Below are 109420 nucleotides of genomic sequence, written 5' to 3' on the forward strand. Positions count from 1 at the left end.
TCGTCTTCGCTGAGCAGGCCGGCCCAGGGGGGCATCGGGGTTTGCGGACGGCCCATGAGCACGGTGGCGACCAGCGATTCGCGCGGCTTGCCGCGCAGGGCCTCGGGGGTCAGCGCCGGGCCGAGGCCGCCGGTCAGGCGCAGGCCGTGGCAGGAGCCGCAGTCCTGCAACAGCAGGTGACGCAACTGGGCCTGGCGACGGGCATCGGGATGCTCGTCGGCCAGGCCCGGAAGAGGACAGGCGAACGTCAGCGCGAGGGCCAGCCACAAGGCGTGGCTGGCGGCGCGCCGGAAGTCCGGAGGGGCGTTCATTTCTGCGACAGGACCCACTTCGCCAGGGTCTGCGCCTCGTCGTCGCTGACCGCGTTCGGCGGCATCGGGATCGGGCCCCAGACGCCCTGGCTGCCGTTCTTGATCCGCTGCGCGAGTTCCGCTTCGGCGCCGGCCTGGCCGGCGAACTTGGCGGCGACGTCCTTGTAGGCCGGGCCGACCATCTTGGTGTCGATGGCATGGCAGGCCACGCAGCCCTTGTTCTTGAACAGCACTTCGGGGTCTTCGGCCCAGGCGCCCTGGGCGAGCAGGGTGCCGGTGGCGAGCAGCGAAAGCAGTGCGTACGGTTTCATCACGGTTCCTCGTAGGGGGGAGCGTGCGGGGCGTGCCCCGCACGCGGGTCTCAGTACACGTCGTGCTGGGTGTTGTAGACGTTGAACTTACCGGTCGGGGTGATCAGCCGCGGGTCCTTGACCACGGCCTTGAGCTTCAGGGTCTTGTCGTCCACCACCACCAGCGCGGAGCTGTCGTTCTTGCCGTTCCACACCGAGAACCAGACTTCATCGCCGCGCTTGTTGTACTCGGGCTGCACCACCCGCTTGGCGCCTTCGCCGAGATCGGCCCATTCGGCGATCGGCAGCACCTGGTACTTGGCGTCGAGGTTCTTCAGGTCGAACACCGCGACGCTCTGGCTGATCCTGGCGTCGGGGTTGAAGGTGGTGTCGACGTAGAGGTGCGAGGACTTCGGATGGGTCTTGATGAACAGCGAGCCGCCGCCCTGGCCCTGTAGTTCGGCGACTTTCTTCCAGGCGTACTGCGGATGGTTCTTCGGATCGGTGCCGATCAGCGAGATGCTGCCGTCGCCCAGGTGGCTGGTGCTCCACACCGGGCCGTACTTGGGATGCACGAAGTTGGCGCCACGCCCCGGGTGCGGGGTCTTGCCGACGTCGACCAGGGCCGACAGGCGACGGTCCTTGGAGTCGATCACGGCAACCTTGTTGGAGTTGTTGGCGGCGGTCATGAAGTAGCGGTGGCTGCTGTCCCAGCCGCCGTCGTGGAGGAACGGCGCCGCACCGATGCTGGTGACGGTGAGGTTGTCGATATCCTTGTAGTTGACCAGCAGGACCTTGCCGGTCTCCTTCACGTTGACGATGAACTCGGGGTGCTCGTGGGAGGCGATGATCGCCGCCACGCGCGGTTCCGGGTGGTAGGTCTGGGTGTCTACGGTCATGCCGCGGGTGGAGACGATCTGCTTCGGTTCCAGGGTCTCGCCGTCCATGATCGCGAACTGCGGCGGCCAGTAGGCGCCGGCGATGGTGTAGCGGTCCTCGTAGCCCTTGAACTTGGAGCTTTCCACCGAGCGCGCCTCGATGCCGATCTTGATCTCGGCGACCTTGGTCGGCTCCTTGGCCCACAGGTCGATCATGTCGATCCGCGCGTCGCGGCCGATCACCAGCAGGTAGCGGCCGGAAGCGGACATCCGCGAGATATGCACGGCATAGCCGGTATCGATGACCTTGATGATCTTCTTGCTGTCGCCGTCGACCAGGGCGATCTGCCCGGCGTCGCGCAGGGTCACCGAGAACAGGTTGGGCAGGTCGAGGTCGTTGAGCTGTTTCTTCGGCCGGTCCTCCGGCTTCACCAGCACCTTCCACGATTCGCGCATCTCCGGCATGCCCCACTCCGGCGGTTGCGGCGGGGTGTGCTGGATGTACTTGGCCATCAGGGTGATCTGTTCCTTGCTCAGCTCGCCGGAGCTGCCCCAGTTCGGCATGCCCAGCGGGGTGCCGTAGGTGATCAGCGCTTCCAGGTATTGCTGGCCGCGTTGCTGGGTGATGTCCGGGGTCAGCGGCTTGCCGGTGGCGCCCTTGCGCAGGACGCCGTGGCAACCGGCGCAGCGTTGGAAGTAGATCTGCTTGGCCTCGTTGAACTCGCTTTCACTCATGTCGGGGGCACCGTTGGTGCGCACCACGTGAGCGGGATCGACGGCGGAAGCGGCACCCTGGTATTGCTCGGCGGCTTTCATGTCGTCCTTGGCGTGAGCGGTGGCCAGGCCCAGCAGCGTCAGCGAGGCGAGCAAGGTGCCCACCAGTGGCTTGCCAAATGGCATGGTCTATCTCCTCAGGAGCCCTGCGAGGCGCTCCCTTAGCAGTGTTTTGGGGGTGGCTGCGTCGGGAACTCCCGGGAATTCATGGCGCGAAAGGATCATAGAAAGCAGGGTCTTTACCCTTGCTTGACCGGAATCAAGATTGCGTTGCTTTGCGCTTGTGGCACCTTCCAACTGTGAATAGCGTGCGGTCCTAATCCCTAGCGCAGGAGTAGGACATGCGGGACGCGACACCCTTCTACGAGGCCACCGGCCATGAGATCGAAGTCTTCGAGCGCGCCTGGCGGCACGGCCTGCCGGTATTGCTCAAGGGCCCCACCGGTTGCGGCAAGACCCGCTTCGTCCAGTACATGGCGCGGCGCCTGGAACTGCCGCTGTACAGCGTCGCCTGCCACGACGACCTGGGCGCCGCCGACCTGCTCGGCCGCCATCTGATCGGCGCCGACGGCACCTGGTGGCAGGACGGCCCGCTGACCCGCGCGGTGCGCGAAGGCGGTATCTGCTACCTGGACGAAGTGGTGGAGGCGCGCCAGGACACCACGGTCGCCATCCACCCGCTGGCCGACGACCGCCGCGAGCTGTACCTGGAGCGCACCGGCGAGACGTTGCAGGCGCCGCCTTCGTTCATGCTGGTGGTGTCCTACAACCCCGGCTACCAGAACCTGCTCAAGGGCCTGAAGCCCAGCACCCGGCAGCGTTTCGTCGCGTTGCGCTTCGACTACCCGGCGGCGCAGCAGGAGGCACGCATCCTGGTCGGCGAGAGCGGTTGTGCCGAGACCCTGGCGCAGCGCCTGGTGCAGTTGGGCCAGGCGCTGCGGCGGCTGGAGCAGCACGACCTGGAGGAAGTCGCCTCGACCCGCCTGCTGATCTTCGCCGCGCGCCTCATCGGCGACGGCATGGACCCACGCGAGGCGTGCCGGGTGGCGCTGGCCGAACCGCTCTCGGACGACCCGGCGACGGTGGCGGCGCTGATGGACATCGTCGATCTCCATGTCGCCTGATACCGTCGAGCGGCGCCTGCCCGGCGACCTGGCGATGTGGTTCTTCATCCTCGCCGAACTCAGCGTGTTCAGCCTGCTGCTGCTGGCGTTCGCCGGCGCCCAGGCCTGGCAGCCGGAGCTGTTCCGTGCCGGCCGGGAGCAACTGGATAGCCGCTGGGGCCTGTTGCTGACCGTGGCCCTGCTCAGCTCCGGCTGGCTCGCCGCGCTGGCGGTGCATGCGGTGCGCCGCGGACGGCCGCGCCAGGCGAGCGGCTGGTTGCTGGCGGCGCTGCTGCTGGCGCTGGTCTACGTCGGCCTGAAGCTGCACGAGTACGGGCGGCTCGCCGATCTCGGCCTGGACATCGAGCACGACACTTTCTTCACCCTCTACTGGTGCCTGACCGGCTTCCATTTCCTCCACGTCCTGCTCGGCCTGCTGATCCTCGGCTGGCTGGCGCAGGCCTGCTGGCGCCGGTGTTATACGCCGCAGGCTTGCTCGGGAATGGAGTCGGGAGTGCTCTACTGGCACATGGTCGACCTGGTCTGGGTGCTGCTGTTCCCGCTGGTCTACGTCCTGCAATGAGGTGCCGATGCGAACCCTGACCCTCTGCTGGCTGGCGTTGCTGGCGCTGGCCGTGACCGGTGTGCTGCTGGGCGGCGCCGGCGACTCTCCCTGGCTGTTGGCGGCGGTGCTGGCCTGCGCGGTGGCCAAGGGCTGGCTGATCGGCGAGCGCTTCATGGAGCTGGCCCATGCCCCGGCGCTATGGCGCCGCCTGCTGCTGGCCTGGCCGCTGCTGATGGCCCTGGCGGTGGGCGCTGCGCTGTACCTGGCGCGGATGAATAACTGAGTAAATCGTTCGGGAATCTTGATTGCCATCAAGCGGGTTCGCCGCCGCCGCTTCCTAGAATCGCCGCACCACCCATTCCAGGAGGCCGCATGTCCGAGACCTTTACCAAAGGCATGGCCAGGAACATCTATTTCGGCGGGAGTGTTTTCTTCATCCTGCTGTTCCTGGCCCTGACCTACCACACCGAGAAGACCCTGCCCGAGCGCACCAACGAGGCCGCGATGAGCGCCGCGGTGGTGCGCGGCAAGCTGGTCTGGGAACAGAACAACTGCGTCGGCTGCCACACCCTGCTCGGCGAGGGCGCCTACTTCGCGCCGGAGCTGGGCAACGTGGTCGGACGCCGTGGCGGCGAGGAGGGCTTCAACACCTTCCTCCAGGCCTGGATGAAGATCCAGCCGCTGAACGTGCCGGGCCGCCGCGCCATGCCGCAGTTCCATCTCAGCGAGGGCCAGGTCGACGACCTGGCCGAGTTCCTCAAGTGGAGCTCGAAGATCGATACCAACCAATGGCCGCCGAACAAGGAGGGTTGATGATGTCGCCCAATGGCTCCCTGAAATTCGCCTCGCAGGCGGTCGCCAAACCCTACTTCGTGTTCGCCCTGATCCTCTTCGTCGGGCAGATCCTGTTCGGCCTGATCATGGGCCTGCAGTACGTGGTCGGCGACTTCCTGTTCCCGGCGATCCCCTTCAACGTCGCGCGCATGGTGCACACCAACCTGCTGATCGTCTGGCTGCTGTTCGGCTTCATGGGCGCTGCCTACTACCTGGTGCCGGAGGAGAGCGACTGCGAGCTGTACAGCCCGAAGCTGGCCTGGATCCTGTTCTGGGTATTCGCCGCCGCCGGCGTGCTGACCATCCTCGGCTACCTGCTGGTGCCCTACGCCGGCCTGGCCAGGCTCACCGGCAACGAACTGTGGCCGACCATGGGCCGCGAGTTCCTCGAACAGCCGACCATCAGCAAGGCGGGCATCGTGATCGTCGCCCTGGGCTTCCTGTTCAACGTCGGCATGACCGTGCTGCGCGGGCGCAAGACCGCCATCAGCATGGTCCTGATGACCGGCCTGATCGGCCTCGCCCTGCTGTTCCTGTTCTCCTTCTACAACCCGGAAAACCTCACCCGCGACAAGTTCTACTGGTGGTGGGTGGTGCACCTGTGGGTGGAAGGCGTGTGGGAACTGATCATGGGTGCGATCCTCGCCTTCGTGCTGGTGAAGATCACCGGGGTCGACCGCGAGGTGATCGAGAAGTGGCTCTACGTGATCATCGCCATGGCGCTGATCAGCGGCATCATCGGCACCGGCCACCACTACTTCTGGATCGGCGTGCCCGGCTACTGGCTGTGGCTCGGCTCGGTATTCTCGGCGCTGGAGCCGCTGCCGTTCTTCGCCATGGTGCTGTTCGCCTTCAACACCATCAACCGCCGCCGCCGCGACTATCCGAACCGCGCGGTCGCGCTGTGGGCCATGGGCACCACAGTGATGGCCTTCCTCGGCGCGGGAGTGTGGGGCTTCATGCATACCCTGGCGCCGGTCAACTACTACACCCACGGCACCCAGCTCACCGCCGCCCACGGCCACATGGCCTTCTATGGCGCCTACGCGATGATCGTGATGACCATCATCTCCTACGCCATGCCGCGCCTGCGCGGGATCGGCGAGGCGATGGACAACCGCTCGCAGGTCCTGGAGATGTGGGGCTTCTGGCTGATGACCGTGGCGATGGTGTTCATCACCCTGTTCCTCTCCGCGGCCGGGGTGCTGCAGGTCTGGCTGCAACGGATGCCGGCGGACGGCGCGGCGATGACCTTCATGGCCACCCAGGACCAGCTGGCGATCTTCTACTGGCTGCGCGAAGGCGCCGGGGTGGTGTTCCTCATCGGCCTGGTCGCCTACCTGCTGAGCTTCCGGCGCGGCAAGGCGGCCGCCTGAGATGGCCTTCGCCGTCGAGCTGGAGGAATGGGTCGGCGCCCACTGGCACCGCTTCATCACCCGCCATGCCAGCGGCGAGTTCGAGGCGGCGCGGGTGACCCTGGAGAGCATGCGGCGTCCGCTCGGCATGCTCTTCCGGGCGCTCGGCGGCGCACCGGGGGTAGCCCTCGAGGCGACCCCGGCGCGCCGCCTGCTGCTACGCCGCACCTGGTTGCAGCGGGTCGCCGGGACCTGCGAGCAGGCCCCGGTGTCCTGGTTCAACGGCGACAGCCTGCGCCTGCCGGAATCCCTCGCGGTCTATCCGCAGGCCAAGCTGAACCGCGAACTGTATCGCTGGCTGGCGCTGCTGGCGGCCAGCGCCGGGCCGCTGCGGCACTGGGCCCAGGACAACCAGCGCTGGGCGCGGCAGTTGCTCGATGCCTATCCGGCGCTGCGCCCGCGCTACGCCCGGCTGGTCGCCGCGCATCTGCGCCAGCGCCCGTCGCTGGACGATTGCCCGGCGGCAGACGCCGAACTGGAAATCGCCCTGCGCCGCGCGCTTGCCGAGCCGGGCAGCGTCGAGCGCTTCCCGCGAGTCGAGCGGGCGCCCTGGCCGGTGCCGCTGTGGCTGTATCCCGGCGAGCGCTGGACGCCTTCCGCCAGCGCGGAGGACGGCGAGGAAGCGGCCGCCGGCGCCGGCAAGCGCCAGGTCGCCCGCAGCGGAGCGCGCAAGCGCGCCGAGCGCGTCGAGGAGCGCGACAGCGAGCGCAACCTGCTGCTGTTCCGCCTGGAAAGCCTGCTCAGTTGGTCGGAGCACCTGGCCCTGGACCGCTGTAGCGACGACGAGGACGACCCGGACGGCGCGCGCGTCGCCGAAGACCTCGACTACCTGTCGCTGTCGCGCCAGCGCACGCAGAAGGGCGGCGGCCTGCGCCTGGATCTCGACCTGCCGGCCGCCGACTACGATGACCTGCCGCTCGGCCCCGGGCTGAAGCTGCCCGAGTGGGACTATCGGCAGCAGCGCCTGCTGAGCGACCACGTGCTGCTGCAACCGATGCGGCCGCGCGGCGCGACCAGCGCCAGCCTGCCGGCGCACCTGGAGAAGACCGCGCTGCATCTGCGCCGCCAGTTCGCCTGCCTGCGCGACGGCCGCCAACGCCTGCGCCAGCAGCCGCAAGGCGACGAGATCGATCTCGATGCCTGGCTCGACTTCCAGGTCGAGCGGCGGCGCGGCGGTTCCACCCAGCCAGGCCTGTTCCTCGAACAGCGGCCGCGCCGGCGCGACCTCGCCTGCCTGTTGCTGGCGGACCTGTCGATGTCCACCGAAGCCTACCTCGACGACCAGCGGCGAGTGATCGACAGCATCGTCGACAGCCTGCTGCTGTTCGGCGAGGCGTTGCAGGCACTGGGCGACCCCTTCGCGCTGTACGGGTTTTCCTCGGTGCGCCGGCAGCAGGTGCGCTGGCAGGTGCTGAAGGACTTCGACGAAGGCTACGGCGGCGAGGTCCGCGGTCGCGTGCTGGCGCTCTCGCCGGGCTACTACACGCGGATGGGCGCGGCGATCCGCCGGGCCAGCCAGGTGCTCGGCGGGCAGCCGCAGAAGCGTCGCCTGCTGTTGCTGTTGAGCGACGGCAAGCCCAACGACCTGGACCGCTACGAGGGCCGCTACGGCATCGAGGACACCCGCCAGGCGGTGATCGAGGCGCGCAGCCAGGGACTGGTGCCGTTCTGCATCACCATCGACAAGGAGGCGGCGGACTACCTGCCCTACCTGTTCGGCGCCGACGGCTTCGCGCTGGTCGAGCGCGCCGGGCAGTTGCCCGAGCGCCTGCTCCAGCTCTATCGGCGCCTGCGCCGCTGAGATGCCTCAGGGAGCATCGCGCGGCAACCAGAGCATCATGCCCAGGCAGAACAGCGCCAGCCCGACGCAGAACCAGGCGAAGCGCCGCTGCCGGCGACCCTGGAGCTGGTGCTGGGAAGCGCTGGGCAGCGGCATGCCGCACTGTTCGCAGGCGCTTTCCGCGCCTTCGGTTTCATGGAGGCAATACAGGCATTGGCGCATGGGCGTTCTCGCGGGCTCGACCCCGCCAGCTTGCCGGCGGACGGGCCGTGGCGCGCTTGACCGCGATCAAGCGGCGGCGCTGTTCACTCGAAGCACTCCAGGCGTTCGCGGTCGAGGATGCTGATTTCGCGGCCGTCGAGGTGGATGATGCCCTCGTCGCCGAGGCGGTGCATGATTCGCGAGAAGGTTTCCGGCTGGATCGACAGGTGACCGGCCACCAGTTGCTTGGCCACCGGGATTTCCACCCGGCAGTTCTCCCCCGGCGCGTGGGCGGCGAGGGTCAGCAGGTAGCGCACCACGCGGTGGGTGGCGTTCTTCAGGGAAAGCGTCTCGATCTCGTCGATGCGCTGGTGCAGGCGGGTGCTGAGCTTGGCCAGCAGGGCCAGGGCCAACGGGGTGTTGTCCTGCAACTGGCGCAGGTAGGCCTTGTTGGAGAAACGGAACAGCTGGCTGGGCACCACGGCCTGGGCGGTGGCCACGTAGTTCGGGGTGTCCATGAACATCATCGCCTCGGCGAAGGTGTTGCGTTCGTTGGTCACTTCGAGAATCTTCTCCTGGCCTTCCGGGGTCAGCCGGTAGATCTTCACGCAGCCGGAAATCAGGTAGTAGAAGGCGTGCGCCGGCTCGCCCTGGCGGAACACGTAGGCGCCCTTGTCGAGGTTGACCAGGTCGCTGCTGGCGAGCAGTTCCTGGAGCTGGACGGGAGAAAGCGGTTCGAACAGGTGGTGGCTTTGCAGCAACTGCTGGTGGACGCGCTGGAATTCCATGCTGGGAAGGCTCGCGATGATGAGGGGACTGGCCACTGTAGCGGGCCCGGCGCAGATCATCTTGACGCACGGCAAGCTCCCGGCGGCTGGGTGTTGCCGTCGGTCCGGCGAGCGGAACTATTACAGCGTGTAAGCCAAGGCTTACAAACGGCGGTGGTTTTGGCTGCTTTCTCCCCCTCGCGGAGATGCGTAATCTTCAAACCGTCAGGACATTGCGCAGGAAGCGCCAAAGACAATACGGAAACTCAGGGAATCCACCATGGATGGTGGCGTAGCACGGATGTCAGGATAGAGGTCTGCAAAACCCCGCCCAAAAGGCGGGGTTTTTTATTGCCCGCGAAACACCGCGTCGCTCAGACCACGCCTTCCAGCAGCGAGCGCAGCAGCTCGACGCTGGCGTGCTGGCGCTGCGCGTCGCGGTAGACCAGGCCGACCTTCAGCGGGATGCGCGGTTCGCTGAGCGGTTTCCACAGCAGCCGCTGGTTCGAGTGCATCTGCCGTGCCTTGCCCGGTAGAACGGTGGCGAAGCGGGTCTGCGGCAGGCTGTCGAGAATCCCGCTCATGTGGTTCAGTTCCGCCTGCACCCGCGGCCGCCGGCCGATCGCGGCGAGTTGCTCCTGCCAGATCTGGCGCGCGCGGAACTCTTCGCCGAGCAGCAGCATCGGCAACTCCGCGGCCTGGGCCAGGGACACCTTTCTGAACTCCTTCAACGGGTGTTCCTCGGGGATCACCAGCTGCAATTCGTCCTCGTACAGCTCGACGCTGTGCAAGCCCGGCTGGCGCGGCGGCAGGAAGCCGATGCCGATATCCAGGTTGCCGGTGAGCAGGCGCCGCTCGATGTCGATTCCCGACAGTTCGTAGATCTGCACCCGCAGATGCGGCTGCGCGGCGTGCAGGCGTTCGACCATGTACGGCACCAGGCTGGCGTTGACCGTCTGCAGCACGCCGATCGCCAGGCTGCGCGGGGTCTGCCCGCGGAATACGCGCATCGCCTCGCGGGCCCTTTCCAATCCCTCCAGCAGCGGTACCGCATGGTTGTACAGGGTGTGGGCGGCGACGGTCGGCAGCAGGCGCTTGCCGCTGCGCTGGAACAGCGAGACGTCGAGGTTCTGCTCCAACTGGCGGATCTGCTGCGAGAGGGCCGGTTGCGACAGGGCCAGGCGTTCGGCGGCGCGGCCGACGTGGCCTTCTTCGTAGAGCGCGACGAAATAGCGGAGTTGGCGAAAATCCATAAGCTGTTCTTATCGATGAAACTGGAAAATCGAAATGGAGTGGGTCCCGCGTGAGGCACTAGTCTAGCTGCATTGGCGGTACATCGGGTGGTCGCGGAGCAATGGAGCAGATAGTCGTAAACGGTGTTTTCATAGGTAAAGTCGAAGAAACCTGGGGCGGATTGGTCAGCGCGATCGACAAGCTGCCGGTCGAGCAGGAGTTCTGGCTGGGCCACGATGGCCTGCCCGGCGACGAACAGGCCGACATCCGCCACCACGGCGGCCTCGAGCGCGCTCTCCATCACTATCCCGCCGAGCACTACCGCTACTGGCGCAAGCGCCACCCGCTGAACCGCTGGCAACTGCCGGCGTTCGGCGAGAACATCTCGACCTACGGGATCACCGAAGCCGAGGTCTGCATCGGCGACCAGTTCCATTGGGGCGATGCCCTGCTGGAAGTCAGCCAGCCGCGTTCGCCCTGCTATCGCCAGGGCCAGCGCTGGAATCTTCCCGAGCTGCCCGACGAATTGCAGAGCGGCGGCCGCTGCGGCTGGTTCTATCGGGTCCTGCGCAGCGGCATGGTGACTCCCGGGGACCAGCTGAAGCTGGTCCAGCGGCATTACCCCGAACTGACCGTCGCCCGCCTATTGCAGTGGTATTTCGGCGATCCCCTGGAGCCTCTCGGGTTGCGCCAGATGATGGCCTGCGACGCGCTCTCCCAGCGTTGGCGCAAGACAGCGGCGAAACGCCTGTCCAGCGGCGTGGTGGAAGACTGGGGGCCGCGCCTGCGCGGGCCGTCGGATTACCGGGAGCATGCCTCTTGAGCGACTACCTGATCACCCTGAGCCAGTCCGGCCGGCTGTTGGCCAGCATGACGGTGAGCGCCGCGCGCTTTGCCGAGGTGCGCGAGCTGATGCGCCAGCGCTTCCCCGCCGGCGACGGCTTCGAACTGCGCTTCGAAACGCGCCGGGAAAAGCGTCGGCTGCTGGAGCAGGGGCCACAGGGCGTGCGCCTGCTGGCGGTGGAGTACATGACCGAGGAACTGAAAGATGGCTGATGCGCTGGATAGCCTGCGCCTGATGCGCACCCAGGAACGGCCCGAACAGGTGTTCGTCCGTGGCCAGGGCTCGTGGCTGTGGGACAGCGACGGACGCGCCTTCCTCGACTTCACCCAGGGCCTGGCGGTGAACTGCCTTGGCCACAGTCCCAGCGTGCTGGTCCAGGCCCTGGCCCGGCAGGCGCGGGAGCTGGTCAGCGCCGGCCCCTGCCTGCTCAACCGGCCGGTGCTGGCATTGGCGCAGCGCCTGTGCCTGGCGACCGGCAGCGACCAGGCCTACTTCCTCACCAGCGGCGCCGAGGCCAACGAAGCGGCCATCGCCCTGGCGCGCAAGTGGGGCCGCCTGCATCGCGGCGGCGCGCAACGGATCGTCAGCACTGTCAACAGCATCCATGGACGCACCCCGGGCACCCTGACGGCTTGTGGCAAGCCGGCGCAGCATGGCCTGGAGGGATTTGCCAGGGTGCCGTTCAACGACCTCGACGCCATGGCCGCGGCCATCGACGAAGAGACGGTGGCGGTGATGCTGGAGCCGGTGCAGGGCGATGCCGGGGTGATCCCGGCGACCCTCGACTACCTGCGTGGCATCGAGCGGCTGTGCCGGCAGCGCGGCGTCCTGTTGATCCTCGACGAGGTGCAGACCGGCATCGGCCGCTGCGGCGCGCTGCTGGCGGAGGAACTGTACGGGGTACGCGCCGACATCGTTACCCTCGGCAAGGGCCTCGGCGCCGGGGTGCCGCTGTCGGCGCTGCTGGCGCGTGGCAACGCCTGCTGCTTCGAACCGGGCGACCAGCTTGGCACCCACCACGGCAACGCGTTGATGACCGCTGCCGGGCTGGCGGTACTGAATACCGTGCTGGAGCCGGGTTTCCTGGAGCAGGTGCGCGAGCAGGGCACTCACCTGCGCGATGGCCTGGCCCGTGTCGCGCGTCGCTATGGGCATGGTCCGCTGCGCGGCCAGGGACTGTTCTGGGGGCTGCCGCTGATCGGCCAGCGCGCGCCGGCGGTGGTTCGCGCGGCGTTCGGCGAAGGCCTGCTGATCAACGCGCCGCAGCCGCATTGCCTGCGTTTTTCCCCGGCGTTGACGGTGAGCCGGGCCAACGTCGACGAAATGCTGCGGCGACTGGAGCGGGCCCTGGCCCGGGTCGCCAACCGACACGAGGAGGTGGCCTGATGCGCGCCCTGGTATTGCAACACGTTCCCTTCGAAGGCAGCGCGCGGATCGGCGACTGGATCGGCCGCCACTGCGAGCACGAGCACGTCTGCTACCTCTACGCCGACGCCCACCTGCCTGCGCTGGACAGCTTCGACCTGCTGGTGGTGATGGGCGGGCCGATGAGCGTCTACGACGAAGCGCAATATCCCTGGCTGGTGGCGGAGAAGCGTTTGATCCGCGCGGCGCTGGATGCCGGCAAGAAGGTCCTCGGCATCTGCCTCGGCGCGCAGCTGCTGGCCCAGGCGCTGGGGGCTGCGGTACGCCCGGGACGCCAGGCGGAGATCGGCTGGTGGCCGCTGCACAGGTACAGCCAGGCGCTGGGCTCGCCGCTGGGCGAGCGCCTGCCGGAACGGCTGATGGCGTTCCACTGGCACGGCGAGACCTTCGACCTGCCGGCCGGCAGCGTGCCGCTCTATGGTTCGGCTGCCTGCGCAAACCAGGGCTTCATCTGGAACGAGCAGGCTATCGGCCTGCAATGTCACCTGGAAAGCACCGCGGAGAGCATCGAGGCGCTGCTCGATGCCTGCCCGCAGGACCTGCAACGGGAAGGGGCGGTGCAGAGCGCCGGGAGGATCCGCCAGGGTGTCGCGCATTGCCGCGAGGTGGCGCCGGTGCTGTTCCTGTTGCTCGATTACCTGGCGCATCGGCCGGCGGAGATCGCACGCCGGGCCTGATCGCCAGAAAGATTCCTCTGTCCTCGCATGCGCCTCCGGACGTCGTTTTGGTCCTGTGGGGCGCTTTTTTTATTCTAGGCTGCGTGCTTTCCCAACCAGGGCTCCAGTAGTGCCAGGTCGCGACGCAGGCTTTCGGCGAACAGGTGCAGGCGGGTGGGGTTGTCCAGCTCGCCGGGCTGGATGCCGACGAAGGTGAAGGTTTCGTCGTGCTCTCGGGCGGCGACATTGATACTGACGGTGCCGTCGTAGTGCATCCGGCACTGGCAGTCGTAGCCTTCCAGCGCCTGGTTCAGGCTGCGCTGGATCTCGCCGAGATCGGGGTGCTTGTTCTTGCTCATCGCGTCGCTCATGCAAGGGGATGGGGCTTTCTTCTCGTGCAGGGCGAGTCGGGTGGATGCGTCGACGACCTCGGGACCGAGGGGCGGCGTAGCCTCCCGGCCGGCGCGGCGTCTGGGCTTCCCGCCCGGACATTGCTTCCTGTATCGCCAGGGTAGGGGTGCCTCCGCTATCGTTTCGCGATGCAAATGCACTAGCACCGCTAGTGCAATCGTCACGCGTGCGCGGTCAGGGCGGGCGGGCATCCTTGCTGCCCCCGGAAAATCGCTCCATCCAAGAGGAACAGCATGAACGACCAGGTACTGCGTACCCAGACCGACCGCCGCCAGTTGCAGCAGATCATCGCCGGCCTTACCGAAGGGGTGATCCTGATCGAGCCGGACCAGCGCATCCTCTGGGCCAACGAGGCGGCCCTGGCGATGCACGGCGTCGATTCGCTGGAAGGCCTGGGCGCCGATACCGGCGAGTATCGCGAACGCTTTCGCCTGCGCTACCGCAACAATCATCCGCTGCAGGAGGGGCAGTACCCGGCCGAGCGCCTGGTGGCTGGCGAGTGCTTCAGCGACGTGGTGGTGGAAGTGTTTCCCGCCGCCGACGAGGACACCCGCTGGGTGCACCGCGTGCGCGGGCTGGTGCTGACCACCCCCGAGGACAAGCCCGACTGCCTGGTGCTGATCCTCCACGACGCCACCGAGTGGGCCAGCGCCGAGCAGCGCTTCGAGAAGACCTTCAATGCCAACCCGGCGCCGGCGGTGATCTGCCGGCTCAGCGACTACCGCTACGTGAAGGTCAATGTCGGTTTCCTGGAAATGACCGGCTATGCCCGCGACCAGGTGATCGGCCGTTCGGTGTACGAGCTGGACGTACTCGACCAGGCCGAGCGCCGCGAACTGGCGGTGGAGCGTCTGGGCGCCGGCGAGACCATCCCGCAGATGGAGGCGAGCCTGCGGGTGGCGGAGGGCGGACGCAAGTGCGTGGTGGTCGCCGGGCAGCCGATAGAGGTCGGCGAGGAGGCCTGCATGCTCTTCACCTTCACCGATCTCGAACCGCGGAAGAAGGCCGAGGAGGCCCTGCGCAAGAGCGAGGAGCGCTTCGCCAAGGCCTTCCGCATGGCACCGGTGCCGAGCCTGGTGCTGTGCGGCGACGACCTGCAGGTGCTGGACATCAACCAGGCCTTCAGCGAAACCTTCGGCTACCAGGCCGAGGAACTGCTCGGCGAGTCCACCGTCGCCTGCGGGCTGTGGCAGGACGGCGGCGCCGAGCGCCTGGGCGAGCTGCTGGCGCAGAGCGGCAGCGTGCGCAACGTCCAGCTGCGCCTGCAGCACAAGGATCGCAACGGCCTGGACTGCCTGGTCTCGGCCGAGGCGGTGAGCCTCAACGAGCAGGACTGCGTGCTGGTGGCCTTGCTGGACATCAGCGACCGGCGGCGCACCGAAATGGAGCTGGTGCACGCCATCGAGACGGTGATGCAGGACGCTTCCTGGTTCAGCCGCACCCTGATCGAAAAGCTCGCCAACGTGCGCCGCGCCAACGCGCCGGGCACCGGCGCCGAACTGGCCGACCTGACTGCGCGCGAGCGCGAGGTGTTCGACCTCATCTGCCAGGGCCTGGCGGACAAGGAGATCGCCAAGGAACTGGGCCTGGCGCCGAACACCGTGCGCAACCACGTGGCGACCATCTACGCCAAGCTCGATGTCCACAGCCGTGGCGAGGCCATCGTCTGGGCACGCGAACGCGGATTCGCGCCGGAGCCGCGCAACGGCAACGGGCGCAAATAAACGAAGAGGGTACGAATGCACCAGGGCGGCTGGTGCATTCGTACCTGTCGCCCGCTCCCGTCGGCGCCGACACTGGCGCAGCACGCCCGGCATGCCCCCGCCCGTGGTCGTGCACCTTTTCTCCGCGGCGCGAGCCGCGCCGTCCGCACGTCTGTTCCCCTCGCCAGTTTCGCTCTGGCGGGGGGCTTCCCGCCTCCTTTCGAATATTTGCCCCTCTGCCTCTGCTGGTGCGCGACGGCATCCTGCCGGCCGTTTGCGAATGCTCGGGACTGGTGTCGTGAAATTTTAAGTGTTATTTTTCATGAAAAATAACCAATATAATTTCACGGAGGTCGCGATGTTCCTGCAATCCAACGAGCATGTCGGCACTTACTACGCCGCCGTCAATCCCGAACTGATCCAGCCGCGCCAGGCCCTGGAGGGTGACCTCGACTGCGAGGTGCTGGTGGTCGGCGCCGGTTTCAGCGGCTTGCACACGGCGCTGCGGCTGGTCGAAGGCGGACGCCAGGTATGCGTCATCGAAGCCAGCCGGATCGCCTGGGCGGCCTCCGGGCGCAACGGTGGGCAGGCGCTGCCCGGCTGGTCCAGCGACCTGCCGCCGCTGGAGGCCGACCTCGGCTACGAAGGCGCACGCCGTCTCTGGGACGGCATGCTCTGGGCGGCCGGCGAGATGCGCGAGTTGCCGCAGCGACATGGCTTCGACTGCGACTACCGGGTCGGTCACCTATGGACGGCGATCCTGCCGCGCCGGGTCGGCCTGCTCTACGACTGGCAGGCCGAGGCCAACCGTCGCTGGGGCTACGAGGGGCTACGCTTCGTGGCGAAGGACGAGTTGCCCGAATGGATCGCCAGCGAGCGCTACCTTGCCGGTCTCTACGATCCCCACGCCGCACACCTGAATCCGCTCAAGCTGGCGTTCGGCCTGGCCGCCGCCATCGAGCGCGCCGGCGGGCGTATCCACGAGCGGACCCGGGCCCTGAACTATCGCGAGGAGGGCGACGGCTACCGGGTCCGTACCGAGCACGGCGAGATCCGCTGCGCGGCGCTGGTGCTGGCCTGCAACGCCTACATCGACGGGCTGGACAGCGAGCTGTCGCAACGGATGCTGCCGGTGGGCACCTATCAGGTCGCCACTGAGCCGCTCGGCGAGGAACGGGCGAAGTCGTTGCTGCCGCGCAACTGCTGCGTGACCGACAACCAGTTCGTCCTCGACTACTTCCGCCTGACCCCGGACCACCGCCTGCTGTTCGGCGGCGGCTGCACCTACCTGGGCGGCATGCCCAGCGACATCCGCGCCGCCACCCGGCCCTATCTCGAAAGGGTGTTCCCGCAGTTGCGCGGGGTGGCGCTGGAGTATGCCTGGGGCGGGCATATCGACTGCAGCATGCGGCGTACCCCGGACATCGGCCGGCAGGGCAACCGCTACTGGCTGCAAGGCTACTCCGGCCACGGCGTGCTGCCGAGTCTGGCGGCGGCCAGGGCGGTCAGCGACGCGCTGCTCGGCGACGACGAGACCCTGGCGCTCTACCAGCGCCTGCGCAATCCGAAGTTTCCCGGCGGCCAGCGCTTCGCCGCGCCGCTGGAAGCCCTGGGCAAAGCGTATTACCGTTTGCGCGACCTGTTCTGAGAGGGCCCGGAGCCGAGATGAGCGAAGTAGCCGACGACCTGGCGGAGATCGCCAGCCTGGTGCGCGAATTGCGCAAGCGCAAGGGCATCACCCTGCAGGCGCTGGCCGACGGCATTCGCCGTTCGGTGGGCTTCGTCTCCCAGGTCGAGCGCGGCCTTTCGCGGCCGGCGGTGGACGACCTGGTCGCCATCAGCCAGGTGCTCGGGGTGCCGGCGACCTACTTCTTCTGCTCGCCGAAGATCCAGGCCTCGCCCTGGGTGACCCGCCCGGGCGAGCGTCGGACCTTGGCCTACGCTCGTGGCGCCAGCGACAACCTGGTATCGCCGCGTCTCGGCGGCGCCTTCTTCATGCTCGAAACCTGCCTTGAAGCGGGTGCCGACAGCGGCGAGCGCGACCTGCTGGACAGCTCGGAGCAGGGCGGCTACGTGCTCGAAGGCGAGCTGACCCTGTGGCTGGAGGACGAGGAGCTGCGCCTGCAGGCCGGCGACGGTTTCCAGATTCCCAGTCATATGCGCAGCCGCTACGCCAACCGCAGCCAGGCGCCGGTCAGGGTGCTCTGGGTATACGCCTGACGAAGCGCGTTACCCGGTCGTTTGCCGGATAGCGGCGAAGACTTCCGGCATCGGCGAGAACCGTCGCCGACCGATGAAAAAGCCCGAGGCACAGGCCTCGGGCTTTTCGTCACCAGCGTCCGGAGGCGCCGCCGCCGCCGCTGGAGCCGCCGCCACCGCGGAAGATGCTGCCACCGCCGCTGCCGCCTCCCCCACCGCCGCCGCGACTATTGAGGATGGCGCTGAGGATGGCCATCAGCACTTCGCCGGGAAGCAGGAACAGGGCGTAGATGAACAGGGTCGGCGCCAGTACGCCGAGACTGTCGTCCGCCGCGCGGTCGACGTTCTGCCACAGGCCCATGCTCAACAGCCAGGCCAGGCCGGCGACCGCCGCGCTGCAAAGCAGGAAGCGGCCGATGCTGCGCCGCCGCATCCACTGCAACGGCAGCAGGCGTCCGAGTAGGGCCACGGCGAGCAGGACCGCCACATAGACACCGAGGTAGACCGGGTTGCCCCAGAGCTGTCCGCTCAGGCCGCTCTTCTTTTTCGGCTCCGGCGGGGCGCTGTCATACACCTCACCCTCGTCGACCGGTGGCGGCAGGGCCCGCGGCGGCGTGGCCTCGGGAACCGCCGGCAAGGCGTCGACGGGAGCGCTGGCGGTAGCGCTTTCCGGGTTCTTCTCGGCATCGATCAGTTGCACCAGGCTGTCCACGCCGGCCTGGATTCCGCCATAGAAATTGCCCTGGCGGAACTGCGGCGTGATCCGCTCGCTGATGATCCGTCCGGCCTGGACGTCGGTGATGGCCCCTTCCAGGCCGTAGCCGACCTCGATGCGCAGGGTGCGGTCGTTCTTCGCCACCAGCAGCAGGACGCCGTCGTCGACCTTCTTCTGGCCCAGCTTCCATTTCTCGAAGGTACGCACCGCGTACTCCTCGATGGAATCGTCGCCGGTGGTCGGGACCAGCAGCACCGCGAGCTGCGCGCCGCTCTTGGCTTCCAGGGCGGCGAGCTGTTGCTCCAGGTGCTGGCGCTGGTCGCCGGAAAGGGTCGCGGTGAGGTCGGTGACCCGCGCCGTCAACGCGGGTATCGGTGGCACATCGGCCCAGGCGACCAGGCTGGCGAGCAGCAGCCCGGCGCCCAGTAGCAGCCGGCGCATGGCTTACTGCGCCGGTTGCGGGTTGCCGAAATCGACTTTCGGCGCGGTGGAGATGGCCGCTTCGTTTTCCACGCTGAAGTTCGCCTTGGGCTTGTAGCCGAACAGCTTGGCGGTGATCACGCCGGGGAACTGGCGCAGCAGCACGTTGTATTCCTGTACCGACTTGACGTAGCGGCCGCGAGCGACGGCGATGCGGTTCTCGGTGCCTTCCAGTTGGGTCAGCAGGTCCTTGAACAGGCCGTCGGCCTTCAGTTGCGGGTAGTTCTCGGTGACTACCAGCAGGCGCGAAAGCGCCGAGCTCAGTTCGCCCTGGGCCTTCTGGAAGCGCTGCACGGCCTGCTCGTCGTCCAGTTGGTCGGCGTTCAGTTGCACGCTGCCGACCTTGGCCCGGGCCTCGGTGACCTGGGTCAGGACCGACGCCTCATGGGAGGCATAGCCCTTCACCGTGCTGACCAGGTTGGGCACCAGGTCGGCGCGCCGCTGGTACTGGTTGAGCACTTCCGACCAGGCGGCTTTCACCTGTTCGTCGCCGGCCTGCATGGCGTTGTAGCCGCAGCCGCTGAGCAGCAGGGCGAGGACGGGAAGGAGGGCATTTCTGAGGAATCGAGGCATGGTGGTACTCATCCGGGTTGAGAAAGCTCGATTGTAGACCAGCCAATGGCCAGCACGTTCCTTGTGCCGGCACGGATATCGGCGCTGTCAGGCGGTGCGGCGGCCGAACGCCAGCTTGGCCGCCAGGACCAGCAGGCAGAACACGAACAGCGCCAGCGACCAGACCGCCATGGACTGGCCGAGCAGGGTCCAGACCACTTCGCCGCACAGCCCCTCGGGCTGGAAGACCTGCGGCAGCCAGGTATCCAGCGGTATCCATTCGGGGAAGCCCATGAACATCTTGCAACTGCCCATGCCCTGGGCAGCCAGTTTCTCTTCCGCGACCAGCGACCAGGCGTGGTAGATCCCGCCCAGGCTGGCGGCGAGCATGCCCAGCGCGGCGATGCCGCCGGCGATCCGCGAACGCGGGGCGAGGCTGCCGACGATCCCGGCGAGCACCAGGCCGAGCACGTCCAGGCGGATGAAGATGCACAGCGAGCAGGGCGCGAAGCCGCGCACGTGCTGGAGGTAGAGGACGAAAGCGAGGATCAGCAGGCCGCCGATGGCGACCGCGGGCCAGAACAAGCGATTGTCGAGGGGCTTGAGGAGAGCGCTCAAGGCAGGGATTCCTGTGTCGTTGATAAGGGAGGCCGGGCCGGCACTGTGCGGCGCTGGCCGATGGTAGTCCATCAGGATTGTCCGAAGATTAAGCCGTTTGACGTAACGATGTCTGCTGCATGTTTCTCCGCTTTCGTAGGAGCTTTCAGGGAAAACGCCGCAACGAGGCGAGCATTTGGAGTCTCCACCGGGATAGACTATCCTGGTCTATACCAATAAGGCCCGTCATGCTAGCCACCAGCCTGGTGCTATGCGCCGCCGTTCTCCACGCCACCTGGAACACCCTGGTCAAGTTCAGCAGCGACCGCTTGCTGGTCGTCGCCTGCATGGACGTGGTCGGCGTGCTCTGCGCCATCCTGCTGTTGCCCTTCGTCAGCCTGCCGCCGGCCGAAGTTTGGCCCTGGCTGCTCGGCGCCACCGTCCTGCAACTGCTCTACCGGGTACTGTTGATCGAGGCCTACAAGGTCGGCGACCTGGGCCTGGTCTATCCGCTGATGCGCGGGCTGTCGCCGCTGGTGGTGCTGGGCCTGACCCTGGCGTTCGGCGGCGAGCAGCTCAGCGGCCGGCAGATCCTCGGCATCCTGTTGATCCCCTTCGGCATGCTTTGCCTGCTCTGGGGCGGCGGCGGTTCGCGGCTGCCCTGGCGGACCCTGCCGGTGGTGCTGCTGATCGGCCTGTGCATCGGCGGCTACACCTGGAGCGACGGCAACGCCCTGAAGCGCTGGCCGTTGGCGCTTGACTACCTGGTCTGGCTGACGCTGCTTTCCGGCCTGCCGTTCCCGCTGATCGCCGTTGGCGCGCGAACCCGCGCCTTCGCCCGCTTCTGGGCGCTGGAGTGGAAGCTCGGCCTGGCGGTCGGGGTCTGCGTGTTGGCCAGCTACGGCCTGGTGCTGTGGGCCATGCAGCTGGGGTCGATCGCCGAAGCGGCAGCGTTGCGCGAGACCAGCGTGCTGCTGGCGGTGCTGTTCGGCATGCGCTTCCTCAACGAGCCGTTCGGACTGCCACGCCTGCTGGCGTGCGGCCTGGTGCTGGCCGGAATGCTGCTGATGAAGCTCTGAAGGGGCTGTGCCTTTACAGAACGAGCGGCGCCAGCTTGAGTTGCAGTTCCACAACTACAAGGAACTGCCATGACCATCGCTTTCTGGTGCGTGCTGATCGCGATCTTCCTGCCTTACGTCTGTACCTCCATCGCCAAGTTCGGCGGGGAGGGCTACGGCGGTCGGGCCAACGCCGACCCGCGGGCGTTCCTCGGTTCGCTCGAAGGCTTTCGCCGGCGTGCCAACAACGCCCAGTTGAACGCTTTCGAAGTGACCCCGGCGTTCGCCGCGGCGGTGATCATCGCCCATCTGGTCGGCAACGCTTCGCAGGCGACCCTGGATAGCCTGGCCATTGCCTGGATCACCAGTCGCCTGCTCTACGTCATCTGCTACCTCGCCGACTGGGGGCCGTTGCGCTCGCTGGTCTGGTTCGTCGGCATGCTGCTCATCGCCGCGTTCTTCGTGGTTTCCGCCTGAGCAGCCCGCTGCGGCCTATGGCCGCAGTGCGGGCGCGCGGCTCTGGATCAATCGGCGGTGGCGGCGGATAATCCGCGGCTTCCGTGATCGACCCTGAAAAAAGAGCCTTGCCATGAAGCTGAAGTCCCTGCTCGTCGTGCTGCTGGCCGGCGTCGCCCTGAGCGGCTGTCACCGTATGGATCCCAATTCGCCCGAGGCCAAGCGCCAGGCGATCTTCAAGGAAATGCTACGGACCAGCGAGGACATGGGCGGGATGCTCCGCGGACGCCTGCCCTTCGACGCGGAGAAGTTCCGTGCCGGATCGGCGAAGTTGCACCAACTGGCCGACCAGCCCTGGCAGTACTTCCCCAGTCCCAAGGCCGGCGAGGAGGGCGAGGACACCCGCGCCAAGGACGAGGTCTGGCAGCGCCAGCAGGAGTTCAAGGCCTCCACCCAGGTCTTCATCGACGCGATGAACCGTCTCCAGGACAACACCCGCCAGGCCACGCCGACCCCGGATGGCGTGCGCAAGGACTTCGCCGCGGTGGAAGACGCCTGCGAAGCCTGCCACAAGAAATTCCGCGCGCTCTGAGGCCGGACCGGGCGTTATACGCCGTGCCTGGAAGGCGCGAGGGGTAGGGCGAATGAGCGCTGGCGCTCATCCGCCGTTGCGGCAGCGCTGGGCGGCACCTGGTGTCCCGCTGCGGCGCGGATGGCGGATAACACCATGGGCGTCATACGCCTTGCGTGGGAGGCGCGAGGCGTAGGGCGGTACCTGGTGTCCTACTGCGCCTGGGCCTGTTCCAGGCCTTTCTTGGCCTCTTCCAGTTCGGCGCGGGCCTCGGCCAGCTTGGCCTTGCGTTTCTCGATCTTCTCCGGATCGCCCTTGCCCATGGCCTTGCGCAAATCCTTCTCGCGTTCGCTGACCTCGCGCTCGCTGTCGATCACCTTCTGCTTGTTCTCCCTCAGCAGGCCGGCTTCGGTGCAGTGTTCCTTGACCTCGGAGAGGGCCTTTTCCAAGCCGGCCACCTGGCCTTCGTTGGCGAACGAGCGGGCCGTTTCCAGCTTCGCCTCGATGGCGGCCTGCTTGGCGGCGCAACCGCTGAGTGGGGCGCCTTTGGCGGCGCCCGGCTGGGCGGCAGAGAGCGGCAGGGCGACGGCGAGCAGCAGCCCGGCCAGCGGCAGTGAAGGACGAATGGACATCGGTTGGCTCCTTGATCGAACGGCCGGTGCGGTTGCCGGACGACGGCTCGGCCGAGCGTCCTGGCAGGCGGATGAGGCAGGCGGCAGCCGGCGTGACAAAGGCGCAAGTGTGCCAGCAAACGGCACGGTTGTGGTTGTCCGGGAGCAAAGTACGCCGCCCCGGGGTCTCTGGAGAAGGGCCATGGTTCGGGCATTCCGGCACAACCCGGCCTAACGTTGTCCGAAGACACCGAGAACGGGAGAACCGCGATGCGTACGCTGATCCGCCTGGTTCGCACGCTTATCCTGCTGCTGGTCCTGGCGCTGCTCGCCGGCGCCTGGTGGTGGTTGCAGGACGAGGCCCTGCGCCCCCCCGCGCTGGCCGGCCACAGCGAGGACTCGAGTCTGAAGGTCGCAGGCCTGCGCCGGCATTACCTGCTCTACGTGCCGCCGGGCGTGTCCGAGGGAGCGCCGTTGCTGGTGGTGCTGCACGGCTCACGGGGCGACGGCGCGCAGATGCGCCGCATCAGCGGCTACGGCTTCGACCGGCTGGCGGCGCAAGAAGGTTTCCTGGTGGCCTACCCGGACGGCTTCGAGGGCCACTGGAACGATTGCCGCAAGGCCGCCAGCTATTCGGCGCGGCTGCGTGACGTCGATGACGTGGCTTTCCTCCGCGCGCTGGTGGCGCGGCTGGCCCAGGAATACCGCGTCGATTCGCAGCGGGTATATGTCGCCGGCTACTCCAATGGCGGCCAGATGGCTTTCCGCCTGGCCGCCGAAGCGCCGGGGTTGCCGGCGGCGATCGCAGCGGTGGCGGCGAGCCTGCCGACCACGGGGAACGATGCCTGTCGGCCGGTCGAGCGGCCGACCGCGGCGTTGCTGATCAACGGCACGCGCGATCCGATCAATCCCTATCTCGGCGGCAAGGTCAGCCTGTTCGGCTTCGGCGACCGGGGCGCGGTACGCTCGACCCTGGACTCGGCACGCTGGTGGGCCGGCCTGAACGGCATCGCAGCGCCGCCGGACGTGGCGCCGCTGACCCGTCCCGGCCCGGTCTGGACCGAGCGCCAGCGCTGGCAGGAAGACGGCCATCCGCCGGTGGAGCTGCTCAGCGTGCATGGCGGCGGCCACGTGCTGGCGCAGCCGGACTATCGCTTCCCGCGGATTCTCGGCAAGAGCGACCCGGAACTGGACGCGCCAGTGGAAATCTGGCGCTTCTTCAGCCAGTTGCCGCGCTGAGGCTCAGACCTCGAAGACGAATTCCGGACGGAACCCGCCTTTCTCGTGGGGATAGCCGCCCGGATTGGCCAGCACCCGTGCCCGGCCGATGCGGTAGTCGAGGGCGTCGTGGACGTGACCGTGCAGCCAGTAGTCGGCCTGCGCCACCAGTTCGTCGAGGTTGGAAGCGAAGGCTGGCGACAGTGGGTTGCCGACGAACTGCGGCGGGATCGACAGCGCACTGGGCGCGTGGTGGCTGACCACCAGCGTCGGGCCGTCGTGGGGCCGCGCCAGCTGTTCGGCGAGCCAGTCGCGCGAGGCCTGGTGCAGGGCGATGCTCTGCTCGGGGGTGAAGTCGCCACCGAACCAGTCGATGCAGCTGAAGTCCGGCATCGATTGCAGGGCCAGCTCATGGGCGGGCGCATAGCCGTCCGCGCCATAGAGCTGGAAGTCGGTCCACAGGGTGGCGCCGAGGAAGCGCGCCGGGCCGATCCGCGCTTCGTCGTTTTCCAGGAAGTGGATCTCCAGCGCCCGGGCGATATTGCGCATCGCCTGGGTCAGGTCGGTCATTTCCGAGGAGTAGAACTCATGGTTGCCGGCGACGTAGACGATCTCGCTGTCGGCGAAGGTCTCGCGGGCCCAGTGCAGGCCTTCCAGGTGGCTGTGGATATCGCCGGCCAGCACCACCACGTCGGCCTCGACCTCTGGCAGTTGGCGTCGCCCGTCGAAATGTTCGTGGTGGAGGTCGGACAGCAGGCGGATCTTCATGGCACGGCTCGGCGGTAGGCGCGGCGGACCAGCATAGCTCCGCCCACCCCGGGGTTGAAGGCCGACAACGATTGACGCAGGTCATGGCTGTGCGGGAAAACCTCGCTGGCCTCGCTAATTCCCCCATGAAGTTAAGGGACAATTAAGACTGGACGCGCAGGGTTCATTCCAGCGATTCGCGCGTTCTGTCGGGGAGTGGTGCCAATGAAACTGTTATGGGGAGTTCTCGCCGCCGCGCTGGCGGCCTGGGGCCTGACGCTGGCCGTCGATCCGCCGGCGAGCCTGGATATCTGGGTGGTGCGCAAGCAGGCGATCCTGCTTACCGGGGTAGCGTCCTTCGCCCTGATGTCGTTGATCATGCTGCTGGCGGTGCGTCCGGTCTGGCTGGAGAAGCCGCTGGACGGGCTCGACCGCATGTACCGCCTGCACAAGTGGGCGGGCATCCTGGCCATCGTCCTCGGCCTGTTGCACTACCTGCTGGAGTTGGCCGGCCCCTGGCTGGCGGGTATCGTCGGCAAACCGGTGAAAGGCCCGCGGGTGGAAACCTTCCTCGACGTCTTCCGTGGCTCGGCCAAGGAGTTGGGTGAATGGTCGGCGTGGATTCTCGGCGGGATGCTGCTGATCACTCTCTGGCAGCGCTTCCCGTATCACCTCTGGCGTTATGTGCACAAGGCGTTGGCCCTGGTCTACCTGGTACTGGCCTTCCATTCCGTGGTGCTCGCCCCGGCCAGCTACTGGAGCCAGCCGGCCGGCTGGCTGGTGGCGGCCTGCGCACTGCTCGGTTCGGCCTGCGCACTGTTGTCTCTGAGCGGGCGGATCGGTCGCACGCGTCGCCATGCGGGCGTGGTCACCGCCGTCGAGCGGTACGGCGAAAGCCTGCTCGAGGTGACCTGCCGGCTGCAGGGCGACTGGTCGCACAGGGCCGGGCAGTTCGCCTTTCTCACCTGCGACCGCCTGGAGGGTGCCCATCCGTTCACCATCGCCAGCGCCGACCGCGGCTGCGGCGAGGTGCGCTTCAGCATCAAGGCGTTGGGCGACTACACCCGGCGCCTGCAGGACAACCTGGAGGTCGGCGCCAGGGTCGAGGTGGAGGGGCCATACGGCTGCTTCGACTTCCGCCGTGGCCTGGCCGGGCGGCAGGTCTGGGTCGCCGCCGGGATCGGCGTGACGCCGTTCATCGCCTGGCTGGAGTCGCTGCAGGCCGTGCCGGAAAGCGCGCCATCGGTGGAGCTGCACTATTGCGTGCGCAATTCCCAGGAAGCGCTGTTCGCCGGGCGCTTGCGCGAGCTTTGCGAACACCTGCCCAGCGTGACCCTGCACATCCGCTATAGCGACGAGCAGGGCAAGCCGAAGGCGGCGCAACTGGGCGTGCTGAAGAGCGCCGAAGGACGCTGGCCGAGCGTCTGGTTCTGCGGTCCGCAGGGGCTGGCCGACAGCCTGCGCCGCGATCTGCGCCGGCAGGGCATGCCGCTGCGGCTGTTCCACCAGGAAGCCTTCCGCATGCGCTGAGCCTGCCGGAAACGAAAAAGCCCCGCCGAAGCGGGGCTTTTTCATCGCGCGGTCGCTCAGAGGCCGGCGGCGTCGCGCAGGAGAGCGGCCTTGTCGGTCTTCTCCCAGGTGAACGCGGTGAAGGTATCGCCGTCCACGATCAGCTCGAACGGATGACGGCCGAAGTGGCCGTAGGCCGCGGTCGGCTGGTACATCGGGTGGAGCAGGTCGAGCATCTTGGTGATCGCGTACGGGCGCAGGTCGAAGTGCTCGCGGACCAGTTGCACGATCTTCTCGTCGCTGACCTTGCCGGTGCCGAAGGTGTTGATCGAGATCGAGGTCGGCTGGGCCACGCCGATGGCGTAGGAAACCTGGATCTCGCAACGCTCGGCGAGGCCGGCGGCGACGATGTTCTTCGCCACGTAGCGGCCGGCGTAGGCGGCGGAGCGGTCGACCTTGGACGGGTCCTTGCCGGAGAACGCGCCGCCGCCGTGGCGGGCCATGCCGCCGTAGGAGTCGACGATGATCTTGCGTCCGGTCAGGCCGCAGTCGCCGACCGGGCCGCCGATCACGAAGTTGCCGGTCGGGTTGATGTGGAACTGGGTGTCCTTGTGCAGCAGCTCGGCCGGCAGCACCTGCTTGATGATCAGCTCCATCACGCCGTCGCGCAGGTCGTTATAGGAGACTTCCGGGTTGTGCTGGGTGGACAGCACCACCGCATCGATGCCGACCACCTTGCCGCCTTCGTAGCGGCAGGTCACCTGGGACTTGGCGTCCGGGCGCAGCCATGGCAGCAGGCCGGACTTGCGCGCCTCGGCCTGGCGCTCGACCAGGCGGTGGGAGAAGCAGATCGGCGCCGGCATCAGCACGTCGGTCTCGTTGCTGGCGTAGCCGAACATCAGGCCCTGGTCGCCGGCGCCCTGGTCTTCCGGTTTGGCCCGGTCGACGCCCTGGTTGATGTCCACCGACTGCTTGCCGATGATGTTCAGCACGCCGCAGGTGGCACCATCGAAGCCGACGTCGGAGCTGTCGTAGCCGATGTCGATGATGACCTTGCGCACCAGCTCTTCCAGGTCGACCCAGGCGGAGGTGGTGACTTCACCGGCGATGATCGCCACGCCGGTCTTGACCAGGGTTTCGCATGCCACGCGAGCGTACTTGTCCTTGGCGATGATGGCGTCCAGCACCGCGTCGGAGATCTGGTCCGCGATCTTGTCCGGATGGCCTTCGGACACGGACTCGGAGGTGAAAACGGAATATTCGCTCATCAATCGGTTCCTACATTACCGGTGGGTGAGGCGGCTTTCGGATGCATCCCTGGCGAAGTGCCGGACCTGGATCTGGAAGCCATTGCGTAAACCAATGTAAAGACTCTCGCCGGGCGTGAGCCCTGCGGCGTCGGCCCACTGGGCCAGGTCCTCCTGTTCGAAACCCAACCAGAGGTCGCCGCAGGCCTCCCTGGCCCAGCCCTGGTTGTGCCGGCACAAGTCCGTCACCAGCAGGCTGCCGCCCGGATGGACCAGGCGGGCCAACTGTTTCAGCGCCTCCGCCGGCGCGGCGAAGTGGTGCAGGACCATGTTCAGCACCACGCAATCGGCCGGTTCGGCGGCGTCCTGCAGGGCATCGGCCAATTCCAGGCGGACGTTGCCCAATCCTTCTTCCTTGCAGCGCTGGCGCGCCAGTTCCAGCATCGCCGCGCTGTTGTCCAGCGCCGTGACCTGGCGGAAACGCCTGGCGAGTTCCGGCAGGAATCCGCCGTCCCCCGGGCCGACCTCCAGCGCCGTGGCGCCGGGGGCGAAGGCCAGTGCGTCGAGCAAGGCCAACACGCTCTCACGGTATTGCGGCAGTCCTGCGATCAGGTCCTGCTGGGCCTGGAACTTGTCCGCCGCGCGGGCGAAGAAGTCCTGGCTGACCGCCGCGCGCTGGGCGTGCACGGCATCGATCCGCGCCCGCACGTCGTCGGGTAGCGCCCGTTCGTCCACTTCCTCCAGCAGCGCCGCGTGCAGCGCGCCGCCGGTGCGTTCGGCCAGGGGCAGCGAACGTCGGTAGAAGATCGCGTTGCCCTCGCGACGCGTCGCCACCAGCCCGGCCTGGGCCAGCACCTTGAGGTGGTGGCTCATGCCCGACTGGCCGATGGCGAAGATCTGCGCCAGCTCCAGCACGCCGAACGAGTCGTTGGCCAGGGCGCGCAACACATTCAGTCGCAGCGAGTCGCCAGCCGCCTTGCACAGCGCGGCGAGCGGGTCGTAGTCGTCTGGTCGTATCGAAGGCACGCGAAGGCTCATGGAGGCGCAGTCTAGTACCGGGTCCGAACCCCGGCAATGCCTGTATCAAAAATTTTTGATATTGATGACGGGTGGCCGTCGCGCAATTGCAATCCGGCTGCGCCAGGCTTCTGGCAAAACCGGTCGGCAGCGACATACTGTCCCCCTGCCGATCTGTCATTGCCCCTTGGGCCTTCGGTGGGCGAAAATGGCGCCCTTTTTTTCACTCCTGGTCTTCCGACCAGCAACCCCCGTAGGAGAATTGCGATGCCCAGCCGTCGTGAGCGAGCCAATGCCATCCGTGCACTGAGCATGGATGCCGTGCAGAAAGCCAACAGCGGCCACCCGGGCGCCCCGATGGGCATGGCCGATATCGCCGAGGTTCTCTGGCGCGACTACATGCAGCACAACCCGAGCAACCCGCAGTGGGCCAACCGCGACCGCTTCGTGCTGTCCAACGGCCACGGCTCGATGCTGATCTACTCCCTGCTGCACCTCACCGGGTACGACCTCGGCATCGAGGACCTGAAGAACTTCCGCCAGCTCAACTCGCGCACCCCGGGCCACCCGGAGTACGGCTACACCGCCGGCGTCGAGACCACCACCGGTCCGCTCGGCCAGGGCATCGCCAATGCGGTGGGCATGGCGCTGGCGGAGAAGGTCCTGGCCGCCCAGTTCAACCGCGACGGCCACGCGGTGGTCGACCACTACACCTACGCCTTCCTCGGCGACGGCTGCATGATGGAAGGCATTTCCCATGAGGTCGCCTCGCTGGCCGGCACCCTGCGCCTGAACAAGCTGATCGCCTTCTACGACGACAACGGCATTTCCATCGACGGCGAGGTCCACGGCTGGTTCACCGACGACACCCCGAAGCGCTTCGAGGCCTATGGCTGGCAAGTGATCCGCAACGTCGACGGGCATGACGCCGACGAGATCAAGACCGCCATCGATACCGCGCGCAAGAGCGACCAGCCGACCCTGATCTGCTGCAAGACCGTGATCGGTTTCGGCTCGCCGAACAAGCAGGGCAAGGAAGAGTGCCACGGCGCGCCGCTGGGCGCCGACGAGATCGCCGCGACCCGCGCCGCGCTGGGCTGGGAGCACGCTCCGTTCGAGATCCCGGCGCAGATCTACGCCGAGTGGGACGCCAAGGAATCCGGCGCCGCCCAGGAAGCCGAGTGGAACAAGCGTTTCGCCGCCTACCAGGCTGCCCATCCGGAACTGGCCGCCGAATTGCTGCGCCGCCTGAAGGGCGAGCTGCCGGCCGACTTCGCCGAGAAGGCCGCGGCCTACGTCGCCGATGTTGCCAACAAGGGTGAGACCATCGCCAGCCGCAAGGCCAGCCAGAACGCGCTGAACGCCTTCGGCCCGTTGCTGCCGGAGCTGCTCGGCGGTTCCGCCGACCTGGCCGGCTCCAACCTGACCCTGTGGAAGGGCTGCAAGGGCGTCAGCGCCGACGACGCCGCCGGCAACTACGTGTTCTACGGCGTGCGCGAATTCGGCATGAGCGCGATCATGAATGGCGTCGCCCTGCACGGCGGTTTCATTCCCTACGGTGCGACCTTCCTGATCTTCATGGAATACGCGCGCAACGCCGTGCGCATGTCCGCACTGATGAAGCAGCGCGTGCTCTACGTGTTCACCCACGACTCCATCGGCCTCGGCGAGGACGGCCCGACCCACCAGCCGATCGAACAACTGGCCAGCCTGCGCCTGACCCCGAACCTGGACACCTGGCGCCCGGCCGACGCGGTCGAGTCGGCGGTGGCCTGGAAGCATGCCATCGAGCGTGCCGACGGTCCGTCCGCGCTGATCTTCTCCCGCCAGAACCTGCCGCACCAGGCGCGCGACGTCGCCCAGGTGGCCGACATCGCCCGCGGCGGCTACGTGCTGAAGGACTGCGAAGGCGAGCCGGAACTGATCCTGATCGCCACCGGTTCGGAAGTCGGCCTGGCCGTGCAGGCCTACGACAAGCTCAGCGAGCAGGGCCGCAAGGTCCGTGTGGTATCGATGCCATGCACCAGCGTCTACGAGCAGCAGGACGAGTCCTACAAGCAGTCCGTGCTGCCGGTGGAAGTCGGCGCGCGCATCGCCATCGAGGCCGCCCATGCCGACTACTGGTACAAGTACGTCGGTCTCGACGGGCGCATCATCGGCATGACCAGCTTCGGCGAGTCGGCGCCGGCCCCGGCGCTGTTCGAGCACTTCGGCTTCACCCTGGACAACGTCCTGGCGGTGGCCGAGGAGCTGCTGGAAGACTGATGCACACGCTCTACTGGCGGGACCTCGAAAGCCCCGCCAATGGCGAATGGCTGGGCCTCGCGGTCCAGGTGGAGGGCGCCCATCGGGCGCCCTCTTTCCTTCATCTGCAATCCGGCGGCCAGGCCCGCATTCGCCTGATGCGTGGCGATCAGCCGCTGCTCTGGGCCACCCAGTTGCCGTACCACGATGGCATCTGGCTGGTGAAGAGCCTGGTCGCGGCGAGCCCGGCGCAGGCCAGCGTGCCGCCCATCGACTCGCCGACCCTGGAAGCGTTGCGCGGCCTGCGCGGCGAGGCCCGCTACAAGGCCTGGAGCCGCTATTTCGTCGAGACCCTGCGTACCAGCCCGGGCAGTTGCCTGGAGGCCGGGCGCTGGTTGCTGCGCCTGTCGCTCGCCGAGCAGGTGCCCGCCTGGCAGCCACCGCAGAGCCACGATCCGCGCGAACGGGTGCTGGAACGCTGGCGCTACCGCAGCGTCGGGCGCGACGCACTGTTGCCGGACTGGCGCTTCTACAGCCTGGAGAAGGTCCTCGACGACGACTGGGTGCAGTGGCTCGACTGGTGGGGGCGCGACAACGACGCCCTGATCGCCCTGCGCCGGGTCGAGGATGACGAGGGGCGGGTCAAGTGGTGGCGCAAGAAGGCCCGCGAAGGCGAGCTGCCGCCGGTGCTGGCGCTGCGCCTGAACTGCCTGGATGCCTGCGTGATCCTCGATGGCCACTGCCGGCTGCGCGCCGGCCTGCTGGAGAACGTCGCGCCGGAGATCCTGGTGCTCTGTGCCTACGACGAGCAGCCGATGCCGGTGGATACGGCGCAGCGCGAACGGGTGCTGCAATCGCTGGCGCAGCGGGTCGACGCGCCGGTGCGCCGTGGACGCCGGCCGCTGGATAGCGAACAGCTCAACCAGGTGCTGCTGCGCCTGTTCGACGACCGTCCCTGGCCGCGAGTGCTGACCCGTGCCCGCGCGGTGCTGAAGGAAGAACAGTGGTGCGCGGAAGTGCGCGACTGGCTGGCCGCCCGCGAGCGTCTGGACGCGCTGGAGCCGATCATCCGTCGCGTCGAGTAGCGCGCCAGCGCCGCAGCCATTCCAGGCCTGCCGAGGTGTCGCCGCGCGGACGGTACTCGCAGCCGATCCAGCCCTGGTAGCCGAGCCGGTCGAGTAGCTCGAACAGGTAGGGGTAGTTCACTTCGTTGTCGTCATCCGGCTCGTGGCGGTCGGGTACCCCGGCGATCTGGACGTGGCCGATATTGCCGATGTCGCGACGCAGGGTGGTGGCCAGGTCGCCCTCGACGATCTGGCAGTGGTAGCAGTCGAACTGTACCTGCAGGTTGTCCGCGCCGACCTCGCGGCAGATGGCCTGGGCGTCGTCCTGGCGGGTGAGGAAGAAGCCCGGCATGTCGCGGTTGTTGATCGGCTCTATGAGCACCGTCAGCCCGGCACCGGCGGCCTCGCGGGCGGCATGGGCGAGGTTGTCGAGGTAGGTCTCGCGGTGGCGGATGCGGTCGGCGCCGGCCGGCAGCAGTCCGGCCATGACATGGATGTGGCGGTTGCCGAGGACCTGGGCATAGTCGATGGCCTGGGCGATGGCGCGGCGGAATTCGGCCTCGCGCCCCGGCAGGCTGGCCAGGCCGCGCTCGCCCTTGTCCCAGTCGCCGGGTGCGGCATTGAACAGCACCTGGCGCAGGCCGTGGTCGTCCAGCCGGGCCTTCAGTTCGGCCGCAGGGTAGGCATAGGGGAACAGGTACTCCACGCCCTCGAAGCCGTCCGCCGCGGCGGCGGCGAAGCGTTCGAGGAAGTCGTGGCGGGGGTAGAGCATGCTGAGGTTGGCGGCGAAGCGGGGCATCTGGCGCTCCTGGCGGTCGGTAGATGCGGGCGAGCCTTGCACAGCGGAACGCGGTCGCGCCAGCCAGGTGTCGCATGAATCGTTTCAGCGCCTGCACGCGAGCCGTCGCCGCGGCGCACGCCGCGCCGCGCGGGTCGCGGACGGTTCCCAGGCGGGCCCATCCCCCGCATAATTGGCGACTTTCACTGGCCCCTTGCCGGAGCTATCCCTGCCGATGTCCACCCCGCCTTTTCGCGTCGCGCTCAATGGCTATGGCCGTATCGGCCGCTGCGTCCTGCGCGCGCTGCACGAGCGCCCGGAGCAACTGGGCTTCGAGATCGTCGCGCTGAACGACCTGGCCGACCAGGCCAGCGTCGAGTACCTGACCCGCTTCGACTCCACCCATGGCCGCTTTCCCGGCGAAGTGAAGGTCGACGGCGACTGCCTGCACATCAACGGCGATTGCGTGAAGGTGCTGCGCAGCCTGACTCCGGAGGCCATCGACTGGCAGGCGCTGCGGGTCGACCTGGTGCTGGAGTGCTCCGGCCAGTACACCAACCGCGCCCAGGCCGAGCGTTTCCTCCGCGCCGGCGCGCCGCGGGTGCTGTTCTCGCAGCCGATGGCGAGCGAGGCGGACATCGACGCCACCATCGTCTATGGGGTCAACCAGCAGGACCTCAGCGGCCGCGAAACGCTGGTCTCCAACGCCTCCTGCACGACCAATTGCGGGGTGCCGCTGCTCAAGCTGCTGAACGAGGCGATCGGCCTGGAATACGTGTCGATCACCACCATCCACTCGGCGATGAACGACCAGCCGGTGATCGACGCCTACCACCATGAGGACCTGCGCCGTACCCGTTCGGCGTTCCAGTCGGTGATCCCGGTGTCCACCGGTCTGGCGCGCGGCATCGAACGCCTGTTGCCGGAACTTGCCGGGCGCATCCAGGCCAAAGCCATACGCGTGCCCACGGTGAACGTCTCGGCGCTGGACATCACCCTGCAGACTTCCCGCGACACCTCCGCCGCCGAGATCAACCGGGTGCTTCGCGAGGCTGCCGAAAGCGGCCCGCTGCGCGGACTGCTGGCTTATACCGAGCTGCCGCACGCCAGTTGCGATTTCAACCACGACCCCCATTCGGCCATCGTCGATGGCAGCCAGACCCGCGTTTCCGGGCCTCGCCTGGTCAACTTGCTGGCCTGGTTCGACAACGAATGGGGATTCGCCAACCGTATGCTCGACGTCGCCGGACACTACCTGCGCGCCGCCGTGCCTGATCAACAAGTACCCAAGGACTGATTGTCATGACCGTGTTGAAGATGACTGACCTCGACCTCAAAGGTAAGCGCGTGCTGATCCGCGAGGACCTCAACGTGCCCGTGAAGGACGGCCAGGTGCAGAGCGATGCACGGATCAAGGCCGCCCTGCCGACCCTCAAGCTGGCCCTGGAGAAGGGCGCGGCGGTGATGGTCTGCTCGCACCTGGGCCGTCCGACCGAGGGCGAGTTCTCCGCCGAGAACAGCCTGAAGCCGGTGGCCGAGTACCTGTCCAAGGCCCTGGGCCGCGAAGTGCCGCTGCTGGCCGACTACCTCGACGGCGTCGAGGTCAAGGCGGGCGACCTGGTGCTGTTCGAGAACGTGCGCTTCAACAAGGGCGAGAAGAAGAACGCCGACGAGCTGGCGCAGAAGTACGCCGCGCTGTGCGACGTGTTCGTGATGGATGCCTTCGGTACCGCCCACCGCGCCGAGGGGTCGACCCACGGCGTGGCCAGGTTCGCCAAGGTCGCCGCCGCCGGCCCGCTGCTGGCCGCCGAACTGGACGCGCTGGGCAAGGCGCTGGGCAACCCGGCGCGGCCGATGGCGGCGATCGTCGCCGGCTCCAAGGTTTCCACCAAGCTCGACGTGCTGAACAGCCTGGCCGGCATCTGCGACCAACTGATCGTCGGCGGCGGCATCGCCAACACCTTCCTCGCCGCGGCCGGACACAAGGTCGGCAAGTCACTGTACGAGGCCGACCTGGTCGAGACCGCCAAGGCCATCGCCGCCAAGGTCAAGGTGCCGCTGCCGGTGGACGTGGTGGTGGCCAAGGAATTCGCCGAGAGCGCCGTGGCGACCGTCAAGGCCATCGCCGAGGTCGCCGACGACGACATGATCCTCGACATCGGCCCGCAGACCGCCGCGCAGTTCGCCGAGCTGCTGAAGACCTCGAAGACCATCCTGTGGAACGGTCCGGTCGGGGTGTTCGAGTTCGACCAGTTCGGCGAGGGCACCCGTACCCTGGCCAATGCCATCGCCGATAGCGCGGCGTTCTCCATCGCCGGCGGCGGCGATACCCTGGCGGCGATCGACAAGTACGGCATCGCCGAGCGGATCTCCTATATTTCCACCGGTGGCGGCGCGTTCCTCGAGTTCGTCGAGGGCAAGGTCCTGCCGGCCGTGGAAATCCTGGAGCAGCGCGCCAAGGGCTGACGCAGACGGGGCAAACCATTCGCCGTCCTCGGGGGTCACACCTTTGAGGACGACGAAAAAAGGAGGTGCCCCATGCGTTCCGTAACCTTGCCACTCCTGATGTTCTGCCTGGGCCTGGCCGCCTGTAGCGACGATGGCGGTCGACGCCCGAGCACCTGCGAGGTGATCAGTCCGCCGGACGTGATGGTGCCGACCGAGCAGAACCGCCAGCGGGTCGAGCAGCAGAGCAGCGGCGATCCGACCGCCGGACAAAAGCCGGTGGAATGCCCGTAGTGCTTTTCTGCCAGTTTCTACGGAAAGGGCTGGGGATTCGCCAGCGTACGCAGTAGCATTGCGCCTTTCCTGTGACAGGCAAGGCCAGCCGGCCGCCGCGCGGGCCGCTTGCGGCCCGGCGAGGTGCGGCGGAGCGTTCCGCACGGATGGAGGATGGACATGAACTACTCGCGTATCGCCCTGTTCGGCGGCTTCGCCGCCGCGGCGCTGCTGGCCGGCTGCTCCGCTTCCTCCGGCAAGCCGGGCGGCAAGGACTGGACCCGCTGGACCTGCGACAGCAAGGCGGTGATCGAATGGCGCTATATCGACGGCAGCAAGAACATCGTCGACCTGCGCCTGAAGGACGAGGACGACGTGGTCCACCACTTGGAGCAGGAACCTGCGGCCGTCGGCGCTTTCTATAGCGACGGACGCCTGGGCTTCCACCTGGAGAACGACGAAGGCCTGGTGTACTGGGTCGAAACCGACGACCTCATCGGTCGCGGTTGCAAGGCGCGCTGAGTCGCGCCGGCAGGGGCGCGGCGCCGCGACCGCTCCTCGCAAGGAACTTGAACCGGGCCTGCCCCTGCGGCAGGCTTCTGAATCACTGAACGACCCCGCGATTGGGAGATACGAGAACCATGGCACTCATCAGCATGCGCCAGATGCTGGATCACGCCGCCGAATTCGGCTACGGCGTGCCGGCCTTCAACGTCAACAACCTCGAGCAGATGCGCGCCATCATGGAAGCGGCCGACAAGACCGATTCGCCCGTGATCGTCCAGGCTTCCGCCGGTGCTCGCAAATACGCCGGCGCGCCCTTCCTGCGCCACCTGATCCTCGCCGCGATCGAAGAATTCCCGCACATCCCGGTGGTCATGCACCAGGATCACGGCACCAGTCCCGACGTCTGCCAGCGTTCCATCCAGCTGGGCTTCAGCTCGGTGATGATGGACGGCTCCCTGCGTGAAGACGGCAAGACCCCTGCCGACTACGACTACAACGTCCGCGTGACCCAGCAGACCGTGGCGTTCGCCCATGCCTGCGGCGTGTCCGTGGAAGGCGAGCTGGGCTGCCTGGGTTCCCTGGAAACCGGCATGGCCGGCGAGGAAGACGGCGTCGGCGCGGAAGGCGTGCTGGACCACAGCCAGTTGCTGACCGATCCGGAAGAAGCCGCCGACTTCGTGAAGAAGACCAAGGTCGACGCCCTGGCCATCGCCATCGGCACCAGCCACGGCGCCTACAAGTTCACCAAGCCGCCGACCGGGGACACCCTGTCGATCCAGCGCATCAAGGAAATCCACGCGCGCATCCCGGACACCCACCTGGTGATGCACGGCTCTTCCTCGGTACCGCAGGACTGGCTGGCGATCATCAACGAGTACGGCGGCGAGATCAAAGAGACCTACGGCGTGCCGGTCGAGGAAATCGTCGAGGGCATCAAGTACGGCGTGCGCAAGGTGAACATCGACACCGACCTGCGCCTGGCCTCCACCGGTGCCATCCGCCGCTTCCTGGCGCAGAACCCGAGCGAGTTCGACCCGCGCAAGTACTTCTCCAAGACCGTCGAGGCCATGCGCGACATCTGCATCGCTCGCTACGAAGCCTTCGGCACCGCCGGCAACGCTTCCAAGATCAAGCCGATCTCCCTGGAAGGCATGTTCCAGCGCTACGCTCGCGGCGAGCTGGATCCGAAGGTCAACTAAGCGCCTTCGTTCGAACGGGAGCCCCGCTGGTCGGGGCTCTTGCACATCCGCCCCGGGGAAATCCGATGCGCCGCTGGCTCCTGACCCTGCCGTTCCTGCTGCTGGCCGGTTGCGCTGGCCTGCACGCGCCGTCCCGCGACGTCGAGGAGGCCGCGTCGCCGAGCGTAGCGCGCGATCCCGCCGACCCGCAGGATTGCCTGGCGCGCAGCGACTGCACCACCAAGACTTCGCGCACCCTGCTGTTCGTCTTCGACTATGCAGAGGCCGGCGGCGAACTGGTGGTGCGCGACGGGCGCCAACTGGAAACCCCGCCGGCGCCGCAACGCTCCACCTGGCCGGCGTTGCGCATCCAACTGGCCGAGCCGGTCAACGGTCGCTTCGAGTTCGAGAGCCCCTGCCTGCGCAAGAGCGGCAAGGGCTGCCGCTACAGCCAGGCTACGCTGCTGAAGGTCTACCGCAGCTACCTGGTCGGCAAGCCTTGCTCGCTGCTCAGTCCTCGCGCAGTGAAACGCTGCGTCGACCCGGCGGCGACCGCCGCGCGGCGCTGAGTCAGGGCTGCAGGTCGAACAGCGCCTTGCCGTCCATGTCGAACGGCGCCGAGAAATGCTCGTGGATCACCTTCCAGCCGTCGCCGTGCTTGCGGTAGCCGGCGCTGACCCGCATCCACGAGGAGTGCGGCTGGCCGTCCGGGCCGGTGCCGCCGCAGTGGCAGAGGTAGTGGGCGAAGGCGACCTGCGGGTCGGCATGGATCTGCAGTTCGGCGATATCGAAGGTCATCGGTCCTTTGCACATCTCGGTGCAGGCCTGCCAGTGCTTCTGGTAGGCGTCGCGCCCCTTGAATTGCAATTGCAGGATGGCGTCGAAGGCGACGATGTCCTCCGCGTAGTACGAGACGATGCGCGGAACGTCGCTGGCGCGGACGGCGGCTCGCCAGTCTTCGATCAATTGGCGGATGGCGCTGACTTCGCTGCTCATGGCTGACTCCTGGTTGTGGCGGGGGACGCCGGCGTGTGCCGGGATGCTTTTACCCTGGTCGTCGGGTGGGCCTTCGGATCGACAATAGCCTCTTCCCCGAGAGGTCCACGAAGCCCCTGACCAATGGCTGCGAGCCACGCCGCGCAAGGCTTTGAACCGTTCGTCTGGAATTCGTGGGAAAACCGCTGTGCTATACCTCGGGCTTTCCCTGCCGCCCAGGAGGTCCCTCATGTCGTCCGTACACAGCGCCGCCCAGCAAGGTTTCAGCGTCGAGGCCCAGCGTTACGCCCAGGGCCGGCCCGAGTATCCGGAAGCGCTCTCCGACTGGTTGCGCGATGCCCTTGGCCTGCGTCCGCAGACCGTCGCGGTGGACCTCGGCGCCGGCACCGGCAAGTTCACCCGCCTGCTGGCCCGTACCGGTGCGCGAGTGGTCGCGGTGGAACCGGTGGATGCGATGCGCGCCCAGCTTGCCGAAGCCTTGCCGCAGGTCCAGGCGCTGGCCGGTAGCGCCCAGTCGATTCCGCTGGCCAACGGCTTCGCCGACGCCCTGGTGTGCGCACAGGCCTTCCATTGGTTCGCCACCGTGGAGGCGCTGGAGGAAATGCGCCGCGTGCTGACGGCGGAAGGCAGGCTGGGGCTGGTGTGGAACGTGCGTGACGAGTCGCTGGATTGGGTCGCCGAGATCACTCGCATCATCACTCCCTACGAAGGCGACGCGCCGCGCTTCTACAAGGGCGACTGGCGTCGGCCGTTCGAGCGCGCGCCCTTCGGACCGCTGCGCTTGTCCACCTTCGCCTACGAGCATGTCGGCCCGCCGGAGCAGGTGATCGTCTCGCGCTTCCTTTCGGTGAGCTTCATCGCCGCCTTGCCGGAGACGGAAAAGAACGCCGTGGCGGCGCAATTGCGCGAGCTGGTCGCCAGCCATCCGGCGCTCAAGGGGAGGGAGCAGGTAGCGCTGCCCTATCGCACCGAGGCCTATCTGGCCGAGGCGCGCTAGGCGTACTGCCCCGCCGCATAACCCGAGGCCCAGGCCCACTGGAAGTTGAAGCCGCCGAGGTGGCCGCTGACGTCCAGTACTTCGCCGACGAAATACAGCCCCGGCGAGCGCTGCGACTCCATGGTCTTCGACGACACTTCGTCGGTGCTCACCCCGCCCAGGGTCACTTCCGCGGTGCGGTAGCCCTCGGTGCCCGAGGGCGTGACCCGCCAGGCCGAAAGCTGCCCGGCGATACCCGCCAGTTCGGTCGGGGTGTACTGCTTCATCGGCTTGGAGACGAACCAGCGGTCGGCCAGCAGTCCGGCGAGCTTCTTGGTGAGCAGCTCGGCGAGCAGGGTCTTCAGCTCGCTGTTGGGACGCTCGCGCTGTTGCTGCGCCAGCCATTCGCTGGCGTCGTGGTCCGGCAGCAGGTCGATTTCCAGGGTATCGCCCGGTTGCCAGTAGGAGGAAATCTGCAACATCGCCGGGCCGCTGAGGCCGCGATGGGTGAACAGCAGGTTCTCGCGGAACACTTGGCCGTTGCAGCTCACCCGGCAATCCACGGAGGTGCCGGAAAGCTCGGCACACAGCTCCTTCAACTGGTCGGTGATGGTGAACGGCACCAGCCCGGCGCGGGTCGGCAGCACCTCGTGGCCGAACTGGCGCGCCACCTGGTAGCCGAAACCGCTGGCGCCGAGGGTCGGGATCGACAGGCCGCCGCTGGCGATCACCAGCGACTCGCAGCGCATCTCGCCGGCGCTGGTACGCAGGTGGTAGCCGGCGTCGTCGCGGGCGATCTCTTCGATCGAGGTGTCCAGCAGGATTTCCGCTCCGGCCTCGGCGCATTCGCGCAGCAGCATCTCGAGGATGTCGCTGGACTTGTTGTCGCAGAACAGCTGGCCGAGTTTCTTCTCGTGGTACGGCACCTGGTGCTTGGCCACCAGGCCGATGAAGTCCCACTGGGTGTAGCGGGCCAGCGCCGACTTGCAGAAGTGCGGATTGCGCGAAAGGAAGTTGGCCGGCTCGGTGTACAGGTTGGTGAAATTGCAGCGCCCGCCGCCGGACATGAGGATCTTCTTGCCGGCCTTGTTGGCGTGGTCGAGCACCCGCACGCGGCGCCCGCGTCCGGCCGCCGTCATCGCACACATCAGCCCGGCCGCCCCGGCGCCAACGATCAGCACATCTGTACTTGCCACTGTCCCACTCCGCTCATCGGAAACGGCGCGCATCTTACCCGAAGCGGCGGTCGGCCGCCGGAGCTCCCGACGCGGTACACTGGGCGTTTTCCGCGAACCGCCGGACCCGTGCATGATCCCCCTCAAGTACCTCCAGGCCTATCCCGCATCGCTGCAGGACCAGGTCCGCCAGCTGATCGCCGAGAACCGCCTGGGCGAGTACCTCGAGCGCCGCTACCCGGGGCGTCACGATGTGCAGAGCGACAAGGCGCTGTACGCCTACACCATGAACCTCAAGCAGGAACACCTGCGCAACGCGCCGGGCCTGGACAAGGTGCTCTACGACAACAAGCTCGACGTGGTCCAGCGCGCCCTCGGCCTGCACACCGCGATCTCGCGGGTGCAGGGCGGCAAGCTCAAGGCGAAGAAGGAAATCCGCGTGGCTTCCCTGTTCAAGGACGCCGCCCCGGAGTTCCTGCGGATGATCGTCGTCCACGAACTCGCCCACCTGAAGGAAAGCGAGCACAACAAGGCGTTCTACCAGCTCTGCCAGTACATGCTGCCGGACTATCACCAGCTGGAGTTCGACCTGCGGGTGTACCTGACCTGGAAGAGTCTCTGACGCCCGGTTACGGCGTTCCCAGCGCCACTCGGCTCTCGCGGCGCAGGCGCGCCACGGTCTCCGGCAGTTCGCGCATGTGCTCGACGATGGCGATGGCGCCCAGCTCGCGCAGTACCTGGGCGTGCCCGGCGGGAATGTGCCCGGCGCCGACGAAGCCGATCACCCGCATCCCCGCGGCGAGGGCGGCGCGGGTGCCGGTGCTGCTGTCTTCCACCACCAGGCAACGCTCGGGGGCGACGCCGAGCAGGCTGGCGGCGTGCAGGTAGACGTCGGGTGCGGGCTTGGGCAGGGCGACCATATCGGCGCTGGCCAGGCGTTCGCCGATCAGTTCGCTGAGCCCGGCGCGCGCCAGCGAGCGCTCCAGGCTGTGGCGGCGGCTGTTGGAGGCCACCGCGACGGGCAGGTCCAGGGCCAGCAGCGCCTCGCGTGCGCCGGGAATGGGTTGGACCTGGGCGACCATCTCCTCGCTGCGCTGGCGCACCTCGCGGTTGAAGCTGTCGGGGATGCGCAGGCCGAAGTGCTTCTCGACGCGATCGAGGATGTCGCGGCTGGTCAGGCCGAAGGTGCCTTCCAGCAGGCGCTGCAGCTCCTCCAGCGGCGCGTAGGCGCTGAGCGCCTCGTACATCACGCGCTCGGCGATGACCTCGCTGTCGACCAGGACGCCGTCGCAGTCGGAAATCAGTGCGTCGATGGGGTGGGGCATGGGCTACCTCGCTGCGGGCGTTGGCGCAGGGCGCCGGAGTGGGAGCGAGGCATTCTAACCCCGGTCAGGGGCGGGAAGGGAAACAGGGAGAGGGAGAACGCCGGGCCGTGCGGCCCGGCGGGAAGGAATCAGGCGATGCCCTTCGGGTTCTGGCCGTACTGGTTCTGGCCGGCGTCGCTGTCCTTGGCCAGCAGGTAGATCAGGTACAGGCCGACGATCGGGATCAGCGCGATCAGCATCCACCAGCCGCTCTTGTTGATGTCGTGCAGACGCCGGGCGGTGACGCCCAGGGCCGGCAGCAGCACGGCGAGCGAGTAGAGATTGGCGATCGGCAGGAGCTTTTCACTGATCAGGCCGAGCACGACGCTCAGCGCGACGGAGATGATGATGTTCACCAGGGTGAACATCCAGTATTCCTTGCGACGGGCACGCCCGTTGAAGTCGAAGTAGTGTTCCTTCACGCATTTCAGAAACCATTCCATGTTTGCCTCCTGGGCGTACTGGTAAAGCGGGAGAGTGGGTGCCGCGACAAGTACCCCCGCGCCTCCTTGCCGGGAAAGCACAGTGTAGCCGTACTGTCAGTGAATTCGTACAGGATGTTGCGAAAATCATTCACATTGCATAGCAGCGGATCGCCGAAATGTGCGCCGGTAGCGCTTTCAGCGAGCGGAGTCGGCCTGGCGGCGGAAACGGCCCGGCGATTCGCCGAAGGCCTGGCGGAAATTGCGGGAAAACGCTGCCTCCGACTGGTAGCCGGTCTCGGCGGCGATATCCAGCAGGCTCTTCTGCGTTTGCCGCAGCAGGCCGCGAGCCTTCTCCATGCGGATGCGGGTCAGCAGGTTCCACGGCGAGGTCCCGCCGAGGGCGGAGAAGGCGCGGACGAAACTGGCCCGCGACATCGCCGCCTGCTGGGCAAGCTGTTCCAGGGTCCAGGCATGCTCCGGGCGTTCCAGCATGGCCCGCAGGGCTCGTCCCAGGCGGGCGTCGCCCAGCAGGCCGAACAGGCCGTCGCCCAGCGGTTGGCGGTCCAGGTAGGCGCGCAGGGCCAGGGCGAACAGCGCGGTGGCCAGCGCGTCGATGATCGAGCGGGCGCCGCTGCGGGTGCTCTCGGCTTCCTCGCGCATCAACCCGATCAGCGCGCGCAGGGGCTGCTGGGTCGACTCGTCCATATGCACCAGCAGGCGCTCGGGGAGCGCGCCGAACAGGCTGGCGCCGGCGTGATAGCGGTAGCTGCCGCAAAGCATGTCGAGGGCCTCGCCGGGGCCGTTCAACTGGTACAGCGGGATGCTGCCGCGGTGCTCTACGGTGGGTTCGCAGGGTTGCGCCGGGCTGTCGCTGCGCAGGAGGTGCGGGGTGCCGCGTGGCAACAGAATCAGGTCGCCGGGATGCAGGTCGAGGCGACCGCCATCGAGGAATTCGCAATAGCAGGTGCCGGCCATGACGATATGGAAGGTCGCCTCGCCGGGCACCGCTTGCGGGTGCTCCAGCGCCCAGCTGCCCTGTAGCTGGCAGCGCTGGTCGAGGCGGCCCTGCAGGTTGGCGAGCTGGATGAGCCGGTCGAGTGGGTCCATGGGATGAGCCGATCAGGTCGAAAGTAGAGACGCATGGGCAGGCGGCGCGGTCCAGACTGGTCGAGACTGGTAACCCGACGCGCCACTCCCGGCGCGAAAGCAACGGAGAATATCACCATGCTGAACAACTGGACCGAGTTCGTCCCCGCCGTGAAAAAAGCCTTCGGTGCCCTGGGCAAGCAACACCCGAAGATGCTCGCCGCCTATGGCGCGCTGGAGGAAGCCAGCGCCGAGGGCGCCCTGGATGCCAAGACCCGCGAACTGATCTCCATCGCCGTGGCCATTACCACCCGTTGCGACGGTTGCATCGGCGTGCACACCGAGGCCGCGCTGAAGGCCGGCGCCAGCGAGGCGGAAATCGCCCAGACCCTGGCTACCGCCATCTCCCTGAATGCCGGCGCCGCCTATGTCTATTCGCTGCGCGCGCTGGAAGCCTACGACCAGTTCAAAAAGTGAGGCCGTACAGGCGCTGCAGGTAGAACAGCAACCCCAGCCAGGCCACCAGGGCCAGCCAGCCCAGCCCCAGCAGGCCCTTGCGCAGCAGCGTCGAGGGCCTGCCATGGAGCAGGTCGACCAGGCTCAGCATGCCACCGAGCAACAGCAGGCCGAGCAGCGCCTGGGTGTACTGGGCGAAACTCGGCGACAACGCCTCGTCGCCGTGGGCGGCATAGTTGTACAGGTTCCAGGCGCAGATCAGCGCCGCCGGCAGCAGCGCCAGCAGCGCGCCGAGCCAGCGCCCGCGGACATGCAGGAGGAAGCCCGCGAGCAGGCCGACCAGCCCGGTACCCAGCGGTAGCAGCGCCAGGCCCTGGCTGAGGTAGACCAGGTCGACGCCGTCGGCGAGCGCCATCGGGGTGACGAAACGGTAGCTGCCGCTGGCGCAGAGCAGCACCGAAAGCAGCAACAGGGCGTAGCCCGGCAGGTACGGCCAGAAGGCGGGACGCGGGGGCAGGTCGGACATGGATGTTCCTTGCGGGTTGTCCGCTCGCATGAGCGTAGGCTCAAGCGTACCGCTGCGCGTGACAGGCGGCGAGTACCGTTGCGGTTGAACCCTCCGCGAATGGCGGGAGTCAGTCATAGGGTGACGCGAAAAAACGCCGGCTCACGCGCCGGACACCGTATCGACCCTGGACCAAGGAGTTCCGTTCATGGACCTGATCCGCATCCTCATCGCCATCCTCCTGCCGCCGCTGGGCGTGTTCCTGCAAGTCGGCTTCGGCGGCGCCTTCTGGCTGAACATCCTGCTCACCCTGCTCGGCTACATCCCGGGCATCGTCCACGCGGTGTACATCATCGCCAAGCGTTGAGGCCCCTGCTCAGGCGTAGTTCCATGGTTCCTTCACGGTGAAGTCCCGCCACGGGTCTTCGCCGTGGAAGGGGCCGACATAGAGCACCTCGCCGCCCCGGACGATCCATTCCATACCGTGTTCGCGGTCCCATTCGCAGTTCAGCGACAGGTGGATCACCGCTTCGTCGCCCTGTTCCGGGTCGGGCACGATCAGCTCGCCCGGTTCGATCCGTTCCAGCACCCCGCGCGCCGGCGCGACTTCCTCCGCAGACTCGCCCAGCCGCTCCAGGCGCGCGGCGCGGTAGCGCAGGCTGGCGGCACAAAGCCGCTCGACCACGGCGTCATCCAGTTCGTCGAGGGCTCGGGCGCAGCGCCAGGCGTAGGCGTCGTCGGCCTCGTTCTCGATGAACAGGCTGATGTAGCGCCGGTACAGGCGCCAATACACTTCGCCCATGTTCGCATCGTCCAGGTTGCGGATCAGTTCCATGCGTGGTCTCCCTGTTCAGCAGCGTTCGGTGAGGGCGATGCCACGGCCGTCGCCGAAGCCATCGTGTACGTGCAGCCATAGCGGGATCGGCCAGGCCCAGCCGCCGGCCTTCCACCAGCACTCGGCGAACCAGGCTTGCAGCGTATCGGCGAGCAGGTCGACGCCGCCGAAGCCGTCGGCGAAATAGGCTTCGTCGAAATCCGGGGCATGTCCCAGGCCGAGCGCCAGGTCCAGCGCCTTGCCGGGAAACAGGCGCGGGTCGCTGGCGTCCACCCGGTTGCTGGCGCCATTCAGGTACAACCACGCTTCCGCTGCGTCGCGTCCGTCCTCGCCGAGGAACAGTTGGATCTCGCCGTCGCGCAGTCCTTCCTCCAGGGGTTGCCGGAGCAGCTCGCGCAGGCGCTGGATCACGCCCGGCGCGGCGCGTTGCAGGTCGCGGCGGTAGCGCTCGCGGAATTGTTCGGGGCTGAGGCCGAAAGGAATCATGGGCGTTTCTCCGTCATTCGGGCAGGCAGGGCCCGGCTTCCAGCCAGGCCTCCAGGCTGGGTGCCAGGGGTTCGAAGCAGTCCGGCGTCATCGCGCCATGGTCGACCAGGAACAGCGCCTGCCGGTGATCGTCCAGGGCCATCACCACGGCGCGGCCGCCGCTGTCGTCGCCTATGGCCAGGTAGCCGGGGCAGTAGAGAGAGGTTTCGAAGGCCCGGTTGCGTTCCAGCAACTCGTCGGCGGCGTAGAGCAGCAGGCCCGGCTCGACGAGGCGGCCGCCGTGCTGCTCCAGAGCGGCGACGAAGGCAGCCGGCAGCGGTCGTCCGAGCCAGGCCTCTAGGGCATCCAATTCAGGCTTCATCGGGCTCGTCCAGGGCGAACAATGCATGGTGGCGGGCATGGGCCAGCAGGCGTTCGCCCAGCGCGTCGGCCAGGGCGTAGAAGCGCGTGTCCAGCGCATCCAGGGCCGCTTCGCAGTCGCGGTCGGGTTCATCGGCCCAGGTCGGCATGCGCAATTGGCGTTCGGCCTGGGAGACTGGCACCGGACCGTCGCCGAACAGCAGGGCGGCGGCTCGCTCCAGCAGGGCCAGGGCGTCCTCCGCCTCCAATTCGCGAAGACCCGCGCGCGCCGCCTGGTACTGGTCGCCGGAGGAGTTGCCGAAGTACTGGTCGAAGCCGCCGTTGTGCACTTCGCCGCTGAGCACGCTCACTGCGTAGTAGCTCCGTTCGGCCGGCGACAGCCCGGCGAATCCCTCGCGGCCATCGTAGACGCGATTCACCAGCGCGCTCCAGTACAGCGCCTGCGGACTCGCCAGGTAGCGCCGTCGCTCCGCGTGGAAGCGCTTGCCATCCTCGATGTTCTGCCGGTAGCCGCCCTTGCAGGGCATGCACAGTCCGTCGTCCCTCGCCGCCGTGGTCGGGAGGATGAGATGGCCGCAGGCGCGGCAGGGAAGGCGGTCGGTCATGAGCGGTCCTTGCTGGTGGAAGGGGCTCATTATTGCGCAGGATCGTTCAGCTTGAACGACAGTTTGGCTTGCCAGCCTGGCACGGCATTGCCCGCTGGCATGGCCGACCCTCTCTCCCTTCGGGGAGAGGGGCATGAGGACCGGCGCGGAGCGAGAAGCATCACCCCGCGCCAGCCCCCTCAGCTACGACTCACGGAAACGGCCACGCCGGCGACCCCTGGCTCATGTCCAGAAGCTTCACCGTGCTGTATTCGTTGGTCCGGTTGTTGGCATAGAAGAACGCCGGCTGCTCGGCGAAACCGTAGGCCGCCACCTGTGCCTGGGCCGCTGCCGAGGTACGGATGCCCCATAGCGCGAAGGTTGGCCGCTGGTCGCGCTGGGTCAGCCAGGACAGGCCGAGCAACAGGTTGTCGTTGCCGTCCGTACTGCTGGCATCGCCGCTGTTTCCCGGGCGCTGGGCGTAGGTGCCGTAGCCGAGGGCAGCCTTGTTGGCGTCCCAGTCGGACTTGTCCACCTGGCGCTGGTGCAGGTAGAGCAGGGTCCAGATGTCCCAACCCTGCAGCGGATCGTTCTTCAGGTCGGCCCAGTAGTGCACCCACTGGGTATAGAAGGCCATCCGCTCGCCATTCAGCGCGTAGGTGCCCGGGTCTTCCCACAGGCGCTTGTATACGCCTGCCAGCGGATCGGCCTCGGCGCGTCCGGCGACGATCAGGTTGTAGGCGTTGCGGTAGTTGACCCGCGTATCGTCGAGGTTCTGCCCGAACTCGCGGAGCACGCGCCAGTCCTTGTGCAACGGGAATATCTGGTTGGAGATTTCGCCCGAGCGCCCGCCGTAGACCTTCAGCCGGTTCACCTGCAGGTTGTGCCCCAGTTCGTGGCTTTCGCCCCAGCCGCGCGGGTTCAGGCCCCAGGTCTGATCGTAGGGGTTGCCGCTGCAGCCGCCGCCGCACTGGGCGTACTGGTCGACGTTGATGTGCTGGGTGCCGGGCAGCTTGTGCAGGGTCTCGCTGTCGCAGTCCCAGCCGCGCACCGCGCATTCCTGCTGGATTGCCGGAGTCTTCGCCTGGTTGGGAATGGCGAAGCCGGCCAGGGTGTAGGCGTCGTCGATGAACACCTCGTTCAACTCACGGATGAAGCGCTGGACGTCGCCGCCATAGTCCTTGTCGATCGAGCCACGGACCTTCTCCACCTTGGCGTGGACCTCCACCGAGCCGCTGCGGATCTCCAGCCAGTCGGCCTTGTCGGCGTCCAGCGCCTGGATGAAGTCGGCAATCGCCTGGCTGCTGTCCTCGCCCGGCTGGATGTCGAGGAACGGCTGGCTGGCCGCGCCGGTTACCTTGACGGTTACCGTCTGACCCGGCGTGGCGCCGCTGTAGACCAGTTGCAACAGGCCGCCGTAGGGCGATACCAGCGCCACCGACTGGTTTGCCTGGAGCTTGATGTCCGGGCTCTTGAGGAAGCGCGGGCGGTCATACTGGCGGGTATTCCACAGCCGCGTCGAGCCGATGCGCTGGGTGTTCAGGCCGACCGCCAGGCTGGCCTGGCCAGCGTCTTCGATGCGAATGCTCAGGCGCTTGCCCGGCGCCGCCATGCGGCCGATGGCGGTGAAGCCCTGGGCCGACGGCAAGGTGAGGGTCAGGGTTTCCTCCGAGCCCGATACCGGCATCGACTGTTGGCGCTGGCCGGCGTAGCTGCCCAGTTCCTTCTGCGCCGCGCCGGCTTCGCGCACGTAGCCGACGATGGCGTCGGCGACGAAGGTTTCCTGGAAGCGCGCCGTGTCGGCGGCCTTGTCCATCGGGTAGCGGATGTTCTGCCGCACCGCGTCGGCCCACAGCAGCCAGAGCCGCAGCGAGGTGGTGCCGGGCAGGGCGAAGAGGTTCTGCGCCTTCTGGTTGTAGGCGTCGAGGGCGCCTTTCAATACATCGACGCGCTTGCTGAAGTCGCTCAGTCCCGGCACGTCGTCGCAGGTGGTGCGACCGACGTAGGAGGTGCATTTCGACCAGTCGTAGTCCGTGCGCCAGCTACCGTCGACGATCTGCTGCACCAGCGCCGGGTCCTGGCCATAGGCGCCGCCCAGCTCGACCGAACGCGTCCGGGTGCGGCTGGATGGCACCCTGTCCTTGTCCCAGTAGTTGCCGCCGTAGGGGCCTTCCTGCAGGCCCAGGCCGGCGAGGATCTGCTGGCCGGTGCTGCTCTGGTTCCAGCCATTGGTGTGCACGAAGAGGATCGGCAGCCCGGCCTGTAGCCGTGCGCGCACCGTGGCGCTCAGGCTAGCGGCGCTGGCGCCGTTGCCCAGTACCAGCAATTTGCTGGTGCTGGCGCAACTGGCGTCGGTCAGCGCGTTGCAGGCGGCGTCCGCCGGTTGCAGGCCGGCGCTCTTCAGGCCGTTGAGAGTGGCGGTCTTGTCCACCCCGACCACGCTGACCTTGAAGTCCTTCGCAGTAGCCGCGCCCGGGTCGCCGTTCACCAGCCACTGCACCGCCCGCTTCAGCAGCGGTGCGTGGGCGGCATTGGCCCCGCTCAGTTGGGTGAGCACGTTGGTGCCATAGGCCAGCCCGCGGCCGCCGGCCTCCAGGCTCAGGCTGGCGAGCACGCGCCCCTTGTCGCCAATGAGGAAGGGCAGGGTATTGTCCGGGTTTGCCGGCAGGACCCACATGCTGGCGGCGCCAGGATCATAGGCTTGGCTGAGGTTCTGGTAGAGACCGTCGAGCAACTGGGTGCGGGTCTGGCGGATGCGCTCGACCTGCTGCTGCAGGCGCAGGGCGACCAGGTGGCTGTCGGTCAGTTGCGAGGAATCCCCGCTGACCAGTGCCGCATCGAGGATTTCTTCCTGGGTGGCCGCCTGGGCGGACAGCGCGCCAGCCAGGCAGAAACCGGCCAGCAACGCTCGGTGGCGAGGGATGGGTGAGCGACTCATGTTCTCTCCTTGCAGTGAGGGAAATGCAGTGGTGGACAGGCTCACAACTGGCGCTATCGGCCCGTGGAGGGCGGCATATTGTTATGGGTGCGCCGGGTATCGCGTCGAACAGGGAATGGGCCTCGGACAATGCCGGAAATACGCATGGGCGATCCGCTGCATCGAACGAGTCAAGGCGAGAGGAGCATGTTGGGAAAGGCGGAAAAACTATCTGTTCTGGTTGTTTTTGAACTGCGTCTGATTATTTTGATTTTATTTTTACCGATTGTTCGAAGCGCTCTGGAATAGGCGCTCCAGCGTTTCCTGTGACGAAACGATCCAGACTTTGGTTAGGGTCTTGGAAAATACCGAGGATGTATTTCCAGAGCTGTCGATCGAGTTGGAAGTTGCAGTTTCATGAAGGTTTAGGTACTTCGAAGTTACCGCGTTGGCGATGGAATCGATATCGTCCGGTAGTGCCTTCGGAAGTGCCTGATAAGTGCCTTCCCACGCTCAGGCGGCGAACAGAGCCGCCACGTCCATCTGATTCCGCTCCGCCAGCGCCAGTTCGCCTTCGCCGAAACTTGCGCTGCTGCCGCCTACACCCTGCGATTGATCGCGCAGTGGGTGGCGATTGACACCGAAGCCTGTGACCTGCAGCACGGCTCTCCGGTGCAACGGTAGAGACCTATCGGCAGGTGCTGGAAACCTGCCGTTTCCAGCACGAAGATGCCGTAGGGTGAGAGAAATACGTGGTCGATCTGTGTCGTGCCGTCCGGCGTGTTCAGGGTGACGTTGTGCAGGCGGCGGTAGGTGTGCCTGTCCAGTTGCCAATGGGCGAACAGGCGCACCAGCAGTTCACCGATCTGCCCCTTGGCCCAAGGCGATTTGAGCAGGCCGATCAGCAGGGCTGCCGGGATAAACCAGGTCAGCATGCCCCAGACCTGGGCGACTATCGGGCTGTAATCCACTTTCTTCCTTGAGCCGAGCTGCTTAATGGAGAGGCGACCATTGTCCTATGGCGCGATGACGCATCAAGGACTGATGAGCCCGGTGCAGGCGCTCAGCGTGCTATCTGGTAACGGGTGCTACGCCCTCTGCCGGGCAGTCGCTCGATGCAGCCCTTTTCCAGCAGGTCGCTCAGGTGGCGGGTCGCTGTGGCTTTGGAAACCTTGGCCACAGCTTGGTATTGCGCCGCACTGATGCCCTCCTCGAACCCCCTTTCGCCGCCATCGAGCAGGCGGTTAAGCACTTTGATCTGCTCCGCCGATAGCGTTTGGCTGCGATGTGCCTGCCAGAAGCGCGCCTTGACCAGCACGCGGTCTATACGGGCAAGGGCTTGCTCCAGGCTCTTGAGCAAGGTTTCGAGAAACCACTGCAGCCACTTGGTGATATCCAGCCCGCCTTTCTGACTGGCTTCTAGGATGCGGTAATAGCCGGCGCGGTCGTCGAGGATGCTCGCAGACATGGCGTAGAAGCGAATGGCTTGCTGCTCACCCTGAGCCAATGCCAGATCGGTGATAGCGCGGGTGAGGCGACCGTTGCCGTCGTCGAAGGGGTGCAGGGTAACGAACCAGAAATGGGCGATGCCGGCGCGCAGAAAGGGATCGAGGCTGGCATCGCGGCGGCTGCTCTCGAACCAGGCGAGAAAGTCCGCCAGTTGCGCTTCCAGCCCCGCGCGGGGAGGGGCTTCGAAATGGACTGTCGGGCGGTCGATGCGACCGGAAACCACCTGCATGGGCTCTTCGCCACGCAGTGCACCGATGTGTAGCGGTCGAGTCAGCAGTTGCTCATCGGTGGGGAATAACCAACGGTGCCAGGTGAACAGTCGCTGTTCGTCTAGCGGCTCTTGATGTGCGTGGGTGGCATCGAGCAGCAGTTCCGCCAGGCCTTCGGAGCGAGAGGTGGTTCGACCTTCTTCGTGCAATCCCAGTCGCCGTGCCAGTGATGAGCGCACCGAACCGACATTCAGTTGCTCTCCCTCAATGGCTGAAGAGGTGACGATGTTCTGCAGCATGGCATCCAGGCTGCTCTGCACTTCGGTGTCACTCCCCACGGCACCGAGCATTCCTAACAAACGACCCTGAGCCTGGCTACAGGAGCGCAGCAGTGGTGCAAGCGCTTCGGCTTGCCAGTTGAACTGCGGCCAGTCGGGCTGCTGCCAGATCCAGAGTGGGTCGTTCATAAGGGATATTCATGAGCCGATTAGAGAGCCTATTCGGCTCATTTTGTGAGCCGATAATGGCAACTATTCGGCTCACTGTCTAATTCTCAAGCTGGGTTGATAGCTTGATGAGCATGCCTGTTCAGGGTGACTGAGTCAGCTAAAGCGCCTGTTTCAGCACGTCAAAAACCTTGTGGACAGAGGTCGGCCGTACCCCTTGGGCATCGATAAAATTTGATGCAGGGACATGTAGCTCTCGGGCTACAAAATGGGGGCAGGTCACATGCGCTCGGAGCCGCAGTGCTGGATGTACACGCCGCGTACCATCTCGTCTTCGGTGCGGCGTGCCCAGTCTTCGGCGTCGCGCTTGGTGCGGAAGGTTTTTTCGTTGGTCGGCCAATCCGTTTTGCGGCCCACGGGAAGGGGGGACGACTGTTGCCATCAGATAAGGACTCCAAAGGCAAACTGGCTAACCAGTACTGTACCGACTTTGTACCTTTTGGCCATGGAGTCGTTTATGAGGCCACTACCCTAGAAAGCGCAAAGCCGCGCAGTGCGCGGCTTTGAAGGTGGTGGGCCCACACGGACTCGAACCGTGGACCAAAGGATTATGAGTCCTCTGCTCTAACCGACTGAGCTATAGGCCCCCAGAAGGTCGGCGGATTATACCGGCGCTTCTCGGGGAGCGCCAATCGGCTGGCGCGGTTTGAGGAATTTGCTGGCGAACAGCTCGGCGGGCAGCGGCGGACTGAGGACGAAGCCCTGGATCTGCTCGCAGCCTTCGTGGGTGAGGAAGCTCTGCTGACCTTCGGTTTCCACGCCTTCGGCGATCACCGTGAGCTGCATGCTGCGGCCGAGGGCGATGATGGCGCGGGTGATGGCGGCATCGTGGGGATCGTCGGGAAGGCCGCGGATGAACGACTTGTCGATCTTCAGGATGTCCAGCGGCAGGCGCTTGAGGTAGCTGAGCGAGGAGTAGCCGGTGCCGAAGTCGTCGATCGCCAGCTGTACGCCGAGACGCTTGAGCCCGTGGAGGACGGCGAGGGCCTCCTCGGTCTGGTTCATGATGAAGCTCTCGGTGATTTCCAGTTGCAGCCGCGACGGTTCCAGGCCGGACTGCTCCAGCAATTGCTCGAGGCGTTCGATCAGTTGCGGCTGGCCGAGCTGGGCGCCGGCGAGGTTGACCGACAGCGGGCCGAACGGCGCGTGCAGCTTTTGCCATTCGCCCATCTGCTGGCAGGCGTGTTCCAGCACCCAGTCGCCGAGGGGCAGGATCAGGCCGCAATCCTCGGCGAGGGGGATGAAGCGCTCCGGGGAAATTTCCCCGAACAGCGGATGGTACCAGCGCACCAGTGCCTCGGCGCCGACCAGCAAGCCGCTCTCCAGGCTCAGCTTGGGTTGGTAGTACAGCTGCAACTCGTCGCGCTCGAGGGCGCGGCGCAGTTCGGTTTCCAGCGCCATGCGCTCGGTGGCCAGGTAGGTCAGTTCGCGGGTGTAGTACTCGATGCGGCTGCGGCCCCGCGACTTGGCGCGGTACATGGCGGCGTCGGCGTTCTTCACCAGGGTCGGGGCGTCGTCGCCGTCCTTGGGGAACAGGGCGATGCCGACGCTGGCGCTGACGAAGAATTCATGACCGTCGGCCTGGAACGGCGCGGTGAAGGCATTCAGCAGCTTGCGCGCGACGTGCTCGGCGTCGCTTTCCTGGTGCAGGCCGGGGAGCAGGATGATGAATTCGTCGCCCCCCAGGCGGGCCACGGTATCGACGTCGCGCAACTGGTCGCGCAGGCGTTCGGCGATGGCCTTGAGCAGCAGGTCGCCGATGGGATGGCCGAGGCTGTCGTTGATGTGCTTGAAGCGGTCCAGGTCGATGAACAGCACGGCGCCGGGACGACTCTCTTCGCGGGCCTCGTCGAGGGCGTGATTGAGCCGGCTCTCGAACAGCAGGCGATTGGGCAGGCCGGTGAGCGGATCGTGGTGGGCCTGGTAGTCGAGCCGGGCCTGGGCGTACTTGAGGGTGGAGATATCGGCGAAGACGCCGACGAAGTGAGTGATCTCGCCCTGCGGATTGTGTACCGCGCTGATGGTCAGCCATTCGGGGTACAGCTCGCCGGTCTTGCGTCGGTTCCAGATCTCGCCCTGCCAGTGCCCGTCGCGCTCCAGCTGGTTCCACATGGCGAGGTAGAAGCTGGAGTCGTGTTGTCCGGAGGAGAGCAGGCTGGGCGAGCGTCCCAGCGCCTCCTGCTCGCTGTAGCCGGTGATCTCGCTGAAGGCGCGGTTGACCGCGGTGATGCGTTGGCGGGTATCGGTGATCATCACGCCTTCGGCGGTGCTTTCGAAGACGGTGGCGGCCTGCTGCAGCTTCTCCTGCATGAGCTGGCGCTCGGTGATATCGCGGACGATGGTCAGCACGCAGTCCTCGCCATCGATGCTGATCCGGTGGGCGGACATCTCGCACTGGCGGATGCCACCGTTGCGGTCCCGTACAGGGGCGGTGAAGCCCTGGGTCAGGGTGTGGTGGCGTACCAGCGAGATCAGGCGCTTGCGGTCCTCGGTGTCGACCCACAGGCCGAGTTCGAGCGTGGAGCGGGAGATGACCTCGTCGCGGCGGTAGCCGGTGAGACGGGTGAAGCCTTCGTTCACGTCGATCAGCGTGCCGTCTTCGAGGCTGCTGATCAGCAGACCGTCGGGGTAGGCATGGAAGGCGTTGGCGAACTTCTCCTCGGAGATCCGCAGCAGTTCCTGGGTCTCCACCAGGTGGGTGATGTCGCGGATCACCACCACCAGCGCCGGGGTCTGGTCGAGGGCCACGTGCTGGGCGCTGAGCAGCGCGCTGAAGGTACTGCCATTGCGGCGCCGCAGGGGCACCTCGAGGTTGGTCAGGTTGCCGTGGCCGAGCTTTTCCAGGACCTGCGGGCCCAGGCCGGGGAGTGCCCAGATGCCCAGTTCGGTGGCGGTCTTGCCGATGGCGTCGTCGGCGGCGATGCCGATCTGCTGCTCGAAGGTGCTGTTCACCGCGAGGAAGCGGCCGTCGGCGCCGTTGGCCAGTACCACCATGTCCGGGCAGTGGTGGAACACCGAAGCGAACTTCTGTTCGGACAGGCGCATGGCCTGCTCGGTGAGCTTGGCCTCGGTGATGTCGATCATCAGACCGCGCAGGAGCAGGTCCCGGCCTTGCGTGATCGGGGTGACCAAATCGCGAATCCAGACTACCCGGCCGTCGGCGGCGAGCATCCGGTAGTCGAAGCTGTGGTCGCGTCCGGCCTGGCTTTCGCTCATGCAGTAGTGGATGGCGTACTCGGCGTCCATGGGGTGCAGGGTCCGCTGCCAGAAGCCCGGCTGCAGCCATTCGCCGAGGGGATAGCCGAGCAGGCGTTCGGCGTGGGGCGAGACGTAGGTGAAGCGGTTCTCCTCGAGGCGCATTTCCCAGGCGATGGCATTCAGGCTTTCCACCAGTCCCCGGTAGTGCTGTTCGCTGTCGCGCAGTTCGCGCTCCAATTGCCGCCGGCGACTCACCTCGCGGCGCAGGCGGCGGTTCATGGCCAGCAGTATGGCGACCGAGACCAGGATCAGCAGGACGATGGGAAGACCGTAGGTCGCCATCTCGCGCCAGGCCGGACGTCGGTCGAGCAGGCCGCCGACCCAGGGGGCCTGGAGTCGCTCGATCTCCTCGGCGCTGAGGTCGGCGAGGACCTTGTCGACGATCCCGGCGAGGATCGGTTGTCCGCGCGGCACGGCCATCGCCAGTTGGTAGCGGTATGGCGTCTCGCCGCTGATCTCCAGGCCGTTGAGCTTGAGCTGGCGGAGGTTCCATACGCTGGAGGCGAAGTCGCCGACGAAGGCGTCGGCCTGGCCGGTGGCCAGCGCCTGCAGGGCTGCCGCTACCGAAGGCAGCGGCAGCAGGGTGAGGTCGGGATGCTGGGCGATCAGCAGTTCGTGAGGAGCATAGTGGTCGACCACCGCGACCTTGAGTCCGTAGAGCTCGTCGATGCGCTTCGGCATCGGGCCGTTCTTGCGTGCCAGGATGATGATCGGGAAGTCCAGGTAGGGCCGGGTGAAGCTCAGGTACTCCTGGCGCTCCGGGGTAGCCATGATGCCGGGCAGCAGGTCTAGCCGACCGTCCTTGGCCTGCTCCAGGACCTGCGTCCAGGTCTTCGGTTCGACAGGCGTCAGGCTGACGCCCAGGCGTTCCTGCAGCAGGCCGACGTAGCCGGCGGCGAGTCCCTGGTAGCGGCCCTGTTCGTCGCGGAACTCGAATGGCGGCCAGGAGGTGTCCACGCCCAGGCGGATGCTCGGGTGCTCGGCCAGCCAGGCCCGTTCCTCGGGCGTGAGCGTGAGGGCGCCGGCCAGCCCCGGCCAGCAGCAGGCCAGACACAGGAGAAGCACGGCCTGCAGACGCTGCATGAGGCGGTCTCGCGGTGGACGGGAATATAAGCGGAAGTGTAGACGCCGGGCGGCGGGGCAAGCGGCAAAGAAAAACCCCCGGTTTTTCAGGCCGGGGGTTCGTTCGTCACTCGTCGAGGAAGGAGCGCAGGTGCTCGCTTCGCGACGGATGGCGCAGCTTGCGCAACGCCTTGGCTTCGATCTGGCGGATCCGCTCGCGGGTCACATCGAACTGCTTGCCGACTTCCTCGAGGGTGTGGTCGGTGTTCATGTCGATGCCGAAGCGCATGCGCAGCACCTTGGCTTCCCGGGCAGTGAGGCCGGCGAGGACTTCGCGGGTGGATTCCTTGAGGCTCTCGCTGGTCGCCATCTCGATCGGCGACTGCATGGTGGAGTCCTCGATGAAATCGCCCAGGTGCGAATCTTCGTCGTCACCGATTGGGGTTTCCATGGAGATCGGCTCTTTGGCGATCTTCAGTACCTTGCGGATCTTGTCCTCAGGCATGTCCATGCGCTCGCCAAGCTCTTCCGGGGTGGGCTCGCGACCCATTTCCTGGAGCATCTGGCGGGAGATGCGGTTGAGCTTGTTGATCGTCTCGATCATGTGCACCGGGATGCGGATGGTGCGTGCCTGGTCGGCGATCGAACGGGTGATCGCCTGGCGAATCCACCAGGTGGCGTAGGTGGAGAACTTGTAGCCGCGACGGTATTCGAACTTGTCCACCGCCTTCATCAGGCCGATGTTGCCTTCCTGGATCAGGTCGAGGAATTGCAGGCCGCGGTTGGTGTACTTCTTGGCGATGGAAATCACCAGGCGCAGGTTGGCCTCGACCATTTCCTTCTTCGCCCGGCGAGCCTTGGCTTCGCCGATCGACATCGCGCGGTTGATTTCCTTGATCTCGGCGACGGTCAGCTCGACCTCGCTTTCCAGGGCCGCCAGCTTCTGCTGGTTGCGCAGGATGTCGTCGCGCAGGCGCTCGATGGCCTCGGCGTACTTCGGCTTGCTCTTCAGGACGCTGTCGACCCACTTCTCGTCGGTCTCGTGGTTCGGGAACAGGCGCAGGAAGTCGGCACGCGGCATGCGCGCGTCACGCACGCAGAGCTGCATGATGGCGCGTTCCTGGGCGCGCACGCCTTCCAGGGCGGAGCGCACGCGGGCGACCAGGGCGTCGAACTGCTTGGGCACCAGCTTGATCGGCATGAACAGCTCGGCCAGGCCGGTGAGTTCGGCGGTGGCCTGCTTGCTGCCGCGACCGTGCTTCTTCAGGGCCTTCTTGGCCTTGTCGAGCTGCTCGGAGACCGCGGTGAAACGCAGGCGGGCTTCTTCCGGATCCGGACCGCCGTCGCCTTCGTCGTCGCTGTCGCTGCTGTCGTCGCTTTCTTCTTCCTCGTCGTCCTTCTCTTTCGAGTCGGCGGAATCGTCCTTCAGGTTGACCGGCTCCACCTCTTCGGCGGGCAGGCTGCCGTCATCGGGATCGATATAGCCGCTGAGGACGTCGGAGAGGCGACCGCCTTCGGCGACGATGCGATTGTAGTCGGCCAGGATGCTGTCCACCGTACCCGGGAACTGGGCGATGGCGCTCATCACTTCGCGGATGCCTTCCTCGATGCGCTTGGCGATTTCGATCTCGCCTTCGCGGGTCAGCAGTTCCACGGTACCCATTTCACGCATGTACATGCGCACCGGGTCGGTGGTGCGACCAATGTCGCTTTCCACCGCGGCCAGGGCCGCTGCGGCTTCTTCCGCTGCGGCTTCGTCGGTATCCGCCTCGGCCAGCAACAGGGCATCCGCATCCGGGGCTGTCTCGAATACGTTGATCCCCATGTCGTTGATCATGCGGATGATGTCTTCCACCTGTTCCGGATCGGAAATATCCTCCGGCAGGTGGTCGTTGACCTCCGCGTAAGTCAGGTATCCCTGCTCACGGCCTCGGGCGATCAACTCTTTCAGACGAGATTGCTGTTGCGCTTTTCCGGACATAACACCCTATCCACTGAAGGTCTTGGCGGGCAAAAAATAAGCAGAGGATTATACCTGATGCCTGGGCTGAGGCGCCAGTTCAGCTCTGGGAAGGCGATGAAGCGGCAACACTGTAGTGCTCTCTGAGCAAGGCTTTCTCTTCATCGGTCAGTTCACTGTAGCTCTTCTGCATGACGCTGCGTAAACGCTCCTCCCGCTCGCCGAAACGCTGGCTCTCGGAGAGTTTAGTAATGGTGTCGAAGAACTGCTTTTCAAGGTTCTCCTGGACGATCAGCCACTCCTTCTCGCCCAGGGCCTGCAGCAGGCGGCCCTGGGGCGTGCCGTGCCAGCGCGCGATGAGTTGCATCGAGCTCTGCCGCGGGTTCTTCTGCAGGGCTTCCAGCAGGGACACCAGCAACTGGGCGTAGGTATCCTGCTCCCTGGCGAGGGTGCCCGCATCGTCGACCTTCAAGGCCAACTGCGGATGATGCAGCAAGGTGCGCAGGGCGTTGAGGGTGGTGGACTCCACGCTGACCGGCGTTCGTTGCGGAGCCTTGAAGTCGCCGCGGCCGCCTTTGTCCCACTTCTTCTTGCCATCCCACTTCTTGCCGTCCCAGGGCTTCTTGTCCTTGTTCCAGCTCTTGCGCGGTTGCGCCTCGACATAGCCTGGCGCAGCGTCGAACGGCGCATGGGAGGGCTCGTTCTCGTAGTAGGCGCTGGCGGCGAAATAGTCGTCGCCGTCCAAGACGCCGCTCGCTCCGTGGTCCATGGACGACGGCGGCGGGCTGTGGTGCGCCAGTTGTCCGATGTTTTCGCCGGACAGGCCGGTGATTTCCGACAGACGTTGTCGCATCAGCAGGCGCAGGTTGTTCCCGGGAATCTTCTCCAGCAGCGGCGCGGCGAGGGTCGCCAGGTGGGCCTTGCCTTCCAGGGTGGCGGGGTCGGCCTCGAGCATCAGTTGCTGGAAGAAGTACTCCGCCAGCGGCTGGGCCTGCTGGGTGATGCGTGCGCGGAAGGCATCCTCTCCCTCGGCGCGTACCAGGCTGTCCGGGTCCTCGCCCTCGGGGAGGAACAGGAAGCGCACGCGCTTGCCGTCCTGCAGGTTCGGCAGCACCGACTCCAGGGCGCGCCAGGCCGCCTTGCGCCCGGCCTGGTCGCCGTCGAAACAGAACAGGATGCTCGGTACCAGGCGGAACAGGCGCTTGATGTGTTCCTCGCTGGTCGCCGTGCCGAGGGTCGCCACCGCGTTGCGGATGCCTTGCTGGGCCAGGGCGATGACATCCATGTAGCCCTCGACCACCATGATCTCGTCGAGGTCGCGATTCTTCTGCCGGGCCTCGTAGAGTCCGTAGAGTTCCTGGCCCTTGTGGAAGACCGGAGTCTCCGGGGAGTTCAGGTACTTCGGCTTGTCGTCGCCGAGCACCCGGCCGCCGAAGGCGATGATCCGCCCGCGGCTGTCGCGGATCGGGAACATCACGCGATCGCGGAAGCGGTCGTAGCGCTTGCCGGTGTCGCTGTTCTCCACCAGCAGGCCGGCGTCGAGCATGGCCTTGAGTTGCAGGTTGTCGCCACCCAGGTGCTTGAGCAGGTTGTCCCAACCGGGCGGGGCGAAACCGAGGCCGAAGTCGCGGGCGATCTCGCCGGTCAGGCCGCGGCCCTTCAGGTAGTTCACCGCGGCCTTGCGCGCCGGGTGGCTTTTCAGCGCCTGCTTGTAGAACTCGGCGGCGGCGCTGAGCAGCGGGTAGAGCGGCGAGTCGGTCGGCTGGCGCGGCGTGTGCCCGCGTCCGCCGCGTTCCTCGCGCGGCACGTCCATGCCGGCGCGCTTGGCCAGCTCCTCGACCGCCTGGGGGAACTCCAGCTGGTCGTGGTCCATGACGAAGCCGAGCGCGTTGCCGCCGGCGCCGCAGCCGAAGCAGTAGTAGAACTGCTTGTCCGGGCTGACGGTGAACGAGGGAGTCTTTTCCTTGTGGAACGGGCAGCAGGCGCTGTAGTTCTTGCCGGTTTTCTTCAGTTGGATGCGTGAACTCACCACCTCGACGATGTCGGTGCGGTTCAGCAGGTCATCGATGAAGCTTTGCGGTATCAGGCCGGCCATGGTGTTCTCGAAAACGACGGCGCGTGGGCGCAGAGCGGCAGCATAGCAATTATCGCCGGGCCGATCAGGCCGGCGCGGTGTTTCAGGAGGAGAGGCGCGCCTTCAGGCGCTGGCTGACCTGTGCCATGTCGACGCGACCCTGGACCTGCGGTCGCAGCAGGTTCATCGCCTTGCCCATGTCCTGCGGACCCTGGGCGCCGCTGTCGACGATGCTGCGCTCGATCAGGGCGTCGATCTCATGGTCGTCCAGGGGCTTGGGCATGAAGTCCTGGAGCACGAGGATCTCGGCAGCCTCGACCTCGGCGAGGTCCTGGCGGCCGGCGTCGCTGAACTGGCGCTGGGCGTCGCGGCGCTGCTTGATCATCCGGTCGAGGATCAGCAGGGCTCGGGCGTCATCCACCTCGATGCGTTCGTCGACTTCGACGCGCTTGATGTCCGCGAGGGCCAGGCGCAACGTGGTCAGCCGCGGCTTGTCCTGGGCGCGCATGGCGACCTTGACGGCGTCGAGGAGGCGGGATTTGATTTCGCTCATGGCGGAAAGCCGAAAGCCCGGCCGGGGCCGGGCTGAGGCACGATCACTGACGCGTGGGCGTCGAGTGGATCAGTACAGGCGCTCGCGACGGCGCTGTTCGCGCTGTACTTTCTTCGCGTGGCGCTTCACTGCGGCAGCGGCCTTGCGCTTGCGCTCGGCAGTGGGCTTCTCGTAGAACTCGCGGCTGCGAACTTCAGCCAGTACACCTGCTTTTTCGCAGGAGCGCTTGAAACGACGCAGGGCTACGTCGAAGGGTTCGTTCTCTTTTACTTTGACGGCTGGCATCCAGGTCGTACCTTCACTGATTACCGGGGGTTGAACGTACTCCGGCAAGGTGGCGCGGATACGTCGGTTTTCAAGGGTTGCGGATATTAACGGTTCGGCCGGAGGAATGCAAAGCCTCCGATCGAAAAACACTGGTCTGGCGCAAAGCCGCCGATTATCATGCGCGGCTTCGTATTTGCCAAGCTCTAAGGCTCAAGCCCATGCGCGTGCTGGGACTGGAAACGTCCTGCGACGAAACCGGCGTCGCCCTTTACGACAGCGAACGCGGCCTGCTGGCCGACGCGCTGTTCAGTCAGATCGACCTCCATCGCGTCTACGGCGGCGTCGTGCCCGAGCTGGCCTCGCGCGACCACGTCAAGCGCATGCTGCCGCTGATCCGCCAGGTGCTCGACGAGTCCGGCTGCACGCCGGCGGATATCGACGCGATCGCCTATACCGCCGGTCCCGGCCTGGTCGGCGCCCTGCTGGTGGGGGCTTCCTGTGCCCAGGCGATGGCCTTCGCCTGGGGCGTGCCGGCGGTCGGCGTGCACCACATGGAAGGGCACCTGCTGGCGCCGATGCTGGAAGAGCAGCCACCGCGGTTCCCGTTCGTCGCCTTGCTGGTTTCCGGCGGTCACACCCAGTTGGTGCGGGTGGACGGCATCGGTCGCTACCAGTTGCTTGGCGAATCGGTGGACGATGCCGCCGGCGAAGCCTTCGACAAGACCGCCAAGCTGATCGGCCTGGGCTATCCCGGCGGTCCGGAAATCGCCCGCCTGGCGGAGCTCGGCACTCCTGGCCGCTTCGTGTTCCCGCGGCCGATGACCGATCGCCCCGGCCTGGACTTCAGCTTCAGCGGGCTCAAGACCTTTACCCTGAACACCTGGCAGCGTTGCGTCGAGGCCGGCGACGACAGCGAGCAGACCCGCTGCGACATCGCCCTGGCGTTCCAGACCGCGGTGGTCGAGACCCTGCTGATCAAGTGCCGTCGCGCCTTGAAGCAGACCGGCCTGAAGAACCTGGTGATCGCCGGCGGCGTCAGCGCCAACCAGGCGCTGCGCAGCGGCCTGGAAAAGATGCTCGGCGAAATGAAGGGGCAGGTGTTCTACGCCCGCCCGCGCTTCTGCACCGACAATGGCGCGATGATCGCCTACGCCGGCTGCCAGCGCCTGCTCGCCGGCCAGCATGACGGCCCGGCGATCAGCGTCCAGCCGCGCTGGCCGATGGAGTCGCTGCCGGCGGTCTGAGTGGCCGCCAGGTCGCAGTCAGGCAGGTGTCGATGACGCAGCTGGGCCAGACTGCATGAAGTTTTTTCCTTTTATGGATTAGAAATGCCGTTCGCGGCCGGCGAACAGATCGCGTAAGTTGGCGCGGTGCCGCCAGACGATCAGGCCGGTCAGCACGGTCATCGGCAGCAGCGCTCCGGGCTGCTGCCAGGCCAGCAACGGCAGGGTCAGCGGGGTGGCCACCAGCGAGGCGAGCGAGCTGGTGCGCGACAGCTTGAAGGTCAGCAGCCAGGCCGCCGCGGCCAGCAGTACGGCCGGCGGATAGAGGCCGAGGAGCATGCCCGCGGCGGTGGCGACACCCTTGCCGCCGCGGAAGTTGAAGTACAGCGGGTACAGGTGGCCGATCACGGCGGCGATGCCGACCCAGGCCTCCTCCATCACGCCGAGCCCCAGCCAGCGGGCGACCAGCACCGGCAGCAGGCCTTTGCCGACGTCGCCGAGCAGGGTCAGGATGGCGAGTTTCTTCCCGGCGACGCGCAGCATGTTGGTCGCGCCGGGGTTGCCGGAACCGCTGGCGCGCGGGTCCTGGGTGCCGAACCAGCGGCTGAGCAGGACGGCGAAGGAGAGGGAACCGAGCAGGTAGGCGAGGATCGCCAGTAGCCAGACCATGGATTCCACCGAGGACGAGGATGTCCTCGATTCTAACGGGGCGGCGCACGCTTGTCGTGGCATCCCTTGGAGCGGGTAGCGAAGTGGACAGAGTTTTTATCGAAGGCTTGGAGGTCGATACCGTCATCGGCGTGTACGACTGGGAGCGCGGCATCCGTCAGTGCCTGCGCCTGGACCTGACCCTGGGCTGGGACAACCGACCGGCCGCCGCGGGCGACGATCTCGCCCTGGCGCTGGACTATGCCGCGTTGTCCGAGCGGGTGCAGGAGTTCGCCCGGGAATCGCATTTCCAGTTGGTGGAAACCTTCGCCGAGCGCCTCGCCGAGGTACTGATGGGCGAGCGCGGCATTCCCTGGCTGCGCATCCGCGTGACCAAGCCCGGCGCGGTGCCGGCGGCCCGTGGCGTTGGCGTGGAGATCGAACGCGGATGTCGCTGATCCCGGTCTACCTCGGCCTCGGCAGCAATGTCGAGCGTGAGCGCCATCTGCATGCCGGCCTCGATGCGCTGGCCGCTTTCCTTCATGACCTGCGTTGTTCGCCGGTATTCGAGAGCGAGCCGGTGGGTATCAAGAGCGGGCCGTTCTTCAACCTGGTGGTGTCTGCCCGCACCGATCTGCCGCTGGCCGAACTGAGCCTGCGACTCAAGCACATCGAGGCCGACAATGGCCGCTATGCGCCAGAGCGCAAGGGGCTGCCGCTGGATATCGACGTGCTGTTCTACGGCGACCTGGTGGGCGATTTCGATGGCCTGGTGCTGCCGCGCGCCGAAGTGCTGAAGAACGCTTTCGTGCTCTGGCCCTTGTCCGAGCTGGCGCCGAACCTGGAGCATCCGGTCGCCCGCCAGCCGCTGGGCGATCTCTGGCGCGAGACGAGGATCCAGCAGAAGCTCTGGCCGGCGCCATTCGAATGGCGTGGCCAGGCGTTGACTCCCGAAGCGCTGCTTCAGGCCTTTCCGCGTTCTTCCTTGTAGGCCTTGAGTGCGGCGAGGCGCGCACGCTTCAGCGCCTCGCCCAGTTCCGCGCCCTTCAAGCCCTTTTCCACCAGCGGCTTCACGCTGACTGCCCGCGCTGCCTGCGCCGCGCCGAGCAGGTAGGCGGCCTGCGGATAGTCCCGCTGTTCCAGGCCGAGGCGGCCGCGCGCGTCCATCTCGCTGGCGGCGACGAACTCCTCGAAACGCTGCGGGCGGCGATACACGTCGAAGCTCTGCAACAGCTCCAGCAGTGTATTCGGGCGCAGCTCCAGCGCCCGATGGGCGTGGGTGTGGTACTCGCCCACCAGGCGCGCCAGTTCCTGGCAGTCGCGCGGCACCCTGAAGCGCTGGTTCACCGCATCGATCAACGGCACGCCGCGAGCCTCGTGGGCGATATGGCGGGGCCAGTCCGCTTCGCTGGTGAGTCCCTTGCCCAGGTCGTGCAGCAGGCAGGCCCAGCGTACGCTGAGCGGCTGCCGGTGGCGGGCGCATTGCTGCAATACCGACAGGACATGGACGCCGGTATCGATTTCCGGATGGTGGGCCGCCGGCTGCGGTACGCCGAATAGCGCCTCGACTTCCGGGATCAGTTCGGCCAGGGCGCCGCAGTCGTGCAGGACCTGGATGAAGACCTCGGGGTTGGGTTCCATCAGGGCTCGGGAAATTTCCTTCCAACTGCGCTCCGGGGTCAGCGCCTGCAACTCGCCGGATTCCGCCAGTTGGCGCATCAGGGCGAGGGTTTCGGCGGCGATCCGGAAGCCCAGGCCGGCGTAGCGGGCGGCGAAGCGCGCTACGCGCAGGACCCGCAGGGGATCCTCGGCGAACGCCGGGGAAACGTGGCGCAGCAGGCGCGCCTCGAGGTCTGCCTGGCCGCCGTAGGGATCTATTACACGGCCCTGTTCGTCCTCGGCCATGGCGTTGATGGTCAGGTCACGGCGAGTCAGGTCTTCCTCCAGGGTCACCTCGGGGCTGGCATGGAAGGTGAAGCCGCCGTAGCCGCGCCCGCTCTTCCGCTCGGTGCGCGCCAGGGCGTATTCCTCGCCGCTCTGCGGATGAAGGAAGACCGGGAAGTCGGCGCCCACCGGGCGGTAGCCGCGGGCTAGCATCTCGTCGCTGCTGGCACCGACCACCACCCAGTCGATATCGGTGACCGGACGGCCGAGAAGGCGATCGCGCACGGCGCCGCCGACCTTGTAAATCTGCATGGGAATCCTCCGCGTGATAGGCGGAAGTCTACCCCAGGGTGTCCTAGCGGGCGCGTGGAAGCTGCCGGAGCAGGGCGCCGACCGCCAGTTCGAGCTGTTCCGGATTGGCCCTGGCGGGGCTGAGGCCGGTGCTTACCATACCTTCCCAAAGAACGCGCTCCTCCAGGTCGACCAGGCGCACGCGCAATGTTCCGGTTTCGTCGCGCAGGCGGTGGATCGCCAGATAAGGCCCCATGCCGGAGGTGGGCGGAAGGTCGGGGCGGAATTCCAGAGGTGCGTCGCGCAGCGCCAGCCAGTAGTAGACGCGGAATTGCGGGGTAGCGCTCTCGTGGTAGCCGTGGGCCGCCAGTCCCTGGCGCAGCTCTGCGTTTATCAGCGGATAGCGGTTGCGGTAGGGCAGGGCGTCGACCGCCTGTTCCGGCGGCATCAACTGGAAACCTTGCAGGCCGGGCAGTCCGGCGCTGGCCGGATGGGTCACCCGGGCGCTGGGGATGTGGCTGGCGCAGGTGGCCAGGACGAGGCAGAGCAGGACGATGGCGAACAGGCGCATGGCGGCTCCCGTGGACGGCCGGCTTCTTGTTCTGCTGTGGGCGGCCCGACCGTGCCGGCATGCTGGCCGGCGGTCGGGGCGGACGTCAACCGATCAAATGGGCGGGATGATCAGGTCCAGGCGCGGGTAGCCTTCCTCGCCCTCGCTGGCGCCCTTGGGCGGCATGTGGTGGGTCTGCACGAGCTGGTCGCCCTGCAGGGTCTCCAGGTGGATATCGAAGCCCCACAAGCGATGCAGGTGCTTGAGCACGTCGGCGGTGGAGTCGCTCAGCGGCTGGCGGTCGAACTGCTGGTGGCGCAGGGTCAGCGAGCGGTCGCCGCGACGGTCGACGTTCCAGATCTGGATGTTCGGCTCGCGGTTGCCGAGGTTGTACTGCGCCGCCAGGGTCTCGCGGATGGTGCGGTAGCCGGCTTCGTCGTGGATCGCCGCGACCAGCAGGTCGTCCTTCTGGTCGTCGTCGAGAATGCTGAACAGCTTCAGGTCGCGAATCACCTTGGGCGAGAGGAACTGCAGGATGAAGCTTTCGTCCTTGAAGCTCTTCATGGCGAACTTCAGCGTGGCCAGCCAGTCGCTGCCGGCGATATCCGGGAACCAGCGGCGGTCCTCGTCGGTAGGTTCCTCGCAGATGCGGCGGATGTCGCGGTACATGGCGAAGCCCAGGGCGTAGGGGTTGATGCCGCTGTAATAGGGGCTGTCGAAGGACGGCTGGTAGACCACGCTGGTGTGGTATTGCAGGAACTCCATCATGAAGCCGTCGTTGACCAGGCCTTCGTCGTAGAGGTCGTTGAGCAGCGTGTAGTGCCAGAAGGTCGCCCAGCCTTCGTTCATCACCTGGGTCTGGCGTTGCGGGTAGAAATACTGGGCGATCTTGCGCACGATGCGGATCACCTCGCGCTGCCAGGGCTCCAGAAGCGGCGCGTTCTTCTCGATGAAGTAGAGGATGTTCTCCTGCGGCTCGCTCGGATAGCGCGCCATGGATTGTTCCTTGTCCTTGCCGCCGACGCGCGGGATGGTCCGCCAGAGGTCATTGACCTGGCGCTGGATCAGTTCCTCGCGCTCCTTCTGCCGCTGCCGCTCCTCTTCCGCGGAAATCGGGTAGGGACGCTTGTAGCGGTCGACACCGTAGTTCATCAGGGCGTGGCAGGAGTCGAGCAGGTCTTCCACCGCGTCGATCCCGTAGCGCTCCTCGCACTGCATGATGTACTGCTTGGCGAACACCAGGTAATCGATGATCGAACTGGCATCGGTCCAGGTGCGGAACAGGTAGTTGCCCTTGAAGAAACTGTTGTGCCCGTAGCAGGCGTGGGCGATCACCAGCGCCTGCATGCACTGGGTGTTTTCCTCCATCAGGTAGGCGATGCAGGGATCGGAGTTGATCACGATCTCGTAGGCCAGGCCCATCTGGCCACGCTTGTAGTTCTTTTCCGTACTGAGGAAGTGCTTGCCGTAGGACCAGTGGTTATAGCCGATCGGCATGCCCACCGAGGCGTAGGCGTCCATCATCTGCTCGGCGGTGATCACCTCGATCTGGTTCGGATAGGTATCCAGGGCATAGCGCTCGGCGATCCTGCTGATTTCCCGGTCGTACTGCTGGATCAGCTCGAAGGTCCATTCCGAGCCGGTGGCGATGGGCTGGCGCTTGCTCATGCGACGAGCCTCCTCTGGAACAGCTCGCGGAACACCGGGTAGATGTCCGATGCCGAGACGATCTGCTGCTGGGCGAAGCTGTCTTCGAAGGCTTCGCGCACGCGCTCGTACTCGAACCACAGGGCCTGGTGTTCGCGCGGGGTGATCTCGACGTAGGTGTAGTACTGGACGAACGGCATGATCTGCTTGAGGAGGATGTCCCGGCACACCGGCGAGTCGTCGTTCCAGTTGTCGCCGTCCGAGGCCTGGGCGGCGTAGATGTTCCACTCATGGGTCGGATAACGCTCGGCCATGATCTCCTGCATCATCTTCAGCGCGCTGGAGACGATGGTGCCGCCGGTCTCGCGGGAGTAGAAGAACTCCTCCTCGTCGACCTCGCGGGCGCTGGTGTGGTGGCGGATGAACACCACTTCGATCTTCTCGTAGTTCCGCTTGAGGAACAGGTAGAGCAGGATGAAGAAGCGCTTGGCGATGTCCTTGGTCGCCTGGGTCATCGAGCCGGAGACGTCCATCAGGCAGAACATCACCGCCTTGGAGGTGGGGTTGGGCTGCTTGACCAGCAGGTTGTACTTGAGATCGAAGGTATCGAGGAACGGCACCCGGTCGATGCGCGCGCGGAGCTTGGCGATTTCCAGCTCGAGTTCCTGGATATCGCCGAGGTTGTCCGGCTCTTCGCGCTTGATCCGCTCCAGTTCCTTCAGCGCCGCGCGCAGCTTGGCCCGGCTGCCGCCGGACAGCGCGATGCGCCGCGCATGGGCCGAGCGCAGGGTGCGGACGATGTTGATGCGCGACGGGTTGCCGTCGTTGCTGATGCCGGCGCGGACGGTCTTGAAGGTGTCGGTGCCGGTGATGTGGCGCTTGACCAGGTTGGGCAGCTCCAGGTCCTCGAACATGAAGTCGAGGAATTCCTCCTGGGTGATCTGGAAGACGAAGTCGTCCATGCCTTCGCCGCTGTTGCTGGCCTTGCCGCCGCCGCGGCCGCCCCCGCCGCCGGATGGGCGGGCGATGTGCTCGCCGGCGGTGAATTCCTTGTTGCCGGGGTGGACGACGGTCTGCCGCCCGCCGCGGCCATGGTGCAGCACCGGTTCGTCGATATCGCGCCCGGGAATGCTGATCTGCTCGCCGTGCTCCATGTCGGTAATGGAACGCCGGCTGACGGCCTCCTCGACGGCCTTCTTGATGTGTTCACGGTAGCGCCTCAGGAAGCGCTGGCGGTTCACCGTGCTCTTGTTCTTGCCGTTCAGACGCCGGTCGATGACGTAGCTCATGAATGCTCCTCAGGGCCTGTGGCGCCCCGCCGGAGCGGAGGCGCCGAGGTCCGAATGCGACGGCGACCGGTACGGTCGCAGCGACCGTACCGATGGCAGACTACTGCGACTTGCGAACCCGCAGGTACCATTCCGACAGCAGGCGGACCTGCTTCTCGGTGTAGCCGCGCTCGACCATGCGTTTGACGAAGTCGTTGTGCTTCTGCTGGTCCTCCTTGCTGGCCTTGGCGTTGAAGCTGATGACCGGAAGCAGGTCCTCGGTGTTGGAGAACATCTTCTTCTCGATCACTACGCGCAGCTTCTCGTAGGACAGCCAGCTCGGGTTCTTGCCGTTGTTGCCGGCGCGGGCGCGCAGCACGAAGTTGACGATCTCGTTGCGGAAGTCCTTCGGGTTGCTGATGCCGGCGGGTTTCTCGATCTTCTCCAGTTCCTCGTTGAGGGCGGCGCGGTTGAGGATCTCGCCGGTTTCCGGGTCGCGGTATTCCTGGTCCTGGATCCAGAAGTCGGCGTACAGCACATAGCGGTCGAAGATGTTCTGACCGTATTCGCTGTAGGACTCCAGGTAGGCGGTCTGGATTTCCTTGCCGATGAACTCGACGTAGCGCGGCGCCAGGTATTCCTTGATGAAGCGCAGGTAGCGCTCGCGGGTTTCCGGCTGGAACTGTTCCTGCTCGATCTGCTGTTCGAGGACGTAGAGCAGGTGCACCGGGTTGGCCGCTACCTCGTGCGGGTCGAAGTTGAATACCTTGGAGAGGATCTTGAAGGCGAAGCGGGTGGAAAGCCCGGCCATGCCTTCGTCGACCCCGGCCGAGTCGCGGTATTCCTGGATCGACTTGGCCTTGGGATCGGTATCTTTCAGGTTTTCGCCGTCATATACCCGCATCTTCGAGTAGATATTCGAGTTTTCCGGCTCTTTCAGCCTCGACAGCACGGAGAACTGCGAGAGCATCTTCAGGGTGTCCGGCGCGCAGTGGGCATGCGCCAGCGAGCTGTTGACCAGCAACTTGTCGTAGATCTTGATCTCGTCCGCCACGCGCAGGCAGTACGGCACCTTGACGATGTAGATGCGGTCGATGAAGGCCTCGTTGTTCTTGTTGTTGCGGAAACTGTGCCATTCCGATTCGTTGGAGTGAGCCAGGATGATGCCGCTGTAGGGCAGGGCGCCGAGACCTTCGGTGCTGTTGTAGTTGCCTTCCTGGGTCGCGGTCAGCAGCGGGTGCAGGACCTTGATCGGGGCCTTGAACATCTCGACGAATTCCATCAGGCCCTGGTTGGCCCGGCAGAGGGCGCCCGAATAGCTGTAGGCGTCCGCGTCGTTCTGCGGGTATTCCTCCAGCTTGCGGATGTCGACCTTGCCGACCAGCGCGGATATATCCTGGTTGTTCTCGTCGCCGGGTTCGGTCTTGGCGATGGCGATCTGGTTGAGGATCGAGGGGTACAGCTTGACCACGCGGAACTGGCTGATGTCGCCGCCGAACTCGTTGAGGCGCTTGGTTGCCCAGGGCGACATGATCGAGCGCAGGTAGCGCCTCGGGATGCCGTAGTCCTCCTCGAGGATGGCGCCGTCTTCGTCGGGGTTGAACAAGCCCAGCGGCGACTCGAAGACCGGTGAGCCCTTGATCGCGTAGAAGGGCACCTTCTCCATCAGTTGCTTGAGTTTTTCCGCCAGGGAGGATTTACCGCCGCCGACCGGGCCGAGCAGGTAAAGGATCTGCTTCTTCTCCTCCAGGCCCTGGGCCGCGTGGCGGAAGAACGCGACGATCTGGTCGATGCATTCCTCCATGCCGTGGAAGTCGGCGAACGCCGGGTAGCGGCGAATCACCTTGTTGGAGAAGATCCGCGACAGCCTGGAGTCCACCGAGGTGTCCAGCAATTCCGGCTCGCCGATCGCCATCAGCAGGCGCTCGGCGGCAGAGGCATAGGCTGTCTTGTCTTGCTTGCAGAGGTCGAGATATTCCTGGAGGGAATATTCCTCTTGGCGGGTCGCTTCGAAGCGTTCCTGGAAGTGACTGAAAATGCTCATGACGTCTCCTCGCTCGATGCAGTGAGCCGGCGCGGGATCGGTCGTGCGGGTGCGGGGGGGCCGCCAGCCAGGCCGGCGAGAATCCCCCAGACTCCGTCGCTGCACGGTGCTTCCCTTTCCGCCAGCGCTCCTAACGGTCACAGCCGATGGCCCGGAAGCCGGTGTGCCGGCTCTCCCCTGTTTTGGATGGCCTGAGGAAAAGAATAGTTCGTTCTGGACGGAGTAAAGGAAGAAAGGCGAGAGAAGTTACAGTTTTTTTGGCGGGGTAGCGGCGCGGCCTACTCCGCTTCGCCGCTGCTGGTATCCGCGGGATAGACGCTGCGCCATAGCTCGAAGCCGCCGTCGAGGCTGTAGACGTCGCTGAAGCCCTGCTGGATGAAATAGGCGGCGGCGCTCTGGCTGGAGTTACCGTGGTAGCAGACCACCACCAGCGGAGCGTCGAGGTCGGCGGCGGCGATGAAGTCCGCCACCGAGTGGTTGTCGATGTGCCGCGAGCCGCTGATGTGGCCGACAGCGAAGCTCTGCGGGTCGCGGATGTCGACCACCTGGGCGCCGTTTTCGCGGAGCTGGCGGGCCTGTTCGGGGGCGATGCGCTGGAAGGTGTCGCTCATGTCGGGGTACCTGTGTACAGGGCGTCCACCGGACGCCGGGGATTCATGCGGGCGTGGCGGCGGGTCTGGCCGGCGCGCGCTGTTCGGCGCAATCGCAGCTCAGGCGTTCGCCGCTGTCGACGTTCAGCAGGGTCATCCGCGCGCCCCAGACGCAGCCGGTGTCCAGGGCGAACAGGCCGGGCTCGTCGCAGTGGCCTTCGAGGGCCGCCCAGTGGCCGAAGATGATCTTCTCGCCGCGGGTCTTGCGCGAAGGGAAGCTGAACCAGGGGGCGTAGCCGGGCGGCGCGGTGTCGAGGCCTTCCTTGCTCTTCAGGTCGAGCTTGCCATCTTCGGTGCAGAAACGCATGCGGGTGAAGTAGTTGGTGATCACCCTCAGGCGGTCGATGCCATGCAGCTTCTTGTCCCACTTGGCCGGTTCGTTGCCGTACATGCCGTCGAGGAACAGCGGCAGGCGCTGGTCGTCGCGCAATGCTTGCTCCACCTCGGCTGCGCGCAGGCGGGCTTTTTCCAGGCTCCACTGCGGGGGGATGCCGGCATGCACCAGGGCGACCTTGCGTTGTTCGTCGTAGTGCAGCAGCGGCAGGCGACGCAGCCAGTCGAGCAGTGGCTCGCGGTCCGGCGCCTCGAGGATTTCCCGCAGCGTGTCGGACTTCTTCAGGCGCTCGGACTTGTGCGCCACCGCCAGCAGGTGCAGGTCGTGGTTGCCCAGGACGCTGACCACCGACTCGCGCATGGCATAGAGGAAGCGCAGCGTCTCCAGGGACTGCGGGCCGCGGTTGACCAGGTCGCCGACCAGCCACAGGCGGTCCTTGGCCGGGTCGAAGGCGACGCGCTCCAGCAGGCATTTCAGGGGATCCAGGCAACCCTGCAGGTCGCCTACCGCGTAGACCGCCATCAGTGCAGCGCTCCCGGTACGGCCAGGCGAAACACCGGGATCGCGGCGTCGAAGGCGATTCCGTCGCTGCCGAGCATCTGGTAGCTGCCGCGCATGCTGCCGACCCGGGTCGCCAGCACCGTGCCGCTGGTGTAGGTGTGTTGCGCGCCGGGGGCGATCAGCGGTTGCTCGCCGACCACGCCGGCGCCGCGAACTTCCTGGGTACGGCCGTCGCCGTCGGTGATGATCCAGTGGCGCGACAGCAGTTGGGCCGGAACCTCGCCCTGGTTCTCGATGGTCACCGTGTAGGCGAAGGCGAAACGGTTCTGCTCCGGGGCGGACTGTTCCGGAAGGTAGCGGGTGTCGACCCTGACGTTGACCTGGTGCTGGGTATCGCTCATACGGCTTGCCTGATTCCTGACGAGTGTCTCACCAGACTAACGATTGCCTGGCAGCTCGGCCAGCCGGTTGGCCAGGCGGACGAATGCGGCCAGGTCGAGTTGTTCGGGACGGAGGGTCGGATCGACCTCTGCGGCCTCGATGTCCTCGACGCTCAGGAGAGGCTTGAGGGTATTGCGCAGGGTCTTGCGGCGCTGGTTGAAGGCCTCGCGGACCACCCGCTCGAGCAGTTTCGGATCGCGTGCCGGATGGGGCGGCTCGGCGAAGGGGGTGAGACGGACGATGGCCGAGTCGACCTTGGGCGGCGGGTTGAACGCGCCGGGGCCGACGTTGAACAGGTGCTCCACCCGACAGTGATACTGGACCATGATCGAAAGCCGGCCCCAGTCCCCGCCGCCCGGCGTGGCCGCCAGGCGCTCGACCACTTCCTTCTGCAGCATGAAGTGCATGTCCTCGATCACCGGCGCGTACTCCAGCAGATGGAAGATCAGTGGCGTGGAGATGTTGTAGGGCAGGTTGCCGACCACTCGCAGCTTCTCGCCGCTCTCCACCAGCGAGGCGAAATCGAACTTGAGGGCGTCGCCCTGGTGCAGGCTGAAGCGCGACTCGAGGCCGAATTTCAGCTTCAACAGGGGGATCAGGTCCTGGTCGAGCTCGATCACGTCCAGGCGTGCGCCGCTGCCCAGCAGTCCCTCGGTCAGGGCGCCCTGGCCCGGGCCGATCTCCAGCAGGCGCTGACCCTCGCGGGCATGGATGGCACGGAGGATGCGGTGAATCACCCCGGCATCGTGCAGGAAGTTCTGGCCGAAGCGCTTGCGCGCGCGGTGTTGGTAAAGCTCGGACATTGGAAACGGTTCCAGGCTGCGGGCCCCAGGCCAAGGCGGGAGGCGCGGATGCGAAAGGGCGCCATTTTAACAGCGAAGCGTCGGGCCGGCAGGGCTAAACGATGGCCGACCGCCGTCAGCAGCGGCTGGCCGCCATCTGGTAGGCGGTTTCCAGGGCGACCTGCAGGCTGCCGCTATCGATGCGGCCGCTTCCGGCCAGGTCGAGCGCGGTACCGTGGTCGACAGAGGTGCGGATGATCGGCAGGCCGAGGGTCACGTTCACGGCGGCACCGAAGCCCTTGTACTTGAGCACGGGGAGACCCTGGTCGTGGTACATCGCCAGCACCGCGTCGCAATGCTCCAGGTGCTTGGGAGTGAACAGGGTGTCGGCCGGCAGCGGGCCGACCAGGTCGAGGCCTTCGCCACGCAGGCGCTCGAGGCAGGGTTCGATCACCTCGATCTCTTCCCGGCCCAGGTGACCGCCTTCGCCGGCGTGCGGGTTGAGTCCGCAGACCAGGATGCGCGGATGGGCGATGCCGAACTTGTCGCGCAGGTCGGCGTGGAGGATGCGCGCGACCCGGGACAGGCGCTCGTCGCTAATGGCGTCGGCGACCTCGCGCAGCGGCAGGTGGGTGGTCGCCAGGGCCACGCGCAGGCCGCGAGTGGCCAGCATCATCACCACCTGGGCGGTGTGGGTGAGGTCGGCGAGGAATTCGGTATGGCCGGAAAAGGGGATGCCGGCTTCGTTGATCACGCCCTTGTGCACCGGTGCGGTGATCATCCCGGCGAAGTGCCCGTCGAGGCAGCCCTGGCCGGCGCGGGTCAGGGTTTCCAGGACGTAGGCGGCGTTGGCTCGGTCCAATTGCCCGGGCCGGACCGGGGCGGCCAGGGGCGTATCCCATATGTACAGTTGGCCGGCCTTGGCCGGTCGCTCTGGCCAGGCGGCCGGGGAAACGTCCTTGAGGTCGATCGCCAGGCCCAGTTGGCCGGCGCGCTCTTGCAGGAGCGTGCGGCTGGCGATGGCGATCAGGGGGTGGGGCTGGGCGGAGCGGGCGAGCAGCAGGCACAGATCGGGTCCGATACCTGCCGGCTCGCCTGGAGTGAGCGCGAAGCGCAGGCTCACTGCTTGATTTCCACGTAGGCCTCGTCGCGGATCTGCCGCAGCCAGGCTTGCAGTTCCTCGTCGTACTTGCGGTTGCGCAGTACGCTTACCGCCTGCTGCTCGCGGAACTTCTCGCTGCTGTCGGTGGCGCGACGGCCGAGGACCTGCAGGATGTGCCAGCCGAACTGCGAGCGGAACGGCTTGGACAGCTCGCCCTGCGGGGTATCGTTCATCACCTGGCGGAACTCGGGCACCAGGGCTTCCGGATCGATCCAGTTCAGGTCGCCGCCGTTGAGGGCGGAACCCGGATCTTCGGAGAAGCTCTTCGCCAGTTCGCCGAAGTCTTCCCCGGACTGGATGCGCTCGTACAGCTTCTGCGCCAGCTTCTCGGTCTCCGCTTCGCTGCGGATCTCGCTGGGCTTGAGCAGGATATGGCGGACATGCACCTCGTCACGGACCATCTTGCTGCCGCCGCGCTTCTCTTCCAGCTTGAGGATGATGAAGCCGCCGGGGGTGCGGACAGGCTCGGTGACGTCGCCGACGGCCAGGGAGCCGATCATGCTGTCGAACGGCTGCGGCAGCTGGGCGGCCTTGCGCCAGCCGATCTCGCCGCCTTCCAGGGCATTGTCGCCGGCCGAGCGGGAAATCGCCAGTTGGCCGAAGTCGGCGCCCTGCTTTAGCTGCTGGTAGAGCTCCTGGGCCTGCCTTGCGGCGGCCTGGATCACGTCCGAGGACGCGGCTTCCGGCACCGGGATCAGGATATTGGCCAAGCGGTACTCTTCGGAAAGCTGGATCTTGCCCATGTCCGAGGCAAGGAAGTTCTTCACCTCCTGCTCGCTGACCTGGATGCGCTCGGCGACCCGGCGCTGGCGCACACGGCTGATCACCATCTCGCGACGGACCTGCTCGCGGGCGTCGGCGTAGGACAGGCCGTCGCGGGTAAGGGCGGCCTGGAATTGCTCCAGGCTCATGCCGTTGCGCTGGGCGATGGTGCCCATCGCCTGGTTCAGCTCCTCGTCGGAGATACGGATGCCGGAGCGGTCGCCGATCTGCTGCTGGATGTTCTCGATGATCAGGCGTTCCAGCACCTGCTGGGTCAGCACGTGCTCGGGCGGCAGCGGCGCGCCGCGCTTGAGCAGCGTCTGGTGCACTTCACGCAGGCGCTGGTCGAGCTGGCTCTGCATGATCACATCGTTGTCGACGATGGCGACGACCCGGTCCAGTGGTACCACTTCGGCATGCGCGAAGGAGCAAAGGAGTGCTGCGCCCAATGCAAGGGGGCGCAGCCGGTTACATAGCTTGATCTTCACGTTGACGATAACCTTGGATGCCTTTGTCGAGGAACATTTCCGTCTTGTTGCCTACGATGCCGCCGAGGCCCTTCAGGACGATCTGCAGGAAGATGCCGCGGTCGGCCTTCTCGCTCTGTACGAAGAAGGCATCGTCGTCCACGTCCAACCAGTAGCGGTTGATCAGGCGCAGCTTCCAGCAGCAGCTGTCGTATTCGAAGCCGCCGAACGCCTCGAGGGTGCGGTTCTTGTTGTAGTCGTACTGCCAGCGGGCGAGCACCGACCATTGTGGCACTAGCGGCCAGATGACCGAGAAGTCATGCTGCTTGATGATGTCGTCTTCCCGGCCATAGACGAAGCGACCGGTCGAACTGTTGAAGCGTCGGGCATCTTCGCGGTAGCGATAACCAGCGTTGACCACCTTGTTCGGATTGTCTTCCGGTTGATAGTGGAACATCGCGCTGCCGGATTCGGTACGGCTGGTATTGGGATTCCAGTTGTAATCGGAGCTGAGACGCCAATCGCGATTGAAGCGATATTGTCCCATCAAGGCATAGGGGGAGCGCCAGCTATCAGTGTCAGGCTCCCTCAGGAACTCATCCGGATACCGCTCTTTGGCGATAGCGAGATCTTTCTCGCTCAAGCCGGGCAATTGGACTCGGCGATCACGGAAATAATAGATCTGTCCCGCGCTCAAGCTGGCGCGTTCGAAACCATTGGGCTCGATGAAGCGAGTAGTCACGCCGAGCGACAGCTGGTTGGCATCGCCGATGCGATCACGGCCGGAGAAGCGGTTCTCTCTCCACAGCGAGTCGTAGTTGAACGAAGGCTCGCTGGTGTCAAAGACCGGAATCTTCGATTGGTCTTTGTAAGGGACGTACAGATACATTGCGCGCGGCTCCAGGGTTTGACGGAACTGCGTGCCAGCGAATGTGGTATCACGGTCAAAATACAGGCCACTGTCCACCTTGACCAAAGGTAGGGAGCGATCCTGGCTGCTGTCGAACGTTTCCTGGTAGGCGGATAGAGTACTTTTGCCCTGGCTGTCCAGGTCAAGGTCGTACTTGGTGTACAAGAGCTTCAACGTTGGAGTCAGATAGCCCCAGCTTCTGGTCATCGGCAGGCTCATGCCCGGCTCGAGATGCACACGGTCGCCAGTGGAGCGGGCAAGCCCTTCGATATAGGCGTCCGGGTGCTTGCGGCCGCGAATGCTACCGTCGTCGTTGAAGTAGGTCTTGTCGTCCAGATTCCTGTCGAACCGAACAAATTCGGTCTTGTAGTCGAGCTTCAAACCGCCAGGCTCATAAGGCAGGAAACCATCGAAAGTGACCTGCGGCAGACGGTCATAGGGGGTGACATCGGTGGTGGTCGCCATTTGGTAACCCTGCAGGTTCAAGCGACCAGTGAAGGTGTCTCCCCTGTAGGTTACGCTGCCACGCTGGTTGACATAAGTTGTGCTGCCCACGCCTAGATCGGTATCCAGATCCTGGAAGTAATAGGGATCGCTGATCCGCGTGTAGTCGACCTCGGCCAGCCAGCGCGAATCGAGGCCGGTGGTGTTCTTGAGGCCGTACAGCCAGCGGTCCTTGCTGTAGTCCGGGAAGTTCTCGCGGTGGTCGTCCTTGTCGTTCAGGTAGGCGGCGTTGACGGTGCCTTCGCTGCTGTGGGTCAGGTAGCGGAACTCGCCTTCCAGCATCATGCCGCGCTTGGCCATGTAGCGCGGGTACAACGTGGCGTCGTAGTTCGGCGCCAGGTTGAAGTAGTACGGGGTGACCAGGGTGAAGCCGGTGTCGCTGGTGCTGCTGAAGCTCGGCGGCAGGAAGCCGGACTGGCGGCGGTCGTCGATCGGGAAATAGATGTACGGGGTGTAGAACACCGGGAAATCTTTGACCCGGAGGGTCGCGTTGGTCGCGGTGCCGAAGCCGGTGGCCGGGTTCAGCTTGACGTTGTTGCCCTTCAGGGTCCAGGCGTTGCTGCTCGGTTCGCAGCGGGTGTAGGTGCCATCCTTGAGCATGATGATGGCGTTCTCGCTGCGCTTGGCGTAGAGCGCGCTGCCGCGGGCATGGGCCTTGTGGATCACGTACTCGGCGTTGTCGACCTGGGCCTCGCCGTTGTCCAGCTGGACCTGGGCGTGGTCGCCGACCACCAGCATGCCCTTGTCGCGCAGCTTGACGTTGCCGACCAGTTCGCCGCGGTTTTCCAGCTGGTGCAGGTTGGCCTCGTCGCCTTCCACCTGCATGCTGCCCTGGCGCAGGACCACGTCACCGGCGAGGGTGGCGATCTGTTTTTCCTGCTCGTAGCGCGAAGCCTTGGCGGATACGTAGGTCGGGCTCTCGTCGCTGGGCGCGCCGTCATCCATGCCCGGACGGACCGGCTCGATGTAGGAGCCGCCGCAATAGGGGCCGATTTCCGCCAACTGGGCGGCGGTCAGTTTTTCCCGAGGAATCCAGTCGAGGTGCGAGTAGTCCGCGCTGCGGGACTTCAGCGCGCGACCGCCGGACTCGGTGACCAGGCGCTGGGTCGGCTCTGCCTCGACGGTTTCGCCTCCGCTGCCGGACACGCTGCTGCCCGCCGCGGCGGTGCTGACCGAGGTCGCGGTATGCGCCGGGCGCGGTGGCAGGTTGGCATTGGCGTTCTGCAGCGGGGAGCAATCCCAGCCGCCGGTGGCCGATACCTTGCAGTCGAACTGATCGGCGGCCTGTACAGTCAATGCTGCGACCGGCTGCAGAGCCAGCAGGCTGCCGGTGACCAGCAGGGGAAACTTTCTTCGAAACACGAGGGATTTCACTGCCATCTTGTTAATCCGGGCTTCCTGCGCGCCATCGGCCCGGTGGGCCGCACGCCTCTCGATGGGCTGAAAAAGATGCTGGATAATAAAGCATGACCTGCGCAACGGCTAGGGCCGTGGAGAACCCCGTAAATGTCTGATGATGCCCGTTTCCAGCAGCTGAATCGCTGGTTGGACTCTTGTTTGCCCGAGTTGTTCGTTGCCGAAGGTTGGGGGGAAGTGCCCCCCGCCGAACTGATCCCGGCCAGTAGCGACGCCAGCTTCCGTCGTTATTTCCGCTGGCAGGGAGGGGACCGCAGCCTGGTGGTGATGGACGCGCCGCCGCCCCAGGAAGACTGCCGACCGTTCGTCAAGGTCGCCGGACTGCTCGCCGGAGCCGGCGTGCATGTGCCGAGGATTCTCGCCCAGGACCTGGAGAACGGTTTCCTGCTGCTCAGTGACCTGGGCCGGCAGACCTACCTCGACGTGCTTCATCCCGGGAATGCCGACGAGCTGTTCGAACCGGCCCTGGATGCGCTGATCGCCTTCCAGAAGGTCGATGTCGCCGGTGTCCTGCCTGCCTACGACGAAGCGGTGCTGCGCCGCGAGCTGCAGCTGTTCCCCGACTGGTACCTGGCCCGCCACCTCGGCGTGGAGCTGGAGGGCGAGACTCTGGCCCGCTGGCAGCGGATCTGCGACCTGCTGGTACGCAGCGCGCTGGAGCAGCCGCGGGTGTTCGTCCATCGCGACTATATGCCGCGCAACCTGATGCTCAGCGAGCCGAACCCGGGTGTCCTCGATTTCCAGGATGCCCTGCACGGCCCGGTCACCTATGATGTCACCTGCCTGTACAAGGACGCCTTCGTCAGTTGGCCGGAGCCGCGCGTGCATGCCGCGCTGAATCGCTACTGGAAGAAGGCGACCTGGGCCGGCATCCCGCTGCCGCCAAGCTTCGAGGACTTCCTCCGTGCCAGCGACCTGATGGGCGTGCAGCGCCACCTGAAGGTGATTGGCATCTTCGCCCGTATCTGTCACCGCGACGGCAAGCCGCGCTACCTGGGTGACGTGCCGCGCTTCTTCCGTTATCTGGAAACCGCCGTGGCGCGCCGTCCCGAGCTGGCCGAACTGGGCGAGCTGCTGGCCTCGCTGCCGCAGGGAGCCGAGGCATGAAGGCGATGATCCTCGCCGCCGGGCGTGGCGAGCGCATGCGGCCGACCACCCTGCACACGCCCAAGCCGCTGATCGAGGCCGCCGGCGTGCCATTGATCGAGCGTCAGTTGCTGGCGCTGCGCCAGGCCGGAGTCGACGACTGGGTGATCAACCATGCCTGGCTTGGCGAGCAGATCGAGGCCTATCTCGGCGACGGTTCGCGCCTGGGCGGGCGGATCGCCTATTCCCCGGAGGGTGAACCGCTGGAAACCGGTGGCGGAATCTTCCGCGCCCTGCCGTTGCTCGGCGAGCAGCCGTTCCTGTTGCTCAACGGCGATGTCTGGAGCGACTTCGACTACTCTCGGCTGCATCTTGCCGACGGCGACCTGGCGCATCTGGTGCTGGTCGACAACCCGGCGCACCATCCCGCCGGCGATTTCCACCTGGATGCCGGCGGACGGGTGGGCGAGACCCGCGAAGCGGGCGGCAACCTTACCTACAGCGGGATCGCCGTACTGCATCCCGCGCTGTTCGAGGGCTGCCAGCCGGGCGCCTTCAAGCTGGCGCCGCTATTGCGCAAGGCCATCGCCGCGGGGCGGGTCAGCGGCGAACACCATCGTGGGCAGTGGGTCGACGTCGGTACCCACGAGCGCCTGGCGGAAGTCGAGCGATTGCTGGCGGAGCACGCCTGAGATGCTCTGGCCCGCTACGCTGATCGGAGCCGGAGCCGGCTGGGCCCTGGCCAGCATCCCCGGCGCCCTGCTCGGCGGCCTGCTGGGGCAACTGCTGGACCGCAGGTTGCGCCTGGAGTCCTGGCGCGGCCTGCTGGCGCGCTTGCGCGGGCGGGCGGTGAACGATGAGGACGACCTGCTGTTTCAGTTGCTCGGCTATCTGGCCAAGAGCGGCGGGCGGGTGGATGAGATGCATATCCGCCAGGCGCGCGAGGAGATGGCGTTGCGCAAGCTCGATAGGCGAGCCCAGCGGCGTGCCATCGCGTCCTTCGGCAAGGGCAAGGCCGGCATCGCCCATCTGCAGGCGGAGGTCGCGCGTCTGAAGGGCGAACGTGCGGAGGCAGTATTGCTCGCCTGCTGGCGGATGGCCTGGGCTGGCGGCGTGCTCAGCCAGTCGGCGCGACAACTGGTGTTGCAATGGGGGCGCTGGCTGGGTTGGTCGGCGGAGCGAACGGAACGCTTGTCGGCGCGGGTCATGCCGAAGCGGACGCGCGCTGTCGCCCGGGATAGCTACCGTGAGGCCCTGCTGCTGCTCGGCGTGGAGGCCGGAAGCGAGCCGGCGCTGATCAAACGCGCCTATCGCAAGCTGATCAGCCAGCACCATCCGGACAAACTGGCGGGAGCCGGCGCCAGCGTCGAGCGCGTGCGTGCGGCTACCGAGAAAACCCGTGAATTGCAGGCGGCCTACGCCCTGGTCCGAGAGCGTGAGGGGTTTCGCTGATCACTCCGCAGGTTTCTGCGCATCGGCCTGCAGGTGAAGGCTGAGCCAGCCGCGGATTCGTCGGTACAGTTGCTCCTGCTCCGCCTTGGGGTCGGCCGGTAGCGCCTGCATCGCGATTTGTACGTAGGCCGGGTGTTTCTGCCGCTTGCCGGCCTGCATGCGCAGCCTGGCCGCCTCGCGGTCGGCGCGGGCGTCGCGGTAATAGAAGTCGCCGGTCGCCAGTTTCAGCTTCGGCACCATATCTTCCAGCGCCGGGCGAAAATCGCGCGGTACCTCCGCGGCAACCAGCAGCAGGTTGTGGATTTCCGCAGGCTCCTTCTCCGCCAGGTAGCGTGCCGCCCAATAGGCGCCCGTGCCATGACCGAGCAGGACGACGCTTTTCGGTTCGTGCTGCAGGGCCAGGTCGATGCTCGCCTGCAGGCGCGCCATGACCCGTTCGGCGTGCGCCTTGCGCTGCTCGACCGGATCGATGGCTGGGGGAGGGGCCTGGTCCTCGCTCTGCGCCGGTTCGCCGCTGCCGGCTTCGGCGGTGCTTTCCGGCGCCGGCGCGTTGCCGCTTTCGCCTTTCACGTCAGGCTTGCTTGCGCTGTCCGCGGCGCTGGCGTCCTTGTCGGCGCTGGCGGCGGATTCCGCAGGGCGGGTAACCGGCGCGGTGCTCTGCGGGTCGGGCAGGGCCAGGCTCAGGGTCTGCCAGCCGGCATCCGGCAGTTTGCGCCTTAGCGGGCCGATGGCTTGCGGCCAGTCCGGACTTTCGCCATCACCGGGAACCAGGATCACCACACCTTCGGCCTCGGCGGTGTTGGCTGGCAACCAGAGGGTGAGGAAGCTTTCGTCGCCGGCCTTGAGGATCTGCTGGCCGTCCTCCGGCAACTGGCGCTCCAGCCCCTTGGCCTCGTCCTGGCTGCGCTCGCTGACCGCCGGGCGTTCCACGGGGGCCTGCGGCTGGTCCTTGGCGGCCTCCTCTTCGGCATGAACGAAAGCCGGCGGCAGGAAAGCGGCGGCCAATAGCAGCGGCAGCAGGGCGGAGGGCTTCGGCAGTAGAGAGAAGGCCGGCATTGGAAATTCCCGATAGACAATCCAGAAGGCAGCCTAAACCCAGAGCACTTCTTTGTCAGGCCGAGCCTTCGCATGGTTCGCCGGTCGCGCTCGCGGTAAGGTATGCCCGCTTTTCCTTCCGTTGCGGTGTATTCCGTGGAGTGTCGCCGGCATGTTGCGTCGTTGCTGTCTGCTCTTCTTCTGTCTGCTGTTGAGCCTGCCCGTGCGAGCGGAGGAGTCGGTCGCCTTGCCGCTGACGGCGGAGCTACGGACCTGGCTGGCGGAGCATCGGGAATTGCGCGTCGGGGTGGTCACCGAAGCGCCCTATGCCCAGTACGACCGCCGCCTGCAACAGTATTCCGGGGCCAACGTGGAGCTGATGGGCTGGCTGGCCACGGCAATGCAGGTGACCTTGCGGTGGCAGGGCTATCCCGACCAGGCGGCGCTCGACGATGCCCTGCGCGCTGGGCGCGTGGATATCGCTCCCGGCCTCAGCCAGACCCCAGCCGGGCTGCGCTTGTGGCTGTTCTCCGATCCCTACCTGCGGGTTTCCCGGCTGGTGGTGGGGAAGCGCGATGGCAGCGGCAGCGTCGAATTGGAGCAACTGGAGCGCGATACCCGGGTTGCCGTGCGGGCCGGCAGTTCGGTAGCCGACTACCTCAGCAGCACCTATAGCGGCCTGCAGTGGGTGTCGGCCGATTCCGAACGCGAGGTGCTGCGCGCCGTGCTCGCCGGACAGGCACGCTACGCGGTGATCGACGAAGCGCAACTCAGCCGCCTGACCCGCGAACCGGAGTTCGCCGAGCTAGCGGTGGTTGGCGATATCGGCTACCCGCAGCTGCTGCGGGTGGCGACCCGTCGCGACTGGCCGGAACTGGCGATGGTGGTCGACCAGGCGTTGCGCTCGCTGCCGCGCAAGTCCCTGGACCAGTTGCACGAGCGCTGGTTGCAACCCAAGTATCCGCGCCTCGGCGAGTCGCCGGGGTTCTGGCAGAACCTGTCGATCCTCCTCGGCCTGCTGCTGGCCGGCGCGCTGGCGGCGGTGTTCCTCCAGCGGCGCCAGCAGCATGCGCTGGAAGCCCGGCTGTACGGCGCCCGCCGCGACCTGGAGCTGCGCCAGGCGGCCGAGGAGGCGCTGCGCCTGACCCAGTTCTCCATCGACAACAGCACCCTGGGCATCCTCTGGGTCAATTGGGACAGCCGCGTACGCTACGCCAACCGCGCCGCCGAACAGATGCTCGGCCATGCCGACGGTCAACTCGTGGACCGTCCGCTGGCCGACTTCGAGCCCGGCCTGGACATGGACCGCTGGTTGAATCTTTGGCGTCGTGCGCGCAATAGCGAGGAGGGCCCGCTCAGCTTCGAGACCCGCTGCCTGCGCGCCGACGGCAGTTGGCTGCCGGCCGACGTCTCGCTTAGCTTCCTGCGCTTCGGCACGTCCGAGTATCTGGTGGTGTTCCTCAGCGACGTCACCGAGCGCCGCCGTGCCCGCGAGGCATTGCAGGAAAGCGAGGCGCGGATGAAGGGCATCGCCTCCAACGTGCCGGGCATGGTCTTCCGCCTGGAGCGCCCGCGGGCCGGCGCGTTTTCCGACTTCGCCTATATCAGCGAGGGCAGCGAGGCGCTGGTCGGCTACAGCGCTCGCGAACTGATCGAAAGCGGCCGCGGCATTCGTGGCCTGGTCCATCCCGACGACCGCGAGCGCTACTGGTCGAGCCAGATGGCTGCCCTCGACGAGAATCGCGACTGGCATTGGCAGGGCCGCATCCTCACCCGCCAGGGCGAATTGCGCTGGGCCGACATCAAGGCTTCGGCGCGCTGTTTCGAGGATGGTCGCGCGGTCTGGGACGGGGTGGTCTGGGACATCACCGCGAACAAGCAGATCGAACTCGAACTCGGCGAGTCGCGCGCCCAGCTCCGCGAGCTGTCGGCGCACCTGGAGTCGGTGCGGGAGGAGGAGAAGGCGCGTATCGCCCGCGAGGTCCATGATGAGCTGGGCCAGGTGCTGACGGTGCTGAAGCTGGAAACCTCGATGTGCGAGCTGGCCTATGCCGATGCCCAGGAGGGCCTGCGCGAACGCCTGGGCAACATGAAAAAGCTGATCGCCCAGTTGTTCCAGCTGGTGCGCGACGTGGCTACCGCACTGCGCCCGCCGATCCTCGACGCCGGAATCGGCTCGGCGGTGGAGTGGCAGGCGCGGCGCTTCGAGGCGCGCACGCAGATTCCCTGCCTGGTGGAGGTGCCGGAGAACTCGCCGCAGTTGGTCGACGCCAAGGCTATCGGCCTGTTCCGCATCCTCCAGGAGGCGTTGACCAATGTCATGCGGCATGCCGAGGCGCATACTGTGCAACTGCGTCTGCTGCGCGAGGGCGACGAGCTGTGCCTGAGCGTCAGCGACGACGGTCGCGGGTTCGATGTTGCCACGGTGGGGCGTGGCAGTTCCTTCGGCCTGGTCGGCATGCGCGAGCGGGTGCTGATGATGGGCGGTACGCTGGACATCGACAGTGCCCCCGGCGAGGGCACCACGCTCAGCGTGAGGATTCCGCTGGGCGTCGCGAGCCCGTGACAAGAACAACCGCCGGCAAGGCGGAACAGCGTGAGGCAGCAAAGAGTGGTGATCCGAGTCCTGGTCGCTGAAGACCACACGATCGTCAGGGAAGGCATCAAGCAACTGATTGGCATGGCCAAGGACCTGCAGGTGGTCGGCGAGGCCACCAATGGCGAGCAGTTGCTGGAAACCCTGCGCGGAACGCCTTGCGAGGTGGTCCTGCTGGATATCTCCATGCCCGGCGTCAATGGCCTCGAGGCGATTCCGCGGATTCGCGCGCTGAACGAGCCGCCGGCGATCCTGGTGCTGTCGATGCACGACGAGGCGCAGATGGCCGCCCGCGCCCTGAAGATAGGTGCTGCCGGCTATGCCACCAAGGACAGCGATCCGGCATTGCTGCTCACCGCGATCCGCAGGGTCGCCGGCGGCGGACGCTACATCGACCCGGACCTTGCCGATCGGATGGTCTTCGAGGTTGGCCTGACCGATTCGCGTCCGCCCCATGCGCTGCTCTCCGAGCGCGAGTTCTCGGTGTTCGAGCGGCTGGTGCAGGGCGCCAACGTCAACGAGATCGCCCAGCAACTGGCGGTCAGCAACAAAACCATCAGTACCCACAAGGCACGCCTGATGCAGAAGCTCAACGCGCATTCGGTAGCCGACCTGGTGCGCTACGCGATGGAGCACCGCCTGCTCTGACAGGGGCGTTCGCCCAGGTTTTGCTCGCGGCTTGTGCGCCAGGTCCGGTTTTCGCGATCTGCTGTCTACCTGGCTTCCGCGCGGCAGGGAATGATGCTTGCCGGCCAACACGATAAGGAGAAGAAACGATGTTGCCAGCCATGAGGACGGGCCTGTTGTGCGCCCTTCTCGGAGTTACCGCGCCCGCCTGGGCGGAATACGTGACCGTGATTTCCTTCGGCGGCGCCAACAAGGAAGCCCAGGAAACCGCGTTCTACAAACCCTTCAAGAGCGCCACCGGCAATCGCGTGGTGCATGGCTCCTACAATGGCGACCTGGCCAAGCTCAAGCGCATGGTGGAGATCAGCCACGTCTCCTGGGACGTGGTGGAAGTCGAGGCGCCGGAGCTGGCGCGCGGTTGCGAGGAAGGTCTGTTCGAGAAGCTGGACATGGCGAAGGTCGGCGATCCCGCGGATTTCGTTCCCGGCGCGGTGCAGCCCTGCGGAGTCGGCATCTTCGTCTGGACCACGCTGCTTGCCTACAACCCCGGCAAGGTTGCGGGCAGCCCGCAGGGCTGGGCGGATTTCTGGGACGTGAAGAAGTTTCCCGGCAAGCGCGGCCTGCGCTGGGGCGCCAAGTACAGCCTGGAGTTCGCCCTGATGGCCGATGGCGTGGCGCCGAAGGACGTCTACCAGACGCTGGCGACGCCCGCCGGCGTCGAGCGGGCATTCCGCAAGCTCGACGAGCTGAAGCCCTATATCCATTGGTGGAAGTCCGGGCAGGACCCTGTGCGCGACCTGGCTGATGGCACGGTGGTGATGAGTTCGGCCTACAACGGGCGGATCGCCGCGGCGCAGGCCGAGAAGCAGCGCCTGGCAATGGTCTGGAGCGGCGGCGTCTACGATTTCGACTTCTGGGCGCTGCCGGTCGGGGTTTGGAAGAAGCAGTTGGCCGAGGAGTTCATCCGTTTCGCCAGCCAGCCGGAGCAGCAGAAGGCTTTCGCCGAGAACATCGCCTACGGCCCGGCCAACCGCAAGGCGGTAGGCCTCCTCGATCCGCAAGTGGCTGCCAACCTGCCGACCGCACCGCAGAACATGCAGAACGCGGTGGGTATGAACGTGGCCTTCTGGGCGGAGCACGGCGAGGCCCTGGAGCAGCGTTTCCAGAACTGGGCCAAGCGCTGAGGAGGCCGTTGCGCGCCAGCCGGAGAGCGCTGGCGCGCAAACCTTTGCCCTTCTCGAAAGCCCCTTCCCAGAGCGGTCTGGCCCATTCCGGGGGGCATCTTTTTTGTAGGGCGATTCCTACAAAGAGCTTTCCTTTCCCCTGATAGAAAACTCTCTTGCCGGCCGATTTGCGTCCTGCGCCGGGTTCTCTAGGCTGTTCGCACAGCATCCATAAAACGAACAAAGGTGCGGTTATGGCCGAGACTCAAGGCGGCGATGTGCTGGTCAGCTTCCGTGGCGTGCAGAAAAGCTACGACGGCGAGACCCTCATCGTGAAGGATCTCAACCTGGACATTCGCAAGGGCGAATTCCTCACCCTGCTCGGCCCCTCCGGGTCCGGCAAGACCACCAGCCTGATGATGCTGGCCGGTTTCGAAACCCCCACCGCCGGCGAAATCCTCCTGGCCGGTCGCTCGATCAACAATGTCCCTCCGCACAAGCGCGACATCGGCATGGTGTTCCAGAACTATGCGCTGTTCCCGCACATGACCGTGGCCGAGAACCTGGCCTTTCCCCTCAGCGTCCGTGGCATGAGCAAGACCGACGTGAAGGAAAGGGTCAAGCGCGCGTTGTCGATGGTCCAGCTCGACGCCTTCGCCGGGCGTTATCCGGCGCAGCTTTCCGGTGGCCAGCAGCAGCGCGTGGCGCTGGCCCGCGCGCTGGTCTTCGAGCCGCAACTGGTGCTGATGGACGAGCCCCTGGGAGCGCTGGACAAGCAACTTCGCGAGCACATGCAGATGGAAATCAAGCATCTGCACCAGCGCCTCGGTGTCACCGTGGTCTACGTCACCCACGACCAGGGCGAGGCGCTGACCATGTCCGACCGGGTGGCGGTGTTCCACCAGGGCGAAATCCAGCAGATCGAGCCGCCGCGCAATCTCTACGAGCAGCCGCGCAACACCTTCGTGGCCAACTTCATCGGTGAGAACAACCGTCTATCCGGGCAGCTTCTCAGTTGCGACGGCGAGCGCTGCGTGGTCGGACTGCCGCGCGGCGAGAAGGTCGAGGCGCTGGCGGTCAACGTCGGCCAGCCGGGCGAGCCGGTGACCTTGTCGATCCGCCCCGAGCGGGTGCGCCTGAACGGTGCCAGCGAGTCTTGCGTCAACCGTTTCTCCGGCCGCGTGGCCGAGTTCGTCTACCTGGGCGACCACGTGCGTGTGCGCCTGGAGGTCTGCGGCCGCGACGACTTCTTCGTCAAGCAGCCGATCGCCGAGCTGGACCCGACGCTGAGCGTCGGTGATGTGGTTCCGCTGGGCTGGCAGGTCGAGCATGTGAGGGCGCTCGACCCTCTGCCGGCGGCGTGAGCGCCGGCAGTCCCGAACCGTACCGAAGCAACCCTGCACTGTGGAGAGAACAATAATGTCGAAATCCCTGAAAGCGGCCAGCCTGAAGTTCGCCACCCTGGCGGCCGGCCTGGCCTGCGCGGCCCAGGCCATGGCGGTGGACCTGACCGTGGTGTCCTTCGGCGGGGCCAACAAGAGCGCCCAGATCAAGGCGTTCTACGAGCCCTACCAGAAAGCCACCGGCAACAGGATCGTCGCCGGCGAATACAACGGCGAGATGGCCAAGGTCAAGGCCATGGTCGATACCAACAGCGTCTCCTGGGACCTGGTGGAAGTGGAGTCGCCGGAGCTGTCGCGCGGCTGCGACGAAGGCCTGTTCGAGGAACTCGACCCGGCGCAGTTCGGTAAGACCGAGGACTTCGTGCCCGGCGCCATCCAACCGTGCGGCGTGGGTTTCTTCGTCTGGTCCACGGTGCTCGCCTACAACGCCGACAAGCTGAAAAGCGCGCCGACCAGTTGGGCGGACTTCTGGGACATCAAGAAATTCCCCGGCAAGCGCGGCCTGCGCAAGGGCGCCAAGTACACCCTCGAATTCGCCCTGATGGCCGATGGCGTGGCGCCGAAGGACGTCTACGGCGTGCTCGCCACCAAGGAAGGCCAGGATCGTGCCTTCAAGAAGCTCGACGAGATCAAGTCGAGCATCCAGTGGTGGGAGGCGGGCGCCCAGCCGCCGCAGTACCTGGCTTCCGGCGATGTGGTGATGAGCTCTGCCTACAACGGTCGGATCGCCGCGGTGCAGAAGGAAAGCAACCTGAAGGTGGTATGGAACGGCGGCATCTACGATTTCGACGCCTGGGCCATCCCGAAGGGGGCGAAGAAACGGGAAGAGACCCTGAAGTTCATCGCCTTCTCGGTGCAGCCCCAGCAGCAGAAGACTTACTCGGAAAACATCGCCTACGGTCCGGCCAACAAGCAGGCGGTGCCGCTGCTGGACAAGGCCCTGCTGAAGGACATGCCGACCACTCCGGAAAACATCCAGAACCAGGTGGCAATGGACGTGACCTTCTGGGCCGACTACGGCGAACAACTGGAACAGCGCTTCAACGCCTGGGCGGCCAGGTAATCCTCGCCTGACCCTCCAGAGAGGGCCGGAGGGGCCGCCGCGCGGCGGCTCCTCCTACCGTTCCACACTTTCCAGGGTCGCTCCCGACGGCCCGCTTTTTTTCCGGAGTTCGCTATGGCCACAGCTGTGCCCATGTCCCAGGCCGCCGGCAGCACCCTCAAGCAACGCCTGGCGCGCGCCGAGCGGATGAACCGCCTGAAGTCCCAGGCGCTGATCCTGCCCCTGCTGGCCTTCCTGGTCCTGACCTTCCTGGTGCCGATCGCCGCCCTGCTCTACAAGAGCGTGTCCAACCCGGAAGTGGTTCGCTCGTTGCCGCTGACGGTAGAAGCCATCTCCGCCTGGGACGGCAAGTCGCTGCCGGCCGACGCCGTCTACAAGGCGCTCAGCCAGGATCTCGCCGAGGCTCGTCGCAACCAGACCATCGGCGATCTCTCCAAGCGCCTGAACATGGAACTGGCCGGTTATCGCAGCCTGATGGCGAAGACCGCGCGCAAGCTGCCGTTCAAGGAGGAGCCCGCTTCCTACAAGGACGCCATGGAGCAGCTCGACGAGCGCTGGGGCGACCCCGCCTACTGGCAGGTGATCCGCCGCAACGCCGGCAGCTATACGCCCTATTACCTGCTCGCAGCCCTCGACCACCGGATCGACGATCTCGGCGAAGTGGCGCGCGCCACCCCGGACCAGGCCATCTACCTGGACATCTTCGCCCGCACCTTCTGGATGGGCGCGGTGATCACCGTCATCTGCCTGCTGCTGGCCTACCCGCTGGCCTACCTGCTGGCCAACCTGCCGACGCGCAAGAGCAACCTGCTGATGATCCTGGTCCTGCTGCCGTTCTGGACCTCGATCCTGGTACGTGTCGCTGCCTGGATCGTCCTGCTGCAATCGGGTGGCCTGATCAACGGCGCGCTGCTCAAGCTCGGCCTGATCGACCAGCCGCTGCAACTGGTGTTCAACCGCACCGGCGTATACATCGCGATGGTGCACATCATGCTGCCGTTCATGATCCTGCCGATCTACAGCGTGATGAAAGGCATTTCGCCGAGCTACATGCGCGCCGCGATTTCCCTCGGCTGCCACCCGTTCGCCAGCTTCTGGCGGGTGTATTTCCCACAGACCGTCGCGGGCGTCGGCGCCGGTTGCCTGCTGGTGTTCATCCTGTCCATCGGCTACTACATCACCCCGGCGCTGCTGGGCAGCCCGAACGACCAGATGGTCAGCTACTTCGTCGCCTTCTATACCAACAGCACCATCAACTGGGGCATGGCCACCGCCCTCGGCGGCCTGCTCCTGCTCGCCACCCTGGTGCTCTACGTCGTCTACAGCTGGCTGGTGGGCGCCAGCCGCCTGCGCCTGGGATAGAGGGCCTTCCGAGAAGGCCAACCGATTCCCCTCTGCCTTCGGAAAAAAGGTTGCCCGGAGGGCGGGGAGAGGGGGATCCGCACGAAACACATTGGAGAGCGAGTCATGCTGAGTCCCTACATGTCCCCGGTCGAGCGCCTGTGGTTCTACTCCCTGCGCATCCTCTGCGGCCTGGTACTGCTGTTCCTGGTACTGCCGGTGCTGGTCATCGTGCCGCTGTCGTTCAACTCCGGCACCTTCCTGGTCTACCCGCTGCAAGGGTTCTCCCTGCGCTGGTACGCCGACTTCTTCCAGTCCGCCGAGTGGATGCGCTCGTTGACCAACAGCATGATCGTCGCTCCGGCGGCGACCCTGCTGGCAATGGTCTTCGGCACTCTGGCCGCGATCGGCCTGACCCGCGGCGAGTTCCGCGGCAAGGCACTGGTGATGAGCCTGATGATTTCGCCGATGGTGGTGCCGGTGGTGATCATCGGCGTGGCCAGCTACCTGTTCTTCGCTCCGCTGGGGCTCGGCAACAGCTACCTGTCGCTGATCGTGGTGCATGCGGTGCTCGGCGTGCCGTTCGTGATCATCACCGTCTCCGCGACCCTGCAGGGGTTCAACTACAACCTGGTGCGCGCCGCCGCCAGCCTCGGCGCGCCGCCGCTGACCACCTTCTTCCGGGTGACCCTGCCGCTGATCGCTCCGGGAGTGATTTCCGGCGCGCTGTTCGCCTTCGCCACCTCGTTCGACGAAGTGGTAGTGACCCTCTTCCTCGCCGGTCCCGAGCAGGCCACCCTGCCGCGGCAGATGTTCAGCGGCATTCGCGAGAACCTGAGCCCCACCATTGCCGCCGCGGCGACCTTGCTGATCGGTTTCTCCGTACTGCTGTTGCTGACCCTGGAATGGCTGCGCGGGCGCAGCGAGAAGATGCGTACCGCACAACCCGGCGGCTGAGGCGCAGGGCGCGCCCGGCTTGGTCCGGGCGTCGGCTGCTGCGGCGAAAAGTCGTCATTTTCACCGCCAAAAACCGATAACGGCTACAATGCGCGCCTTCCGTGATCCCCTTTGAGGTGCGCCATGCAACCCTTCGCCATCGCTCCGTCGATCCTTTCCGCCGATTTCGCCCGCCTGGGCGAGGACGTGGACAAGGTGCTCGCCGCCGGTGCCGACATCGTTCACTTCGACGTGATGGACAACCACTACGTGCCGAACCTGACCATCGGCCCGATGGTCTGCTCGGCGCTGCGCAAGTACGGCGTGAGCGCGCCGATCGACGTGCACCTGATGGTGTCCCCGGTGGATCGCATCATCGGCGACTTCATCGAAGCTGGCGCCACCTACATCACCTTCCATCCGGAAGCTTCACAGCACATCGACCGTTCCCTGCAACTGATCCGTGACGGCGGTTGCAAGGCGGGCCTGGTGTTCAACCCGGCCACTCCGCTGGAGGTGCTGAAGTACGTGATGGACAAGGTCGACATGGTCCTGCTGATGAGCGTCAACCCCGGCTTCGGCGGGCAGAAATTCATCCCCGGTACCCTCGACAAGTTGCGCGAGGCACGCGCCCTGATCGATGCCTCCGGTCGCGAGATCCGCCTGGAGATCGATGGCGGCGTCAACGTCAAGAACATCCGTGAGATCGCCGCGGCGGGCGCCGATACCTTCGTCGCCGGCTCGGCCATCTTCAACGCCCCGGACTACGCCGAGGTCATCCGCGCCATGCATGCCGAACTGGCCCAGGCGCACCAGTAATGAGCGCTGCGGAGCCGTTCTTCGCCACGCGCCTGCCGCGTCTGGTGATGTTCGACCTGGATGGCACGCTGGTCGATTCCGTTCCCGACCTCACCGCCGCGGTCGACAGCATGCTCGCCAGCCTCGGGCGGCCGCCGGCGGGCATCGAGAAGGTCCGCCAGTGGATCGGTAACGGCGCACGCGTCCTGGTGCGTCGCGCCCTGGCCGGAAGCATCGAGCACGACGGCATCGGTGAGGAGGAAACCGAAGCCGCGCTGGCGTTGTTCATGGAGGCCTATGCCGACAGTCATGCGCTCACCGAGGTCTACCCCGGCGTCGTCGACACCCTCAAGTGGCTCAAGCGCAACGGCGTGGAAATGGCGCTGATCACCAACAAGCCGGAGCGCTTCGTCGCTCCGCTGCTGGATGAGATGAAGCTGGGTCGCTATTTTCGCTGGATCATCGGCGGTGACACCCTGCCGCAGCAGAAGCCCGACCCGGCGGCGCTGCTGTTCGTGATGAAGATGGCCGGCATCGAGCCCGAAGATGCGTTGTTCGTCGGTGACTCGCGCAACGACGTGCTCGCCGCCAAAGCTGCCGGCGTGCGCTGCGCGGCGCTGACCTATGGCTACAACCACGGCCGGCCGATCGCCGAGGAAGCGCCCACCCTGGTCATCGACAACCTGCGCGACCTGCTGCCTTGCGCCGACCAGGCCGCTGAGATAGTGTTGCCGGACGACTCCCTTTCCCCCTCCGACCAGCGAGATCAAGCCGTGGCGGTCAGCAAACTCTGGATGAAGGTCATCAAGGCCCTGGCGCGTTGGCGCTGGCGCGCCTGACATCATCCTCCGCCGGATAGCCGGCGCGCGTTTGCACTCTGTTGACCGTTCTCTCCTCCGATGAGGCTGATCATGAATCGCGAAGAATTCCTGCGGCTGGCCGCCGATGGCTACAACCGCATCCCGCTGTCCTTCGAGACCCTTGCCGACTTCGACACGCCGCTGTCGATCTACCTGAAGCTGGCCGACGCGCCGAACTCCTACCTGCTGGAGTCGGTGCAGGGCGGCGAGAAATGGGGGCGCTATTCGATCATCGGCCTGCCGTGCCGCACGGTGCTGCGGGTCTACGACCATCAAGTACGGATCAGCATCGATGGCATGGAAACCGAGCGCTTCGATTGCGCCGACCCGCTGGCTTTCGTCGAGGAGTTCAAGGCGCGCTACCAGGTGCCCACCGTGCCCGGCTTGCCACGTTTCGATGGAGGCCTGGTCGGCTACTTCGGTTACGACTGCGTGCGCTACGTGGAAAAACGCCTGGCCACCTGTCCGAACCCGGACCCGCTGGGCAACCCGGATATCCTGTTGATGGTGTCCGATGCCGTAGTGGTATTCGACAATCTGGCCGGGAAGATCCACGCCATCGTCCTCGCCGATCCCTCCGAGGAAAATGCCTACGAGCGCGGCCAGGCACGTCTGGAGGAGCTGCTGGAGCGTCTGCGCCAGCCGATCACCCCGCGTCGCGGCCTCGACCTCGAGGCGGCCCAGGGTCGTGAGCCGGCGTTTCGTGCCAGCTTCACCCGCGAGGACTATGAAAACGCGGTAGGAAGGATCAAGGACTACATCCTGGCCGGCGACTGCATGCAGGTGGTGCCGTCGCAGCGCATGTCCATCGAATTCAAGGCGGCGCCCATCGACCTGTACCGCGCGCTGCGCTGTTTCAATCCGACGCCCTACATGTACTTCTTCAACTTCGGCGACTTCCATGTCGTGGGCAGCTCGCCGGAGGTGCTGGTACGGGTCGAGGATGGCCTGGTGACGGTGCGCCCGATCGCCGGTACCCGTCCGCGCGGGATCAACGAAGAGGCCGACCTGGCGCTGGAGCAGGATCTGCTGTCGGACGCCAAGGAGATCGCCGAGCACCTGATGCTGATCGACCTGGGGCGCAACGACGTGGGGCGGGTGTCCGACATCGGCGCGGTGAAGGTCACCGAAAAAATGGTGATCGAACGTTACTCCAACGTCATGCACATCGTGTCCAACGTCACCGGGCAATTGCGCGAGGGGCTCAGCGCGATGGACGCGCTGCGGGCGATCCTGCCGGCGGGTACGCTGTCCGGCGCGCCGAAGATCCGCGCCATGGAGATCATCGACGAGCTGGAGCCGGTCAAGCGTGGAGTCTACGGCGGCGCGGTCGGCTACCTGGCATGGAACGGCAACATGGACACCGCCATTGCCATCCGCACCGCGGTGATCAAGAACGGTGAACTCCACGTGCAGGCCGGCGGCGGTATCGTTGCCGACTCGGTGCCGGCGCTGGAGTGGGAAGAAACCATCAACAAGCGCCGGGCGATGTTCCGCGCCGTGGCGCTGGCCGAGCAGAGCGTCGAGTAAGACGGCGCGAGGCGGAAGAAAAGAAGGCGGATGGCGTTTGCGCCATCCGCCTTTTTATGCCCGGCTGGACCCTCGCATTGGCTTCGCCCTACGCGGAACCGCTTTCGTAGGGCGAATATCGCGACGCGATATCCGCCAGGCGGAGCATGGTGTCGCTCCCTACGATGCTGGCAACGGCGGGCCGCTCAGGATGCGATGCTGTCCGCGCCTGGCTGTGCTCGACGGGCGCTTCCGGCTTGGTTCGCGCGCTGGTCGACGTAGGCGGCGAGGTGATCGAGGGCCACGAACTGCATGGCCTTGTGGCTATCGTCGAGGGTCGTCACTGGCAGGGCGATCCGCCCGCATGCCAGGGCCTTGCTGAAGTTTTCCTTGTTCAGGTTGCGAAACCAGCGTTCGCGGACCTGCTCCAGCGGCACCAGGACGTCGCCGAAGATGCGGTAGACCAATTCCACGGTTTCCTGGCGTGGAATTGGAGTGGTAGGGGCGATGGTTGGCTGCACGGTATTCCCTCCTGCGGCTACGCGTCGTTGAAGGAAATATAGCTCAGGTTGTTTTTCTGTGCAATAGCTGGAGTTGTAGTGCGGGCGAGCGCCAGGCGCTCACCGCACCAGGGACGGGGCGCGCCGGTGGCGTACGGTGGACCACCAGAAGACCCAGCCGATCATGCTGATCTGGCGGCTGCGCATGTCCTCCGGCGAGTACTCCTCGTCCGGGTATTCCTCGCGGTTGAAGCTGCGCAGCCGAATGCCGCCGCCGGGCAGGCGATAGACGAACTTCACCCGCAGCATGCCGTCATGTTCGAGGGCGTAGATCTCGCCATCGGTGATATGGGTGGTGGCGGTGTCCACGCCGATGGTGGAGCCATCCATGATCAGCGGTTCCATGCTGTTGCCGGTGAGTTGGGCGCAGATCGCCGCCGACGGATCGACGCCCGAGGCTCGCAGCGTGGCATAGGAAAAACGCAGCTTGCGCCCCTCTATCTCGCGTACCGCAGTGCGTCCGGCGCCGGCGGACATCTCCACTTCCTTGTACAGCGGCAGTTCCACTTCGTCTTCGTCCAGCGGTGTGTCGCTGTCCCACGGATGCAGCGGTTCCAGCACCAATGGGCTGCCATCGGCCACGGACACGGCACTGCGCGCGGCTGGAGCGCCTTCGCCGGTCTGCAGCCAGACCGGCGAGACGCCCAGGGCCGCCGCGATCTCGATCAGCTTGCGGGTGCTCTGGGCCTTGCCCGAGGTCAGCTTGTGAATGGTGTTCTGCGAAACCCCTGCCGCTTCGGCGAGGGTTTCCTGCTTCAGGTTGCGCATCGCCATGGCCTGCTTGAGGCGAGCGGCGAAGCTGTCGGGCGGGATCTGGGTGCTCTTGTCCATGTTCGGCAATCTACAGACCGATGGATTCTCTGTAAAGAGCCTAGGTGTTGACGATAAATAGCTTTGGTTGTAATTTCTCTTCCGTCAGAAAGCGGAAGGGGTGAGTTCCACAACTTCCCACCCGCCTTTCAGAGATTTCACATGGGTGCAGGGACGCACCCGGTTGTCGGTGACCGACGATGCAGGTGCCGACTGCTTGGGTGCCGGGGCTATGGGAAAGCGCTCCGGCACCTGGAGGGCCGGAGCGCCGTCCATGCAGACGCTCCGTCCCGCTCATTCATTCTGTCGCCGACCTGCTTCAGGTACGGCGGCGTCGTACAGGGAGTCATTGCCATGTCGCGAGATACGCACTCGCCATTTCCGCGCAGAGGAACGCAGGTCGCCGAACCGGCGCCGCGCATCTGTCATGTTCCATCCATTCGGCCGTCGGGCGTCGGGCACGCCAGGGAGGCTTTCCATGGCTGACCTTGCCGATCACGCCAACGAACTGGTCCTGGCTCGCCTCGACGGCCTCCTGGCGGCGCGCCCGGCGCTGGCCATCCGCGAGTCCGCGGAAGACTGCGAGGACTGCGGCGAGCCCATTCCCCAGGCGCGCCGCCGGGCGGCACCGGGTTGCAGTCGCTGCATCGACTGCCAGGACCGCCACGAGCGCCGTTGAACCGACCTCATGCCGAGCCCTCGCGGGCAGTGAAAGGAGACACGACCGTGATCAAAGCCATCGATGAAATGCTCAAGCTCTGGGCCGAGGAAATGCACGCGCCAGGCAGCAACGGAGGCGGCTACGCCGGCGGCAACCTGATCGCCATGCTGATCGCCAGCAAGGGCGAGGTGGTCCGCGGCCACCGTGGCAGCCGGGTGATCCTCGACCGTGTGGCGGAGGTCGATCGTCTGGTAAATCGCCTACCCGAGGAACTGAAGACCGTGGTGGTGGAGCACTATCTCAATCGCGACAGCTTCCCCGAGCAGAAGTACCGTCACTGCGGTTGCAGCCGCAACACCTTCTATCTGCGCCTGCATGTGGCGCACCAAGGTATCCAGGACGGCCTGCTGCGACGGGCGGCCTGAGTTCCTGGACCGGATCCCGGTCCCCCCTGGAATTTTCCAACCGGCCTTCGGGCCGGTTTTTTTATGCCTGTCGCCCATGGAGGCGGCGAGCCCCATGCACAGCAGCGGACCCTGCACGGTAGAGGCGGGGTCGGGCTGGCGTAGCCATCCTTTTCGTCAGTCGATGCCGGGCTTTTCCATATCGGAAGTGGGGATGCGCTTGCCCGGATGCCTGGCGAAGGTTCCCAGGGTGGTATATCACCCTCATATCGTGGTGCGTCTCCCTCCTATTGCAGTGGATTGTCGAGAAGGCATTGCCGGGCTGGGAATCGGGCGGTAAAAAGTAGTCATTCTTGTAAAGGTGCGTCCCCAGGGAGGCACTCGTGAAGCACCGGAACCCGGCCCTGGCGCCGGGTTTTTTATTGGCCGGGAAAACGTTCGTGCGGACGTGCCCGGCGCTGCCTGCCAAGGAGGGACCCATGGGCAACGAACCGCAGACACTGACGGAAATGCCGCTCTGGGTACTGATCCTGCTCGCCGCGCTGGGCGGCGTCAGCGGCGAGATGTGGCGTGCCGACAAGGCCGGTCTCGGCGGCTGGGCCTTGTTGCGGCGCCTGGCGCTGCGCTCCGGCGCGTCGATCGTCTGCGGCGTGGCGGTGATGCTGCTGGCGTTGGCTTGCGGCGCCGCGCTGCTGTTCGCCGCGGCGCTGGGCAGCCTGACCGCCGCGGCCGGCGCGGAGATCGCCGTCGGTCTCTACGAACGCTGGGCCGCCCGGCGCCTGGGGGTTTGCGAGCTGCCCGAGGAGGAGCCGCATGAGCGGACATAAGTGCCAGGAGGATCGATGAAACTGACCGAGCAGCAATTGCTGCGCATTTTTCCCAACGCCCGCCTCGTCGCGGGCGTTTTCGTTGCGGCGTTGCAACGGGCCATGGACGAGAGGGAGATCGACACACCGGCGCGGCGTGCCGCGTTTCTCGCCCAGGTCGGCCACGAAAGCAGCCAGTTGACCCGGCTGGTGGAGAACCTCAACTACAGTGCCCAAGGCTTGGCGGCGACCTGGCCGAGCCGCTATCTCGGCCCCGACGGGCAGCCCAACGCGTTGGCCTTGCGGCTGGCGCGCAATCCGCAGGCGATTGCCGACAACACCTACGCCACGCGCAACGGCAATGGCGACGAAGCGTCCGGCGATGGCTGGCGCTTCCGCGGGCGTGGCTTGCTACAAATCACCGGGCGTGCCAACTACCGGTTGGTCGGCGAGGCCCTCGGCGAGCCGCTGGAAGCCGAGCCCTGGCGCCTGGAGCAGCCCGTGCCGGCGGCCCGCAGCGCCGCCTGGTGGTGGGCCGGTCACGGGCTCAACGAGCTGGCCGACCGCGGCGAGTTCGCTGCCATCACCCGCCGCATCAACGGCGGCCTGAATGGCCAGGCGGAGCGCCTGGCGTTGTGGCAGCGGGCCAGGGTGGTGCTGTCATGAGCCGGCTCGCTCTGCTCCTGCCGGCCGTGTTGCTGGTCCTGCTGGCCGGCGCCTTGCTCGGCGGCGGCCTGGTTGCCCGCCACTATCGTCCGCAACTGGAGGAGGCCCTGGGCCAACTCACTGCCAGCCGCGTCGCCAGCGGCCAGCTCGAGGCTTTGCTCGATGAGCAGCAGCGCGCGCTGGCGGCGGTGCGGGCGAGCGCCGAGACGCGCGCGAAGGACGTCGAGCAGGCACTCGGCGAGGCCAGGGCGCAGGCCGCGGAGCAGTATGCCGCGGCCGTGCGTCTGCTCCAGGAACCCGACATTGGTGTGGACTGCCAGGCGGCAGGTGCGGCGATCGACCGGGAGCTGGGACTATGACTCGTCTCCTGCTGGGGCTTTGTCTGCTTTTCGCGGGCTGCGCAGCCTCGCCGACGACACCTCGCCCCGTGCGCGTCGAGGTTCCCCTCGCAGTGCCCTGCCGTGTACCTGACGTGCGCCCGCCGAGCTGGGCCGGCGCCACGCTGAAGGCCGGCGATTCGCTGCAGGCCAAGGTTCGCGCATTGCTCGCCGAGCGCCGCCAGCGGCAGGGCTATGAACTCGAATTGCAGGCGGCATTGCGTGCCTGCCGCTGAGACACTGGGCGCATATGGACGTCGATGGACGTGTGTCCGGCGCATATTGCCGTGTATTGATTCCGCAGCGTTGTCGAGCCGGGAATCGGCCGGTACAACGTAGTCATGCTTGTACAGGTGTGTCCCCCCAAGGGATGTCACCTGCAACCTCAGAGCCCGGCCCGTGTGCCGGGCTTTTTCGTTTGCATCCGACAACGGCTCGGGACGTGGAGGCTCCTCGCCGACCGCGTACCGCGCCACGGCCGACTGTCCTGGGGACGGGGCCAGACGACCCGCCTGGTGCGGGTCTTTTCATGTGCATAAAGGAGAGTTTTCCATGTCCATCCTGACTCAAGGTACCCAGATCTACGCCCTGGTTCCGCCGGTATCCGGTACCGGTGCCGCTACCGTCCTGGAGATCGAAGGCGTGACCTCGTTCAACCCGGGCGGCAATCCGGCCGACCAGATCGAAGACCCGTGCCTGAGCGACACTTCGCGCAAGTACAAGAAAGGCCTGTGCACCCCTGGCCAGGCGACCCTCGGCATCAACGCCGATCCACGCCTGGCCAGTCACGTTCGGTTGTTCCAACTGTCCGAGAAAGATGGCGAGACGAGCGTCAAGTGGGCCATCGGCTGGTCCGACGGAATCGACGTAAAGCCGACCGTCAGCACCGAAGGCGACGATTTCGTGCTGCCGCCGGCGCGCACCTGGTTCACCTTCGAAGGCTACGTCAGCGACTTCCCCTTCGATTTCGCCAGCAACACGCTGGTCGCTACCCAGGCCACCATCCAGCGTTCCGGCGCCGGCAAGTGGACGCCGAAGTCGGCTTGAGGAGCGCGTAGATGAATCTCAACGAACTTCGTGCGGCGGGCGGTTTCATCGAGTCGGCGCTGGTGCGCAAGGAGATTAGCTGGACCCGCGTTCCCGCCGGCAGGAAGAAGGCGGTCAGCGACACCTTCCAGGTGTTCGTCCGACGCAACAGTTTTGGCGCGGTGGAGCGCCTGTTCTCCGCCGAAGGCGACCTGCAGAGCCGCAACGCGCGCTACCTCGCCGAATGCATTCGCCTGGGCGAGACGGGAGAGGAAAGCCTGACCTACGAACAGGCCTACGACCTCGACCCGGCGCTGGGCTTCCTGCTGCTGCAGGCGGTCGGCGAGGTCAACCGGGTCGAGGACGCGGAAAAAAACTGACCCCCGCCGACGAGGTTTGGCACGAACTGGTGCTGAACGGCGTCGGCGGGTCGACCATTGCCGAGGCCAAGGAGCGGCTCAGCTACGCCGAGTACCGCGCCTGGGTCGCCTACCTGAACAAGCGCGGCTCGCTCCATCCGGGACACCGGCTGGAGCTTGCGCTGGCTCGGATCGCTGCGTTGCTCGGGCATGCGCTGGGGGCGGACGCCGATCCCGACGCGTTCCGTCCGCATATGGCTCTCCAGCCCCTTTCGCTGCATCAGGCGATGGATCAATGGGCATGACAGGCCACCCCGCTGCGGCGGGGTCTTTTTCTGGAAGACATGAATCATGGCCACGAATACCGACGGCAGCCTGACGCTCGACCTGGTCCTTCGCAGCGAAGGGTACAGGGCCGGGATGGACAAGGTTGGCAGGATCAACGATCAGAAAATGCGTGCCATGGAGGCGCGCGCGGAAAAAGCTGGCAAGGCTATCGGCAAAAGCCTGGACAGTTCGGCACTGATTGCCAGTAGCGTGCTGGACCAGGCGCTGGACATGCTGGGCAGGACCAGTCGCCAGGCGGGTCAGGCCAAGAAGCCTGTGCAGAGCGCCCAGGACAAGGTACTGGCCGAGTGGAAGACCCGGCAGAAGGAGCTGGGCGAAGCCTGGAAGAGCTATCGCGAACCACTCCAGGATCTGTCCAAGCTCAACGAAGCACTACTGAAGAACTCTTCCGACAAGCTCGACAAGGCGCTGCTCAATCTCAGCGAGACCGGCAAGCTGTCGCTTGCCAACGTGGGCAAGGCCGCCTACGCCGATGCCGCGCGCCTCGCCTCGCGGCAGATGACCCTGATGCTGCTGGACGGGCTGTTTGGCTGGGTCGCCAGCGTCGGTACCGAGAAGCCCAAGGTCGACGACAAGGCGGGCAAGGGACAGGCGAAGGCTGGCGACGACGAGAAGGAACAGCCGTCGCTCCAGTCGCAGGTCTTCAAGCAGTGGCTGTTGCAGATGAACAGTGTCTGGGGCGCCTACCGCGCGCCGCTGCAGGATATCTCCGGGATGACCGACGAGCTGTTCAGGAATGCGTCGGAGAAGCTCGAGAAGTCGCTGTTCAATTTCGCCACTAGCGGAAAGCTGTCCTTGAGCAACTTCGCCAAGACGGTGATCGACGATGTCGCTCGGATCGCCGCGCGGCAGCTTTCAATGCTCGCGCTGGACGGATTGTTCGGCTGGATGAATGGCAAGGCCGGCATCACCGAGGCGCAACTGGCCAGCCAGAAGCCCTATACCTCGCTACTGGAAAAGGCCCGAGCAGATGCGGGACAAGCGGCTGCGGGCGCTCCCGCGGCCCAGGGTGCCGCGCCAATGCCGGCAGCGGCGATGGATGTCGGCGCGATGGTGGCCACTGCTTCCGGGCAGACCGGGGACGGTTCCAAGGTATCGGCTGGAGGGGCTTCGGCGAGCGCTGGCAAGCCGGTGGGCAGTTGGGTCGAACAGATGGACGCCTCCTGGGCGAGCTTGCGCGACCAGGCGCAGGACGTCTCGGGAATGATGGACATGCTGTTTACCAACGCCTTCACCAATATGGAGAACGCCCTGTTCACCTTTGCCACCACGGGCAAGCTGTCGTTCAAGGATTTCGCCGACTCGGTGATCCAGGATATGGCGCGGATCGCCGCGCGGCAGGCGACGCTGCAGATCATCGGCGGCATCGTCGGTGCGGTCAGCGGGTTCTTCGGTAGCGGCGCAACGGCGGGCTCGCGGATTTCCGACTACACCGGCTCGGACATGGCCAATTGGGTCAGCAAGCAACGCGCCGGAGGCATGCCTGGGTTCGCCAGGGGCGGCGCCTTCAACGATGGCATCCAGAGCGCGCCGGCGCTGTTCAGCATGGCCGGCGGTCGTCCGGCGCTGATCGGCGAGCGTGGGCCGGAAGCCATCATGCCGCTGAGTCGCGGTTCCGATGGCGTGCTCGGCGTGCGCGCGCTCGGCGGCGGCGAGGGTGGCAACGTCTTCAATTTCTCCACCAGCGTCAGCCTGGGCGGCGGCCGCGAGGGCGCGGCGACGGCCAGCGGCGACGACGGTACGGGACAGCAGCTGGCGGGAATGATCAACGATGCCGCGCGCAACGTGGTGGCGCAGGAGCTGCGCCCCGGCGGCCTGGTATGGAGGATGGTGAATGGCTGATCTGGAACGCTTTACCTGGGACATCTCGATCGATTCCGCCGGCCAGGCGAACCAACTGGTGCGCCAGGTGCAGTACGGCGGCGGCTACAGCCAGGCGCTCGGCGACGGGCTGAACAACCTCAGCGAGACCTGGCAGGTTTCGCGTACCGGCGATCTCGCGCTGATCGGCCCGATCCGCGATTTCCTCAAGCGCCACGGCGGCTACCGCTCGTTCCTCTGGACCTTGCCCACTGGCGAACCGGTACGGGTGCGCGCCCAGGGCTGGCAATTGCGACCGCGCGGCAACGGCGTGTTCACCCTGAACACCACCTTCCAGCAAGTCTTCAATCCGTGAGGTAAGCATGACCATCACAGCCGATGACCAGGCCCTCGAGCCTGGGGCGCTGGTGCGCCTGTTCGACCTGGATTGCACCGGGTTCGGCGGCGAGATGCTGCGCTTCCACGGCCACCTGCAGCAGGGGCCGATCCACTGGCAGGGCAACGTCTACCAAGCTTGGCCGCTGGAGGCGCGCGGCTTCGAGCAGCGCGGCGACGGCCGGGCCAGTTCGCCGACCCTTAGCGTGGGCAACATTGACGGCAGCATCAGCGCGCTCTGCCTGTTCTTCGATGGCCTGGTAGGCGCGCGCCTGACCGTGCGCGAGACCTATGCGCACTACCTGGATGCGGCCAACTTCGCCGAAGGCAACCCGCAGGCCGACCCCTCCCAGGAGCGCCTGAACATCTGGTTCCTCGAGCAGAAGACCGCCGAGAACAGCGTCCAGGTGACCTGGGAGCTGTCCGCTCCGCCGGACTTCCAGGGCCAGCAGATCCCGGCGCGCCAGATCACCTCGCTGTGCCACTGGTGCATCACCAACGAGTACCGCGGGCAGGACTGCAACTACACCGGCACGGCGATGTTCGATGCCGACGGCAATCCGGTGGACGATCCGGCGCTGGACCGCTGCGGCGGCCGGGTCAGCGATTGCAAGCTGCGCTTCGGCGCGGACAACCCGCTGTCCCACGGCGGCTTCGCCGGCGCCGGCCTGGTCAGGATGTGAGCATGGAACTGAGCCGCAGCCTGCAGCGGGCCATCGCCGCACACGCCGCCCGCGAGCATCCGCGCGAATGCTGCGGGCTGATCGTTCGCGGTGTGCGTCAACGCCGCTACGTGGCCTGTCGCAACGCAGCCGGATCGCCCAGCGAGCACTTCGTGATCGATCACCAGGACTGGTGCGCTGCCGAGGACCAGGGCGAGGTCCTGGCCATCGTCCACAGCCACCCGGACGTTCCGGCCACGCCGAGCATGGCCGATCGGGTCAGTTGCGAACTGCATGGTCTGCCCTGGGTGATCCTGTCCTGGCCTGAAGGCGATGTCGCGCATCTAGCGCCGGAGGGCTATCGGGCGCCGCTGCTCGGCCGCGAGTTCGCCCACGGCGTGCTCGACTGCTGGAGCCTCTGTCGCGACTGGTACCGCCGCGAGGCAGGTTTGGAGCTTCCGGACTATCCGCGCCGCGACGGTTGGTGGGAAACCGGCGAGAGCCTCTACGAGCAGCACTATGCGGCGGCCGGATTCCGGCCGGTGCCGCTGGCCGGAATCCGCCGCGGCGACATGCTGGTGATGCAGGTCGGGAGGGCGCTGCACCCTAACCACGCGGGCATCTACCTGGGCAATGACTGGCGTCTGGACAGCGAGCCGGTCCAGGCGCTCGGCGGCGACGGACCGTTCCTGCTGCACCACCTGTACGGACGGCTGTCGACCCGCGACGTGTTCGGCGGACCCTGGATCGAACGCACGCGCCTGGTCTTGCGGCACACGCAGATGCCGCAGTGAACGACATATTCAAGCGAGCCGTCGGAATCGGCTCTTCACGAGAGGAACAGGTCCATGAGTGACACCCTGAGTCAGGGCCTCACCACCATCCGTCTATACGGGGTTCTGGGCAAGCGCTTCGGCCGCATGCACGGCCGGTTGTTGGAAAGCGGCACGGTACGCGAGGCGATGAGTGCCCTGAAGCACACCATGGAGGGATTCGAGACGTTCATGCGCGAGGCGGAGTCGAAAGGGCTGACCTTCGCCGTGTTCCGCGGGCGTACCAACCTGTCCGGCGAGCAACTGGACATGCGCGGACGCGAGGATATCCGCATCGTGCCGTTGGTGATCGGGAGCAAGCAGGCGGGGCTTTTCCAGACGATTCTGGGGGCTGCCTTGATTGTCGTGGGTGGATTCACGACGTTCTTCTCCGGTGGAACCAGTTCGTTCCTAGTAACCGTTGGAGTCAGCATGTTGGCGGGCGGCGTCATGCAGATGCTCAGCCCCCAACCCAAGGGCCTGAAGGGCCGAGAGGCCCCCGAGAACGCCCCCAGCTATGCCTTCGGCGGCCCGGTCAACACCATCGCCCAGGGCCATCCGGTCGGCGTGCTCTATGGCAAGCGCCGCATCGGCGGCGCGGTGATCAGCGCCGGCATCTATGCCGAGGACCGGCTGTAGCCGGCAACGCCGTAACAGGCCCGCCATGCGCGGGCGTTTTTTTGCCTGAAGGAACGTCATGAACAAGACCATCACGGGCCACAAGGGTGGCAGCAAGAAGCCGCGCCAGCCGGTGGAGATGCCGGACTCGGTGCGCTCGATCGCGCGGGCGAAGATTCTCCTGGCACTGGGCGAAGGCGAGTTCGACGGTGGCGTCGACGGCCGTTCGATCTACCTGGACGATACGCCGCTGCTGGCGGCGGACGGCTCGGTGAACTTCCCCGGAGTGACCTGGGAGTTCCGTCCGGGCTCGGTGGACCAGGAACACATTGCCGGTGTGCCCGCCGTGGAAAACGAACTGGCGGTCGGCGTCGAACTCAAGAGTGACGCGCCCTGGGTCCGCGCGGTGAACAACACCCAGCTCTCGGCGGTGCGCCTGCGCCTGTCCTGGCCGGCCATCCAGCGCCAGCAGGAAAACGGTGACGTGGTCGGCTACCGCATCGACTACGCGATCGACATCGCCGTCGACGGCGGTGCCTGGCAGGAAGCGCTGAAGGCTTCGCTGGACGACAAGTCCACCAGCCGCTACGAGCGCTCCCACCGTGTCGACCTGCCGGAGGCGCGGAGCGGCTGGCAGGTGCGCGTGCGCCGCCTGACGCCGAACCAGAACAACAACCGCATCGCCGACACCATGCGGGTCGAGGCGATCACCGAGGTGATCGACGCCAAGCTGCGCTACCCGAACACCGCGCTGCTGTTCGTCGAGTTCGATGCCAGCCAGTTCCAGAGCATTCCGCAGATATCGGTGGAAGCGCGCGGCCGGCGGGTGCGGGTGCCGAGCAACTACGATCCGCAGACCCGTAGCTACAGCGGCACCTGGGACGGCTCGTTCAAGTCGGCCTGGACCAGCAACCCGGCCTGGCACTGGTACGACATCGTGTTGCACAAGCGCTTCGGCCTCGGTCGGCGGATCGACGCGAGCATGGTCGACAAGTGGTCGCTGTACCGCATCGCCCAGTACTGCGACCAGTCGGTGCCCGACGGCAAGGGCGGCCAGGAGCCGCGCTTCAGCTGCAACCTGTACCTGCAGAGTCGCGCCGAAGCCTGGACCGTGCTGCGCGACCTGGCAGCGATCTTCCGCGGCATGTCCTACTGGTCCGGCGCGGAAATGGTGGCGGTATCCGACATGCCGGAGGACGAGGCCTACACCTTCTCACCGTCGAACACCGTGCGTGGCGACGACGGCAGCCACTTCAACTACAGCAGCAGCCGCCAGCGCGATCGCCACACCCTGGCCCTGGTCAACTACGACAATCCGGGCAACGGTTACCAGAGCCAACCGGTAGCGGTGAACAATGACCGCGCGCAGCGCCGCTACGGCATCAGCCAGTTGGAGATCACCGCGATCGGTTGCACCTCCGAGGGCGAGGCGCAGCGGCGTGGCCAGTGGGCGCTGCTGACCGAGGAGCTGGAGCAGGACGCGGTGACCTTCCGCACCGGCATGGATGGCCGTGGGCTGGCGCCGGGGAAGATCATCGCCGTAGCCGACCCGGTCAAGTCCGGCAAGCAGATCGGCGGACGCCTGAGCGCGGTGGATGGCCGCGCGCTGACCCTCGACCGCGACGTCGAGGCCCGACCCGGCGATCGCCTGCTGGTCAACCTGCCGAACGGCAAGGCCGAGGCGCGCAGCGTCCAGTCGGTGGTCGGCCGCGTGCTGAGCGTGACCGCCTCCTATTCGGAGACGCCTCGGCCCCAGGGGCAGTGGGCGCTGCAGAGCAACAGCCTGACCACCCAGCGCTTCCGCATCATGAGCATCACCCGGCCGGAGGACAACCTTTTCGAGATCACCGCGCTGCAACACAACGCGAGCAAGTTCGACGCCATCGACAACGGTGCGCGCATCGAGCTGCCGCCGGTCACCAGCATTCCGCCGGGCGTGCAGGCGCCGCCGCAGAACGTGCGGATCAAGGCTTTCACCAAGGTCGACCAGGGGTTGGCGGTGACCAGCATGTCGGCCTCCTGGGATGCCGCGCCGAACGCGGTGGCCTACGAGGCCGAATGGCGCAAGGACTCGGGCAACTGGGTGCGGGTGCCGCGAACCTCGGCGCTCGGTTTCGACGTGCCGGGCATCTATGCCGGTCGCTACCTGGTGCGGGTACGCGCCTTGAACGTGATGGAGGTCGGTTCGGTCTACGCCAGCAGTGAGGAAACCGCTCTCGAGGGCAAGACCACGCCGCCGCCGGCGCTGGCCTACCTGCGCTGCGTGGCCGGCCCCTGGCGCATCGGCCTGGAGTGGGGGTTCCCGGCCAGCGGCGCGGCGGACACCGCCTACACCGAGATCCAGCAGTCCGCCACGCCCGGCGGCAGCGAGGAGACCGCACGGGCGCTGGGCCTGTTCGCCTACCCAGGCAATACCCACCTGGTATCGCCGATACCGGCCGGCGAACGGCTGGCGTTCCGCGGTCGCTTGATCGACCGTAGCGGCAACGTCGGCGCCTGGTCGAACTGGGTCACCGGCACCAGCTCCAGCGACGCCAGCGAATACAACCAGTTGATCACCCAGGAGTACGTCGAGTCGGCGCTGGGCCAGCAATTTTTCTCCGATATCGAGCGGATGCAGGTGGATATCGGGGGCTTGCAGAAGCAGGTCGGCGACCTCGCCGACATTCTGCTGTACGACCCGGCCAAGGTCTACGCGAAGAACGACATGGTGCGACAGGGGCAGCGGTTGTACCAGGCACTGAAGGCTGTGCCGGCGAAGACGGCGCCGCCGAACGCGGCCTACTGGTCCGATATCGGCCAGTCGCTGGAAACCGCCAACGGGCTGGCGCAGCAGGTGGCGAGCCATACCGCTGAAATCAGCGAACTCGACGGCAGCCTTACCGCCCAGGCATCGCGCCTTGGCGTACTGCAGGCGGCGACCCGTGACGACGCGGATGACGGCAATGGCGCCATGGCCGATGCCCTGCGCGGCTGGAAGGCCGTTGCCCGGGCAGCCCAGGAGGAAACCGTACGGGCCACCGAAAACGAGGCCCAGGCCACTCGCACGACGCTACTGGAGGCGCGCACCGCCGATGCCGAAGGGCGTATCGCCACGGTGGAACGGGTCGCGACCAGCGATCGCCAGGCCACCGCGCAACGTCTGGACCAGCTCTCGGCCTCGATCGGTGGCACCGCCGCCAGCCTACAGAGCGAACAGACCGCCCGCGCCAACGCCGACAGCGTCCTCGCACAGCGGATCGACACCGTGCAGGCGAGCACCGACACCAATAGCGCAGCGATCCAGACCACCTCCCAGGCGGTCACCTCGCTGGATGGCAACGTCAAGGCGATGTACAGCGTGAAGCTCCAAGCGCATGCCAATGGGCAGAAGTATGCGGCGGGATGGCAACTGGGGTTCGACAGTGGGACAAGTGTGTCGACCATGGCGTTTCAGGCGGATCGGTTTATCTGGTTCGACAGCTCCAGCGGGACGGCGGTAGCGCCGGTTTCCATTGTTAATGGACAGATGTTTATCAAGAGCGCCCTGATTCAAGATGGAACGATCGATAACGCGAAAATTGGCGACGAGATTGCGTCTAATAATTATAAGCCAGACCGAACTGGATGGAGGCTCGATAAGAATGGGAGGTTTGAAATAAATGGAGTTGTCGAGGGGCAGGGGCGGGTGACAATAACAAATAATGCTATAAAGGTTTTCGATGATAAAGGGCGGCTTAGGGTACATATTGGAGACTTGAGTGCATGAGTCACGGATTTCGGTTTTACGACGCCCAGGGGAATCTGATGATCGACTCTTCCAGTCGTAGTTTTCGTTCTGTGTTTCGGGCGCAGGTTTTTCCAATAGAGAACGGTAGATATGATCTACCTTCTACCTATGATGATTCCTTGGGGGACTTATTCTTCTTCACTGGTTACAGAGATGATGGCTGGGGGTGGCTCGCTCCAGAATATACATGGCTGCCTGGTTGGAAGTATATTATCTGGCGTAGTGGTGGTTCTCAGGGTGGTCCCGCACGTCATTGGATCAATGTGGTGAGTACAAGATGACTTATGGTGTTCGTCTAGTCAATGATCGGGATCAGATAAATGTAGATGACAATAATCCAATCTATTATGTGGTGCAGGAGGGGGTGTATACGCAAACTGTTAAATACCCAAATAGTATTGTGTTCGATGAAAGTTACAGGCATACCCTTCAGACCCCGCTGGTTTTTGTGAAACCAAATGCCGGTGGCGGTCAGTTGTGCATGTTACTGAAGTATTTTGGATCTGCTGGTAATTGGCAGGGGTGTGAGTGGCATACCACTACTGTTCCAGGTGCAGCCCCAGGCGTAGTAGGAGGGAGATACAAGGTAGTTGTTCCCTTTATGCCAAAGTCTACTGGCTGGGGGATGCATGTTATGGACTCCGCTGGACAGATTGTATTTGACTCTGGCTATAAGCCTGCGATATTCACCGGAGGGTCCCAGTACTGGACCTACTATGCTTGGAACCCTAACCCTCCTGGGGGCGGTGGTTCAGGGGTGAACTCTTGGCAGTCGGTTCCAGGTATGCCTGCGGATACCTATTTCTGTATCACTGGTCTGATGGAGGACTGGGATGGTAGAAACACAATGATAGGTGACCTCTGGGGTAATCGCCAATATTTGTATGTGGTGCAGTGGAGAAGTTATCAGAATAAAGGAGTTTATCCATCTCCACTGCTGATGATTAAGTAGAAAGTTTGGTGCATGCGGTTATTAAATTGTTGCCTCTTTCTTGATATAAAATTAAATTTTAGGATTGCTTGCGAGCTAGGGGTGTTGAATGTATTTTTGGTGTTTTTAAATTTTGCATGAAATGGGTTTTCTCATGTTTGAGTTTTTGGTGTATTATAATGCCAAGTGGGATGACTGATGTTAATTCTTTTTGTTGGTTGCTTATTAATTTTTTTGCTGCCACTGAAGGCAGGTTTTTGTAGTGCCGTCAAGTGACTTTCGTAAATATGCTGGTTTCATTAATGTGCATGGGTGTTATGTTGCCTCGGGGACGTAAAGCTATATAATTACTTATTCGTTGCTTGGATATTCAAGCTTCCCATTCGCAGGGGCTCGATCACGAGGTCTGGAAAGCACCTGCTCAATCCTGCCAATCGCAGTTTTTATTATCTGGAGAACGTCATGCCTTGGTATTCCACAGGCACGGTTTCCGTCGTCCTCAATTCGGACACGGTGACCGGCAGCGGCACCGCCTTCAGCGCCAATGCGCGCGCCGGCGATGCCTTCAGAGGGCCGGATGGCCGCTGGTACGAGATCGGCAACGTCAGCAGCGCCACCGTGCTGACCATCAAGCCCGCATATCAAGGAGCTACCGCCAACGGCCAGGCATATTCGATCACCCCGGTGCAGGGATATTCGAAAGCGCTGGCGGATCAGCTTCGCGATCTCAACAATCTGTGGGGAAGCACCCTGGCAGCGGTCAAACCGTGGGCTACTGCGGCGACCGGCCCCGCCGCCCTGGATGACATGGGCTTCGGCGTAACGGGCAAGGCCCTGGCCGTC

112 protein-coding genes, 1 tRNA gene and 2 pseudogenes (1 of these 115 only partly in view) are annotated in these 109420 nt (G+C 65.9%); 64 read left to right on the top strand and 51 right to left on the bottom strand.

What is annotated here, in order from left to right; translation table 11 throughout:
• The 3 genes in view from nirC to nirS are tightly spaced (at most 50 nt apart) and all read right to left on the bottom strand, a layout consistent with a single transcriptional unit that may run on beyond the window.
• Window positions 1–311, bottom strand: partial view of a cytochrome c55X gene (gene nirC, locus LJF27_RS20205; RefSeq protein WP_003084870.1) — the 5' portion only. 49 nt of this gene lie to the left of the window's left edge; only the first 311 of its 360 coding nucleotides appear in the window; it begins with the start codon at window positions 309–311; its stop codon lies off the left edge, out of view.
• Window positions 308–622 carry a cytochrome C-551 gene (gene nirM / locus LJF27_RS20210; protein WP_003084872.1) on the bottom strand — a complete coding sequence of 105 codons (315 nt, stop codon included), beginning with the start codon at window positions 620–622 and terminating at the stop codon, window positions 308–310. Before nirM ends, nirC begins: the two co-directional genes overlap by 4 nt.
• A gap of 50 nt (window positions 623–672) precedes the next feature.
• A complete protein-coding gene (gene nirS / locus LJF27_RS20215) occupies window positions 673–2379 on the bottom strand; it encodes a nitrite reductase (protein ID WP_023117209.1) in 1707 nt (568 codons plus the stop codon).
• A 215-nt stretch (window positions 2380–2594) separates the two neighbouring features.
• Between nirS and nirQ the strand changes: the two genes are divergently transcribed.
• From nirQ to LJF27_RS20245, 6 genes are all read left to right on the top strand, one after another.
• On the top strand, window positions 2595–3377 hold the full coding sequence (gene nirQ, locus LJF27_RS20220) for a transcriptional regulator NirQ (RefSeq protein WP_003113240.1): 783 nt from the start codon (window positions 2595–2597) through the stop codon (window positions 3375–3377).
• 34 nt (window positions 3378–3411) lie between these two features.
• The gene (locus LJF27_RS20225; protein WP_004352183.1) at window positions 3412–3939 is read left to right on the top strand and encodes a cytochrome c oxidase subunit 3; all 528 of its coding nucleotides are present in this window, start codon (window positions 3412–3414) and stop codon (window positions 3937–3939) included.
• A 7-nt stretch (window positions 3940–3946) separates the two neighbouring features.
• Window positions 3947–4204, top strand: a complete 258-nt coding sequence (locus tag LJF27_RS20230; RefSeq protein ID WP_003113239.1) for a cytochrome C oxidase subunit IV family protein — start codon at window positions 3947–3949, stop codon at window positions 4202–4204.
• Window positions 4205–4293: 89 nt separating this feature from the next.
• Window positions 4294–4734 carry a nitric oxide reductase subunit NorC gene (gene norC / locus LJF27_RS20235; RefSeq protein WP_003084881.1) on the top strand — a complete coding sequence of 147 codons (441 nt, stop codon included), beginning with the start codon at window positions 4294–4296 and terminating at the stop codon, window positions 4732–4734.
• Window positions 4734–6131: a nitric-oxide reductase subunit NorB gene (norB, locus tag LJF27_RS20240; RefSeq protein ID WP_003084883.1), complete on the top strand. Its 1398-nt coding sequence runs from the start codon at window positions 4734–4736 to the stop codon at window positions 6129–6131. The genes norC and norB overlap by 1 nt, the downstream gene beginning before the upstream one ends.
• 1 nt (window position 6132) lies before the next feature.
• Window positions 6133–7971, top strand: a complete 1839-nt coding sequence (locus tag LJF27_RS20245; RefSeq protein WP_023117208.1) for a nitric oxide reductase activation protein NorD — start codon at window positions 6133–6135, stop codon at window positions 7969–7971.
• Between the two features lie 6 nt (window positions 7972–7977).
• Here the strand turns inward: LJF27_RS20245 and LJF27_RS20250 are convergent, their stop codons facing one another.
• From LJF27_RS20250 to LJF27_RS20260, 3 genes are all read right to left on the bottom strand, one after another.
• Window positions 7978–8172, bottom strand: coding sequence for a hypothetical protein (locus tag LJF27_RS20250; protein WP_003113235.1), 195 nt, complete (start codon window positions 8170–8172; stop codon window positions 7978–7980).
• Between the two features lie 83 nt (window positions 8173–8255).
• Window positions 8256–8939, bottom strand: coding sequence for a transcriptional regulator Dnr (dnr, locus tag LJF27_RS20255; protein ID WP_003113234.1), 684 nt, complete (start codon window positions 8937–8939; stop codon window positions 8256–8258).
• 353 nt (window positions 8940–9292) lie between these two features.
• Window positions 9293–10171, bottom strand: coding sequence for a LysR family transcriptional regulator (locus LJF27_RS20260; protein WP_003084893.1), 879 nt, complete (start codon window positions 10169–10171; stop codon window positions 9293–9295).
• A gap of 101 nt (window positions 10172–10272) precedes the next feature.
• Between LJF27_RS20260 and LJF27_RS20265 the strand changes: the two genes are divergently transcribed.
• The 4 genes from LJF27_RS20265 to LJF27_RS20280 are packed head-to-tail and all read left to right on the top strand — an operon-like array spanning window position 10273 to window position 13097.
• A complete protein-coding gene (locus LJF27_RS20265; RefSeq protein WP_003160865.1) occupies window positions 10273–10974 on the top strand; it encodes an MOSC domain-containing protein in 702 nt (233 codons plus the stop codon).
• Window positions 10971–11207 carry a hypothetical protein gene (locus tag LJF27_RS20270; RefSeq protein ID WP_003113233.1) on the top strand — a complete coding sequence of 79 codons (237 nt, stop codon included), beginning with the start codon at window positions 10971–10973 and terminating at the stop codon, window positions 11205–11207. The genes LJF27_RS20265 and LJF27_RS20270 overlap by 4 nt, the downstream gene beginning before the upstream one ends.
• Window positions 11200–12381 carry an aspartate aminotransferase family protein gene (locus LJF27_RS20275; protein ID WP_003459342.1) on the top strand — a complete coding sequence of 394 codons (1182 nt, stop codon included), beginning with the start codon at window positions 11200–11202 and terminating at the stop codon, window positions 12379–12381. The genes LJF27_RS20270 and LJF27_RS20275 overlap by 8 nt, the downstream gene beginning before the upstream one ends.
• Window positions 12381–13097 carry a type 1 glutamine amidotransferase gene (locus tag LJF27_RS20280; protein ID WP_017001552.1) on the top strand — a complete coding sequence of 239 codons (717 nt, stop codon included), beginning with the start codon at window positions 12381–12383 and terminating at the stop codon, window positions 13095–13097. The genes LJF27_RS20275 and LJF27_RS20280 overlap by 1 nt, the downstream gene beginning before the upstream one ends.
• 74 nt (window positions 13098–13171) lie before the next feature.
• On the opposite strand, the gene LJF27_RS20285 is transcribed toward LJF27_RS20280, so the two are convergent.
• Window positions 13172–13435, bottom strand: a complete 264-nt coding sequence (locus LJF27_RS20285; RefSeq protein WP_003084903.1) for a hypothetical protein — start codon at window positions 13433–13435, stop codon at window positions 13172–13174.
• 285 nt (window positions 13436–13720) lie between these two features.
• On the opposite strand from LJF27_RS20285, the gene LJF27_RS20290 reads away from it, so the two are divergent.
• The 3 genes from LJF27_RS20290 to LJF27_RS20300 all read left to right on the top strand — a co-directional run bounded on the left by LJF27_RS20290 (window position 13721) and on the right by LJF27_RS20300 (window position 17410).
• Window positions 13721–15211, top strand: coding sequence for a helix-turn-helix transcriptional regulator (locus LJF27_RS20290; RefSeq protein WP_003121801.1), 1491 nt, complete (start codon window positions 13721–13723; stop codon window positions 15209–15211).
• A gap of 337 nt (window positions 15212–15548) precedes the next feature.
• Complete coding sequence (locus LJF27_RS20295; RefSeq protein WP_003101571.1) at window positions 15549–16838, top strand: NAD(P)/FAD-dependent oxidoreductase; 1290 nt, start codon at window positions 15549–15551, stop codon at window positions 16836–16838.
• A gap of 17 nt (window positions 16839–16855) precedes the next feature.
• Window positions 16856–17410: a helix-turn-helix domain-containing protein gene (locus LJF27_RS20300; protein ID WP_003101576.1), complete on the top strand. Its 555-nt coding sequence runs from the start codon at window positions 16856–16858 to the stop codon at window positions 17408–17410.
• 109 nt (window positions 17411–17519) lie between these two features.
• Here LJF27_RS20300 and LJF27_RS20305 read toward each other — a convergent pair whose 3' ends face one another.
• The 3 genes from LJF27_RS20305 to LJF27_RS20315 form a co-directional block, all read right to left on the bottom strand.
• On the bottom strand, window positions 17520–18545 hold the full coding sequence (locus LJF27_RS20305; RefSeq protein WP_004352197.1) for a TPM domain-containing protein: 1026 nt from the start codon (window positions 18543–18545) through the stop codon (window positions 17520–17522).
• Window positions 18546–18548: 3 nt separating this feature from the next.
• Entirely contained in the window at window positions 18549–19157 is a 609-nt protein-coding gene (locus tag LJF27_RS20310) for a LemA family protein (RefSeq protein WP_003084923.1), read from the bottom strand.
• A gap of 87 nt (window positions 19158–19244) precedes the next feature.
• Complete coding sequence (locus tag LJF27_RS20315; RefSeq protein WP_003113232.1) at window positions 19245–19754, bottom strand: disulfide bond formation protein B; 510 nt, start codon at window positions 19752–19754, stop codon at window positions 19245–19247.
• A gap of 227 nt (window positions 19755–19981) precedes the next feature.
• Here LJF27_RS20315 and LJF27_RS20320 point away from each other — a divergent pair, with 227 nt between their 5' ends.
• From LJF27_RS20320 to LJF27_RS20330, 3 genes are all read left to right on the top strand, one after another.
• On the top strand, window positions 19982–20812 hold the full coding sequence (locus tag LJF27_RS20320) for a DMT family transporter (RefSeq protein WP_003101583.1): 831 nt from the start codon (window positions 19982–19984) through the stop codon (window positions 20810–20812).
• A 69-nt stretch (window positions 20813–20881) separates the two neighbouring features.
• Window positions 20882–21268 carry an MAPEG family protein gene (locus LJF27_RS20325; protein WP_003101585.1) on the top strand — a complete coding sequence of 129 codons (387 nt, stop codon included), beginning with the start codon at window positions 20882–20884 and terminating at the stop codon, window positions 21266–21268.
• A gap of 112 nt (window positions 21269–21380) precedes the next feature.
• A complete protein-coding gene (locus tag LJF27_RS20330) occupies window positions 21381–21839 on the top strand; it encodes a c-type cytochrome (protein ID WP_023117207.1) in 459 nt (152 codons plus the stop codon).
• Between the two features lie 191 nt (window positions 21840–22030).
• Here the strand turns inward: LJF27_RS20330 and LJF27_RS20335 are convergent, their stop codons facing one another.
• Window positions 22031–22450, bottom strand: a complete 420-nt coding sequence (locus tag LJF27_RS20335) for a DUF1090 domain-containing protein (protein WP_003101589.1) — start codon at window positions 22448–22450, stop codon at window positions 22031–22033.
• 249 nt (window positions 22451–22699) lie between these two features.
• Between LJF27_RS20335 and LJF27_RS20340 the strand changes: the two genes are divergently transcribed.
• Window positions 22700–23668, top strand: a complete 969-nt coding sequence (locus LJF27_RS20340; RefSeq protein WP_003101591.1) for an alpha/beta hydrolase family esterase — start codon at window positions 22700–22702, stop codon at window positions 23666–23668.
• Between the two features lie 3 nt (window positions 23669–23671).
• On the opposite strand, the gene LJF27_RS20345 is transcribed toward LJF27_RS20340, so the two are convergent.
• Window positions 23672–24415 (bottom strand): metallophosphoesterase, encoded by a 744-nt coding sequence (locus LJF27_RS20345; protein WP_003459351.1) that lies wholly within the window; start codon window positions 24413–24415, stop codon window positions 23672–23674.
• 204 nt (window positions 24416–24619) lie between these two features.
• Between LJF27_RS20345 and LJF27_RS20350 the strand changes: the two genes are divergently transcribed.
• Window positions 24620–25924 carry a ferric reductase-like transmembrane domain-containing protein gene (locus tag LJF27_RS20350; RefSeq protein WP_023114724.1) on the top strand — a complete coding sequence of 435 codons (1305 nt, stop codon included), beginning with the start codon at window positions 24620–24622 and terminating at the stop codon, window positions 25922–25924.
• 56 nt (window positions 25925–25980) lie between these two features.
• Here the strand turns inward: LJF27_RS20350 and metK are convergent, their stop codons facing one another.
• Both metK and LJF27_RS20360 read right to left on the bottom strand, forming a co-directional pair.
• Window positions 25981–27171, bottom strand: coding sequence for a methionine adenosyltransferase (metK, locus tag LJF27_RS20355; protein WP_023117206.1), 1191 nt, complete (start codon window positions 27169–27171; stop codon window positions 25981–25983).
• Window positions 27172–27186: 15 nt separating this feature from the next.
• On the bottom strand, window positions 27187–28188 hold the full coding sequence (locus LJF27_RS20360) for an ArsR/SmtB family transcription factor (protein ID WP_003113231.1): 1002 nt from the start codon (window positions 28186–28188) through the stop codon (window positions 27187–27189).
• Window positions 28189–28434: 246 nt separating this feature from the next.
• On the opposite strand from LJF27_RS20360, the gene tkt reads away from it, so the two are divergent.
• Both tkt and LJF27_RS20370 read left to right on the top strand, forming a co-directional pair.
• Window positions 28435–30432 (top strand): transketolase, encoded by a 1998-nt coding sequence (gene tkt, locus LJF27_RS20365; protein WP_003101598.1) that lies wholly within the window; start codon window positions 28435–28437, stop codon window positions 30430–30432.
• Window positions 30432–31496 carry a hypothetical protein gene (locus LJF27_RS20370; protein WP_003101600.1) on the top strand — a complete coding sequence of 355 codons (1065 nt, stop codon included), beginning with the start codon at window positions 30432–30434 and terminating at the stop codon, window positions 31494–31496. Before tkt ends, LJF27_RS20370 begins: the two co-directional genes overlap by 1 nt.
• Here LJF27_RS20370 and otnI read toward each other — a convergent pair.
• Window positions 31477–32274, bottom strand: coding sequence for a 2-oxo-tetronate isomerase (gene otnI, locus LJF27_RS20375; RefSeq protein WP_003113230.1), 798 nt, complete (start codon window positions 32272–32274; stop codon window positions 31477–31479). The two genes, LJF27_RS20370 and otnI, sit on opposite strands and share 20 nt — an antisense overlap.
• Before the next feature lie 214 nt (window positions 32275–32488).
• On the opposite strand from otnI, the gene epd reads away from it, so the two are divergent.
• From epd to LJF27_RS20405, 6 genes are all read left to right on the top strand, one after another.
• Entirely contained in the window at window positions 32489–33550 is a 1062-nt protein-coding gene (epd, locus tag LJF27_RS20380; protein WP_019396126.1) for an erythrose-4-phosphate dehydrogenase, read from the top strand.
• 5 nt (window positions 33551–33555) lie between these two features.
• Entirely contained in the window at window positions 33556–34719 is a 1164-nt protein-coding gene (locus LJF27_RS20385) for a phosphoglycerate kinase (RefSeq protein WP_003084960.1), read from the top strand.
• A 72-nt stretch (window positions 34720–34791) separates the two neighbouring features.
• A complete protein-coding gene (locus LJF27_RS20390) occupies window positions 34792–34992 on the top strand; it encodes a hypothetical protein (RefSeq protein ID WP_019396125.1) in 201 nt (66 codons plus the stop codon).
• Window positions 34993–35151: 159 nt separating this feature from the next.
• A complete protein-coding gene (locus LJF27_RS20395) occupies window positions 35152–35493 on the top strand; it encodes an MliC family protein (protein WP_003113229.1) in 342 nt (113 codons plus the stop codon).
• Window positions 35494–35612: 119 nt separating this feature from the next.
• On the top strand, window positions 35613–36677 hold the full coding sequence (gene fba, locus LJF27_RS20400) for a class II fructose-bisphosphate aldolase (protein ID WP_003084964.1): 1065 nt from the start codon (window positions 35613–35615) through the stop codon (window positions 36675–36677).
• 65 nt (window positions 36678–36742) lie between these two features.
• Complete coding sequence (locus tag LJF27_RS20405; protein WP_003101605.1) at window positions 36743–37225, top strand: hypothetical protein; 483 nt, start codon at window positions 36743–36745, stop codon at window positions 37223–37225.
• 1 nt (window position 37226) lies between these two features.
• On the opposite strand, the gene LJF27_RS20410 is transcribed toward LJF27_RS20405, so the two are convergent.
• On the bottom strand, window positions 37227–37652 hold the full coding sequence (locus LJF27_RS20410) for a YybH family protein (RefSeq protein WP_003101606.1): 426 nt from the start codon (window positions 37650–37652) through the stop codon (window positions 37227–37229).
• 229 nt (window positions 37653–37881) lie between these two features.
• Here LJF27_RS20410 and LJF27_RS20415 point away from each other — a divergent pair, with 229 nt between their 5' ends.
• Entirely contained in the window at window positions 37882–38649 is a 768-nt protein-coding gene (locus LJF27_RS20415; protein WP_003142762.1) for a class I SAM-dependent methyltransferase, read from the top strand.
• Here the strand turns inward: LJF27_RS20415 and LJF27_RS20420 are convergent.
• The gene (locus LJF27_RS20420; protein WP_003118882.1) at window positions 38646–39824 is read right to left on the bottom strand and encodes an NAD(P)/FAD-dependent oxidoreductase; all 1179 of its coding nucleotides are present in this window, start codon (window positions 39822–39824) and stop codon (window positions 38646–38648) included. The genes LJF27_RS20415 and LJF27_RS20420 overlap by 4 nt on opposite strands.
• 112 nt (window positions 39825–39936) lie before the next feature.
• Here LJF27_RS20420 and LJF27_RS20425 point away from each other — a divergent pair, with 112 nt between their 5' ends.
• The gene (locus tag LJF27_RS20425; RefSeq protein ID WP_003084971.1) at window positions 39937–40425 is read left to right on the top strand and encodes a M48 family metallopeptidase; all 489 of its coding nucleotides are present in this window, start codon (window positions 39937–39939) and stop codon (window positions 40423–40425) included.
• A 7-nt stretch (window positions 40426–40432) separates the two neighbouring features.
• Here the strand turns inward: LJF27_RS20425 and LJF27_RS20430 are convergent, their stop codons facing one another.
• From LJF27_RS20430 to LJF27_RS20440, 3 genes are all read right to left on the bottom strand, one after another.
• On the bottom strand, window positions 40433–41128 hold the full coding sequence (locus tag LJF27_RS20430; RefSeq protein WP_003459362.1) for an HAD family hydrolase: 696 nt from the start codon (window positions 41126–41128) through the stop codon (window positions 40433–40435).
• 128 nt (window positions 41129–41256) lie between these two features.
• Entirely contained in the window at window positions 41257–41610 is a 354-nt protein-coding gene (locus LJF27_RS20435) for a DUF805 domain-containing protein (protein WP_003084974.1), read from the bottom strand.
• Between the two features lie 177 nt (window positions 41611–41787).
• Entirely contained in the window at window positions 41788–42699 is a 912-nt protein-coding gene (locus tag LJF27_RS20440) for an AraC family transcriptional regulator (protein WP_003113225.1), read from the bottom strand.
• Window positions 42700–42816: 117 nt separating this feature from the next.
• Between LJF27_RS20440 and LJF27_RS20445 the strand changes: the two genes are divergently transcribed.
• Entirely contained in the window at window positions 42817–43155 is a 339-nt protein-coding gene (locus LJF27_RS20445; protein ID WP_003084980.1) for a carboxymuconolactone decarboxylase family protein, read from the top strand.
• On the opposite strand, the gene LJF27_RS20450 is transcribed toward LJF27_RS20445, so the two are convergent.
• Window positions 43145–43660, bottom strand: coding sequence for a hypothetical protein (locus LJF27_RS20450; protein ID WP_003099616.1), 516 nt, complete (start codon window positions 43658–43660; stop codon window positions 43145–43147). The two genes, LJF27_RS20445 and LJF27_RS20450, sit on opposite strands and share 11 nt — an antisense overlap.
• Before the next feature lie 187 nt (window positions 43661–43847).
• On the opposite strand from LJF27_RS20450, the gene LJF27_RS20455 reads away from it, so the two are divergent.
• Window positions 43848–44006, top strand: a complete 159-nt coding sequence (locus tag LJF27_RS20455; RefSeq protein WP_003084988.1) for a YqaE/Pmp3 family membrane protein — start codon at window positions 43848–43850, stop codon at window positions 44004–44006.
• A gap of 9 nt (window positions 44007–44015) precedes the next feature.
• On the opposite strand, the gene LJF27_RS20460 is transcribed toward LJF27_RS20455, so the two are convergent.
• From LJF27_RS20460 to impA, 5 genes are all read right to left on the bottom strand, one after another.
• A complete protein-coding gene (locus LJF27_RS20460) occupies window positions 44016–44474 on the bottom strand; it encodes a DUF6985 domain-containing protein (protein WP_003084991.1) in 459 nt (152 codons plus the stop codon).
• Window positions 44475–44489: 15 nt separating this feature from the next.
• Complete coding sequence (locus LJF27_RS20465; RefSeq protein ID WP_003099612.1) at window positions 44490–44960, bottom strand: hypothetical protein; 471 nt, start codon at window positions 44958–44960, stop codon at window positions 44490–44492.
• A gap of 13 nt (window positions 44961–44973) precedes the next feature.
• Window positions 44974–45321: an SMI1/KNR4 family protein gene (locus LJF27_RS20470; protein ID WP_003113222.1), complete on the bottom strand. Its 348-nt coding sequence runs from the start codon at window positions 45319–45321 to the stop codon at window positions 44974–44976.
• Window positions 45311–45925: a DMP19 family protein gene (locus LJF27_RS20475; protein WP_003121812.1), complete on the bottom strand. Its 615-nt coding sequence runs from the start codon at window positions 45923–45925 to the stop codon at window positions 45311–45313. Before LJF27_RS20475 ends, LJF27_RS20470 begins: the two co-directional genes overlap by 11 nt.
• Window positions 45926–46115: 190 nt before the next feature.
• Window positions 46116–48887, bottom strand: a complete 2772-nt coding sequence (gene impA / locus LJF27_RS20480) for an ImpA family metalloprotease (RefSeq protein ID WP_019396123.1) — start codon at window positions 48885–48887, stop codon at window positions 46116–46118.
• A gap of 99 nt (window positions 48888–48986) precedes the next feature.
• On the opposite strand from impA, the gene LJF27_RS20485 reads away from it, so the two are divergent.
• Complete coding sequence (locus tag LJF27_RS20485; RefSeq protein ID WP_152959728.1) at window positions 48987–49130, top strand: hypothetical protein; 144 nt, start codon at window positions 48987–48989, stop codon at window positions 49128–49130.
• A gap of 290 nt (window positions 49131–49420) precedes the next feature.
• Here the strand turns inward: LJF27_RS20485 and LJF27_RS20490 are convergent, their stop codons facing one another.
• The 9 genes and pseudogenes from LJF27_RS20490 to rpsU form a co-directional block, all read right to left on the bottom strand.
• Entirely contained in the window at window positions 49421–49792 is a 372-nt protein-coding gene (locus LJF27_RS20490; protein ID WP_003142777.1) for a nuclease-related domain-containing protein, read from the bottom strand.
• A gap of 92 nt (window positions 49793–49884) precedes the next feature.
• Window positions 49885–51006, bottom strand: a complete 1122-nt coding sequence (locus LJF27_RS20495) for a Fic family protein (RefSeq protein WP_003117952.1) — start codon at window positions 51004–51006, stop codon at window positions 49885–49887.
• A gap of 261 nt (window positions 51007–51267) precedes the next feature.
• Window positions 51268–51402, bottom strand: a pseudogene (locus LJF27_RS20500) (integrase); the annotation flags it as partial.
• Between the two features lie 153 nt (window positions 51403–51555).
• Window positions 51556–51632 (bottom strand) — tRNA-Ile (locus LJF27_RS20505).
• Window positions 51633–51648: 16 nt separating this feature from the next.
• Window positions 51649–55386, bottom strand: a complete 3738-nt coding sequence (locus LJF27_RS20510; RefSeq protein ID WP_023117204.1) for an EAL domain-containing protein — start codon at window positions 55384–55386, stop codon at window positions 51649–51651.
• 106 nt (window positions 55387–55492) lie between these two features.
• Window positions 55493–57346 carry an RNA polymerase sigma factor RpoD gene (gene rpoD, locus LJF27_RS20515; protein ID WP_003085035.1) on the bottom strand — a complete coding sequence of 618 codons (1854 nt, stop codon included), beginning with the start codon at window positions 57344–57346 and terminating at the stop codon, window positions 55493–55495.
• A 79-nt stretch (window positions 57347–57425) separates the two neighbouring features.
• Entirely contained in the window at window positions 57426–59420 is a 1995-nt protein-coding gene (dnaG, locus tag LJF27_RS20520; RefSeq protein WP_003099594.1) for a DNA primase, read from the bottom strand.
• An 82-nt stretch (window positions 59421–59502) separates the two neighbouring features.
• A complete protein-coding gene (locus LJF27_RS20525) occupies window positions 59503–59952 on the bottom strand; it encodes a GatB/YqeY domain-containing protein (RefSeq protein ID WP_003085042.1) in 450 nt (149 codons plus the stop codon).
• Window positions 59953–60021: 69 nt separating this feature from the next.
• Complete coding sequence (gene rpsU / locus LJF27_RS20530; RefSeq protein WP_003085057.1) at window positions 60022–60237, bottom strand: 30S ribosomal protein S21; 216 nt, start codon at window positions 60235–60237, stop codon at window positions 60022–60024.
• A gap of 200 nt (window positions 60238–60437) precedes the next feature.
• On the opposite strand from rpsU, the gene tsaD reads away from it, so the two are divergent.
• Window positions 60438–61463: a tRNA (adenosine(37)-N6)-threonylcarbamoyltransferase complex transferase subunit TsaD gene (gene tsaD, locus LJF27_RS20535; RefSeq protein WP_003129196.1), complete on the top strand. Its 1026-nt coding sequence runs from the start codon at window positions 60438–60440 to the stop codon at window positions 61461–61463.
• A gap of 78 nt (window positions 61464–61541) precedes the next feature.
• Here the strand turns inward: tsaD and plsY are convergent, their stop codons facing one another.
• Window positions 61542–62111: a glycerol-3-phosphate 1-O-acyltransferase PlsY gene (gene plsY, locus LJF27_RS20540; RefSeq protein WP_003085061.1), complete on the bottom strand. Its 570-nt coding sequence runs from the start codon at window positions 62109–62111 to the stop codon at window positions 61542–61544.
• An 83-nt stretch (window positions 62112–62194) separates the two neighbouring features.
• On the opposite strand from plsY, the gene folB reads away from it, so the two are divergent.
• Both folB and folK read left to right on the top strand, forming a co-directional pair.
• A complete protein-coding gene (gene folB, locus LJF27_RS20545) occupies window positions 62195–62548 on the top strand; it encodes a dihydroneopterin aldolase (protein WP_003099587.1) in 354 nt (117 codons plus the stop codon).
• Window positions 62539–63081 (top strand): 2-amino-4-hydroxy-6-hydroxymethyldihydropteridine diphosphokinase, encoded by a 543-nt coding sequence (gene folK, locus LJF27_RS20550; RefSeq protein ID WP_003099585.1) that lies wholly within the window; start codon window positions 62539–62541, stop codon window positions 63079–63081. The genes folB and folK overlap by 10 nt, the downstream gene beginning before the upstream one ends.
• On the opposite strand, the gene LJF27_RS20555 is transcribed toward folK, so the two are convergent.
• The 12 genes from LJF27_RS20555 to lptD all read right to left on the bottom strand — a co-directional run bounded on the left by LJF27_RS20555 (window position 63054) and on the right by lptD (window position 77667).
• Window positions 63054–64286, bottom strand: coding sequence for a multifunctional CCA addition/repair protein (locus LJF27_RS20555; protein WP_003117955.1), 1233 nt, complete (start codon window positions 64284–64286; stop codon window positions 63054–63056). The two genes, folK and LJF27_RS20555, sit on opposite strands and share 28 nt — an antisense overlap.
• Window positions 64287–64329: 43 nt before the next feature.
• Window positions 64330–64836, bottom strand: coding sequence for a DUF4136 domain-containing protein (locus tag LJF27_RS20560; protein ID WP_003085071.1), 507 nt, complete (start codon window positions 64834–64836; stop codon window positions 64330–64332).
• Between the two features lie 93 nt (window positions 64837–64929).
• Window positions 64930–66483: a SpoVR family protein gene (locus tag LJF27_RS20565; protein ID WP_003099581.1), complete on the bottom strand. Its 1554-nt coding sequence runs from the start codon at window positions 66481–66483 to the stop codon at window positions 64930–64932.
• Window positions 66480–67751, bottom strand: coding sequence for a YeaH/YhbH family protein (locus LJF27_RS20570; protein ID WP_003099579.1), 1272 nt, complete (start codon window positions 67749–67751; stop codon window positions 66480–66482). The genes LJF27_RS20565 and LJF27_RS20570 overlap by 4 nt, the downstream gene beginning before the upstream one ends.
• A 100-nt stretch (window positions 67752–67851) precedes the next feature.
• Window positions 67852–69774 carry a PrkA family serine protein kinase gene (locus tag LJF27_RS20575; RefSeq protein WP_003085078.1) on the bottom strand — a complete coding sequence of 641 codons (1923 nt, stop codon included), beginning with the start codon at window positions 69772–69774 and terminating at the stop codon, window positions 67852–67854.
• 278 nt (window positions 69775–70052) lie between these two features.
• The gene (glpE, locus tag LJF27_RS20580; protein ID WP_003099577.1) at window positions 70053–70385 is read right to left on the bottom strand and encodes a thiosulfate sulfurtransferase GlpE; all 333 of its coding nucleotides are present in this window, start codon (window positions 70383–70385) and stop codon (window positions 70053–70055) included.
• Between the two features lie 43 nt (window positions 70386–70428).
• Window positions 70429–71280: a symmetrical bis(5'-nucleosyl)-tetraphosphatase gene (locus LJF27_RS20585; RefSeq protein WP_003113213.1), complete on the bottom strand. Its 852-nt coding sequence runs from the start codon at window positions 71278–71280 to the stop codon at window positions 70429–70431.
• Window positions 71280–71660, bottom strand: a complete 381-nt coding sequence (gene apaG, locus LJF27_RS20590) for a Co2+/Mg2+ efflux protein ApaG (protein ID WP_003085085.1) — start codon at window positions 71658–71660, stop codon at window positions 71280–71282. Before apaG ends, LJF27_RS20585 begins: the two co-directional genes overlap by 1 nt.
• 36 nt (window positions 71661–71696) lie before the next feature.
• Entirely contained in the window at window positions 71697–72503 is an 807-nt protein-coding gene (gene rsmA, locus LJF27_RS20595; RefSeq protein WP_003161932.1) for a 16S rRNA (adenine(1518)-N(6)/adenine(1519)-N(6))-dimethyltransferase RsmA, read from the bottom strand.
• A gap of 115 nt (window positions 72504–72618) precedes the next feature.
• Window positions 72619–73605 carry a 4-hydroxythreonine-4-phosphate dehydrogenase PdxA gene (gene pdxA, locus LJF27_RS20600; RefSeq protein WP_003099567.1) on the bottom strand — a complete coding sequence of 329 codons (987 nt, stop codon included), beginning with the start codon at window positions 73603–73605 and terminating at the stop codon, window positions 72619–72621.
• Window positions 73602–74894: a peptidylprolyl isomerase gene (locus tag LJF27_RS20605; protein WP_003109024.1), complete on the bottom strand. Its 1293-nt coding sequence runs from the start codon at window positions 74892–74894 to the stop codon at window positions 73602–73604. Before LJF27_RS20605 ends, pdxA begins: the two co-directional genes overlap by 4 nt.
• Window positions 74875–77667, bottom strand: coding sequence for an LPS-assembly protein LptD (gene lptD, locus LJF27_RS20610; protein ID WP_016252922.1), 2793 nt, complete (start codon window positions 77665–77667; stop codon window positions 74875–74877). The genes LJF27_RS20605 and lptD overlap by 20 nt, the downstream gene beginning before the upstream one ends.
• Window positions 77668–77793: 126 nt before the next feature.
• On the opposite strand from lptD, the gene LJF27_RS20615 reads away from it, so the two are divergent.
• Genes LJF27_RS20615 through LJF27_RS20625 form a run of 3 tightly spaced genes read left to right on the top strand, consistent with a single transcriptional unit; the run spans window position 77794 to window position 80241 of the window.
• On the top strand, window positions 77794–78810 hold the full coding sequence (locus LJF27_RS20615) for an aminoglycoside phosphotransferase family protein (RefSeq protein WP_010793494.1): 1017 nt from the start codon (window positions 77794–77796) through the stop codon (window positions 78808–78810).
• Window positions 78807–79481, top strand: coding sequence for an N-acetylmuramate alpha-1-phosphate uridylyltransferase MurU (murU, locus tag LJF27_RS20620; RefSeq protein WP_003099549.1), 675 nt, complete (start codon window positions 78807–78809; stop codon window positions 79479–79481). The genes LJF27_RS20615 and murU overlap by 4 nt, the downstream gene beginning before the upstream one ends.
• Before the next feature lies 1 nt (window position 79482).
• Window positions 79483–80241, top strand: coding sequence for a DnaJ domain-containing protein (locus LJF27_RS20625; protein WP_003459406.1), 759 nt, complete (start codon window positions 79483–79485; stop codon window positions 80239–80241).
• Here LJF27_RS20625 and LJF27_RS20630 read toward each other — a convergent pair whose 3' ends face one another.
• Window positions 80242–81297, bottom strand: a complete 1056-nt coding sequence (locus LJF27_RS20630; protein WP_003160846.1) for an alpha/beta hydrolase family protein — start codon at window positions 81295–81297, stop codon at window positions 80242–80244.
• Window positions 81298–81448: 151 nt separating this feature from the next.
• On the opposite strand from LJF27_RS20630, the gene LJF27_RS20635 reads away from it, so the two are divergent.
• The 10 genes from LJF27_RS20635 to trpE all read left to right on the top strand — a co-directional run bounded on the left by LJF27_RS20635 (window position 81449) and on the right by trpE (window position 93593).
• Window positions 81449–83842: a PAS domain-containing sensor histidine kinase gene (locus tag LJF27_RS20635; protein WP_003459408.1), complete on the top strand. Its 2394-nt coding sequence runs from the start codon at window positions 81449–81451 to the stop codon at window positions 83840–83842.
• Window positions 83843–83887: 45 nt separating this feature from the next.
• Window positions 83888–84520 carry a response regulator gene (locus LJF27_RS20640; RefSeq protein ID WP_003085103.1) on the top strand — a complete coding sequence of 211 codons (633 nt, stop codon included), beginning with the start codon at window positions 83888–83890 and terminating at the stop codon, window positions 84518–84520.
• Window positions 84521–84648: 128 nt separating this feature from the next.
• On the top strand, window positions 84649–85683 hold the full coding sequence (locus LJF27_RS20645; protein WP_003085106.1) for a polyamine ABC transporter substrate-binding protein: 1035 nt from the start codon (window positions 84649–84651) through the stop codon (window positions 85681–85683).
• A gap of 233 nt (window positions 85684–85916) precedes the next feature.
• On the top strand, window positions 85917–87026 hold the full coding sequence (locus LJF27_RS20650) for an ABC transporter ATP-binding protein (protein WP_003085109.1): 1110 nt from the start codon (window positions 85917–85919) through the stop codon (window positions 87024–87026).
• 55 nt (window positions 87027–87081) lie between these two features.
• Entirely contained in the window at window positions 87082–88128 is a 1047-nt protein-coding gene (locus LJF27_RS20655; protein WP_003099539.1) for an ABC transporter substrate-binding protein, read from the top strand.
• Between the two features lie 114 nt (window positions 88129–88242).
• The gene (locus tag LJF27_RS20660) at window positions 88243–89490 is read left to right on the top strand and encodes an ABC transporter permease (protein ID WP_003459412.1); all 1248 of its coding nucleotides are present in this window, start codon (window positions 88243–88245) and stop codon (window positions 89488–89490) included.
• A gap of 105 nt (window positions 89491–89595) precedes the next feature.
• Entirely contained in the window at window positions 89596–90426 is an 831-nt protein-coding gene (locus tag LJF27_RS20665) for an ABC transporter permease (RefSeq protein WP_003099535.1), read from the top strand.
• A 123-nt stretch (window positions 90427–90549) separates the two neighbouring features.
• A complete protein-coding gene (gene rpe, locus LJF27_RS20670; RefSeq protein WP_003085122.1) occupies window positions 90550–91224 on the top strand; it encodes a ribulose-phosphate 3-epimerase in 675 nt (224 codons plus the stop codon).
• A complete protein-coding gene (locus LJF27_RS20675; protein WP_003099532.1) occupies window positions 91224–92042 on the top strand; it encodes a phosphoglycolate phosphatase in 819 nt (272 codons plus the stop codon). The genes rpe and LJF27_RS20675 overlap by 1 nt, the downstream gene beginning before the upstream one ends.
• A 72-nt stretch (window positions 92043–92114) precedes the next feature.
• Window positions 92115–93593 carry an anthranilate synthase component I gene (gene trpE / locus LJF27_RS20680; RefSeq protein ID WP_003085126.1) on the top strand — a complete coding sequence of 493 codons (1479 nt, stop codon included), beginning with the start codon at window positions 92115–92117 and terminating at the stop codon, window positions 93591–93593.
• A 185-nt stretch (window positions 93594–93778) separates the two neighbouring features.
• Here trpE and prtN read toward each other — a convergent pair whose 3' ends face one another.
• Window positions 93779–94093, bottom strand: a complete 315-nt coding sequence (gene prtN / locus LJF27_RS20685; RefSeq protein ID WP_003085128.1) for a pyocin genes transcriptional regulator PrtN — start codon at window positions 94091–94093, stop codon at window positions 93779–93781.
• A gap of 99 nt (window positions 94094–94192) precedes the next feature.
• Complete coding sequence (gene prtR / locus LJF27_RS20690; RefSeq protein ID WP_003109047.1) at window positions 94193–94963, bottom strand: transcriptional regulator PrtR; 771 nt, start codon at window positions 94961–94963, stop codon at window positions 94193–94195.
• A 457-nt stretch (window positions 94964–95420) separates the two neighbouring features.
• On the opposite strand from prtR, the gene LJF27_RS20695 reads away from it, so the two are divergent.
• The 17 genes and pseudogenes from LJF27_RS20695 to LJF27_RS20775 form a co-directional block, all read left to right on the top strand.
• Entirely contained in the window at window positions 95421–95621 is a 201-nt protein-coding gene (locus LJF27_RS20695; RefSeq protein WP_003085132.1) for a TraR/DksA C4-type zinc finger protein, read from the top strand.
• Window positions 95622–95668: 47 nt separating this feature from the next.
• The gene (locus LJF27_RS20700; RefSeq protein WP_003085135.1) at window positions 95669–96028 is read left to right on the top strand and encodes a hypothetical protein; all 360 of its coding nucleotides are present in this window, start codon (window positions 95669–95671) and stop codon (window positions 96026–96028) included.
• Between the two features lie 458 nt (window positions 96029–96486).
• Window positions 96487–96834 (top strand): phage holin family protein, encoded by a 348-nt coding sequence (locus tag LJF27_RS20705; RefSeq protein ID WP_003117965.1) that lies wholly within the window; start codon window positions 96487–96489, stop codon window positions 96832–96834.
• 15 nt (window positions 96835–96849) lie between these two features.
• Complete coding sequence (locus LJF27_RS20710; RefSeq protein WP_003117966.1) at window positions 96850–97479, top strand: glycoside hydrolase family 19 protein; 630 nt, start codon at window positions 96850–96852, stop codon at window positions 97477–97479.
• Window positions 97476–97838: a hypothetical protein gene (locus LJF27_RS20715; protein WP_003117967.1), complete on the top strand. Its 363-nt coding sequence runs from the start codon at window positions 97476–97478 to the stop codon at window positions 97836–97838. Before LJF27_RS20710 ends, LJF27_RS20715 begins: the two co-directional genes overlap by 4 nt.
• Window positions 97835–98092 carry a hypothetical protein gene (locus LJF27_RS20720; RefSeq protein ID WP_003118919.1) on the top strand — a complete coding sequence of 86 codons (258 nt, stop codon included), beginning with the start codon at window positions 97835–97837 and terminating at the stop codon, window positions 98090–98092. The genes LJF27_RS20715 and LJF27_RS20720 overlap by 4 nt, the downstream gene beginning before the upstream one ends.
• A 316-nt stretch (window positions 98093–98408) precedes the next feature.
• Window positions 98409–98903: a phage tail tube protein gene (locus LJF27_RS20725; protein WP_003117968.1), complete on the top strand. Its 495-nt coding sequence runs from the start codon at window positions 98409–98411 to the stop codon at window positions 98901–98903.
• A gap of 11 nt (window positions 98904–98914) precedes the next feature.
• Window positions 98915–99262: a phage tail assembly chaperone family protein, TAC gene (locus tag LJF27_RS20730; RefSeq protein ID WP_003117969.1), complete on the top strand. Its 348-nt coding sequence runs from the start codon at window positions 98915–98917 to the stop codon at window positions 99260–99262.
• A 29-nt stretch (window positions 99263–99291) separates the two neighbouring features.
• Entirely contained in the window at window positions 99292–99546 is a 255-nt protein-coding gene (locus LJF27_RS20735) for a hypothetical protein (RefSeq protein WP_003113188.1), read from the top strand.
• Window positions 99547–99592: 46 nt separating this feature from the next.
• Window positions 99593–101431 (top strand): phage tail tape measure protein, encoded by a 1839-nt coding sequence (locus LJF27_RS20740; RefSeq protein WP_003117970.1) that lies wholly within the window; start codon window positions 99593–99595, stop codon window positions 101429–101431.
• Window positions 101424–101765, top strand: coding sequence for a phage tail protein (locus tag LJF27_RS20745; RefSeq protein ID WP_003113186.1), 342 nt, complete (start codon window positions 101424–101426; stop codon window positions 101763–101765). The genes LJF27_RS20740 and LJF27_RS20745 overlap by 8 nt, the downstream gene beginning before the upstream one ends.
• A gap of 7 nt (window positions 101766–101772) precedes the next feature.
• Window positions 101773–102468 (top strand): phage minor tail protein L, encoded by a 696-nt coding sequence (locus LJF27_RS20750; RefSeq protein ID WP_003117971.1) that lies wholly within the window; start codon window positions 101773–101775, stop codon window positions 102466–102468.
• 2 nt (window positions 102469–102470) lie between these two features.
• Entirely contained in the window at window positions 102471–103241 is a 771-nt protein-coding gene (locus LJF27_RS20755; protein WP_003117973.1) for a C40 family peptidase, read from the top strand.
• 54 nt (window positions 103242–103295) lie between these two features.
• Window positions 103296–103898, top strand: coding sequence for a tail assembly protein (locus tag LJF27_RS20760; protein WP_003117974.1), 603 nt, complete (start codon window positions 103296–103298; stop codon window positions 103896–103898).
• A gap of 58 nt (window positions 103899–103956) precedes the next feature.
• Complete coding sequence (locus LJF27_RS20765; RefSeq protein WP_023117202.1) at window positions 103957–107625, top strand: phage tail protein; 3669 nt, start codon at window positions 103957–103959, stop codon at window positions 107623–107625.
• A 298-nt stretch (window positions 107626–107923) separates the two neighbouring features.
• Window positions 107924–108598 carry a hypothetical protein gene (locus tag LJF27_RS20770; RefSeq protein ID WP_023117201.1) on the top strand — a complete coding sequence of 225 codons (675 nt, stop codon included), beginning with the start codon at window positions 107924–107926 and terminating at the stop codon, window positions 108596–108598.
• A 441-nt stretch (window positions 108599–109039) separates the two neighbouring features.
• Window positions 109040–109397 (top strand): annotated as a pseudogene (locus tag LJF27_RS20775) (phage tail protein); the annotation flags it as partial.
• Window positions 109398–109420: the final 23 nt, after the last annotated feature.

The sequence above is a fragment of the Pseudomonas sp. 203-8 genome (assembly GCF_020708595.1).
In the GTDB taxonomy this organism is placed as follows: Bacteria; Pseudomonadota; Gammaproteobacteria; order Pseudomonadales; family Pseudomonadaceae; genus Pseudomonas; species Pseudomonas aeruginosa.

What these genes read in the sequence shown, in the direction of transcription:
- nirM (WP_003084872.1), bottom strand. Translation starts at nt 622, where the DNA reads ATGAAACCGTACGCACTGCTTTCGCTGCTCGCCACCGGCACCCTGCTC.
- nirS (WP_023117209.1), bottom strand. Translation starts at nt 2,379, where the DNA reads ATGCCATTTGGCAAGCCACTGGTGGGCACCTTGCTCGCCTCGCTGACG.
- nirQ (WP_003113240.1), top strand. Translation starts at nt 2,595, where the DNA reads ATGCGGGACGCGACACCCTTCTACGAGGCCACCGGCCATGAGATCGAA.
- LJF27_RS20225 (WP_004352183.1), top strand. Translation starts at nt 3,412, where the DNA reads ATGTGGTTCTTCATCCTCGCCGAACTCAGCGTGTTCAGCCTGCTGCTG.
- LJF27_RS20230 (WP_003113239.1), top strand. Translation starts at nt 3,947, where the DNA reads ATGCGAACCCTGACCCTCTGCTGGCTGGCGTTGCTGGCGCTGGCCGTG.
- norC (WP_003084881.1), top strand. Translation starts at nt 4,294, where the DNA reads ATGTCCGAGACCTTTACCAAAGGCATGGCCAGGAACATCTATTTCGGC.
- norB (WP_003084883.1), top strand. Translation starts at nt 4,734, where the DNA reads ATGATGTCGCCCAATGGCTCCCTGAAATTCGCCTCGCAGGCGGTCGCC.
- LJF27_RS20245 (WP_023117208.1), top strand. Translation starts at nt 6,133, where the DNA reads ATGGCCTTCGCCGTCGAGCTGGAGGAATGGGTCGGCGCCCACTGGCAC.
- LJF27_RS20250 (WP_003113235.1), bottom strand. Translation starts at nt 8,172, where the DNA reads ATGCGCCAATGCCTGTATTGCCTCCATGAAACCGAAGGCGCGGAAAGC.
- dnr (WP_003113234.1), bottom strand. Translation starts at nt 8,939, where the DNA reads ATGGAATTCCAGCGCGTCCACCAGCAGTTGCTGCAAAGCCACCACCTG.
- LJF27_RS20260 (WP_003084893.1), bottom strand. Translation starts at nt 10,171, where the DNA reads ATGGATTTTCGCCAACTCCGCTATTTCGTCGCGCTCTACGAAGAAGGC.
- LJF27_RS20265 (WP_003160865.1), top strand. Translation starts at nt 10,273, where the DNA reads ATGGAGCAGATAGTCGTAAACGGTGTTTTCATAGGTAAAGTCGAAGAA.
- LJF27_RS20275 (WP_003459342.1), top strand. Translation starts at nt 11,200, where the DNA reads ATGGCTGATGCGCTGGATAGCCTGCGCCTGATGCGCACCCAGGAACGG.
- LJF27_RS20280 (WP_017001552.1), top strand. Translation starts at nt 12,381, where the DNA reads ATGCGCGCCCTGGTATTGCAACACGTTCCCTTCGAAGGCAGCGCGCGG.
- LJF27_RS20285 (WP_003084903.1), bottom strand. Translation starts at nt 13,435, where the DNA reads ATGAGCAAGAACAAGCACCCCGATCTCGGCGAGATCCAGCGCAGCCTG.
- LJF27_RS20290 (WP_003121801.1), top strand. Translation starts at nt 13,721, where the DNA reads ATGAACGACCAGGTACTGCGTACCCAGACCGACCGCCGCCAGTTGCAG.
- LJF27_RS20295 (WP_003101571.1), top strand. Translation starts at nt 15,549, where the DNA reads ATGTTCCTGCAATCCAACGAGCATGTCGGCACTTACTACGCCGCCGTC.
- LJF27_RS20300 (WP_003101576.1), top strand. Translation starts at nt 16,856, where the DNA reads ATGAGCGAAGTAGCCGACGACCTGGCGGAGATCGCCAGCCTGGTGCGC.
- LJF27_RS20305 (WP_004352197.1), bottom strand. Translation starts at nt 18,545, where the DNA reads ATGCGCCGGCTGCTACTGGGCGCCGGGCTGCTGCTCGCCAGCCTGGTC.
- LJF27_RS20310 (WP_003084923.1), bottom strand. Translation starts at nt 19,157, where the DNA reads ATGCCTCGATTCCTCAGAAATGCCCTCCTTCCCGTCCTCGCCCTGCTG.
- LJF27_RS20320 (WP_003101583.1), top strand. Translation starts at nt 19,982, where the DNA reads ATGCTAGCCACCAGCCTGGTGCTATGCGCCGCCGTTCTCCACGCCACC.
- LJF27_RS20325 (WP_003101585.1), top strand. Translation starts at nt 20,882, where the DNA reads ATGACCATCGCTTTCTGGTGCGTGCTGATCGCGATCTTCCTGCCTTAC.
- LJF27_RS20330 (WP_023117207.1), top strand. Translation starts at nt 21,381, where the DNA reads ATGAAGCTGAAGTCCCTGCTCGTCGTGCTGCTGGCCGGCGTCGCCCTG.
- LJF27_RS20335 (WP_003101589.1), bottom strand. Translation starts at nt 22,450, where the DNA reads ATGTCCATTCGTCCTTCACTGCCGCTGGCCGGGCTGCTGCTCGCCGTC.
- LJF27_RS20340 (WP_003101591.1), top strand. Translation starts at nt 22,700, where the DNA reads ATGCGTACGCTGATCCGCCTGGTTCGCACGCTTATCCTGCTGCTGGTC.
- LJF27_RS20345 (WP_003459351.1), bottom strand. Translation starts at nt 24,415, where the DNA reads ATGAAGATCCGCCTGCTGTCCGACCTCCACCACGAACATTTCGACGGG.
- LJF27_RS20350 (WP_023114724.1), top strand. Translation starts at nt 24,620, where the DNA reads ATGAAACTGTTATGGGGAGTTCTCGCCGCCGCGCTGGCGGCCTGGGGC.
- metK (WP_023117206.1), bottom strand. Translation starts at nt 27,171, where the DNA reads ATGAGCGAATATTCCGTTTTCACCTCCGAGTCCGTGTCCGAAGGCCAT.
- LJF27_RS20360 (WP_003113231.1), bottom strand. Translation starts at nt 28,188, where the DNA reads ATGAGCCTTCGCGTGCCTTCGATACGACCAGACGACTACGACCCGCTC.
- tkt (WP_003101598.1), top strand. Translation starts at nt 28,435, where the DNA reads ATGCCCAGCCGTCGTGAGCGAGCCAATGCCATCCGTGCACTGAGCATG.
- LJF27_RS20370 (WP_003101600.1), top strand. Translation starts at nt 30,432, where the DNA reads ATGCACACGCTCTACTGGCGGGACCTCGAAAGCCCCGCCAATGGCGAA.
- otnI (WP_003113230.1), bottom strand. Translation starts at nt 32,274, where the DNA reads ATGCCCCGCTTCGCCGCCAACCTCAGCATGCTCTACCCCCGCCACGAC.
- epd (WP_019396126.1), top strand. Translation starts at nt 32,489, where the DNA reads ATGTCCACCCCGCCTTTTCGCGTCGCGCTCAATGGCTATGGCCGTATC.
- LJF27_RS20385 (WP_003084960.1), top strand. Translation starts at nt 33,556, where the DNA reads ATGACCGTGTTGAAGATGACTGACCTCGACCTCAAAGGTAAGCGCGTG.
- LJF27_RS20390 (WP_019396125.1), top strand. Translation starts at nt 34,792, where the DNA reads ATGCGTTCCGTAACCTTGCCACTCCTGATGTTCTGCCTGGGCCTGGCC.
- LJF27_RS20395 (WP_003113229.1), top strand. Translation starts at nt 35,152, where the DNA reads ATGAACTACTCGCGTATCGCCCTGTTCGGCGGCTTCGCCGCCGCGGCG.
- fba (WP_003084964.1), top strand. Translation starts at nt 35,613, where the DNA reads ATGGCACTCATCAGCATGCGCCAGATGCTGGATCACGCCGCCGAATTC.
- LJF27_RS20405 (WP_003101605.1), top strand. Translation starts at nt 36,743, where the DNA reads ATGCGCCGCTGGCTCCTGACCCTGCCGTTCCTGCTGCTGGCCGGTTGC.
- LJF27_RS20410 (WP_003101606.1), bottom strand. Translation starts at nt 37,652, where the DNA reads ATGAGCAGCGAAGTCAGCGCCATCCGCCAATTGATCGAAGACTGGCGA.
- LJF27_RS20415 (WP_003142762.1), top strand. Translation starts at nt 37,882, where the DNA reads ATGTCGTCCGTACACAGCGCCGCCCAGCAAGGTTTCAGCGTCGAGGCC.
- LJF27_RS20425 (WP_003084971.1), top strand. Translation starts at nt 39,937, where the DNA reads ATGATCCCCCTCAAGTACCTCCAGGCCTATCCCGCATCGCTGCAGGAC.
- LJF27_RS20430 (WP_003459362.1), bottom strand. Translation starts at nt 41,128, where the DNA reads ATGCCCCACCCCATCGACGCACTGATTTCCGACTGCGACGGCGTCCTG.
- LJF27_RS20435 (WP_003084974.1), bottom strand. Translation starts at nt 41,610, where the DNA reads ATGGAATGGTTTCTGAAATGCGTGAAGGAACACTACTTCGACTTCAAC.
- LJF27_RS20440 (WP_003113225.1), bottom strand. Translation starts at nt 42,699, where the DNA reads ATGGACCCACTCGACCGGCTCATCCAGCTCGCCAACCTGCAGGGCCGC.
- LJF27_RS20445 (WP_003084980.1), top strand. Translation starts at nt 42,817, where the DNA reads ATGCTGAACAACTGGACCGAGTTCGTCCCCGCCGTGAAAAAAGCCTTC.
- LJF27_RS20450 (WP_003099616.1), bottom strand. Translation starts at nt 43,660, where the DNA reads ATGTCCGACCTGCCCCCGCGTCCCGCCTTCTGGCCGTACCTGCCGGGC.
- LJF27_RS20455 (WP_003084988.1), top strand. Translation starts at nt 43,848, where the DNA reads ATGGACCTGATCCGCATCCTCATCGCCATCCTCCTGCCGCCGCTGGGC.
- LJF27_RS20460 (WP_003084991.1), bottom strand. Translation starts at nt 44,474, where the DNA reads ATGGAACTGATCCGCAACCTGGACGATGCGAACATGGGCGAAGTGTAT.
- LJF27_RS20465 (WP_003099612.1), bottom strand. Translation starts at nt 44,960, where the DNA reads ATGATTCCTTTCGGCCTCAGCCCCGAACAATTCCGCGAGCGCTACCGC.
- LJF27_RS20470 (WP_003113222.1), bottom strand. Translation starts at nt 45,321, where the DNA reads ATGAAGCCTGAATTGGATGCCCTAGAGGCCTGGCTCGGACGACCGCTG.
- LJF27_RS20475 (WP_003121812.1), bottom strand. Translation starts at nt 45,925, where the DNA reads ATGACCGACCGCCTTCCCTGCCGCGCCTGCGGCCATCTCATCCTCCCG.
- LJF27_RS20485 (WP_152959728.1), top strand. Translation starts at nt 48,987, where the DNA reads ATGGGCGATCCGCTGCATCGAACGAGTCAAGGCGAGAGGAGCATGTTG.
- LJF27_RS20495 (WP_003117952.1), bottom strand. Translation starts at nt 51,006, where the DNA reads ATGAACGACCCACTCTGGATCTGGCAGCAGCCCGACTGGCCGCAGTTC.
- LJF27_RS20510 (WP_023117204.1), bottom strand. Translation starts at nt 55,386, where the DNA reads ATGCAGCGTCTGCAGGCCGTGCTTCTCCTGTGTCTGGCCTGCTGCTGG.
- rpoD (WP_003085035.1), bottom strand. Translation starts at nt 57,346, where the DNA reads ATGTCCGGAAAAGCGCAACAGCAATCTCGTCTGAAAGAGTTGATCGCC.
- dnaG (WP_003099594.1), bottom strand. Translation starts at nt 59,420, where the DNA reads ATGGCCGGCCTGATACCGCAAAGCTTCATCGATGACCTGCTGAACCGC.
- LJF27_RS20525 (WP_003085042.1), bottom strand. Translation starts at nt 59,952, where the DNA reads ATGAGCGAAATCAAATCCCGCCTCCTCGACGCCGTCAAGGTCGCCATG.
- rpsU (WP_003085057.1), bottom strand. Translation starts at nt 60,237, where the DNA reads ATGCCAGCCGTCAAAGTAAAAGAGAACGAACCCTTCGACGTAGCCCTG.
- tsaD (WP_003129196.1), top strand. Translation starts at nt 60,438, where the DNA reads ATGCGCGTGCTGGGACTGGAAACGTCCTGCGACGAAACCGGCGTCGCC.
- plsY (WP_003085061.1), bottom strand. Translation starts at nt 62,111, where the DNA reads ATGGTCTGGCTACTGGCGATCCTCGCCTACCTGCTCGGTTCCCTCTCC.
- folK (WP_003099585.1), top strand. Translation starts at nt 62,539, where the DNA reads ATGTCGCTGATCCCGGTCTACCTCGGCCTCGGCAGCAATGTCGAGCGT.
- LJF27_RS20555 (WP_003117955.1), bottom strand. Translation starts at nt 64,286, where the DNA reads ATGCAGATTTACAAGGTCGGCGGCGCCGTGCGCGATCGCCTTCTCGGC.
- LJF27_RS20560 (WP_003085071.1), bottom strand. Translation starts at nt 64,836, where the DNA reads ATGCGCCTGTTCGCCATCGTCCTGCTCTGCCTCGTCCTGGCCACCTGC.
- LJF27_RS20565 (WP_003099581.1), bottom strand. Translation starts at nt 66,483, where the DNA reads ATGAGCAAGCGCCAGCCCATCGCCACCGGCTCGGAATGGACCTTCGAG.
- LJF27_RS20570 (WP_003099579.1), bottom strand. Translation starts at nt 67,751, where the DNA reads ATGAGCTACGTCATCGACCGGCGTCTGAACGGCAAGAACAAGAGCACG.
- LJF27_RS20575 (WP_003085078.1), bottom strand. Translation starts at nt 69,774, where the DNA reads ATGAGCATTTTCAGTCACTTCCAGGAACGCTTCGAAGCGACCCGCCAA.
- glpE (WP_003099577.1), bottom strand. Translation starts at nt 70,385, where the DNA reads ATGAGCGACACCTTCCAGCGCATCGCCCCCGAACAGGCCCGCCAGCTC.
- LJF27_RS20585 (WP_003113213.1), bottom strand. Translation starts at nt 71,280, where the DNA reads ATGGCGGTCTACGCGGTAGGCGACCTGCAGGGTTGCCTGGATCCCCTG.
- apaG (WP_003085085.1), bottom strand. Translation starts at nt 71,660, where the DNA reads ATGAGCGATACCCAGCACCAGGTCAACGTCAGGGTCGACACCCGCTAC.
- rsmA (WP_003161932.1), bottom strand. Translation starts at nt 72,503, where the DNA reads ATGTCCGAGCTTTACCAACACCGCGCGCGCAAGCGCTTCGGCCAGAAC.
- lptD (WP_016252922.1), bottom strand. Translation starts at nt 77,667, where the DNA reads ATGGCAGTGAAATCCCTCGTGTTTCGAAGAAAGTTTCCCCTGCTGGTC.
- LJF27_RS20615 (WP_010793494.1), top strand. Translation starts at nt 77,794, where the DNA reads ATGTCTGATGATGCCCGTTTCCAGCAGCTGAATCGCTGGTTGGACTCT.
- murU (WP_003099549.1), top strand. Translation starts at nt 78,807, where the DNA reads ATGAAGGCGATGATCCTCGCCGCCGGGCGTGGCGAGCGCATGCGGCCG.
- LJF27_RS20625 (WP_003459406.1), top strand. Translation starts at nt 79,483, where the DNA reads ATGCTCTGGCCCGCTACGCTGATCGGAGCCGGAGCCGGCTGGGCCCTG.
- LJF27_RS20630 (WP_003160846.1), bottom strand. Translation starts at nt 81,297, where the DNA reads ATGCCGGCCTTCTCTCTACTGCCGAAGCCCTCCGCCCTGCTGCCGCTG.
- LJF27_RS20635 (WP_003459408.1), top strand. Translation starts at nt 81,449, where the DNA reads ATGTTGCGTCGTTGCTGTCTGCTCTTCTTCTGTCTGCTGTTGAGCCTG.
- LJF27_RS20645 (WP_003085106.1), top strand. Translation starts at nt 84,649, where the DNA reads ATGTTGCCAGCCATGAGGACGGGCCTGTTGTGCGCCCTTCTCGGAGTT.
- LJF27_RS20650 (WP_003085109.1), top strand. Translation starts at nt 85,917, where the DNA reads ATGGCCGAGACTCAAGGCGGCGATGTGCTGGTCAGCTTCCGTGGCGTG.
- LJF27_RS20655 (WP_003099539.1), top strand. Translation starts at nt 87,082, where the DNA reads ATGTCGAAATCCCTGAAAGCGGCCAGCCTGAAGTTCGCCACCCTGGCG.
- LJF27_RS20660 (WP_003459412.1), top strand. Translation starts at nt 88,243, where the DNA reads ATGGCCACAGCTGTGCCCATGTCCCAGGCCGCCGGCAGCACCCTCAAG.
- LJF27_RS20665 (WP_003099535.1), top strand. Translation starts at nt 89,596, where the DNA reads ATGCTGAGTCCCTACATGTCCCCGGTCGAGCGCCTGTGGTTCTACTCC.
- rpe (WP_003085122.1), top strand. Translation starts at nt 90,550, where the DNA reads ATGCAACCCTTCGCCATCGCTCCGTCGATCCTTTCCGCCGATTTCGCC.
- LJF27_RS20675 (WP_003099532.1), top strand. Translation starts at nt 91,224, where the DNA reads ATGAGCGCTGCGGAGCCGTTCTTCGCCACGCGCCTGCCGCGTCTGGTG.
- trpE (WP_003085126.1), top strand. Translation starts at nt 92,115, where the DNA reads ATGAATCGCGAAGAATTCCTGCGGCTGGCCGCCGATGGCTACAACCGC.
- prtR (WP_003109047.1), bottom strand. Translation starts at nt 94,963, where the DNA reads ATGGACAAGAGCACCCAGATCCCGCCCGACAGCTTCGCCGCTCGCCTC.
- LJF27_RS20695 (WP_003085132.1), top strand. Translation starts at nt 95,421, where the DNA reads ATGGCTGACCTTGCCGATCACGCCAACGAACTGGTCCTGGCTCGCCTC.
- LJF27_RS20705 (WP_003117965.1), top strand. Translation starts at nt 96,487, where the DNA reads ATGGGCAACGAACCGCAGACACTGACGGAAATGCCGCTCTGGGTACTG.
- LJF27_RS20710 (WP_003117966.1), top strand. Translation starts at nt 96,850, where the DNA reads ATGAAACTGACCGAGCAGCAATTGCTGCGCATTTTTCCCAACGCCCGC.
- LJF27_RS20715 (WP_003117967.1), top strand. Translation starts at nt 97,476, where the DNA reads ATGAGCCGGCTCGCTCTGCTCCTGCCGGCCGTGTTGCTGGTCCTGCTG.
- LJF27_RS20720 (WP_003118919.1), top strand. Translation starts at nt 97,835, where the DNA reads ATGACTCGTCTCCTGCTGGGGCTTTGTCTGCTTTTCGCGGGCTGCGCA.
- LJF27_RS20725 (WP_003117968.1), top strand. Translation starts at nt 98,409, where the DNA reads ATGTCCATCCTGACTCAAGGTACCCAGATCTACGCCCTGGTTCCGCCG.
- LJF27_RS20730 (WP_003117969.1), top strand. Translation starts at nt 98,915, where the DNA reads ATGAATCTCAACGAACTTCGTGCGGCGGGCGGTTTCATCGAGTCGGCG.
- LJF27_RS20740 (WP_003117970.1), top strand. Translation starts at nt 99,593, where the DNA reads ATGGCCACGAATACCGACGGCAGCCTGACGCTCGACCTGGTCCTTCGC.
- LJF27_RS20745 (WP_003113186.1), top strand. Translation starts at nt 101,424, where the DNA reads ATGGCTGATCTGGAACGCTTTACCTGGGACATCTCGATCGATTCCGCC.
- LJF27_RS20750 (WP_003117971.1), top strand. Translation starts at nt 101,773, where the DNA reads ATGACCATCACAGCCGATGACCAGGCCCTCGAGCCTGGGGCGCTGGTG.
- LJF27_RS20755 (WP_003117973.1), top strand. Translation starts at nt 102,471, where the DNA reads ATGGAACTGAGCCGCAGCCTGCAGCGGGCCATCGCCGCACACGCCGCC.
- LJF27_RS20760 (WP_003117974.1), top strand. Translation starts at nt 103,296, where the DNA reads ATGAGTGACACCCTGAGTCAGGGCCTCACCACCATCCGTCTATACGGG.
- LJF27_RS20765 (WP_023117202.1), top strand. Translation starts at nt 103,957, where the DNA reads ATGAACAAGACCATCACGGGCCACAAGGGTGGCAGCAAGAAGCCGCGC.
- LJF27_RS20770 (WP_023117201.1), top strand. Translation starts at nt 107,924, where the DNA reads ATGACTTATGGTGTTCGTCTAGTCAATGATCGGGATCAGATAAATGTA.